Below are 109,655 nucleotides of genomic sequence, written 5' to 3' on the forward strand. Positions count from 1 at the left end.
CCAATCCCCACCACTCCCCGGGGCTCTGTCGTAGGTCCAGCCGCCGGACGGCTCTCAGGATCGATCCGGGTTTTTCGGTTCCAGGATGGAACCACCATTAATGTCGCGAATGGGCGGGACTTGCCCGGATTTCTGCGGGTGGCACGTGCTGCGCAAGATCGCCCGCGCGCTTAGAAGCGCTCGTAGTTGGGAAGGCTGAAGTGTCACTTAGTCGGGTCTACGCCACACTCGGCGGTGCATGTTGTGTGATCTCGGCGTATCTCGTAGCCCTTGCCAAGGAGCCGCTGCCCTGGTCGGCCCTGATCGCCTTGGGCGCGACTTCGTTAGGGGCGATGATTCACGCCATCGGTTCGGCCATTGGTCGACTTTCATACCGCATGGATGACCGAAGGTCGAATCGCTTTCGCGACATATTCGGACATCCGTCCAGAGCGACGATGATCGTCGGCGCTGGCCTAGGTGTAGTCGCTTGGGCGCTGCTGCTGATTGGCGTTGCCGCGCCGAGCCAAGGGGTCCCCTATTCGGACGGTCCGGAGAATTGCCAGTATTATCTTGCTGATGCCGGAAAGCGAAAGTGCGTACCACTTTCCGAATACCAACAGGAGCTCGCTACGCAGACCTCTCTGGGGTTCGCTGCCGCGGGTTTCTTTTTTGCGTTGAGCAGCATCGTGGTGATGAGTCGTGCCCAGCGCCGGGAAAGCGCCATCGCATTGACAGGCGGGTAAAGCGGCCTCATCAAGTCGAAGGCGTAGGTGGCTTCGGTCCCCACCCAACCCCTCGATTTTAGAGCCTACGGGCACATCGACCGGATGGCCGCGACAGTCCATGATGGCGCGATGAGCGACGTCGACCTCACTGATCCTGCCCTCATCGACGACCCCTATCCGACACTGGCGGAGTGGCGGTCCCAGGGCCCCATGCTGCGGGCGCAGGACGGTCGGTGGGTCGCGACGACCCATGCGGCGGTGGGCGCCACCCTCCGCGATCGAGCCCTGGGTCGGATCTGGTCCGACTGGCAGCCGGTCGAGGAGATGGAGCCCTTCAACTTCCTGCACCGCAACCAGCTCATGGAGAACGAGCCACCGGAGCACACGCGGATGCGGCGCCTCCTCGCCGGTGCCTTCGCCAAGGGGCACGTCGAGCGCATGCGACCACGGATCGAGGAGCTGGCCGAAGCGATGCTCGACGACCTCGACCCAGACCCCGCCCGCCCGCTCGACATCCTCGCCACCTACGCCGAGCCGATGCCGGTCTTCGTCATCGCCGACCTACTCGGGGTCCCGCGTGAGGACCACGTCCGGCTGAGGGACTGGTCGCAGGCGATCGTCCACATGTATGAGCAGGGCGTCGACGAGACCACGCGCCAAGCAGCCGTCCGCGCCAGTGTCGACTTCGCGGCCTACGTCCGCGAGGTCATCGAGATGCGCCGCGAACGCCCCGGGGAGGACCTCGTGAGCGACCTCATCGCCGAGCGGGACGATGACGCTGCCGGCTTCACCGATGACGAGCTTGTGGCGACCGTCGTCCTGCTGCTCAACGCGGGTCACGAAGCCTCGGTCAACACCTTCGGCAATGGCCTCGTCTCGCTCCTCCATCACCCCGACCAGCTGCGTCGGATCACGTCCGGTGAGGTCAGCGCGGCAACGGCGCTCGAGGAGCTCATCCGCTTTGACGCGCCGCTGCAGATGTTCGAGCGGACGGCCACCCAGGACGTCGAGATCGCGGGCGCGAACATCCGGGCAGGGGAGACGGTCGCCTGCCTCATGGGGTCGGCCAATCGTGACGCGGACGTCTTCGGCGACGACTCCCTCACCGGCGCCGACGCCTTCGACGTGTCCCGTGACCCCAACCCGCACGTCGGCTTCGGGCTGGGCCGGCACTTCTGCCTCGGCGCGCCCCTGGCCAGGGTCGAGCTCGAGGTCACACTCCGCCGGCTCCTCGCCCGCTTCCCCTCGATCGCCCTCTCCGACACCCCTCCCCGCCGGCCGACGTGGGTGCTGCGCGGCTACGAGTCAGTCCCCGTGAACCTCACCTTCGCCTGAGCGCACCTCTGAAGAGTCTCCGTATGCCGTCCGCTCGCCTTCACGTGAAGGCGGGCGGACGGCATACGAAGGCTTTGAAGCGCCGAGACAACGGGCGTGGTCAGCCCAGCAGGGAGTGCTGGAGCGCAGCGACGAGCCACTCCACGTACTGGTCGTGCGTCCAGTCGTAGGTGTTCACGAGGCTCTCGTATGTGGCAAAGGAACCGAGGGTGACGATGATGTCTGCAGCGCGCTCCGGCGTCAGGCCCACCTTGAGCGCTCGTCGCTCGTCGAGGAGGCGCGCGAAATCTGTGAGGCCCGCATGCCGCACCGCCTCCTGTTCGGCCTGCATTGCCCGCAACTCAGGCTCCGACTCGGCGGCGGTGGCGAGGACCCTGAGCAGTGGGCCGACTCGTGCCCAGATGCCTGGCTGCGTCTTGGCATAGAGCCGCAACTGTTGGGCCGGATCCGGCTCCTCTGTGATGGCGCGAATGGCAGGACGCTCCACGACGGGGACCTCCCCGCGCGCCACGCCGCCGGCCACGGCAGCTGTCACGGACGCGGCGAGCAGCCCCGCCTTGCCGGGGGCAGCCCGGTAGACCGTCTTGAGCGCAACACCGGCTCGTGCGGCGATGTCAGGGACGGTGGCGCCGACGTAGCCCAACTCCAGGAAGGCTTCGGTGGCTGCCAGCACGACACGGGCGCGCGTCGCCTGCGCCTGGCTCCGGCGGGACGTGGCGTCGTAGCGGCGTTTGGGTCTTGCGTTCTCCAACATTGAGGAGAATGATAGTGCCATCAATACGTCGCCACTGAGGACGACGCGCCCGGAAGGAGAGGCGAGATGGGACTCGACAACAAGACGGCGGCCCGGCGGGTTCTGGAAGAGGTCTTCCCCGCCAACGATCAGGAGGCGTTGCGCGACCTCGTGAGCGACCAGTTCGTCAATCACGAGGCGCCAGAAGGGACTCCACCCGGACTGCAGGGCATCACGATGTTCATGGACATCCTCAATCGGGCGTTCAGTGACCAGCATTGGGAGATCCACGACGTCATCGCCGAGGGTGACAAAGTGGTGATCCGTTGCACCCACAGCGGTGTGCACACCGGTGAGTACTTCGGACTGCCCGCCTCTGGGCGGCGGTTCGCCTACAAGCAGATGCACATCCTGCGCATGGCCGACGGCAAAGGCGCCGAGCACTGGGCCGTCCGCGACGACGCCACGCTGATGAGACAACTCACTGCCTAGCGTGCAGAGTCGACGCTGGCTGCGGCTGGGTTACTCGTTGACGAGGGTGGTCTGGTGCCGGACGGCGGCATCGATGAGTTCGCGGAGTTCCGGTCGGTCGAGGTCCTCGTGTCGGGTCACCTTGAGGCTCCGCATCGAGAGCGTCCCGGAGACCTGCGTGCCGCCCGCCTCGGGCAGCAGACCGGCGGGGTCCGGCAGTTCGCCGCCGTTGTAGAAGCCGAGCGTGGCGTGCTTCTTGAACGTCATGAGATAGGCGAACTGCTCGGTGAACTTCTTGGGGCCGACGCCCCAGCCGATGGAACGCTGCTTCGGCCACACGACCTCCACCGTGTCCGGATAGACGTCATAGACCAGCGCGCGGACAGCGATCGCCAGCTCTTGGACTTCAGCCGGCGAGGTTGAGATGGCGTCCCGGAACTCTGAGTCGTGGGTGCGCCCGTCCCGATTGACGACCCCTGCTGCCTCTGCCACGTCGATCTCCCTATCTCGTGTGCCGTGGAACGCCTTCGCTCCCACGTTACGGGCCTGGAGCGACCGGCGATTGGGGCGCCTGCTGCGCGCCGCACCGCGGGCGATTCGCTGCGTTGTGACCGCTCAACAGGCCTCCGGCCTGCCTTCGCGTCCGCGCCTTGCGATTCATCCCGCGGATGCGACGCTCGCGACGGCGTCCCAGTCGCCGGTCGCTCCTACGGCGCCCGGGAGATCGTGACGTCGGCGGCGCCGTCCGACAGATCGAAGGCCGCTGCGTCGTCCACAGTCATCCGGGCCAGCGGGATCAGCCCAGGCTCGGGCACGGGTGTGCCAGCGCGCTTGTGGTACACCGCGATTCCGTTCGTCGGTGGCCAGTAGACGAGCTCACCGATCTCGTATGCCGTCCGGCGCGGTGCGTCGTCCGTCAGGTCCGTCGGTAGTCCGGTTCCGTACGCCTCCCGGCCGAGCATGTCGCCCATCCGCATCGTGAGGGGCAGAAGTGCCGCGAACTCTCGTGAGGTGGCGTTGTCGACCATCGTCGCGTCGATGACCGTGTCGTTCACTGTCAGGCGTAGGGCCTGCCCCTCGACACTTCCGGACTCGTCAGTCGCGGACGAAGTGCCGGTCGAACCAGACGGGCTCGCCGACTCGATCGAACTCGTCGGGGCAGTCGCCCCCGGGACGGGCTCCCCGCCCTGGCTGCATCCAGCCAGGGCGAGGAGAGCCGCGCCCACCACAAGGGCGGGAGTGCGCCAGCGCATCCTCGGCTCGCTCATCGGTCGGCGAAGGTCAGCACGACCTTGCCCACCGCGTCGCCGGGGCGGAGCCGGTCGGCGGCCTTCTGGAAGTCCGCGATGTCGACAGTGGAGTCGATGACTGGCCGGATCTCCCCACGCTCAAGAGCGGGCAGCACGTCCGCCCGCAATCCCTCGAGGATCGGCACCGTCTCCCAGTCGCGCGAGAAGCCGAACGACACACCATGCAGGTGAGGTGCCGATACGACAGGGCGTCCAGGTCGATCGTCGAGGCCGGGCCGGCGAGGCGACCGATGTTCACGACATGGCCGTCCTCAGCGGTGGCGGGCAGGCACTGCGCGAAGGTCTCACCGGCGACGTGGTCCAACACGACATCGACGCCCTTGCCGTCCGTGGCTGCCAGTACGGCCTCGGTGAGGTCCTCCTCGTCCGTCACCATCACGACATCGGCACCGACACCGACCAGCAGTTCCTTCTTGGCCCCACCGCGAGTCGTCGCGATGATGCGCGACGCACCTACCGCCTTCGCGATCTGGACACCGATGAGCCCGATCCCGGTCGTGGCACCGGTGACCAGCACGCTCTGACCGGCCTCGAAGCCTGCGACCCGCAGCGCGCCGAACTCGGTGAGCAGAGCCGTTGGCAACGCACAGGCCACCTCCGGAGCCAAGCGCGCCGGCCGCGGCAGCACGAACCGATGGTCAGCCACGACGTACTCGGCGAACGCCGACGGGAAGGTGCCCATCACGAGGTCGCCAACCTGCCACGCACCCGCGTCCGCTCCGAGCGCATCGACCTCGCCGGCATACTCAAATCCGGCGATGAACTGCTCACCGGACCCACCGCTGGAGGGGTCCGCCTCGGCGAGCATCGGCAGGTCGGCGTTGTTGGTTGCGCTGGCCCGGTTGCGGATCAGCACCTGCCCGGGGGCCGGCTGCGGGACTGGCACGTCGGCCAGCACCCACTCGGGGCCGCGACCGGACACGAGCGCGCGCATCGTCTCAGTCATCTGCGATCCCGCCGCTCACTTGCCGCTGTAGACGGGGAAGGCGCTGTGCTCGCCGTAGTCGGCCGCGCGCATCCAGCGCAGCGTCTCCATGTCCTCGTCGGAGATGACGAAGTCGACCTGGGCGTTGGAGCGCATGTGCTCCGGGTTCGAGGTCTTGGGCAGCGACACAGTGCCGAGCTGCAGCGTGTAGCGGATGCCGAGCTGCGGCACCGTCACGCCATAGCGCTCAGCCATCGCCTGCACCTCGGCGTTCTTGAGCATCTCGCCGTGCGCGATCGGCGAATACGCCTGCACGAGAATGCCGTTCGCCTGGCAGTAGTCGATGAGCTCACTGGGCGTGTTGCCCACGTGGACGAGGACCTGGTTCACGTGCGGTGCGACCGTCGCCGACGACATCACGTTCTCCAGGTCGGACTGCTGGAAGTTCGAGACGCCGATCGACCGCAGCTTGCCGGCCTTGTGCGCATCCTCCAGGGCGCGCCACGCCTCCCGGTTCCCCTCCGCGTAGTCGCCACCGCGGAAGTCGTCCCACGGCTGAGGGCTGTGGATGAGCATCAGATCGATGTGGTCCAGGCCCATCGTCGCGAGCGACTCGTCGATCGCCAGAGCCGCGGAGTCGTAGTCCTTGATCTCGGCCGCGAGTTTGGTCGACACGAAGAGCTCGTCACGAGCGACGCCGCTCGTGCGCACCCCCTCGCCGACGCCGCGCTCGTTGCCGTAGGCCTGCGCCGTGTCGATGTTGCGATAGCCGGCTGCGACCGCGTCGCGCACAACCTGCGCGGCCACGTCGTCGTCGATGAACCACGTGCCGAGTCCCAGCTTCGGGATCGTCACTCCGTTGGACAGGCCATAGGTCTCGTTGAGAATTGCCATGCCTCCATGCTCGAACCCAGAGCCGAATCTGTGCAGAGGAAGGATTCATCCGGGGAGGGATTCCTCCCCCTCAGGGATCGGCGATCGGCTGCGACACTCGAACGATGAGCCGCGACCCGAAGCAGAACGAGCTCGGCACCTTCCTCAAGGCCCGCCGTGCCGAACTGTCACCTCGCGATGCGCTGTTGCCGGAGGGTGTCGGCGCGCGTCGCGTCGCCGGACTCCGCCGCGAGGAGGTCGCCCAACTCGCCTCGATCAGCACCGACTACTACACCCGCATCGAGCAGGGCCGCATCCAGGCGTCGGCACCCGTCCTTGGGCAACTCGCGGACGCGCTGCAACTCGATGAGGACCAGCGCCGCTATCTCTTCAGCCTGGCCGGCAAGACCTCGACGAGGACACCTCGGCAGTCCATCCAGAAGGTCAAGCCGCAACTCCGCCGCCTCATGGACGACCTGTCTGCCACCCCCGCGATCGTCATGGGACGACGGATGGACGTCCTCGCGTGGAACCGGCTGGCCGCAGCGATGATCACCGACTTCGGACAGGTGCCAGCGAAGCACCGCAACTACGTCCGCATCCTCTTCACCGACCCCGCGATGCGCACGCTCTATCAGGACTGGGAGTCGGTCGCCAAGACCGCCGTCGCCCAACTGCGCATGCAGGCCGCCAAGAACCCCGCCGATCCACGCCTGACCGCGCTGGTCGGCGAGTTGTCGGTGCACGATCCCCAGTTCGCCCAGTGGTGGGCCGCCCGCAACGTCGCCAGCCTGAGCACCGGCACCAAGACCCTCGTCCACCCGATGGTGGGCGAGTTGGTCCTCGACTGGGACACCCTTGCCGACGTCGCCGATGCGGACCAGCAACTGGTCGTGTGGACGGCGGCACCCGACAGCGCCACGCACGAGGCCCTGCGCATCCTCGCCTCGTGGACCGCAGCTGACTCCGCAAACGCCCCGAGCGAGCGAACGCAGTCTTGACCGTCGCTCGCCTCCGGCGAGACATGCACGTGGGTATGCCGTCCGCTCGCCTCCGCGCGTGCGCCTCGGGCCCGTTCAGGCGGTGTAGCGGGGGCGGGTGACGATCAGTGCAGCGGCGCTGACGGCCGCGAAGATGCCGTCCGGGACCCAGGTGCCGAGGAGCGCTGCATGGGCGAGGAAGAACGCCGGCAGCACCCACAGCGCCAACCAAGCCCATCGTTCGCCCGAGTTGATGCCAGCGGTGGCCAGGGCGATGACCAGCACGCCCAGAGCCGCGCCCCCGGTGGCAATGAGGGCATTGGCATCGCTGGGGAAGGCGTCCGCGCCTGCGGCCGCATAGACAGAGGCGTAGAAGACGATGGTCAGCAGGCCGAAGATCACCATGAGGCCTTGGGCCGAGCGCTGAATGGCGGTCATGAGAGTCCCTTTCGATTCGTGGAGTGGGCGTCTCGGACGCTAGGGAGATGGCCGCACCTGGTACCACGTGGTTGACCGCAGTTGTGGCGCTTTTACGGTCGACCGCAGGGTGGGCAGCGCCCGTCGGGGCCACACTTGAGGCGTGCTCCAGATCCTCATCGCGCCCGCCTGCTTCCTCGTGGCGGGACTGATCGGCCACCTGCTGGGTACGCCCGCGCGAGTGGCAGGCGGGCTGGCGGCCCTGGGATCTGCCCACCTCCTCGCCTTCCTCGGTGCCGGGCAGGCCCTCGCCTCGGACGGAGCCATGGCCGGATGGGTCCATGTCGCGTCGCAACTGCTGTTCGTCGGCGGCTTCGTGGCGCTGGTGTGGCTTGCTGCGGCGTACCCAGACGAGAAGCCGTCGCCAAAGGTGGTGACCGCGGCTGCCCTGCTGGCAGTCACCGGGCCAGTTCTGGCTGCGATGTCAGGCCCGACGCCGAGCATCATCGACGCCGACCGTGAGTTGGGGCCTGTCGTGCAACTCCTTCCGGAGGGAGTCGCCAATCTCGGGGGGCTGGCGCTCGTGCTCCTGCCGGTGCTCGCGCTCGTCCTCTTCGTCGTGCGCTACCGCAGGGCGGGGGCCGACGATCGCGCCGCCATGCGTTGGCCCATTGCGGGCCTGGGCGTCGTCGCCGGACTTGTCCTTCTCGGGGTGGTGGCTGGCTCGCGATACGACAACGCCGTCACGTGGATGTGGCTGCTCGCTGCGCCGGTCCTTCCGCTGACCCTCGCGCTCGGACCCGTCCTGCGCCGTCTCGACTCCATGACCGGAGAGCTCGCGCACCTGCGGGACGCGGCACGTCGCCCACCCAGACCCGAGGCCACGCCAGAGGCTCTCGCTCGGTTGACCCCCCGGGAGCTGACCGTGCTCAGGGCCATGGCCGAAGGCCTGTCCAATCCGGAGATCGCCAAGAGCATGCACCTGTCCCTCTCCTCGGTCGAGAAGCACGCCACCTCGATCTTCCGGAAGTTCGGTCTGACCGACGCGACTCAAGGACACCGTCGCGTGTCCGCCGTGGTCACGTACCGAGACGCCGTGGAGTCAGCGCGCGACGAGCGTCAGGACGAGGTGCGGCCGTAGAACAGCTCGGACGTCAGGTCGCTGAGTTTCATGTCGGGGCGCTCGCCGTAGGTCAGCACTGAGTTGATCCGTGGGGTGTCGCCCTGGATCGGCGTGACCTGGTGCAGTGCGTGCTCGCCGCGGAAGAAGGCCATGGTGCCCGGCGCGCTCGGCAGCACCTTGAGAGGGCTGCGGTCACCCTGAAGGACCGCCTGGACGCCCTCATAGTTCTCATCGCTGTCGGACCGGAGCCCGGGGGCGTACTCGAAGTTGCCGCCCTCCTGCGCCTGCTGATACATCACCGTCACCGAGAACTCGCTGTTGTCGAAATGCCATCCGAGCTCCTCGCCCGGGTGGAACGCGGTGACCTGCAGCGCATCCAGTGGGTCAGCGCTGCGATAGAGGACCGGCCGCCCAAGGGCTGCGGCGATGAAGGCGGTGAGGTCGTCGCTCTCGTAGAGCCGCCGCATCGGCGCGTCACTCGGGATGTAGTCGTAGGCGATTCCATGCTTTGCCGAACGCACCTGGTGGGCGCGGGGATGCTCAGCCGGCACGCTCTCGTCCACTGGCTCGAAATAGATGGTGTGGGTCTGGTCCGAGGCCCACGCCTTGGGCCCGAGTCGTCCGGCGAGTTCGACCATCGCCTGCACGGCCTCGGGGCGGATGAATCCCTCCAGGGTGCACACACCGTCCTTCGCCAGTGCGGCTCGGCAGTCGTCCACGAGCCGCTGGCCGGCGTCACTGTCGAGCCGATGGATCGGGTACCGCTCCAGATCCACGACGTCTGCGTACGTGGGGCTGCTGGCGGTCTGCGTCATGGCCGTCTCCTCAGGTCGGAAGGGTTCGATTCCAGCCTGCACCCACCCCCTCGCCGGGACAACAGCATCGGGACCGGTGTCGGATCCTCGCGGCACCGGATCAGTCCGCTGCCTCACGAAATCTCCGGATTAGTCTGGCCACTGTGAGCGATCTCGACCATCTTGTCGTCGCGGCAGCGGACCTCACCGAGGGCGCCCGGTGGGTCGAGCAGCGCCTCGGCGTGACCATGGACCCAGGGGGGCAGCACGAGGTCTTCGGCACGCACAACCGCCTCCTCTCCCTCGGCCCCGACTGCTACCTGGAGGTCGTCGCCGTCGACCCGCAGGCGCCCTCCCCGGGGCGGGCGCGATGGTTCGAGCTCGACACCGAGGTGATGCGTGCCCGGCTCGCAGGTGGTCCCGCGCTCGTGCACTGGGTGGTCCGCGTCCCAGCGCTCGCAGGTGAGCACGTCATGGAGTTGGCTCGGGGGAGCAACCGGTGGGCGCTCACAGTTGAGCCAGACGGTCGTATGCCGTGGGGCGGGCTCGCGCCGTCACGCATCCTTTGGCGCACCCCACCACCGTCGTCGCTCCTGCCCGACAAGGGGATTCGTCTGGAGATGCTGAGGATCTCCACTCCCGAAGACGCCGCGATCCGTCCCCTCATCGGCGACGTGGTCGGTCCCGTCACCGTTGGACCGGGCGAACCGGGGTTGCTCGCCACGTTCTCAACCCCATCGGGTCCCGCGGCGATCGGCGGCCTCACGGCCGGTGGTGCGTGACCCGAGCGCCCAATCCACGCGCTCACGCCGGGTGAATCTGGTGGGATGGAGGCATGGTGGCCGTGGGGGAGACAGCGAACCTCGACACGATCCAGCTCCGCGGGTTGCGTCAGAACAACCTCACCGGCTTCGACCTCGATCTGCCCAAGCGCTCGCTGATCGTGGTCGTCGGCGTCTCAGGATCGGGCAAGTCGTCGCTGGTGTTCGACACCATCGCGGCTGAGGCTCAACGGCAGGTCAACTCGCAGTTCAGCGCCTTCGCCCAGAACTACCTCCCGTCCTACGGCCGCCCCGAGGCAGACCGGATCGAGAACCTCTCGGCCTGCATCGTCATCGACCAGAGCCGACTCCATGGCGGGCCGCGATCGACTCTTGCGACCATCACCGGCATCGGCGACTGGATGCGGATGCTCTGGTCCCGCGGCGCCGAGCCCTTCGTCGGCTACTCCAACGCGTTCTCCTTCAACGACCCCGCCGGCATGTGTCCCACCTGTCACGGCCTGGGCGTCCAGAAGATCCTCGACGTCGACGCGTTCCTCGACGAGTCGCGTTCCCTGCGCGAGGGCCCGTTCAACCACCCCGACTATCAGCCGGGCAAGCTCACCTGGCGTCGCTTCGCCGACAGCGGTCTCTTCGACGTCGACGTCCCCATCGAGCACTACACGGCCAAGGAGCGCCACCGCCTCCTCGAGGCCCAGCCCGGTGAGGTCGAGACCACCGGCGCCCACGCACTGCCCGGCCCCTATGAGGGTGTCCTCGTCAGGTTCCGACGAATCGAGCTCACCAAGGACCCCGCGTCCCTCAAGGGCGAGGCCAAGAAGGCCTACGAGCGGCTCGTCACCCAAGGACCCTGCACGGAGTGCGAGGGCACGAGACTCAACGCGGCTGCACGGAAGGCGACGGTGGGCGGACTCACTCTGCCGACGGCATACGGAATGCAGGTCAACGATCTCGCGACTCTCATGGCGACCTGGGATCTCGGATCACTGGCTCCTCTCGCAACCGACGTGGTCACGCAGCTCACGAGGCTCGGGGACCTCGGCCTCGGCTACCTCCACCTCGCCCGCGAGACCGGGACGCTCTCCGGTGGGGAGGCGCAGCGCGTCAAGATGGTGCGGCACCTCGGCAGCACCCTCAACGACATGCTCTATGTCTTCGACGAGCCGACGACAGGACTTCACGCTCGTGACGTCGACCGGCTCGGGCAGATGCTGATCACGTTGCGGGACAAGGGAAACACCGTCCTCGTCGTCGAACACGACCCGGCCGTGATGGCGCTCGCCGACCAGATCATCGAGATCGGCCCCGGCGCTGGACACGACGGTGGCAATCTCATTCACCAAGGGTCCTTCGACGACCTCCGTGGCGCGGACACACCGACGGGCAAGGCCCTCACCGAGGGCGTGCAAGCCGCACGCGAGCCGCGCAAACCCGATGGAGCCATCCGAATCGAGGGGGCCAACAGCAACAACCTCAAGGACGTCTCGGTCGAGATCCCCACTGGCGTCCTCACCGTCGTGTCGGGTGTCGCGGGATCGGGGAAGTCCAGCCTCATTCACGGACACCTGCCTGATGCCGCGCCTGATGCGGTCATCATCGACCAGGCCCCGATCCGCGGCTCGCGTCGCTCCACCCCGGCGTCGTGGACCGGGATGCTCGACGAGATCCGCCGCATCTTCGCGCGCAGGACCGGGCAGCCCGCCGCCAGCTTCTCGCCGAACTCCGACGGCGGGTGTCGCGACTGCGAGGGGACGGGGATCAAGTTCGTCGACCTCGGCTTCACCGACGCTGTCACGACGCGGTGCGAGACGTGCCAGGGCCGGCGCTTCCGACAGGGCGTCCTCAAGTACACCGTCGACGGCCGGTCCATCGCCGACGTCTTCGAGTTGACGATGGAGGACGCCCGACAGGCCTTCACCGACAAGAAGCTCGTCGCGCTCCTCGACCGCACCATCCAGGTTGGCCTGGGCTACCTCACGCTGGGGCAGAACCTCACGACGCTGAGCGGTGGCGAGCGTCAGCGGCTCAAGCTCGCCCGCGAGCTCACCGACGACGCGCCGATCATCGTCCTCGATGAACCGACCACGGGCCTCCACATCAAGGACACCCAGCGCCTCGTCGGCCTCCTCCAGGACATGGTCGACGCAGGCCGCACCGTCATCGTCATCGAGCACGACCTCGGCGTCATCCGCGCCGCCGACCACGTCATCGACCTTGGCCCCGAAGGCGGCCACGACGGTGGGACGATCCAGTTCAGCGGGACGGTCGACGAACTTCTCGAGACCGACACCCACACCGCCCGAGCTCTGCGAGCCGTCGCAGCAGAGTGATACCCCGAGGGGGTATCATGGTGAACCTGACGCCGGACTGACCGCCGCCACGGTTTGCGACACTGGACATCCAGACCTTCGTTCAAGGAGGACCCGGACAATGCAGCACGACCACCACGAGACCGTGGCCACGGGGCAACTCGTCACCGACCCGGTGTGCGGGATGCAGGTTGACCCGGAGACGGCACTGTCGTTGGAGCACGACGGCACGACGTACTACTTCTGCTCCGAGCGGTGCCGCGATCGGTTCCGGGAGGAGGGCCCCGACAGCTTCCTCGCTCCCGCAACCCACGACGCAGGCTCAGACGCGGGCGACACGGAGCCGGACGACGACGTCGCCGAGTGGACGTGCCCGATGCACCCGGAGATCCGTCAGCCCGGTCCGGGGTCGTGCCCGATCTGCGGGATGGCGCTCGAGCCGGTGACGATCACCGCGGACTCCGGCCCGAGCCCGGAGCTGGCCGACATGACCCGTCGCTTCTGGATCGCGACCGCCCTGACGATCCCCATCGTCATCCTCGAGATGGGCCGCCACTTCATCCCGTGGCTGCACGATCTCATCCCGACCCGCGTCTCGGTCTGGACCCAGCTGATCCTTGCCACACCCGTGGTTCTGTGGGCAGGCTGGCCCTTCTTCGTGCGTGGCTGGGCCTCGGTCCGCACGCGCAACCTCAACATGTTCACCCTCATCGCGATGGGCACGGGCATCGCCTGGCTGTTCAGCGTCGTGGCCACCCTCGCGCCGGGGATCTTCCCCGACTCCTTCCGCGACGAGGACGGCACAGTCGCCGTCTACTTCGAGGCCGCCGCGGTCATCACCACGCTGGTCCTGCTCGGCCAGGTCCTCGAACTCCGAGCTCGCGAGCAGACCTCCGGCGCCATCAAGGCACTGCTCGACCTCAGCCCCAAGACCGCCCGACGCATCACAGCCACCGGCGACGACGAGGAGATCCCGCTGGAGCACGTCCAGTTGGGTGACCGCCTCCGCGTCCGTCCCGGAGAGGCCGTGCCCGTCGATGGGAAGGTCGAGGAGGGCCGTTCCGCAGTCGACGAGTCCTTGGTGACGGGTGAGTCCATGCCCGTGACGAAGAGCAGCGGCGACCCGGTCATCGGCGGCACCATCAACGGCAGCGGGGCCTTGGTCATGCTCGCCGAGAAGGTCGGCCGCGACACGATGTTGGCCCGCATCGTCGCGATGGTCGCCGACGCGCAGCGCTCCCGTGCACCGATCCAGCGCATGGCCGACAAGGTCGCCGGCATCTTCGTGCCGATCGTCATCGTCATCGCCGTCGTGGCGTTCGCCGTCTGGGCGATCGTCGGGCCCGACCCGAAGTTCGCGCATGCGCTCGTCGTGGCAGTGGCCGTCCTGATCATTGCCTGCCCCTGTGCACTGGGCCTGGCCACCCCGATGTCGATCATGGTCGGCGTGGGTCGAGGCGCCCGCCTCGGTGTGCTGATCAAGAACGCCGAAGCCCTCGAACGCATGGAGAAGGTCGACACCATCGTCGTCGACAAGACGGGAACGCTCACCGAGGGTCGGCCCAGCGTCACGGGCATCGTCGCCACTGGCGACCGCTCGGAGGACGACCTGCTCCGCATCGCCGCCGGGGTCGAGCGAGCCTCCGAGCACCCGCTCGCGCTGGCCATCGTCGAAGCCGCGAATGAGCGTGGGCTGAAGATCCCCGACGTGACCGACTTCGACTCGCCCGTCGGTCGCGGTGCCCTCGGTACCATCGAGGGCGATCACGTCGTGATCGGCAGCGCGAAGTTCCTCGCCTCCCACGACATCGACACCAGCGAGTTGTCGGATCGCGCCGCCGAGCTGGGCGACACCGGAGCAACCGTCATCTACACCGGCATTGGTGGCCGGCTCGCCGGGTTGTTCGCGATCGCCGACCCGATCAAGGAGACCACCCCCGCTGCGCTGAAGGCGCTGCGAGAGGACGGCATCGAGGTCGTCATGCTCACTGGCGACAACCGGGTCACCGCACAGGCCGTCGCCAAGACCCTCGGCATCGACCAGGTGGAAGCAGAGGTCCTGCCCGACCACAAGAGCGACATCGTCAACAAGCTCCGAAGCGAGGGCCACGTGGTCGCCATGGCAGGGGACGGTGTCAACGACGCCCCCGCGCTCGCCGCCGCAGATGTCGGCATCGCCATGGGTTCGGGCACCGACGTCGCCATGGAGAGCGCGGGCGTCACCCTCCTCAAGGGCGACCTCACCGGCATCGTCCGGGCCCGGGAGCTGTCGCAGAAGACGATGAGCAACATCCGGCAGAACCTGTTCTTCGCCTTCATCTACAACGCCCTCGGCATCCCCATCGCCGCAGGCGTGCTCTACCCGGTCTTCGGGATCCTGCTCTCCCCGATCATCGCCGCCGCTGCCATGGCCCTCTCCAGTGTGAGCGTCATCGCCAACGCCTTGCGCCTTCGCACCCAGGCCCTTCGCTGATCGTCTCGTGGACGGCGCTCGCGCCACGCCGGCCACGTCCTCTGATTCGCGAGATCGAAACCCTTGCCCCCAGTTCGACGTCAGGTGGCCGACTTCCAGAAGTCCAGGAGGAGGTTGATGACACGGCGTGGTTGTTCGAGCGGAAGCAGGTACGCGGCGTTTTCCACGACCTCGAGTTGGCCACCCTCCACGAGGCCGATGGCCATGGCCGCCTCGTCGGGTGTGAAGCCGGAGTGATCGCGCCCGGTGGCGAACATGACCGGGAGCGCGAGTCGGGGCAGCCGAGCTGCGAGGTCCTCACGATGCAGTGAAATCGACTGGATCGCGTTGTAGAGGCCGTGTCGATCCGCAGTGCGCAGGCATCGATTCGACAGCGCCACGGCCTCCGGGTCTTCGGCCCGGGTGGAGGGTGAGAGTTGTACCTCGGTCACACCGTCGGTGAGATAGCGGATCGGACCGAGCAAGCGATACGCATGAGCGAGGAGCGCGACACGGAGCCGCTCCGCTGGGCGATAGGAGTGCACGGGGGTGCCCAGCGCAGTCAGGGACCGGAGGCGGGGCCTGGACTCGTCCGCAGCGATGATCCCGACGTGCCCACCCCAGGCGTTGCCCACCCAGTCAACGGGCTCAGTGACTCCAAGGGTGTCGAGAACCTCGAGGGCCGCGACGGCACAGTCGGACTGGGTGTAGCGGTGGCCCGGGTCACCGCTCTTGCCATGGCCCGGTCCGTCGACCAGGACGAGTCGGCGGTGATCGGCCAGCTCGCGTTCGACTCGGTTCCAGCTCGAACTGTCCACGAAGAGCGAGTGCCAGAGGAAGGCCGGCGGCCCGTCGCCCAGCTCGCGCACGTGAAGTGGGCCGACCCGGGTCAGCACCCGTCGTGTCGTCGCCTGCGATGCCATCTCGACCTCCCGACGCGGTCGTCCTTGACACTGTCAAGTGCTACGGTAGGACCGCCGCCATGACAGTGTCAAGTGCCTCCCCCTCGCTGCCCGCGGGCGCCGACTGGGCGCCCGCGGGCCTTGAGGCGCGACTCGTCGAAGCCGCCCTGACCGCGCTCGAGACGACATCGGTCGACCGCCTCAGCATGCGCAGCGTCGCCAGTTCCGTGGGGGTCAGTCACCAGGCGCCCTACACGCACTTCCGCAGCCGCACTCGTTTCCTTGCCGCGGTGGCCGGGTCGGGTCTCGCGGGCGTGGTCACGGAGGCCGAAGTCGCGGTGGAGCGAGCCGGCGATGATCCGATCGCCCGGTTGCTCGCGCTCGGCGACCACTACGCGTCATTCATCGAGCGCCGCCCGCACCTTTTTGATCTGGCCTTCGGCCCAGTGGTGGCGATGCGCGACCACCGGGTGCTGCAGGAGGCAGCCATCGCCTATTGGTCGCTTCTGCGGGGGGTCGTCCTTGCCTGTCAGCCGCCCGGCACTCCGGACGGTGAGGTGCAGAATCGCTGCGAGATCGCGGCGAGCACCGTCTATGGGATCGCCCGCATGGGTGCCCACCACAAGATCCCGCGCGTCGTGCCAGCCACTCCGCGTGAGCTCGTGAATTCTGCCCTCCGCACCCTCCATGACGGCTGGCATGTGATTCCGGGCCAGGCGCCGAGAACGCCAACTCCCGGACCAGACCACCAAGCCGACGAATCCCGAGGACTCCCATGACCCCGTCTCTGCCTCCTGCCCCCGCCCAGGTGCCGGTGGCCCACGAACTCAGCGGCACGGCATACGCCGGGGTTGCCGTCGAAGCGATCCGCAGCGTCAGTGAGTCGCAAGCGGAAGCAATCGCAGCCGCAGCCGACGTCATCGCCCGCTGCGTCGCGAACGGCGGTGTGCTGCAGGCGTTCGGGACCGGCCACTCCGAGGCGTTCGCCATGGAGATTGCCGGGCGCGCGGGTGGCTATATCCCCACGAACCGGCTGGCCCTGCGTGACGCGGTCGCGGCAGCGACGGCGGCCGCGAGCAGCGCCGGGACAGGTGCAGGGGAACTCGAGCGAGACCCGGACTTCGCGCAGTTCATCTACGGCCTCGTCCCGGACGTGCAACCGCAGGACGTCTTCCTCATCGCCTCGAACTCCGGAGGCAACGGCAGCATCGTCGAGTTCGCGCGCCTCGTGAAGGCCAAGGGGCACCCGCTCATCGCGGTCACGTCGCTCGCGCACACGACGCGGATCGAGTCGCGGCACCCGAGCGGTCAGCGCCTTTTCGAGGTGGCCGACATCGTGCTTGACAACGGTGCGCCCTACGGCGATGCGGTGCTGCCGCTGCCCGGGGGTGGCGCCGCCTGTGGTCTGTCCTCGATCACGGCTGCGCTCTTGGCGCAGATGATGGTTGCCGAGTCGCTCGCCCGGCTCATCGCCGACGGCCACGAGCCGCCCGTGTACCTGTCGGCCAACATCCCCGAGGGCGACGCTCACAACAACGAACTCGAAGCCCGGTATGCCGGCCGGCTCCGTCGCGGACTGTGACTGCGCCTTCCGTGGGTGGCCGCCTTCTGTGGATGGATGGCTGACGTGACTGACCTCGTCCTGGGAATGGACATTGGCGGGACCAACAGCCGCGCAATCGTCGCCGACCTGACCGGACGAATCCTGGGGCGGGGGATCGGGGGCGGGGGCAACCCCGTCTCGCGCGGGATCGGCCCGGCGATGGCTGAGATCCGTACGGCCCTCGAGGGTGCGCTGGCCGGACTGGACGGGCAGCCCGTCGATCGAACCCAACTGCGCGGCAACGTCATTGGCGCGGCTGGGTTCGGCGCGATGCCGGCGCACGAGGCTCTGACCGGGGTCTGGGCCGAGCTCGGTCTGCCGGGCACACCAGTCGTCGCGGGCGATGTCGAGGTGGCGTTCGCGTCAGGGACGGATGCCCTCAACGGATCGGTCCTCATCGCCGGCACCGGGTCGGTCGCGGCAGCCATCGTCGACGGCAAGCAGGACCTGGTGGCCGACGGGTTCGGGTGGTTGCTCGGCGACCACGGGTCAGGGTTCTGGGTGGGTCGCGAAGCGATCCGGCGCGCCCTCGCGCAGAGGCGGGACGAGGGCGACCCACTCGGAGCAGAGGTCGCGGTGTTCCTGACCGGCCAGCGACACGTGGACCGCAACGCCCTCATCGCGGCAGCCCATGCGCTGGAACCGGTGCGGCTCTCCGAGCTCGCCGGGGTCGTCGTCGCTGCCGCCGACGCGGGGTCGGCAGAGGCGCTGGCGATCCTGGAGACTGCGGCTGAGGAGCTCAGCCAGACCCTGGCGGCGGTGCGCGATGCGGGTGACCAGTCAGTTGTTGGGCTGGGCGGCGGGCTCCTGGGGACACCGCGACTCCACCAGCTCGTGGTCGAGCGCATCGCGGATCGCTGGCCTGGAAGTGCGGTGCGGCACACCGGTTCTGGTGTCGGGGGAGCGGCCTGGCTCGCCGCCCGCGCGCTGGGGGTCGAGCTCCCGGACGGGCTGCATGCCGCCCTGACTAGACCTTGATGACCGTGAGGGCGCCGAGTTCGTCGAGCGGATCGAAGTCGTCGTCCTGCGTGACGACCGGCAGGTTGTTGCTGATCGCGATCGCGGCAATCCACAAGTCATTGACGTTGATCCGACGGCCAGCCTCCCGCAGGAGCACGCGGAGTTCTGCCCAGACCTGAGCTGCGCGAACATCGACCTGCAGGACCTCGGCGTCCAAGGCGACGTGCAACGTATCGAGGCGGCGCGACCGGGAAGTGCTGTCCTGTGCCGCGATCACACCGGCCTGGAGCTCGGCGATGGTGATGACGCAGACCAGTGCCTCGTCCGGGAGGCGGCCGCGGTCGACCGTGCGACCGAGTTCACCCGAGATCCAGACACTGGTGTCGACGAGGGCCCGGCTCGGGCTCCGTTCAGCCAAGATCGTCGAGCTCGTCCGTCGTGCCCTCGGTGATCCACGCCATGTCCGCCGCCAACGTCGCATCGATGCGCTGTCGGTCCAGAAGTGCGACAAGGTCTGCCTTCGGCACTGCTGGCCTGCGCTGGCTCGAAACGCGTCGCAACTCAGCGACTGGGCGGCCATGGACGGTGACGGTGTAGGTCTCGCCCCTGCTCACGCCGTCGAGCACCGTCGCGGTGTGGTTCCGCAGGTCCCTCGAGGCAATGTTCGGCATGTGCGCAAGTGTAGCATTTCACGCACATCCGTTCGATGGTGCTCCTGGCGACGGCAGCGGACCGTGAGCCGGTCGGGGTGTCGGCACCACGGCATACGGTCTCGTTCGTGCTCACGACCGTCGCGATCTCGGGATACCGATCCTTGCGCGACGTCGTCGTGCCGCTGCGCGGCCTCGACGTGGTCACGGGCGCCAACGGGTCCGGCAAGTCGAGCCTCTATCGCAGCCTGCGACTCCTCGCCGGCTGTGGCCGCGGCGACGTCATCGGGACCCTGGCTCGCGAAGGTGGCCTCCAGTCCGCGCTGTGGGCCGGCCCGGTCTCGCTTTCCGGTGCCCGGACACATGGGTATGCCGTTCAGGGGACTGTCCGGAAGTCTCCCGTCAGTCTTCGGCTGGGGTTCGCGACCGAGGAACTCGGCTATCTCGTCGATCTGGGGCTGCCCGTGCAGGGCCCGGCGTCGGACAACAGTGGCTCGGCGTTCCTGCGCGACCCGGAGATCAAGCGTGAGATCGTCTGGGCCGGACCGGTGATGCGTCCGAATGCGGTTCTCGTGCGTCGCCGTTGGGGCACTGTCGAGGTGCGCGGGGGCGCCCGTGGCCGGCCCGGAACCGAGGACGACTGGTATTCGGGTCGTGACGCCGGCTGGGAATCCGATCCCGAACCGGTCGAGCCGACGCCCGGTCGGACTCGGGGCTGGACGCCGTTGACGACGTCGTTGCGACCGTGGGAGTCGATGCTCACCGAGCTGGCCGACCCCGATCGTGCTCCCGAGCTGTTGCAGGTGCGCAGGCTCATTCAGGGGTGGCGGTTCTACGACGGGTTCCGCGCGGACGCTGCGGCCCCTGCCCGTCAGGCTCACGTCGGCACTCGCACTCCCGTCCTCGCCGATGACGGCGCCGATCTGGCGGCCGCGCTGCAGACGATCCGGGAGAACGGGAGGTCCGGGCTCGACGCCGCGATCGCCGACGCGTTCCAGGGTGCGACCCTCGACATCCCGGTCAGCGACGGCCGGTTCGACGTGCACCTCCACCAGCCGGGGATGCTCCGCCCACTCGCCGCTGCCGAACTCTCCGACGGCACGCTTCGCTATCTCTGCCTCGTGGCTGCCCTGCTCACCGTCGACCCGCCGCCCCTCATGGTCCTCAACGAGCCGGAGACGTCGCTTCACCCCGACCTCCTCCCGCCTCTGGCGCGACTCATCCGCACGGCGGCGGAGCGGAGCCAGGTGATGGTCGTGTCCCACTCCGAGGCCCTGGCCCGTGAGCTCGGCCTCGGCGAAGGCGATGACGACGCCGACGAGGACGATCCTCAGGTGGGGCTGGGCTCGTCCGCGCGGCGAATCACGCTGGTCAAGGATCTCGGCGAGACGTTCGTCGAAGGGCAGGGCCTGCTCACCACCCCTGCCTGGAACTGGGGGTCCCGCCGATGAGCGACCGCAGGAGGTGCGACGACAATGCGTGGCATGGACATGGGTGACCCGATCGAGTTCACCGGCCCAATGGTGGAGTGGCGTGGCCCGGCGCCCTACTACTTCGTCGCGATCCCGGCCCCCGAGAGCGACGACATCAAGGACGCCGCCAAGGGCTTGGAGTACTGGGGGCAGGTGCCCGTGCGTGTCCGCATCGGGGAGACCGACTTCAGCACCGCGCTCTTCCCCAAGGACGGCGCCTACCTTCTGCCGGTCAAGGACGCCGTGCGGCGCGCCACCGGCGTCGAGGTGGACGATGTGATCGGTGTCACGCTCTGGGTGGGGCGTCAGGGCTGAAACGGCAGGTTCTTCAACGCGCGGATTCAACGATGTTCGCCTACGGTGTCCGGATGGATTCGCTGCTCTCGACTGACGCCTGCACGCTCCCGAGCCCGGAGCGACCCCTGCGCGTGGCGGAATTCGACGAGCTTTTCGCCAGCCACGTGCACCAGGTCGAGTTCAGTGGCGAGGACGTGCGACTGCAACTCTCCGGCACCGAGGGCCTGGTGGACCGAGTGCGCGATCTCGCCGAGCGTGAGTCCTACTGCTGCTCGTTCTTCACCTTCACCGTGACGGGAACCGACGAGAAGTTGACGCTCGACATCTCGGTCCCGCCGGAGCACCACGCGATCCTCGACGATCTCGCCGCCCGGGCCCACATGCTGTCCGCCTGAGCCCAAGCCTGAACCGACACGGACGCAGCCTCAGGGGCCGCACCCTGACACGATGACCGGGTGGATGCCCTCAAGTCGATGGTTCTGTTCGTGGCAGCAGCCCTGGCCGAGATCGGGGGCGCGTGGCTCGTCTGGCAGGGCGTGCGCGAACATCGCGGCTGGCTCTGGATCGGAGCGGGAGTCATCGCGCTCGGTCTCTACGGCTTCGTGGCCACCCTGCAACCGGAAGCGCACTTCGGAAGGATCCTCGCGGCATACGGAGGGGTCTTCGTCGCAGGATCGCTCGCCTGGGGGATGGCGATGGACGGATTCCGCCCCGACCGCTACGACGTCGCGGGCGCTTTGCTGTGTCTCGCGGGGGTCGCCGTGATCATGTATTCGCCGCGCGCCAGCTGACGCCTCGAGGGGCGCCCGGGAGCGCCAGCGATCCGCGAACTCACCGGCGGACTCGGTCCCACCTCTCGTGGATCGCGGCGAATCCTGCGGCCCCATAGGTCGCGACGGCTCCGACGTTGCTGGTCGGCGTCGCGACCAATGCACTCGACGACCCCAACTCGCGCAGCGCGGCCGCGGCCGCGACACAGATCGCCGCTCCATGACCGCGGCCTCGATGGTCGGCGTGGACGCCCATGGGTTCGATGATCCCGGGTCGACCCTCACCGGCCGACCACACCGTCACCGCAGCGACGGTGCGGTCCTCCTCGTCGTGGGCCACGAGCGAGCGAGCGTCGGCATGCGCAATTCCGGCCGCCATCGCGAACCACCGCTCGTCGACGGCGGCAGGGTTGTCGAAGGCCGAACGCTGAACGGCGGCCCACACGTCCGCACGCTCCGGTCCGACGACTTCGATTCGCAGGTCGGGCGCCTCGACCGGCTCGGCCAGGTCACGACGAAGGACAGTCCACGGCTCATCCTCGGCCCAGCCGCGCTCACCGAGGAGGTCGTGCACGGCTGCTCCCACCGGCGTCTCGACGCACACCTCGCCGTCGGGCAGCACGCCTGCGGACGGATCGGCGATGTCAGCCACCACCTGCGCAGCGAGACGCATGTCGGCCTCTGCCTGCGGATGGAACGCCAACCGCAACAGGTCGTCACCGTCGAGCAGCCCGATCGCGACAAGGTCGCCGTCCCGGCTCCACGTACGAACGGCAGCCGCAGTGGCCTCCGCTCCGAACCGCCAGAACCAGCCGATGTCGCCCGGGTGCAGTTGCATCGGCGCAGTGTTGTCCTGCCACTCCCGGAGGGTCATCACGACGTCGTCAAGCTCGTCCACCGTCGGAGTTCCGCGAGTCGTCGTCATGGCTGCAATCCCACAACAGGGCGAGCAGCGCTGTCGAACGAATACTTGACCGACACGAGAACGTGGGCGGACGGCATACCGGCTAAGACGTCGGCAAAAGGGGGAAGATCGGCAGGTGACCACCCTAGAAGTGAGCGTCTTCGTCGCCGTGATCGCCGCGCGCTTCTTGGTGCCGCTGTTCATCTTCCGCTTCCCGCTCCCGGCGATCATCGCGGCCCTCATCCTCGACGGCGTCGACCAGACGATCTTCCAGACGATGGGCTACGACCCGCCCGGCTATCAGGGCTACGACAAGGCGATGGACGTCTTCTATCTCGCGATCGCCTATCTCGCGATGTTGCGCAACTGGACGTCGATGGCGGCGTTCGCGATCGGGCGCGCGCTCTACTTCTATCGCCTCGTGGGGGTGGTCGCGTTCGAGTTCAGCCAGGAGCGTGCGCTGCTCCTGATCTTCCCCAACACGTTCGAGTACTTCTTCATCGCCTACGAGCTCATCCGCCTCCGCTGGGACCCGACGCGCTTGTCGAGGAGTGCCTGGCTCGCGATCGCCGCCGGGATCTGGATCTTGGTGAAACTCCCTCAGGAGTATTGGATTCACATCGCGCAGCGAGACATGACTGACGAACTGGCCGCGCACGCCTGGCTCGGTCCCCTTTTGCTCGTGGTCGTCTCGGTGATCCTGTATGCCGTGTGGCGGCTTCTCGTCCCGCGTCTCGGTCCGGTGGCGTGGCCGTGGCGAGTGGTCGCGGACCCGCTGCCCGAGTCCGTGGACGAGGCGAGCGAGCGAGCCTTGTGGACGGCCAAGTACGCCCGGGTGTGGTCGATCCCGACGCTGGAGAAGGTGCTGCTCGTCGGCCTGATCAGCGTGATCTTCGGCCAGGTGCTTCCGGGGCTGCGGACGACCGGTACGCAACTCTTCATCGGCATCGCGGCGGTCGTTCTGGCGAACGCGGCCATGACCCTGGCGTTCGCACGGGCAGGGCGTTCGGTGGAGGGAGCCTTCGCGGCGTTCGGGACGAGGGTGCTCATCAACGTCAGCCTCGTCATCGTCGGAGGGTGGCTCCTCGGCCGGGGTGGTGGCGACTCCAACCAGCCCGCCACCCTGTTCTTCATCCTGCTGCTCAGCCTCATCACGACGCTCCACGACCGCTACTGGCCCGTCCACGCCGTGCGCGACCACGAAGACCCCCCGGACACTGCTGTCAGGCGAGCTGGATCATGACCTTCGACGAGCCCACCGAGCGATCGGCGGCGAGCTCGAAGCCACGCACCGCCTCGTCGATCGAGACCTCGTGCGTCATGAGCGGGCTGACGTCGACGCGACCGGCCATGAGGTCGAGAGCGGTCGAGATCTCGTCGACGAAGCGATAGGCGCCCCGGTAGTCGATCTCGCGGGTGACGACGTTGCCGAGTGCCGCGGAGACCTCACCGGCCGGCAGGTTTCCCACCTGGACCACGACCCCGCCACGGCGAACCGCGGCGAACACGCCACCGAGGGCGCGTGGGGCCCCGGAGGCCTCGATGGCGACGTCGATGTCCTGCGGAAGCAGCTCTCCCGAGCCCGGGTTCACCGTCTCGTGCGCCCCCATCCGTCGGGCGATGTCGAGCGCGGCGTCCGAGAGGTCGGCGGCCACGACGCGGGAGGCGCCGGCCTCCCTCGCAGCGGCCACGGCGAGCGCGCCGATGGGTCCGGAACCGTTGACGAGAACGCTGCGGCCGGAGATGTCGCCAGCCCGTGCGACGGCATGCAGCGCGACACCGAATGGCTCGGCGACCGCGGCCTCCTTCGTCGAGACACCCCCGGGAAGGACGCGGAGCTGGTCCGGGCGGACCGCGCGGAACTGGCTGAAACCACCCTGCTCATGCGGCTGGAACGCGGCCGAACCGAAGTAGCGGACCTCGGGCCACAGGTTGGTGCGGGCGGCCAGCTCCGGCGCGACGCTGTGATCGCCGACCAGCGTCGCCGGGTGGACCGTCACCGGTGTGCCGACCTCGATCCCGAGCCGAGCCATCTCGGCGGCAGCCCCAGACCCGATTGTCTCGACCACCCCTGACACCTCGTGCCCGAGCACCAGAGGCTCCTTGAGGACTGCGGTGCCGGACACTCCGCTCTTCCAGTAGGCGACGTCCGAGCCGCAGATCCCTCCCCACTGCATCGCGACGATGACGGTGTCCTGCGCGTCGGCGGGGTCCGGGACCTCGTCGACCCGCAGGTCGTTGGCGCCGTGGACGACCACTGCCTTCATGTCTGTGCCCCAGCCCTTAGAAGAGGTTGTACAGACCGACGAGGCCGACGGCGACGATGGACGCTGCCGAAACCCAGAGCATGACCTCGAACGCCCTGCCGTCCCGGACCGCAGGATCAGTCTGGTTGCGCGACAGGTAGACGGTCGAGATCGCCACCCCCATGAGGAAGACCGCGTTGAGGATGCCGGCGAGGATGACCAGGGCCAACGGTGAGGAGATCACCGTCCCGAACACGCCCCAGACGATGGGCAGGACGATCATGATGATCCGCATCCAGCGGTCGCGCTGGGCGCGATCACTCCAGTCGAAGGCCCCGAACACTGCGAGCGTGTTGGCCACCTGCCGACCCAGGCTCGGAACGTTGGCGATGATCGTCTTGAAGAGGCCGATGCCGGCGCCGATGAGGAAGATGATCCCGCCCCATCTGCCGACCGCGGAGTCGAAGATGCTCGAGATCGTCCTCATGACCTCGTCACCCTCGGGGACGAGTCCCTGCGGGTGCAGGACCGCGGCGCCGAGGATGTAGAACGCCATGGTCGAGATCGTGTAGATGACCCACGCGACCCAGGCATCGAGCTTCATGACCGAGACCCAGCCTCGCGCTCGCTCGGCCCACGCCTCGGTTCCGTCGTTCTCACCGGCCCACGCGGCATACCCCTTCTCCACGCACCAGTAGGTGTAGGCCGTGACCTCACCGGCACCGACACCCGTCAGGCCGAACATGGACAGGGCCACTCCCATGGAGCCTGCTGCGATCTGGAACCGCATCCCGTCGCTCACGTCAGCGAGGTTCCAGCTGAACTCCGTGCCCTGGATGAGGAACACGACGGTCACCGCGAATGCCGTGACGAGCACGACCAGGATCGTCGACACTCCCTCGACGATCGTGTAGCGGTTGGCGAGGTGGATGGCGATGGCGATCGCGACGAGGATCGCGACCCAGATGCCGATCGACTGCACGGAGTAGGGATCGTCGCCGAAGGGCATCAGCGACGAGAAGGCGAAGGCCGACGCGCTGATGACTCCCGCCTGGCTGGTGAGGAACTGGACGAACATGAGCAAGACGAGCCAGGCCATCCAGCCACGGCCGGCGATCTTGGGTGGGACCTCGTTGTAGCCCGTCACCGCGACCTTGCCGGTCGAGATCGCCCAGCGGCCGAGCTCGATCTGCACCCACACCTTGAGGAACGTGGAGACGAGGACCAGCCAGAGAAGGATGAACCCGACCCGGGCGCCCAACGTCGTCGCAGTCAGCAACTCGCCGGACCCGACGACGGCCGCGGAGGTGATCATCCCGGGGCCGAGGAACTTCAGGCGGCCCCGCATTGTCGTGGGTGGATCCTGGACGTCCCGCGGATCCAGTGCATAGGGATCGACGATGTCTGCGGTGTCCAGCGTGGGTTCGGATCCGGTTGCGGCGATGGCGGTCCTTGTCGGTGGTGACGAACGACGAACTGACCCTGCATCCCTCGCGACGTTGCGGGACCCCTCTGACGCTAGCGGCGTGGCATCCCTCCGACAACCCGTGCCGAGCCGCGTGGTTCAGCCGGGTCGATGCGGCGGATGTCGGTCCAACCAGTCCAGCCGCGCTCCTCGAGCAGGCGGAGCAGGCGGGGCGCGCTGGGGACCGCCTCGATGAACACCGTGTCGAGCAGCTCGATGAGGTCGGAACTCACGGGTGGGAAGTCGGCATCGAGCTCCTCGGCGCCGGCGACCTCGGCCGCGCCCTCGATGAACGCTGCGACCCGGTCGGCCATCGCAGGCAGGCGCGGGTCGTCCGGCTCGATGTCGACCATCTCGCCGACATCGAGGTAGAGGGTTCGTAGCCCTTCGTTCTCGAGTTGCGCATGCTTGAGGGCCATGAGGGTCGGCACCTCCTCAGGCATCCGGGCCGCGAGGAGGATCCAGCTGTCCCGCTCGATCTCGATGAGGCGCTCGTTGAAGCCGAACTCTCGCATCCGTTCGAGATAGGACACGGCTTCGGGCGGGAGCGCGAGGCTGTCGCCGGCAGCCAGCAGCGCGATCCGGCTGCGGTGCTGCTGGCGTTCACGGATCTCGGCCCGGAGGCGGCGGTCGATCTCCTCGACCGCCGCCGTGAACTCCTCGTCATCCGCCTCGAGGAGCTCTGCGACCCGGGACAGCGGGACGCCCGCATCGGCCAGGGTGCGGATCCTCACCAGGTCCACGACGGCTGAGGCGTCGTAGCGCCGGTAGCCGGAGTGGTCCCGATCGGGCTCCGGGAGAAGCCCTTTGGCGTGGTAGTGGCGGACCGCTCGGACCGTCACCCCCGCGTAGGCCGCGAGCTGGCTGATGGTGAGCATGGCCCTATTCTGCGAGTTTCGCGGCGACCGCGCGATTGAGGGTGTCGCGCCATGTGCCCGGCAGGTCGTCCAGCCACGACGCCGTGCCGGCGAGTCGCTCGTCGCAGAACGCTGCCACGTCGGGCCCGGTGACGTCGAGGGCCGATTTGCCTTGTGCTGCACCTGTTTCGAAGAGTGACAGGATCTCGTCGAGGGCGGCAACGGTCTGCATGCCGTCGCCCGCACTGAGTCGGAACGAGTAGGACGTCACCTCGTCCCACACGACGCGGTAGTCGCGGGGGAGCGCAGCTGCCCTCTCCTGCATGGCCTTCCAGGCCTTCTTGTCGCCGATGACCTTCGTGAGGATGTTGCGCATCGTTCTCTCCTTCTCTTTCGCTTCAGTTCCGATGGATTCGTATGCCGTGACGCGAGTCAGGCGATCTTGCTGCGGTAGGTGCGCATCGCCAGGGCGTAGGCCACGACGAGCAGGCCGACGCTCCAGGCCACGGCGATCCATCCGTCGTTGCCCACCGGCTGCTCGGCCAGGAGGTTGCGCAGGGTGTTGACGATCGGCGTGACCGGCTGGTGCTCCGCGAACCAACGGACCGGACCCGGCATACCGGCCGTGGGCACGAAGGCCGAGCTGATGAACGGCAGGAAGATCAGTGGATAGGAGAACCCGCTCACGCCGTCGACCGACTTGGCAGTCAGACCAGGGATCACGGCAAGCCAGGTCAGGGCCAGCGTGAAGAGGACGAGCAGCCCGAGGACTGCCAACCACGCGAGAACGCCTGCGCCGGAACGGAATCCCATGATCAATGCCACCCCGATGACCAGGGCCAGCGAGACGAGATTGGCCACGACCGAGGTGAGCACGTGACCCCACAGCAGTGACGACCGGGCGATGGGCATCGACTGGAACCGCTCGAACAGTCCGGTCGAGACGTCCGTGAAGAGGCGGAACGCCGTGTAGGCGATGCCCGACGCGATGGTGATGAGGAGGATCCCCGGGAGCAGGTAGTTCACGTAGGACCCGCCGCCGACGTCGATCGCGCCGCCGAGGACGTAGGTGAAGAGGAGGAGCATCGCGATCGGCGTGACTGCCGTCGTGATGATCGTGTCGGGGCTGCGCAGGATGTGTCGCAGCGAGCGGGAGAACAGGACGGTGGAGTTGCTGATGACGTGGGTGGTCATGGTGAGTCCTCAGGCCTTCTGGGCAGTCGTGGTCGTGGTGGTCGTGGCGGTGGGCCGGATGGTGCTGGGGCTGGTGTGGCCGATGATCGCCAGGAAGATGTCCTCGAGGCTGGGCTGCTTCTCGACATAGGTGACCTCGGCCGGCGGGAAGAGCGCCTTGAGTTCGGCGAGCGTGCCGTCGGCGATGATCGAGCCCTCGTGGAGGATCGAGATGCGGTCGGCAAGTTGCTCGGCCTCGTCGAGGTACTGCGTCGTGAGCAGGATCGTCATGCCGCGCCCGGCGAGCTCCTTGATCGTCTTCCACACCTCGATGCGCGACTGCGGGTCGAGGCCGGTGGTCGGCTCGTCGAGGAAGAGGACGGGCGGCTCCCCGATGAGGCTCATGGCGATATCGAGCCGGCGGCGCATGCCACCGGAGTAGGCGGCGACACGCTTGCCGGCGGCGTCGGTGAGGTCGAAGCGGGCGAGCAGGTCATCGGCGATCTGACCTGGGTCGGCCAGGCGCCTCAGCTGCGCGACGAGGATGAGGTTCTCGCGTCCGGTGAGGATCTCGTCGACGGCCGCGAACTGACCCGTGAGGCTGATCGCTCCCCGCACCTCTGCCGGCGAGGTCGCGACGTCGTGCCCGTCGATCTGGGCGGTCCCCCCGTCTGCCGTCAGCAGGGTGGAGAGGATGCGGATCGTCGTCGTCTTGCCGGCGCCGTTGGAGCCGAGCAGGGCGTGGATGCTGCCCCGGGCGACCGTGAGGTCGACGCCTCGGAGGACCGACTGCTCGCCGTAGGACTTCGTGAGCCCGGCGATCTGGATGGCTGGTTTCGTGTGCATGCGGCCAGCGTCCAACGTTGACCCTGCGTCAGGGTCAAGCCCGAAATTTCCCAAGGGGCTCAAGGGGCTGACGTCGCTCGCGGACCTCAGCCGTAGCCGTTGGATATCGGCTGAGGCTAGTCATGGCCGAGGCCGCGCTCGGTTCGTCGCCACGGATTCCGTACCATCATTGAGTGGTGTGGCGTCCGGGACCTATCGCCAGTTGCCGGCCGCCCGAGCCAATCCGGCCTTGAACTCAGCCCAGCCAACCGACGGGTCCGGCTCGAAGAAGTCGAGCGGCTCGCGACGGACTCCGACCGCCCACGTGAGGTCATAGAGGCCTGTTTCACGGACGCGGTGACACATGATCGCCATCCGATCCATGTAGGTCAGGCCCGAGAACACGGGATCAATATGGCCGGCGGCGCGCTCGAGACGCACGGGCCGTGTGGTCGCCGACGTCTCCTCCATAAGAAAGATGTAAGCCGTCCTCAGATCAGGATTGACGAGCCCGCGGCTCCGAGCCTGAGAGAGATCCTCGGCGATACCGAAGGCCTCGTCAGCCCGGTTGTTCATGTTGCGGCCTTCGCTGCCTGTCATGGACTTGTATTCCACGGCCAAGACCGGTTCTCCTCGCCAGATCGCGAGGAGATCCCAAGCTTTCGTCGACCGGTAGAAGCCGGGAAGGACCGCCCCGCGGTCGAACTTAAGGTCGAGGTCATGGAGCCCAAGGCGATCCAACTCATCAACGATAAGTTGGTTCACGCCGGCGAGGTGCCTTCCGCCGGTCACCGCCCCGCGGTTGCCGCCTTGCGCTCGTCCGCTCGCTTGGGTGGCGTCAAGTTGATCGCCCTTGGATCTAATCCAGAAGTCGATTGCGTCCAAGATGCGTACCTGGTCTTCGTCCGAGATCAGGTACGCGTCCATGATGAGGGACCCTAGCGGCTCAGCCCGGTGGGAGCGCGTCCATTCCGAAAGCCTGAAGCGCCCAAGCCGTCGCGGCGGCCCGGTCGCGAGTCCTAAATGCCTCCGCCAAGCCATCGAGGATCTGTTGGTCCAGGTCATGGGGTCGGGGGGCACGAACCTGACGCAGGACTGTGGCTTGGAAGCGCAGAGTGCCCCCTCGCATCTTGACGCAGTATGCGGCGACCTGACGCTCCACGACCTCCGAGAGCAAGAGGCCTCCGAGTGCGTCAAGGTCCCACGCGTCCGAAACAATCCAATACAGATTGTGGTGCGGGTAGTAACCCGCCGGGACGCGGACCGGATGCGCCGTTGCCTTCATGTCTTCCATGACAAGTAGGTCCCGGTCGAGCAGACCGTCGTTGACTCGGTCGATCGTGCGGTACCAGCGCGGGCCCGACCGCTTGGCGACGCTGCGACTCTTCAGGGCCTCCATCGAGTCCTCGTAGTACCCCGCGAGTTTCGGGAAATCGCCGAGCTCGACTGGTCCGGTCGGGGTCCATGGATTGACCAAGTGGTGACCTGTCCACTGGAAGGTGCCGGACTTGATGTCGGCCGAAGTGACCATTGGTAGGAGCCGGTCTGGTTCAACATCCGGTGGGGGGGCCTTTCGGACATAGACCTTGTCGTTTCCGGTTGCGATCCCGATGCCAAGTTTCGTCCCGTCCTCGGCACACTCCAGCGGCGGGAGCGTCTCCTGAATGCGCTCCAGCCAGGCCAGGGTCTCTGGTGAGCCGTCGGGCCACACCCCCTCGGTCTCGTACCACGAGGGCATCCGGGCGGCCCGAACAGCAGGCGTTGTGAGTCGCACGTCCTTGCCTCTGCGCCAAGAGGCGAGTTCTCCTGCCGCCGCACCATCGAACGATGCAGTTGCGACCGCCGAAATGACCTCACCCTGCCCGCGGTTCGACAGAACTGTGATCGCGGGATACGCCGATACGTCCGCTTCGAAGGCGTCTGCGTCATGCATCACAATCACGTCGTCAACCGAGAAGCGATCGACAACCTTGCGGCGCAATGCTTTTCCATATGAGTTACGCATCCAGCGGTCGGCGCAGATGAAGGCGAGACGGCCACCCGGCTTGAGCATGTCTAGACCGTGTTCGTAGAAGCCGACAAAGATGTCTGCTCGGCCGCCCATGGTCGGGGCCGCTGATCTGTAGGCCGCGAGCAACCGGGGGTCAAGGTTCTCGATGCGGATATAGGGGGGATTCCCTATCACGAGATCAGCCTTGAGATCGCCGTGGTCGGTTAGGAGGAAGTCGCCGTGCCTGACCCACATCTCGGCGAGCCGCCGAGCGATTTCGTTCGGACATCCGGCCGCGGTCAACTCTGTCAGGACGACCTGGCGTGACGTCTCGACATGTTGTTCCTGCAGCTCGAACCCTCGAACTGCGGTCGATAGTGATGACCAGTTCGGCTCTGGCCGCTGACCAAATTGGCCCGCAAGCCTCTCAACGAGCGGACCGAGAAAGGCACCTGATCCGACAGAGGGCTCGACGACGACGAGCTGCGAGAGATCGACTTTGTCCGTGTAACCGGCCAGATCGAGCATCAGATCCACAACCCAGCGCCGCGTGAAGACCTCGCCATGAATTTGGGAAGGGTCGGTCGCAGATCGAGTAGCCATCAGCCAAAACTACCGGCCACCACCGACACGGGCACCACATCGACTTCGGGGCTGGGCCTCGACGAGGATCCGGTGCAGAAGCTCGCCCACGTGCCGCGGGACGAGTCCGCCACGAAGGACACCGTATCGAGCCGAGTCGCCACAGACATCCGACATGGCTGGGGCGGCCCGGAGAATACGCTCGGCGTCCGCCTCGCCTTTGATGGTCGCCATCAACGCGGACGAGTCGACGATCAGCGGGGCAGCCCGGTCGCGTCGTCGCAGAGGTCCTCGACGGCCAGGATCGTGCGCGTCCGGTCGCCTGCGTCGGCCCGGTATTCGCTGGCGAGCTCCGCGACGAGGGCGATCTTGCTGCGGGCGCGTGCCCCACCGGTGTCGTGACCACGCTCGCGCAGCAGCAGCTCCAGTGCATCCCCGATGGCTTTGGTCTGGCTCTGGCCGGTGAGCCGCGCTGCCTCACGGGCGAGAGCCTGGACCCGTTCGTTGCTGATGTGCAGACCCATGGAACCCATCTTGCGTCTCAACGGACAGCCGATCCACCCTCGCGGTCCACGGGAAGGCGAGCGGACGGCATACGGAAAAATGCTTGTCGGTATGCCGTCCGCCCACCTCACGCGGATCGCTCCCGTCAGGGGCCGGGAGCCATGAGACCCATCTGCGTCGGCAGCCACGTCGACAGGGCGGGCAGGAAGGTCACGATGAGCAGCCCGATGCAGAGCGCCCAGAAGAACGGCATGACCTTGCGCATCAACGGTTCGATCCGGACACCGGCCACCCTCGCCGCCACGAACAGGTTGTTGCCGATCGGTGGCGAGATGTTGCCGAGGCACATGTTGAACACCATCATCGCGCCGAAGTGGATCGGGTTGACCCCCATGGCCGTCACCGCCGGCAGGAAGATCGGCGTGAAGATCAGGATGGCTGGCGTCGGGTCCATGACCGTGCCCGCGAGGAGCAGCACGATCATGATGATGATCAGGACGATGACGACGTTGTCGGTGAGCCCGAGGAGCGACTCGGCCACGGCCTCGGGGATGCGAGCGAACGAAAGCACCCAGGCGAGGATCCCGGAGACACCGACGAGCAGCATGACGATGGACGTCGTCTTCGTCGCCTCGAGCAGGATCTTCGGCAGGTCCTTCACGCTCAACGTGCGCTGGAGGAGCCCGAGGATGAGCGCATAGAACACCGCGATCACGGCCGACTCCGTCGCGGTGAAGAAGCCGGCGAGGATGCCGCCGATCACGACGACGATCATGAACAGCGCCGGGATCGCCTTGAGGAGAACGGTGAGTGCCTGCCGGGCCGTCGGGCGCCCGGTCGAGCGCAGCTCCGGGTGCTTCCGGGCATAGAGCGCGACGACCACGACACAGATGAGCGCCCAGAGCAGTCCCGGCCCGACACCGGCCATGAACAGGGCGGCGATCGAGGTGCCGGAGACGAGCGAGTAGACGATGAACGTGTTGCTCGGCGGGATGAGCATGCCAGCAGGGGAGGCGACGGCGTTGACCGCAGCGGCCCACGAGGGGTCGTAGCCCTCCTTCTTCATCCGCGGTGACAGCACCGTGCCCACGGCCGCGGCCGAGGCGACTGAGGCGCCAGACACAGCGCCGAACATGGCGTTGGCGACGACCGTGGTCTGCGCGAGCGAGGCGGGCAGCCGGCCCGAGATGACGAGAGCTAGGTCGATGAGTCTCGTCGCTATCCCTCCGGTGTTCATCAGCCCTCCGGCGAGGATGAAGGACGGGATCGCCAGCAGGGCGAACGAGTTGTTGGCAGCGAAGAGGCGCTGGGCCGAGGTGAGCGCTGCACCCTGCGTGCCGAGGAGGATCGCGATGGCGATCGCGGACGGCACCGCCATCGAGACGGCGACCGGGACGCCGAGCATGAGGAGCAGCGCGATGCCGACGAGCAGGACCGTGGTGGCGAGTGCGACGTTGTCCATGGTGGCCTCAGATCCCCTGTGCGGATTCGTCGAGCTCGGGCACAGCCGCCTCAGTGCCGGCGAGGACGCTGACGAGATGGCAGATCGCGAAGTACGCGATGAGGACCCCGGCGACCGGCAGCACGGCGTAGATCTGGCCAACGCTCACCGGCATGGTGGGGATGTTCTGGCCCCAGGCGTTGCTCGCAGCACGCATCCCGCCATAGATGAGGACGAATGCGGCGAAGAAGACCACCGTGAGCTCGACGACCACCGCGAGGACCTTCTGTGCGACGCCGGGAAGGCGTTCCGCCAGCAGTTCCACGGCGATATGGCCGCGCTCCGAGAAGACCAGTGCACTGCCGAGCATCGCGAGCACGACGAAGACGTAGCGCGCCGACTCCTCGGTCCAGGTCGCCGGGGTCGGGAGCACCTGGCGGGAGAACACCTGCCAGCCGACGATGAGGACGAGCGCCGTGAAGATCACGACGCACAGGACGGCAAGGATCTTGTCGATGACCCGCCTCGGGGCGTTGAGGATCGCGGCCAGGGTCGTGAGCGCCCCGCCCCGCGCTGTGTCGGGTGGGCTTGCGTCGTTGCTGTCCACGGGTTCGTCCTTCGTTGGAGAGGTGTGGGGTGTCGCTGTGAGGGCCGTCAGGGCCGTCGGCGGAGGCCGGTGGAGGCTCGTTGCACGAGTCGAGTGGGCAGCACGGTCGGCTGACCAGCGGGCGACCAGTCCTCGCGGGGAGTCAGCAGGGTCTGCACCGCAGCGCTGCCCATGAGCCGCAGGGGTGCGGAGACCGTGGTGAGGGACGGCCAGGAGAGGTCGGCGATGAGGGTGTTGTCGAAGCCGATGACGCTCACGTCCTCGGGCACGGAACGTCCGAGGCGCTGGAGGCCGCGGATCACGCCCACGGCGACGAGGTCGTTGTAGCAGAGAGCGGCAGTGTCACCGTCGGCGGCGAGCTCCTGTGCGGCATACGCTCCGCCCTCGAGTGTGGGTGCGAAAGGCCCGACGCGTCGTGCGCGCAGGCCCAGTTCGGCGGCCGCCGCGACCAGCTCGGACCACCGTATGCCGTCCGCCCAGGACTCGCTCGGACCCGCCACGTAGGTGACCGATTCGTGGCCCAGCTCCCTGAGGTGCTCGGCCGCCCGGCGCACCCCTCGGGAGGTGTCGGTGACGATGCAGTGCACGTCGGGGACGGCGCGGTTGAGAACGACGATCGGGCGCTGCTTCGACAGCACACGGATCGCGGCTTCGGGCATCCGCGTGCTGGTGAGGATGAGGCCCTGCACGGCGGGCATGGCTCGTTCGATCGCCTCGCGCTCGAGGCGTTGGGACTCCTCGGCATCGGAGAGCAGGAGGGTGAATCCCGCCTCCGCTGCGGCCGACTCGGCGCCGCGGATGATCTCGGCATAGAAGGGGTTCGTGATGTCCTGGACGACGAGGCCGAGGATGCGTGTTCCGGTGGGGGGGAGTCCGGTGGTGCGAGTCCTGGACCGGTAGCCGAGTTCGGTGGCGACCTCGCGGATGCGTTGTGCCGTCTCGGCGTTGACCCGGCCCGGCCGGGAGAAGGCTCGCGAGACCGTCGACGGTGCCACGCCTGCAGCGCGGGCAACGTCATAGATCGTCGGGGGCGTACTCATGGCCGGGCCGGTGTCTGTTGTTGTCGGTGGGGTGGTGGGTGACCTGGCGGCGTCAGCTGCCGGCGGACTGGGCGGCGTCGTAGATCTTGCGCTGCGCGTCCGAGGTGAGGAACTTGTCGGTGAGCGGCTTGAGCACGGCCTCGAAGGCTGCCGCGTCGACCTCGTTGAACTTCGCGCCAGCGGCCTCGGCCGTGGCGATCGACTTCTCCGTGTCCTTGGCCCAGAGGTCGGTGTGCTCGGCGTAGGCAGCTGCCCACTCCTTGTCGAAGGCGGCCTTGTCCTCGGCCGAGAAGCCCTTGAGGAGGTCGCTGTTGACGATGAGGAAGTCGAGTCCGACGAGGTGGTTGGTGCGCGAGTAGAACTTCGCGACCTCGTAGTGCTTCTGGGTCACGTAGGAGACCTCGTTGTTCTCCGCGCCGTCGAGGACGCCGGACTGGAGGGCGGTGTAGACCTCACCGAACTCCATCGGCGTTGCGGAGGCTCCCATCGCCGAGATCATCGAGGTGTGGAGCTCGCTCTCCTGGACCCGGATCTTCTGGCCAGAGAGGTCGGCCGGGGTGTTGACCGGACCCTTCTTGGAGTAGACGTTGCGCGTGCCCTGGGTGAACCCGCCCACAACCGTGACCTTGTTGTTGGCCTCGAGGGAGGAGTAGAGGTCGCCGACCACGGCGGGGTCGTGGATGGTCTTCATCTGGCTCTCGATGGAGTCGAAGACCAGGGGGAGGTTGAAGACGGAGAAGTCCTTGTTGAGGTTCTCCAACTGGGTGCCGGAGACGATCGCGAGGTCGACGGTGCCGTCGCTCACGAGCTGCAGGGCTTCCTGCTGCGCGCCGAGGGTGGCGTTCGGGTAGACCTGAATGCCGAGGCGTCCGTCCGTGGCCTCCTCGAGTCGCTTGCCGAAGTTGTCCAGCGCGACGAAGGAGGGGTGCTGTTCGGTCTGGTTGAGGGCAAGGCGCAGGGTCTTGGTCTCGCCGCCGCCGGCAGCGTCGCCGTCGTCGCCGCTGCCGCAGGCAACAAGTGTCAACGAAGCGGCAAGGGCAACAGCTCCGAGCCGCACAGGGGTGGTGATTCGCATGGTGTTCCTCTCGTGCCCACGACCTTTGTGGACTTATCCGGCCCGGCCGATCCCGGTGCCAGAGCTGCTCGGACCCGGTTGTTCGGGCCGCCTCGCTCATTACCGCAACCGCTGCGAAAGGACTGCAATCTGTTGCCATTTGTTGTCGCGGACCGCGCCAGGTGACGTCACTCGCATCGGTGAGCGGACGGCATACGAAGGATCCCTCCGTATGCGCGTCCGCTCACCCTGCGTACCGAGCTCACCCAATTGGACGGTTGGGCACGCGGACCAATCGATCCGGTATGCCGTCGGCTCGCCGGGCGTGTGCCGAACTCACCCAATTGGACGGTTGGGCACGCGAAAGGTGCCCCAGCCGTCCATGTCAGGTCAGCGAGAGGCGCATGACCCAGCGCCATTTCGCGATCTTGCGGTCGCGCTCGAACCCGAACTCCTCGAAGAGGTTCTCGGGGCCGGTGTGGAGGTAGGCCCCTCGTTGCGGCGGTCGGTCCTCCACCTGCTCCGGATAGGCCTCGACGACGCCGCCGCCAGCGGTGCGAATCTCCTCCAACACGCCTGCGACGGCGGCACGCGCCACTCCGTGACGGCGGTGCTTGCTCCCGGTGAAAATGCACCCGATCCGCCAGTCGGGCGGTGTCGTCAGTTCGCGTTCGTAGGCCTTCTGGTTCTTGTGGTTCGGCAACTCAGCAGGGCTGCCGAACTGGCCCCAGCCCACGCACTGGTCACCGTCGTAGACGAGCACCTGGTGCACGGTCCCCGCTCGCGCGTGGGCCTCCTTGTTGGCCCGGTTGGTCTCGGCGCTCGGCGGTGACTGGAAGCCTTCGGGGTGGAAGCCGATGCACCAGCAGCCGCCCCACACACCGTTGTTCGCCTCGACGAGAGTGGCAAAGTCGGGCCACGTCTCCGCCGTCAGCAACCGCGTCGTGAAGTCGCGCTCCATGGGATCCACGGTCCCATGGTTCGGGCCACTCGTGTAGGTCACTTGACCTGTTCGCTCCGTGAAGGAATCCTTGCCGCCATGACGACGGTGGCAACGAGGCCAGGCGAGGCACGCGACGGCTGGCGCAACTGGGCAGGCACCGAACGGGTCACGCCCCGTCGGGTGGTGACACCCCACTCGCCCGAGGAACTCTCCGACGCGATCCGCGCCGCCGTTCGGGACGGACTGCCCGTCAAGGCAGTCGGCTCGGGCCACTCGTTCACCGGGGCAGCAGTCGCACCCGGCGTGCAGGTCCGCCCGGAGGGGATGGCGGGGATCGTCGACGCCGACGTGGAGGCCGGGCTGGTCACCGTCGAGGCGGGCATGCCACTGCATCAACTCAACCCACGCCTGGCCCAACTCGGCCTCGCGATGGAGATCCTCGGCGACATCGATCGGCAGACGATCGCCGGCGCGATCTCCACGGGCACGCACGGGAGCAGCCGACTCTTCGGCAGCATCTCCACCCAGGTGCGGGCGCTGGAGATGGTGTTGGCCGACGGGTCGATCGTCACCTGCTCCGAGTCGGAGAACCCGGACCTCTTCGCCGCCGCCCGGATCTCCCTCGGCGCGCTCGGGGTCGTCACCAAGGTGACGCTCCAGTGCGTGCCGCTCTATGCGCTCGAAGCTGTCGACGCGAAGCTCCCACTCGACGAGACGTTGGACTGGGTCGATGAACTCGTGGAGGCCAACGACCACTTCGAGTTCTTCTGGTTCCCGCACACGACGACGGCACTGACCCGCCGCTTCAAGCGGGTCCCCGGGGACACGCCACTGCGACCGAGATCGAGCGTGAGCCGTTGGCTGGACGACCGCGTCGTCACCAACATCGGCTACGACGCCCTGTTGCGGGTCGGCGCGCTTCTGCCTCGCACCGTCCCGGCCATCACCTGCCTGGTCACCGCTGCGGTGAGTGCGCGCGAGTTCACGGAGTTGGCGCCGAGCGTCTTTGCGTCGGATCGCGACGTCCGCTTCGTGGAGGGGGAGTATGCCGTCCCGCGGGCTGCGCTCCCCGACGTCCTTCGCGAATTGCGGAGTTGGGTCGACACCCACGACGAGCCGATCGCCTTCCCGTTCGAGGTCCGGTTCGTCAAGGCGGACGACATCTGGCTGTCGCCGGCGTATGAACGCGACGTCGCCTATGTCGCCTTCCACCAGTACCACCGGATGTCGCACGAGCGGTGGTTCCGGGTCTGTGAGGACGTGCTGGGCGCCGCAGGGGGGCGTCCGCACTGGGGCAAGATGCACCGGCTGACCCACGTGGATTTCGCCGAGCGAGTGCCACGCTTTGGCGACTTCCTCGCCGTGCGCGAGGACGTGGATCCCCTCGGCGTCTTTGCGAATCCGTACCTCGATCGTGTCCTCGGGGAGGTCGGCCAGTGACCGTCATGGAAGCACGGGCGTTGCCGCTCGAGAGGGGTCGCTTCGAGGAGTTGGCCGCCGCGACGGCTCACCTCGATGCCCCGTATGCCGTGGTCGACCTAGACGCGTTCGAGGCCAACGCCGCGGATCTGGAGCGACGTGCTGGTGGCAAGCGGATCCGCCTCGCGAGCAAGTCCGTGCGCTGCCGGTCGTTGATGCGCGACGTCCTGGGGCGCCCGGGCTGGCATGGGGTCCTGGCCTTCACGCTGCCCGAGGCGCTCTGGCTCGCCCGTGAGGTCGACGACGTGGTCGTCGGCTATCCGAGCGTGAACCGAGAAGCGCTGCGGGCGCTGGCTTCTGACGAGGATCTGGCAGCCCGGATCACGCTCATGGTCGACGGCGTGGAGCAGCTCGACTTCATCGAGTCGGTCGTCGGCGGGGTCGGGCGAGGTCCGAAGGTGCGCGTGTGTCTCGACCTCGACGCCTCGCTCCGCCTCGCCTCCGGGCGAGTCCACCTCGGCCCGCGCCGGTCCCCGCTCCACACTGCCGACGACGCCCGCCGGATGGCCTTGGCCGTGCGTGGCCGCCCCCGGTTCCGACTGGTTGGCCTGATGTCCTACGAGGGTCAGATCGCCGGGCTGGGGGACGACGCTCCCGGGCTGCGACGGTTCGCGGTGCGAGCGGTGCAGGCCCTCTCCGAGCGCTCACTGCGGGAGCAACGAGGTGCCATGGTGCTGGCCGTGCGGGGGGTGGCAGACCTCGAGTTCGTCAACGGCGGTGGCACCGGGAGTCTCGAGTTCACCTCTTCCGACGCGTCGGTCACGGAACTCGCGGCCGGTTCGGGCCTGCTCGCGCCCGCGCTCTTCGACACCTACCGGCACTTCCAGCCCAGTCCAGCGTCATTCTTCGCGCTGCCCGTGGTTCGCCGTCCTTCGCCGGATCACGCCACGCTCCTGGGTGGCGGCTGGATCGCATCCGGGCCGAGCGGTGCCGACCGGCTGCCCACCCCCGTGTGGCCCGAGGGTCTGTCCCTGCTCGGAGCCGAAGGTGCTGGTGAGGTCCAGACACCCGTCACGGGGCCCGGCGTACGCGACCTCCGGGTCGGCGACCTCGTGTGGTTGCGGCATGCCAAGGCCGGCGAACTCTCCGAGCACGTCGACGCCCTCCATCTCGTGCGGGGCGACCTAGTCGTCGACACCGTCCCCACCTACCGCGGCGAGGCCCAAACCTTCCTCTGAGCGCCGCGTACCGAACTCACCCAATTGGACGGTTGCGTACCGAACTCACCCAATTGGGTGAGTTCGGGACGGGACGTGAGCGGACGGCATACGTCCGGCTTGTTCAGGGTTTGTCCCCAACCGTCCAATTGGGTGAGTTCGGGACAGTGCGCGGCGCGGGTAAAGTCGCGGCCATGCCACGGATGCCGATCGCCGAGCGTCGGCAGCAACTCGTTGAGGCGGCCATCGCCGTCATGACCCGCGACGGCGTCCGCAAAGCCACGACCCGCGCCATCGCCAGCGAGGCCGGGACGTCCCTGAGCGTCTTCCACTACTGCTTCGACTCCAAGCAGGAGTTGCTCGAGTCCGTCGTCACGACGATCGTCGGCAAGACCGTGACGCTCGCCGAGGAATCTCTGGCTCAGGCCATGCCCTCCAACGGCGCCACCATGGACAAGAAGGAGCGGCTCGACGTCGTCCGCTTGGCCATGCACGCCTACTGGGACCACGTCACGGCCAACCCCGAAGAGCACCTGCTGACCTACGAAGTGACCCAGTTCTGCCTGCGTGACCCAGAGTTCGCGCACGTGGCGCAACGTCAGTACGAGCTCTACGCGCAGGCCTACGTCATGGTGTTCGAGAACGTGGGGCTCACGTCGACCTGGCCGGTGGCGACGGTCGCAAGACTGCTCGCCGTGACGTTCGACGGGCTCACCCTCGACTGGCTGGTGCGTCGCGACAGCGAGTCGTCCGTGGCCGTGCTCGACGCCGTCGCGCAGCAGCTCAACGCCGTGCTCGTGCCGGTCGCGTCCAGCTGACGGAACGTCGCAACCCGTCCCCGAGAACTCCTCGCCATGGCAGGGTCGCGAGTGTTAGCGTCACCCGCGACTAGGTCACTTGACCTGAACGAGCAGCACAAGCAAAGGAGCTCACCGGTGAGCACCTCCGTGGCCCCCACGACCGAGCGCGCCCCCGTCACCACGGGCTGGATCGCGCGCTTCGGCCTGATGTATTTCGGCCAGCACATCTCGTGGGCCACCCCCGCCCAGATCCTCCTCGCCGTCCAGGTGCTCGCGATGTACCCCGACGACAAGGAGCGGATGCTCGCTTGGCTCATGGGCGTCGGTGGCCTCGCGGCGGTCATCGCCGGTCCGCTCGCCGGTCGCTTCTCCGATCGGACCCGCAGCTCCTTCGGACGTCGGCGTCCTTGGATCGTCGGCGGCACCGTGGTCGCTTCGGCCATGCTCGTGGTCGCCGGAATCACGGGCTCGTATGCCGTCCTCTTCGGTGCGTGGGTCGTCTTCCAGATCGCGCTCGCGACCTCTCAGACCAGCGTCCAGACGATCCCGCCGGACCGCGTGCCGCACCAGCAGTACGGTCTCATCTCCGGGGTCATGGGCCTCACCTACACCGCGGCAGTCGTCGTCGGCGCGGCCCTCGGCGCGCTGCTGCCGGTCCGCGGGGCCTACCTCGCCACGGCCCTGTTCATGCTCCTCTTCCTCGTCCCCTTCGTGGCGACCTACCGCGAACCCGAAGGCGAGGCGGTCCCGAAGGTCGAGTCACGGCATACGGAATCGGGGGTGAAGCCGACCGGGCTGGGACGGGTCGGGTTCAACCTCCCGTCGTTCCGCGAAGCGCCCGACTTCTGGTGGGTCTTCATCGCCCGCCTGCTCGTGACGATGACCCAGGCGATCGCGCTGTTCTACCTGCTCTATTTCCTCCGCGACCGGGTCCAGCACCCCGACCCGGAGACCGGCGTCCTCATCCTGTCTGCGGTCTATGCGGTGTTCGTCATCCTCACCGCCGTGTGGTCGGGTCGGGCGAGTGACCGCAGCGGCAAGCGTCGGGTCTTCGTATCGCTGAGTTCCTTCGGGGTGGCCGTCGCCTGCCTCGTCATGGCATTCGCGACGTCGTTCACCGTCGTCATCGGCGCGGCCGCGCTGCTCGGCCTGAGCTGGGGCGTCTTCCAGGCGATCGACCAGGCCCTCATCAACCACGTCCTGCCGTCCGCCGAGGACCGAGCCGCCCACATCGGCATCGTCAACCTCGCCGTGCACATCCCCAACACCGCCGCCCCCGCCATCGCCGCCGTGCTCGTCACCCAGGCCGGTGGCTATCCCGGCCTGTATGCCGTCGCCGCGGCTCTCACGACCATCGGCGGCATCGTGGTCTGGAAGGTCCGCAACGTTCCCTGACCGCCGTCCTCACTCGAGACGTCCGCACCACACGCAAGGAGAGACGATGCGCGCCATCGTCGTCATGTACGACACGCTCAACCGCCGCTACCTGCCGCCCTACGGCGCGACCGACGTCCACGCCCCGAACTTCACCGAGTTGGCGCAGCGCGCGGTCACCTTCGACAACGCCTACGGCGGGTCGATGCCCTGTATGCCGGCCCGTCGCGAGATGCACACCGGTCGCCACAACTTCCTCCACCGGGCGTGGGGTCCGCTCGAGCCGTTCGACGACTCGGCGCCGGAGATGCTCAAGCAGGCCGGTGTCCACACGCACCTCGTCACGGATCACCAGCACTACTGGGGTGACGGTGGCGCGACCTATCACATGCGCTTCAACACCTTCGAGTTCGTGCGCGGGCAGGAGGGTGACGAGTGGAAGGGCGTGGTCGACGACCCCAAGGAGTGGGCCGACGAGCCGTGGCAGGAGGCCACGACCAACCACGCGCTGCGCCGCCAGGACCGCATCAACCGCGAGTGGACCAACACGGAGGCGACCCACCCGCAGACGCAGGTCTTCGACCTCGGCCTCGAGTTCATCGAGCGCAACGCCGACGCCGACAACTGGCTCGTGCAGATCGAGACCTTCGACCCGCATGAGCCGTTCTTCGCGCCCGAGGACTTCCGGCGCCTCTACGGCGACCGGGGTGCGCAGCGCGACGGACCGGACCTCGACTGGCCCGACTACCGACCGGTGACGGAGTCGGAGGACGACGTCGAGCACGTCCGCACGCTCTATTCAGCGCTGCTGTCCATGTGCGACAAGAGCCTCGGCCGAGTCATCGAGGCGATGGACCGCCACGACATGTGGGACGACACGATGCTCATCGTCTGCACAGACCACGGCTTCCTCCTCGGCGAGCATGACTGGTGGGGCAAGAACACCCCGCCGTACTACAACGAGACGATCCACCTGCAGATGTTCGCGTGGGATCCGCGCGATCGCGTTGCGGGCGAGCGGCGTTCGTCCCTGGTCCAGACCATCGACCTCGCCCCCACGTTGCTCGACTTCTTCGGCCTCGCCCCGACGCCCGATATGGAGGGGCGGCCGCTACGCGAGGTCATCACGCGCGACGAGCCGCTGCGCACGGCTGGGCTGTTCGGGATCTTCGGTGGGCACGTCAACGTCACGGACGGGCGCTGGGTCTACATGAGGGCGCCGGTCGACCCGGGCAACGACGGCCTTCAGGAGTTCACGCTCATGCCGACCCTCATGCGGGGTCGGATGCCGGTCTCGATGCTGCGTGAGGCCGAGTTGGTCGAGCCCTTCCGCTTCACCAAGGGCGTGCCGGTGCTGTCGCTTCCCGGTGTCACGTACTCGGATCCGCACGCCTTCGGCACCATGCTCTTCGACCTCCACGCCGACCCGTTGCAGGCGAACCCCGTCATCGACGACGAGACTGAACTCCGCCTCGCCACCCTCATGCGTGACCTCATGGTCGCCAACGACGCTCCGACGTCGCAGTTCGTGCGGCTCGGCCTGCCCGAGAAGGATGCCCTCGACGAGAGCCACCTCCTGTGCCGGGCGCACGAGGGCCAGGTGCAGGGCGCGCGCATGGCGTTCCTCAAGCCGGAGGACTTCCCGACCGGCGGCGTCCCCGTCACGACGAGCATCGGTGCGCTGCGGTCGAACCCGGCCACGCTCGACGTCCTGCGAAGGCACCTCGGACCGCTCGCCGACATGGACGTGCCCGAGGAAGCGCTCGCGATGAACCTGCTCGATCTCGCCGTGGTCGCTGTCGGCGTCATCAGCCCGGCCCAGCTGCGCGCCATCGCCGCCGACCTCGCCACGCTTCCGGAGCCGGTGACCGCCGATGGCTGACGTCGAGACGAAGGCCTGCTGCACGCCAGCGCGCAACTCCGGACTTCAGCTCAAGGCGCCACAACGACTGCGGCACAGTGCTGTTCACGATCTGGCCGACACCATGCGTACGCGCGCCTTGAGTATCGAGGCACAGACGTTCCTCATGGGCACCGATGACGGGATCGGCCTGCCTGAGGACGCCGAGGGACCCCAGCGCCCAGTCGCCGTGAGTGCCTTCGGCATTGACCCGTATGCCGTCCGCACCAGTGAGTTCGCCGCCTTCGTCTCCGCGACCGGTCACGTGACGGACGCCGAACGGTTCGGATGGAGCCACGTCTTCGCCGGGCTGGTGCCCGAATCGATCGCGGCCGCGAGTCCACGTCCGGCGAGTGCGCCGTGGTGGTGCGCCGTCGATGGGGCCTCGTGGCGTCAGCCCGAGGGGCCGGGCAGCGACCTCGATGGACGAGCCGACCACCCGGTCACACACGTCTCCCACCGCGACGCGACAGAGTTCGCGCAGTGGGTTGGGGCACGGCTGCCCACCGAGGCGGAGTGGGAGTGCGCGGCTCGAGGGGGACTCGTGGGTGCCCGCTACCCGTGGGGCGACGACTTCGAGGATGGGGGCGCCGAACGCCTCAACATCTTCCGCGGCGACTTCCCCGAGAGCCCGGCAGTGAGCCGGACCGAGGGCTGGGTCGGCACGATGCCCGTCGACGGCTTCGCGCCCAACGGTTTCGGGCTCCACCACGTCAGCGGCAACGTCTGGGAGTGGACCGCGGACAACTGGCGAGGCGGCAAGTCCCTGCGCGGTGGCTCGTACCTCTGCCACGACTCCTACTGCAACCGCTACCGGGTGGCCGCCCACACCGCCAACGAACCCGACGCGAGCAGCGGCCACTGCGGCTTCCGCCTCGCCTGGACCGTGTGACGAACGTGAAAACCGGAGAAAGTGACTGACCTTGCCTGACGACCTGCTCTTCAGCACCCGCGAACTGCTCATCGGGACGGCCACCGCCTCCCTCCAGATCGAGGGCGGCGACCGCAACAACAACTGGTACGACTGGGCCTCGGTCCCCGGCAACATCAAGGACGGCTCGACGCCGTTGCGCGCCACCGACCACTGGAATCGCTGGCGCGAGGACACCGCCCTCATGGCCGACCTCGGCCTGCAGGTCTATCGCATGTCGCTCGAGTGGTCGCGCATCGAACCGCGCCCGGGGGAGTTCGATCGGGAGGCGATCGACCGCTATCGGGAGGAGATCTCCGCGATCCGGGCGGCCGGCATACAACCGCTGGTGTCTCTCCACCACTTCTCGCACCCGTCCTGGTTCCAGGGGCTGGGCGGCTGGACGAGCTCCGCCGCTCCGGACATCTTCCTGAGGTTCGTCGACGTCGTCCCCGCCTTGTCGGACCTCGTCACCGAGTGGGCGACGATCAACGAACCCAACGTGTATGCCGTCCAGGCCCACCTTTTCGGTGAGACGCCGCCGGGGAACCGCTCGTGGTCCGCTGTCCGCAGCACGTTGCGGCACATGGCGATCGCGCACTGCCGCGCCTACCGCCGCATCCACGAGTTGCAGTCCGACGCGAAGGTCGGATTCGCCCACCACGCACGGGTTTTCGCGCCCCTCAACCCGCGCAACCCGTTGCACCGAGCCCTGTCTCTGTTCAACAGCGCGATGTTCCAGGACCAGCTTGCTGACGCCATGCTCGGTGGACGCTTCCCGAAGGTGCTCGGCGCGAAGCCCGACGACATCACGCCGGGGAAGTACTACGACTACCTCGGCATCAACTACTACTCGCGCACCGCGGTCAAGGGCATCGAGGACGGCACCTTCCCCGAGTCGCCGATCAACAACCTCGGGTGGGAGATCTATCCCGAGGGGCTCGTCCAGGTCGCGCGCGAGCTGCACTCGCGCTATCCGGCGCCGATCTGGGTCACCGAGAACGGCACCGCCGACGCTGCCGACGCCTTCCGGTCCCGCTACATCCACGACCACCTCAAGGCCATCGTCGAGAGCGGGCTGCCGTTCGAGCGCTACTACCACTGGTGCTTCGTCGACAACTGGGAGTGGGCCGAGGGTGAGGTGCCGCGCTTCGGCATCGTCGAGAACAACTACGAGACCCAGCAGCGCACCGTCCGCGACAGTGGCTGGTTCCTGTCGCAGGTCATCGCCGACGGTGGCGTGAGCCAGTCGACCTTCGACAAGTACGTCGCAGACCAGTCGTACCCACTCAACTCCTGAACCCGGGACTGGTGACCGTGCCGACGGACATGCAGTAGTCGTCGCGCCGTGCGCCAGCCGTGCTCAGGGGGACGCATGGCCAGCGAGGTGGGTTGACCACTGCATGTCCGCCGACCCGCCTGGCTCACAGCGTCACGACGACCTTGCCGAGGGCGTTGCCGGCGCCGACGTGGTCGATGGCGCGCGGCACGTCCTCGAAGGGCACGGTCAGGTCGATGACGGGTCGCACCTTCGACTCCTCGACGATGGCGTCGAGTTCGGCAAGGTCACTCCCCAACTCCTTGGACATGTGCATGACGAGCCGCTGCTTCACGAAAGGGCTCAGCAGCGCCGCAGCGATCGAGCGGTGCAGCCCGCCCGTCAGCCCACCGGTCTCCGTGCCGACGCAGACCAGCGTGCCGCGTTCGGTCAGAACGCTGCGGAGTTCGCGCCGTGGTCGGTTGCTCGCGATGTCGATGACGTCGTCGTATTGGACGCCCTCTGAGTCCAGGGCGTCACTCGTCCGGTCGATGACGTGCTTGGCACCCAACTGGTGCATGAGCGCGATGCCGGCCGGACGGCATACGGCAGTGACAACGGCACCCGCCGCGATGGCCAGCTGAACGGCCAGGTGGCCCACGCCCCCGGAAGCTCCCACGACGAGAACTCGCTGTCCCGCAACGACTTTCGCGCCTCGAACCGCCTGGTATGCCGTGAGTCCCGAGATCGGGAGCGCCGCCGCTTCCGCGGTCGTCAGGTTCGCAGGCGGACGGGCGATCCGCTTCACCGAAGCGGTGACGAGCTCGGCGAGCGAGCCGTTCGTCGTGCCATGCACCGCGTCGCCGACCGCCCACCCGACGGCATCGGAACCGACGGCTTCGACGACGCCAGCGAAGTCGCGCCCCGGCGTGCTGAAGCCGGCGCGGGGCCCGCGGAAGCCGAGTGCTGGTCGGGCGATGAGCGGCGTTCCCGTCATGACGTGCCAGGTGCCCCGGTCGACTGCGGCGGCCTTGACGCGCACGACGACCTCGCCGGCGCCGGGGGTGGGCTCGGTCGCCTCGGTGAGGCGGAGTTGCTCGGTGCCGCCGTAGTGCTTCTGCGTCCAGGTGCGCATCGCACCCTCCTTACGCCGTAAGGCTATTGTCTCGTGTCAGAGTAGGCTTACGGCGTAAGGTTTGGCAAGAGTGTTCGTGGCACATCGGCAGGAGAAGGGCAGATGACGGCACAACCCAAGGTGACCTTGACCCGCGAACGCGTGGTGGCGGAGGCGGTGGCGCTGGCGGACGAGTCCGGCCTGGGGTCGCTGTCGATGCGCGCCCTGGCGACCAGGCTCGGGGTCGAGGCGATGTCGCTCTATCACCACGTCCGCAACAAGGACGAGCTGCTCGACGCCATGATCGACGTGGTCTTCGGCGAGATGCACCCGCCCAGGCCGCGCGCTCGGTGGCGGCCGGAGCTGCGGCGTCGCTCGGTCTCCGGGCGGGAGGCCCTGCGCCGGCACCGGTGGGCGGTCGGACTCATGGACGCGCGGCGCACCCCCGGCCCCGCATCCATCGCCCACCACGATGCCGTTCTTGGGTGCCTCTTCGCGGGCGGCTTCTCGCTCGTGGCGGCAGGGACGGCCTTCGCGTTGCTCGACGCCCACCTCTACGGATTCCTCGTCCAGGAGAACGCCCTGCCCTTCGAGACCGAGGCCGAACTGGCGGACATCGGCGCTGCGATCATCGGGCCGGAGGTGCGCGCGGCGTTCCCGCACTTCACGCGCTACGCCGAGGAGCGGGCCATGCAACCGGGCTACCGGTTTGCCGACGAATTCGAGCGCACCCTCGACCTCACGCTCGATGCGGTTGCCAGCCTGCGCTGATGTTGTTGGATGGGGGCATGACGGCAGCGCAGCCTCGCACGGACCTTCGCGTCGCGCTCTTCGCGACGTGCTTCAACGACACGATGTGGCCGGAGACGCCCAAGGCCGTGGTGCGGCTCCTCGAGCGGCTCGGCGTCCGGGTCGAGTTCCCCATGGACCAGACCTGTTGCGGTCAGATGATGACGAACACCGGGTATGCCGGTGACGCCGTTCCGCTCGTCCGTCACTTCGTCGACGTGTTCGAGAAGTACGACGCCGTCGTGGCGCCCTCGGGTTCGTGCGTGGGCTCGGTCCGTGACCAGCACCCGATGATTGCCCACCTGGCGGGCGACCCCGGGCTGGCCTCCGAGGTCGAGGAGGTGCGACCCAAGGTCTACGAACTGTCGGAGTTCCTCGTCGACGTGTTGGGTGTGACGGACGTGGGGGCCTGGTTCCCCCACCGGGTGACCTATCACCCGACGTGCCACTCGTTGCGGATGCTGCGGGTCGGTGACCGACCGTTGCAGCTGCTCCGGGCCGTCGAGGGCATCGACCTCGTCGAACTCCCCGGCGCAGAGGAGTGTTGTGGCTTCGGAGGCACGTTCGCCGTGAAGAACGCCGACGTCTCCGTGGCCATGGGTACCGACAAGGCTGAGCACGTCGCCGAGACCGGGGCCGAGGTCCTCGTCGCCGGCGACAACTCCTGCCTGGCGCACATCGGCGGGATCCTCGGAAGGCAACGCTCCGGCATACGGACGATGCATTTGGCCGAGATCCTTGCCTCGACGAAGGAGAACCCGGCATGAGCATCGGACCGGTGCAGGAGACGTCACCGACCTTCGTCGGAATGCCGGCCTTCCCGGAGGCCGCGCGGGAGGCGCTCGCGAACACGCAGCAGCGCCAGAACCTCCACAACGCGACCCACACGATCCGCGCCAAGCGCGCCGCGGTGGTCGCCGAGGTGGACGACTGGGAGGCGCTGCGCGTCGCCGGCGCGGACGCCAAGGACGAGGCGCTGCACCACCTCGGTGACTACCTCGAGCAGGTCGAGGAGTCACTGACGGCGAACGGGGCGATCGTGCACTGGGCGCGCGATGCGGCCGAGGCCAACCGGATCGTCATCGACATCGCTCGCGCCAAGGAGGTCGACGAGGTCGTCAAGGTCAAGTCCATGGCGACGCAGGAGATCGAGCTCAACGAGGCCCTCGAGGAGGCGGGGATCAGCGCGTGGGAGACCGACCTCGCCGAACTCATCGTCCAGCTCTTCGGCGACCGGCCGAGCCACATCCTCGTCCCCGCGATCCACCGCAACCGCACCGAGATTCGTGACGTGTTCCTGCGCGAGATGGCGAGGTTCGGACGCCCGGCGCCGGACGACCTCACCGACGATCCTGCTCGGTTGGCCGAGGCCGCTCGGCTCCACCTGCGCGAGAAGTTCCTGCGCGCCAAGGTCGCCGTGTCCGGCGCGAACTTCGCCATCGCTGACACGGGGACGCTCGTCGTCGTCGAGTCCGAGGGCAACGGCCGCATGTGTCTGACGCTCCCCGAGACACTCATCTCCGTCGTCGGCATCGAGAAGGTCCTGCCGACGTGGGACGACCTCGGCCCGATGCTCCAGCTGCTGCCGCGGTCGAGCACGGGGGAGCGGATGAACCCCTACACGACCATGTGGTCCGGGGTACACGACGGCGACGGGCCGCAGGAGGTCCACGTGATCCTCCTCGACAACGGTCGCAGCCACGTGCTGGCGGATTCGGTTGGGAGACAGGCGCTTCGGTGCATCCGGTGCTCGGCTTGCCTCAACGTGTGCCCGGTCTATGAGCGCACGGGTGGGCATGCCTACGGGTCGGTCTATCCCGGGCCGATCGGCGCCGTGCTCAACCCGCAGCTGCGCGGCACCTCGAGCGAGGTCGATGCGTCGTTGCCCTATGCCTCGAGTCTGTGTGGTGCCTGCTTCGACGCGTGCCCGGTGCGGATCAACATCCCCGAACTGCTCGTCGAGCTGCGCGGCACGGTGGCCGAGCAGGGCGGTCACCGGGCCGAGTCGGCCGCGATGAAGGCCGCGGCGTGGGTGCTGTCGGATCCTCGACGGCTCGCCGTGGCCCAGAAGGGCGCAACCACGGCAGGCAAACTCATCGGCAAGCGCACCATCACGAAGGTGCCGGGCCTCGGCGCCTGGACCGACGCCCGCAACCTCCCCACGCCACCGAAGGAGACCTTCCGCCAGTGGTGGGCTCGCGAGCACGAGGAGGGTGGTCAGCGATGAGTCCCTCGACCAGTGCCCGCGAGGAGATCCTGGCCCGGGTCCGCTCAGCCACAGCCGACATCACCTCCGAACCTCGACTTATTGCCCGTTCGGCCAGTGGCTCGCTGCCCTCGCAACTGGCCGAACGGGCAATAAGTCGGGCGGTGGGTGCGGAGGAGGGGACGCTGGAGCTGTTTGCGGAGAACGTCGCGGACTATCGCGCGGCCGTCGTGCGGGTCCCGGCCGCCGAGGTCGGTGGTGCCGTCGTCGACGCCCTGCGATCGGCCGGCGTGCAATCCGTCGTCACACCGACCGGACTCGACCAGAGCTGGGCCGAGGCGGTGGGTGCGGCGTTCGACGTCGTCACCGAAGCTGCGGCCACGTCGGCACAGCAGCTCGACCAGGTCGACGCCGTCGTCACCGGATCCGCCATCGGCATCGCCACGACCGGCACGATCGTCCTCGACCACCAGCCCGACCAGGGGCGGCGGGAGCTCACGCTCGTCCCCGACACCCACGTGTGCGTCATCCGCGACGATCAGGTGGTGCACGACGTTCCCGAGGCAGTGACGCGACTGCGGACCGCCGCCGGGCAGCAGCGTCCCCTCACGTGGGTCAGCGGACCGAGTGCCACGAGCGACATCGAGCTGCAGCGGGTCGAGGGCGTCCACGGCCCCCGCACCCTCGTCGTCATCATCGCGGGGACGCCCTGATGAGGCCGCTCAGTGGTGTCGCGACCAACGGCACAGGGGCCCCGGCCAGGACGCCCGTGTTCTTCGTCGCAGGGGGCACCGGCATCTCGGCCGAGACGCTCGGCAACCTCCTGCTCGCGCAGTTCCCGGGGCTGAGCTTCGTCCGGCGCAAGATCCCGTTCATCACGACGGTCGAGCACGCGCGCACCGTCCTGGCGCAGATCGACAAGGCGATGACCGACACGGTGACGCCCATCGTCTTCTCCACGGTCTCCGACGAGCCGATCCGCCAGGAGTTGCAGGCGACCAAGGCCGCGTTCATCGACCTCTTCGGGTCCCACCTCGACACCGTCGAGCGGGTGCTCCACGTCAACGCGACCCACAGCGCCATGGCCCTCCACGGAGTCGGCGACACCGTCCGCTACGAGCAGCGGATGAAGGCCATCGAGTTCGCGATGGAGCACGACGACGGGGCGAGTCTGCGCAACCTCGAGCAGTCCGACCTCATCCTTGTCGCCCCCTCGCGGTGCGGCAAGACGCCGACGTCGATGTACCTCGCGCTCCAGCACGGTCTCAAGGTCGCGAACTACCCACTGGTGCCCGAGGACTTCGAGACCGAAGCCCTTCCAAGACCCCTCGCAGGCCTCGCTGACAAGTGCTTCGGACTGCTCTCGACCCCCGCCAGACTCAGTCAGGTGAGAGGGGAGCGCAGACCCGGATCCACGTATGCCACGCTCGCCCAGTGCAGTTTCGAACTGCGCCGCGCGGAGGCGATGTACAGGGCGCATCGCATCCCCTCAATCAACTCCGCCAAGATGTCCGTCGAGGAGATGGCTGCAGTGATCATGCAGAGCAGTCGCCTCCCCGACCTCGGCTGACCAGAGACGCTGACGCCGAACCGACGAAAGGGACGATCATGACCGCCACCCAGCAGGGATCCACGGGCACCAACATCGCGTGGTTCGCCGAGCTCGGTCTCGACGACGTCGAGCACGTCGGCGGCAAGAACGCCTCCCTCGGCGAGATGGTCCAGCACCTCTCCAAGGCCGGGGTGCGCGTGCCGGACGGCTTCGCGACCACGGCCGACGCCTACCGCCGGTTCCTCGCGCACGAGGGTTTGGCAGACCGCATCAACGGCATCCTCTCCGAGCTCGACGTCGAGGACACCCGGGCGTTGGCGGCCGCCGGCGCCGAGATCCGCGACGCTGTCGAGCAGCAGCCGTTCCCGGCCGACCTCGAGAGCGAGATCCGCACGGCCTACGAGCGGCTTGTCGGTGACGCTGGAGCGGCAGCTGACGAGGTGAGCTGGGCGGTCCGCTCCAGCGCAACGGCCGAGGACCTGCCCGATGCGAGCTTCGCCGGCCAGCAGGAGACCTTCCTCAACGTCCGCGGCATCGACAACATCCTGCTCGCCATCAAGCGGGTCTTCGCCTCGCTCTACAACGACCGCGCGATCTCCTACCGGGTGCACAGCAACTTCGACCACGAGGCCGTGGCGCTCTCGGCCGGCATCCAGCGCATGGTCCGGTCCGACATCGGCTCGTCGGGCGTCATGTTCACGATCGACACCGAGTCCGGCTTCTCCGACGCCGTGTTCATCACGAGCAGCTACGGCCTCGGTGAGGCGGTCGTCCAGGGCGCCGTGAACCCCGACGAGTTCTATGTCCACAAGCCGGCACTGAGGGCAGGGCGCCCCGCGATCCTCAAGCGCGGGGTGGGCAGCAAGGCCACCAAGATGGTCTACACCCAGGACTCCGCCGTGGGCCGCTCCATCGACTTCGTCGACGTCGACGAGGCCGAGCGCGCACGGCTCAGCCTCACCGACGCCGAGGTCACCGAACTCGCCGAGCACGCCCTCAAGATCGAGGAGCACTACGGCCGCCCCATGGACATCGAGTGGGGCAAGGACGGGGTCGACGGCGGGATCTACATCCTCCAGGCCCGCCCCGAGACGGTGAAGTCGCGCCAGTCCGGGTCGACGCTCCAGCGCTTCCGCATGGACGAGGGTGGCGGTGACGTCGTCGTCGAGGGCCGCGCCATCGGCCAGAAGATCGGCGCGGGCGCCGTCCGCGTCCTCGACAACGCCGAGGCGATGCACGACTTCAAGGCGGGTGAGGTGCTCGTCGCCGACATGACCGACCCCGACTGGGAGCCCGTCATGAAGCGCGCCAGCGCCATCGTCACCAACCGTGGTGGTCGCACCTGCCACGCGGCGATCATCGCCCGCGAGCTCGGCATCCCGGCCGTTGTCGGCACCGGCTCCGCGACCCGCGACCTCACCGACGGCCGCGAGGTCACGGTGTCGTGCGCCGAGGGCGACACCGGCTTTGTCTACGACGGAATGCGCGAGTTCTCCGTCTCGGAGACCGAGCTCGACTCCATGCCCGAGATCCCCGTCAAGATCATGATGAACGTCGGCACCCCCGAGCAGGCCTTCGAGTTCTCTCGCCTGCCGCACAAGGGAATTGGCCTCGCCCGCCTCGAGTTCATCATCAACCGCCAGATCGGCATCCACCCGCGCGCCCTGCTCGAGCTCGACGACCAGGAGCCGGAGCTCAAGGCCGAGATCGAGAGCCTCATCGCGGCCTACGACTCGCCCCGCGACTACTTCGTCAAGCGCGTCGCCGAGGGCATCTCGATGCTGGCTGCGGCGTTCGCTCCCGAGCCGGTCATCGTCCGCATGAGCGACTTCAAATCGAACGAGTATGCCGGCCTGCTCGGTGGCGCTCGCTACGAACCGCACGAGGAGAACCCGATGATCGGGTACCGCGGCGCGGCGCGCTACCTGTCGGCGGACTTCGCCGAGTGCTTCGCCATGGAGTGCGAGGCGCTCAAGCTCGTGCGTGACGACATGGGTCTCACCAACGTCAAGGTGATGATCCCGTTCGTGCGCACCGTCGCCGAGGCCGAGGGCGTCATCGACCTGCTGGCGTCCCACGGCCTCAAGCGCGGTGAGAACGACCTGCAGGTCGTCATGATGTGCGAGGTCCCGTCCAACGCGGTGCTGGCCGATGCCTTCCTCGACCACTTCGACGGTTTCTCCATCGGCTCCAACGACCTCACGCAGCTCACGCTCGGCCTCGACCGCGACTCGGCTCTCGTGGCGGATGGCTTCGACGAGCGCAACCCTGCGGTCAAGAAGATGTTGTCGATGGCGATCGAGGCGTGCAAGGCCCGCGGCAAGTACGTCGGGATCTGTGGGCAGGGACCGTCGGACCACCCGGACCTCGCGGACTGGCTTCTCGACCAGGGCATCGAGTCGATGTCACTGAACCCCGACACGGTCGTCGACACCTGGCTGCGCCTGGCCAAGCGCGCCGGCTGACCTCCCCGCCCGGGACCCGGGAAGCGGGACGTGACGAAACGGCATACAACCGAGGTTGTATGCCGTTTCGCTGCGGTTCACGCGTAGAAGGCGCGGATCGCTTCGGCCAGTTCTGCCGGAACCTCCATCGAGGCGAAGTGGCCGCCCTTGGGGTGCTCGGTCCACGACACGATGTTGGTGTTGTCGCGCTCGGCGAAGGGCCGCATCGAGCGGAAGTCGTCGGCGAAGACCGCGACACCGATCGCGCCCTCGTTGACGCGCGCCTCAACCGACTTCTCGGTGAAGTAGTAGCGACTCGCAGCCGCGCTGCTGTTGGTGAACCAGTAGAGGCTCACCTGGGTGAGGACCTGGTCGCGCGTCAGGGTCGCCGTGCCGTTGCCGAAGTTCTCGAAGAGCTCGTTGTAGGCGAGCTGCCCGACCGGTGAGTCGCTGAGGGCTGCCGAAATCGTCTGCGGCCGTGAGGCATTCATCTGCGCAAAGCCGTTGACCGTCTGGAACCAGCCGGCGAACTCGAGAGCCGCGTAGTCGGCCGGCGTCATGGTCTCGAACTCGGTCGGGTCGCCCGATGGGAACGCGAAGAGCTGCAGCACGTGCGCCCCGAGGAAGCCCTCCGGTGCCTGCATCGCGAGCTCACGCGACACCATCGCGCCGTTGTCGGATCCGTGGGCGCCGTAGGACTCATAGCCGAGGCCACGCATCAGGGCGTCCCACGTGCGCGCGACCCTTGCGGTGTCCCACTCGCCGTCCGAGAGCGGCTGGCTGAAGCCGATGCCGGGGAGGGTCGGGATGACGAGGTGAAACGTGTCGGTGAGGTGAGGGATGAGATCGAGGAAGTCGACGAAGGAGCCGGGGTAGGTGTGGCAGAGCAGCAGCGGCGTGGCGTCCTCGTTGGCCGAGCGGACGTGGAGGACGTGGATCGTCTGACCGTCGATCTCGGTGAGGAACTGAGGATGGGCATTCATCGCCTTCTCCTGGGCTCGCCAGTCGAAGCCGTCCTGCCAGTGGTCGACCATCGTGCGCAGGTAGGAGACCGGGGCGCCGTGGGTCCAGTCCTCGGTGCCGGTCTCGGTGGTCGGCTCGGCTGCGAAGCGGGTCCGGGCGAGGCGGCTCTGGAGGTCGTCGAGCTCGGACTGCGGGAGCGCGACGGTGAACGGGCGGAGGGACAGGGCCTGGGTCTTCTGGTTGGTGTCCATGGAAGGACCGTATGAGGGGTTCCGGAACGATGCATTCCTATTTATTCTGAGCTGCGAAAGAACTTCTGGAAGGAGAAGTGCTTGTGCTCCAGACATCGGCGCGACTGCTCGCCATGCTCGGCCAGCTGCAGGCGCGTGACATCGTCTCGGGCACCGAACTCGCGGCGCGCCTCGACGTGGGCGAGCGCACGATCCGCAAGGACATCGAGCGACTGCGCGAACTCGGCTACCCGATCGACTCGGTGCGTGGGCCGGCCGGTGGCTATCGGTTCGGCGAACACGGCCGGATGCCGCCTCTGCTCCTTGAACCGGACGAGGCCGTCGCCGTCGCCGTGGGGCTCGGATCCGTCGCCACGGTGCGGGGTATCGAGGAGTCGAGCGCTCTTGCCCTGGCCAAGTTGGAACATGTCTTGCCCGACCGGCTGCGTCGGCGGGTGCGAGCCCTCCACGAGAGCACCGAGGTCGGGCCGGTCAACACCGGCACCAACGTCGAGGCGCCTCCGGTTGACGTCGCCCTCCTCGCTGAGCTGGCGGCCGCCGTTCGTGACCGAGAGGGCCTGCGGTTCGACTACCAGCCCGGCGGGCGCGAGGACGCGGAGGAGCGGGTCGAGGCCGACCCCTATCGGCTCGTGAGCTGGCAGGAACGGTGGTACGTCGTGGCGCGGCGACGACCCACGGGCCAGTGGCAGGCGTTCCGGGCTGATTGGCTGGCGCTCCGGACGCCCAGCGCTGGACGATTCGTCGCGAATCCCCTTGAGGGAGGCGACTACTCGGCCTTCGTCCTGCGCGATGTCGCGTTCTCGGGGTGGAGTGTCCACTGTCGGATCGCCGTCGACGCGCCCGCCGCCGAGGTGCTCTCGCGCATCAACCCGACCGTGGGAGTCGTCGAGACCATCGACGACACGCACTCCGTCCTCGTCACGGGCGGTGACAGTGTCGAGGTCGTGGCGGTGTGGATCGGGATGCTCGGGCTCGACTTCCACATCAGCGAGCCGCCCGAACTCGTCGAGCACCTGCGTGTGTTGAGCCATCGCTATGCAAGGGCGACCCCGGCACAGGCAGACTGAGGCGAGCACACGGCATACGAAATCTGCCCCTGCCGGAACCGTTCAGAGCGGCAGCGGCCGGTCCGCCACGACGCTCTTCATCACGAGCGTCGAACTGAGCCGCTGGACGCCGGGCAGCGCCGTGATCTGCTCGTCATACAGGGTCTGGAACGCCGGCAGATCACGTGCGACCACCTGCAACAGGTAGTCGGGGTCCCCGAAAAGTCGCTGGGCCCGGATGACCTGCGGGATCTCTCCGACGGCTGACTCGAAGCCCACCACGGTGTCCCGGTCTGCCGCCGCCATGGTGACGAAGACCAGTGCTTCGAACGTGAGGCCCAACGCGTGGGCATCGAGGTGGGCGCGGTAGCCGCCGATCACGCCAGAACCCTCGAGAGCCTTGAGTCGACGGTGGGTGGGGGACACGCTGAGCCGGATCCGATCAGCGATCTCGGTGATGCTCAGCCGCCCGTCAACTTGCAGCTCGGCAAGGATCTTCTTGTCCACGGCGTCCATGAGGTCGATTCTCCCTCAAGAGCGCCTGTGTGTGGCAGAACTTGGAATCGCTTTTGGGGTGGTCGTCAATAACCTTCCATCAGGTGTCGGATCACCCGGATCCGGACCAGCGAAGGCAGGAGCGACCGTGGCACTGAGCAGCATCACGGCTTTCTGGGCGGTGTCGATCCTCCTCGTCCTCACGCCAGGGGCCGAGTGGGCGTACGCGATCAGCGCGGGGCTGCGGCACCGCAGTGTCCTACCGGCAGTGGGGGGAATGCTGTCCGGTCACCTCCTCGCGACTGCCCTGGTGGCCGCGGGCCTCGCGGCGGCGATCTCGCGCTCGCCCCTCGTCCTGGCGGCCCTCACCGCGACCGGTGCTGCCTATCTCGTCTGGCTGGGCGTCTCGACCCTGACTCAGGAGGCGCCCCACCCTGCCGACCTTGCGAGCGGCCCCGTGACGGAGGAGTCCACCTGGTCTCGGCAGCTCGTGAAGGGCCTGGGCGTGAGCGGGCTCAACCCCAAGGTGTTCCTGCTCTTCCTCGCGCTGCTTCCCCAGTTCGTCCAGCCGCAGCAGCCAGCGTCCGTGCCGGTCCAGATCGCGGCGCTCGGAATCCTCCACGTCGCTACCTGTGCGGTGGTCTACATCGCGGTCGCCGTCGGTGCGAAGCGGGTCCTGCGCGCGAGGCCGCGGGCCGCGATGGTCGTGACCCGGATCTCCGGTGTGGTCATGGTGGCAATGGGGGTGTTCCTGCTCGTCGAGCAGGTCCTGCACGCGTGAGGGGAAGGCGTTCGAGAGTCAACAGACGAGAACGCGCGTATGCCGTGGGGCTGGGGCCCCACGGCATACGCGCTTCTTGGTTGGGTCGGCTCCTACAAGGTGCCGACCAGGTCACGGATGGACTGCTGCAGCGCCGGGTGGCTCGAACCGAGCTTCCGGAGTGCGTTGTTCAACTCGGCCACCGACGACTTGCCGTTGCCGACGAGCTTCTCGGCCTGGTCGATGTGCTTCCCGACCTGCTTGGCTGTGTTGCCCGACAGGGTGCCGGCCCGCACGGCCTGGTCGTAGTGCGAGCCGACGACTGCGAAGCTCGGCTCCCACGTCAGCTCGGACTGGAGCTGGGCGTTGAACTCGTCCTGCTTCACCTGCGCCGCCGCCTCGAGCTCGTTGTCCGACATCTGCGCGCTGCGTGTCAGGGCGAAGGCGTCGAAGCCACGGGCGATCTCGGTGCCGTAGAAGTGGCCGTTGTACCAGTACGTCGACCAGAATCCGCCGAGGTTGAGACCGGTCGGGTTCGGGCTGTTGATCGCGCCACGGTCGTAGTAGCCGATCTCCTTCGGATTGGCCGCGTCGGTGAAGTCGACGACGGACATTCCGCCCTGGTACCACGCCTGGACGAGGATGTCGCGACCCGGGACGGGGACGATGGAGGCGTTGTGCGCGACGCAGTTCTGGGTGGAGTCCTGCGGCACCGGCAGCTTGTAGTAGCTCTTGAACTGCATCTTGCCGTTCACGATCTCGAAGATCGCGTCCGCGCCCCACTCCTTCCTGTCGGTCGGCCGGCAGCGGGGGGAGGTGCCGCCGCCCCACTCGTCCGTGAAGATGACCTTCGACCCGTCGTTGCTGAACGTCGCCGAGTGCCAGTAGGAGAAGTTCGGGTCGGCGACCGCGTCGAGCCGCTTCGGGTTCACCGGATCCGAGATGTCGAGCAGCACGCCGTTGCCCTGGCACGCGCCGGCGGCCACACCGAGTTCGGGGAAGGCCGTGATGTCGTGGCACGTGTTCGTGTTGGGCAACGGGCCGTAGGGAACGCCCGATGGGTGCAGTGCGCCCGGGAGGGTGTTCTGGAGTCCGTTGAAGGCGCCGGTGGCGGCATCGGTGAAGATCCGCGGCTGGCTGACAATGCTGGCGGTCTGGGGTGCCGCGAGCGGGACCTTGATGACGTCGATCCGCCACTGCGTCGGATTGCCGGTCGTGACCGGGGCGGCCGTCAGGGCGGCGTTTTGGCAGCCGGCCAGCTCGGTCGCGGAGCGCACGCCGGCGGTGCCGGAGTTGTAGACGTAGATGTTGTTCGGGTCATCGGGATCGGTGACGAGGGTGTGGGTGTGCGACCCACGGCAGGTCTGCACGCCGGGAAGCTGCTTCGGGCTGCTCATGTTCGAAATGTCGAAGATGCGCACCCCCCGGAAGCGTTGTGCTTCGGAGCCCGCGGGTACGCCCTGCGTGCCGCAGTCGATCCGGCCGCGACCCTCCTCGACCGACATGAAGAGCAGGTCGCCGAAGACCGAGACGTCACCCTGACCGCCCGGGCAGACGAACGAACTCGCCAGCACCGGTGCCTTCGGGTCCTTGAGGTCGTAGACCTGGAAGCCGTTGAACGAGCCGACGACCGCCTTGTCGCCGGTGAAGGCCAGGTCGGAGTTGACGAAGCCGAAGTTGCCGGGAGCCGCGTCGAACGGTGCCACCCGGGGCGTGTTCTTGAGCAGTTGGACATTGCTGCTCGCATCGGAATAGGGGAAGTAGCCGGGGGCAAGACCGGGCCTCGGGTCGACCGCGGCGGTGGCCACGGCCGGGACGAGGGCCACGGCGGCCGCGATGGCGGCCGTCATGGCGATCTTGCGCGTGCGGCTTCGAGCAGAGAGGACAGCCACAGCAATTCACCAATCACTCAGGTGGCCTGGTGCCCGATGAGGCCGAACACGCCGTCGTGGGCCCTAGGATCATGACGAACCTAGTGGTGGATCAACCCCTTTGACCAGAGCTGGATTGACCAGCTTTGCGCGGGTCGCGGGTCGCCGCCACTGCCGGATGCGAGGAGTCCATGGACGTCACCAAGGCGACGTATGCCGGTGCCGCGGCACTGCTGGTGGTCACGACGGGTGCGCTCGCGGTCGCCCTCACCCGCGACGACGACCCTCGGCCTGCACAGGCCGCGCGGCCCACGTCGACCGCTCCCGTCGTCCAGTTGGGTGCTCCCGGTCAGCCGAACCGGACCCTGTCACCGAACGAGGCGGCCCCGTCGGCCATCGCCCACACCGCTGCGGACGTGGCGTTCATGGAGGGGATGGTGGCGCACCACGAGCAGGCACTCGTCATGACGGCCCTCACGCGGACGAACACGAGCAACTCCGATCTGGCCCTCATGGCCGAGCGGATGGATGTCTCCCAGCGCGATGAGATCGTGCTCCTGCAGAACTGGCTGAAGCAGCACGCCTCGGGATCGGCGGACGCCTCGGGAACAGTGGGGGGCCATGCCGGACACGGTTCGACGGGCGTCGGCACGCGCAGTGCGACCCCGACGGGCTCCGGGGGAGCCGCCACCCACACGATGCCCGGCATGCTCAGCGATACCGAACTCGCCCAGCTCCGGTCAGCGAGGGGCGCCGAGTTCGACCGACTCTTCCTTCAATACATGATTCGCCACCACGAGGGCGCGATCGTGATGGTCGAGGAGCTGCTGACGGGGGGCGAGGGCGGGCAGGCCAGCGATGTCTTCCTCGTGGCTCAGGACATGTCCTCGGACCAGGGGATCGAGATCGCCAAGATGAAGGCGATGCTCGCCGCCAGGTGAGGTGTCGGAGTCACCCGGATCGCGGCCCCTCCACCGCGATCGGGCGAACATTCGTGCGCTCCGTCGCGACGCCTCGCGTCGTCAGGGTGTGGCCCGCCCCGGTAGCCGGTCCGAGGCGGGCCAGTCGTGCGACCGACGTGGGTCGGTCAGTCCCCTGAGCGTCAGACCGCCTCGCAGTCGACGGAGTTCGCGCCCTCGACCCAGGTGTCGATCATCTGGAACGGGAGCTCGGAGCCGGCTTCGAAGTACTCGAGGCCCTTGCCGTTGGCCCCGTTCGGGTTCATGCGGCCGGTGTGCTTCGGGTCGCCGATGACCATGTCGTCCCGGATCTTGATGCCGACCGGGAGCTTCTCGGCCCGCAGTGCCGCATAGCCTGCGTCCACGGCTTCTGGACAGGCGGCGACGTAGCCGTGCTCGAACTGGGCGCCGAGCTCGGCGCTGACCACGAACCAATTCGCACTCACGGGGCCCTTGAGGCTGTACATCGGGATGAAGCAGTGGTGGGCCATCGCCGGGGCGGCGGCAAGGACGGTCGCGGTCGCCGCGCCGGCGACGGCGAGGCCGGCGCGACGAAGGCTGAGTCGATGGGTCATGCGTTCCTCCTGCTGAGTGGTTGATGCGGTGCCTGTGCAAGCAAGCACACCGCGTTGAGCCGGGCAGGCGCATCGCTCTCAAGGCTGATCGTGGTCATCCTCAAGGCCAGTGCGCCTCGTCCTCAGAGTGGTTGGACCGGTGTCCCGGACGACAGGGGCGCCTGTCCCGACGTTCCGGGAATCCAGCCCGTTCGAAGTGGACCTGTCCACGTCGGAGACCTGATCGCCGGCGGCGAACCGTCGCTACGATCGGGTGATGACCACGACACTCGTTCTGTCCGTTATCGGTGACGACCGTGCCGGACTCGTCAAGGCCCTCGCCGACGTCATCGAGGAGGGCGGTGGCAACTGGGAGCGCAGCCACCTGAGCGAGCTCGCCAGCAAATTCGCGGGCATCGTCGTGGTCACCGTGCCCGAGGGGCGTGCCGACGCCCTGCGCGATGCTCTCGCCCCACTCGAGGGTCTCCTCGACGTCACGGTCCATGACGGTGGATCTCCCATTGACGAGGGCGACCGTCAGGAGGTGCGGGTCGAACTCCTCGGCAACGACCAGCCGGGCATCGTCGGTGCCGTGTCCGGTGTCCTGGCCCAGCACGGCCTGAGCGTGGCCGAGCTCGTCAGCACCACGCGGGATGCGCCGATGGCAGGCGGTCGGCTGTTCGAGGCGATCGCCGTTGCGACCGTGCCGGAAGGCGGCGACCTCGAGGCGCTGCAGGCCGACCTCGAGCAGCTGGCCACCGAGATCGTTGTTGACCTGACCCTCAGCCCCCACGACGACGAGAGCGACTGAGTCAGCTCCGGGGGACTCGCGCAACGTCAGCGTGAGCGGCTGCTCTTGCGACCGTTGGCGCTGACGTTGCTGGTATGCCGTGTGCTTGCGTCAGCGTGAGGGGCTGCTCTAGCGACCATTGGCACTGACGTTGCGGCTGTGGCCGTCAGAGCATGCGGCGCAGGTGTCCGTGCCGGGCGTGCACGAGGTGGAGCCCGACGTGGACGGCGACGGCCGCGAAGAACACGTAGTGCGTGGCGATGTGCAGCGAGAGCCAGTCGTATCCGCCGAACAGGAGCAGGAGTCCGCTGGCCGGGATCACGAAACACAGGCCCAGGAGGACCTTCTCGGTGATGCCTGCGATGGTCCGCGCCGTTCCGCCGAGGTAGGGCGCCCAGGGTGGCAGGCCTGTGCGACGCCACAGCACGCGTGCGAGACCGAGCCCCATGATGAGGACCCCGAGGGCGACGTGCAACAACGGTAGGGATGGGTCGGTCGGACGGTTGAGGCTGTCGCGCACGAACGAGTCCTCGGCGTCGTCCTCACGCGCGTCGAGTTCGTCCTCGAGCCGGTCGGCCTCGGCCCTTGCCGCGTCGCGTGCGGCACCGTCGAGATTCTCGGCCTGCGCGTCGAGTTGCTCGATGCGCGCCTGCTCCGCGGGGAAGGCGACGTCGGCGGGCTCCATGTTCTTGCCCACCCAGAACTGAGCAACGATCGCCAGCACCGTCGTCCAGTGCAGGATCTTGGACACGAGTCCGTAGCCGTGCTCTCCGTTGCGCCAGTGCACCCCTCGACGATAGCGAGGTCGGGGACCTCACGGCGATGCTCCAGAGAACGCCGTGGGTCGGGGGCTGTGTGATGGGTCGGGGCTACCGGGCGCCCCGACCCATCACACAACCCCCGACCCGTGGCCACGTCCGCCGCCGAGTCGGGAGAGTCAGAGGCCCATGCCTGCGCGGTACTGCCAGACCGACAGCACCGCGCTCGCCCCCTCGCCGACGGCTGTCGCGACCCGCTTCGCCGACCCGAGGCGGACGTCTCCCGCGGCGAACACCCCGGGGATGCTCGTCTCGAGGAGGTAGGGGTCCCGCTCCTCGGACCATGCCTTGGCGCTGTCCCCCGCGAGGATGGCCGTGCCCGTGGTGATGAACCCGTGCTCGTCGCGTACCACCGCCCCGTCCAGCCAGCTCGTGCGCGGTGCCGCCCCGATGAAGACGAAGACGTGGTTCGCGGACTCCGTCGTGCTCTCACCGCTGGCACCGTCGAGGATGACCACCTCCTCGAGGTGGTCGGTGCCACGCACCTCGGCGATGGTCGCCCGGCAACGGACCTCGATGTTGTCGGTGGAGAGGATCCGGTCGGCGAGGTACTGCGACATCTTCGCCTCGAGTGCGGCGCCCCGGACGAGAATCGTCACGCGCCGGGCCAGGGTCGCGAGATGGATCGCGGCCTGACCGGCCGAGTTCGCCGAGCCGACGATGTAGACGTCCTCGTCCTTGACCGTTGCCGCCTCGGACAACGCGGCGCCGTAGTAGACGCCGCGCCCGGTGAACTCGTCCACGCCCGGCGCCGCCAGGCGGTTGTAGGCGACACCGGTCGCGATCACGACCGAGTGGCCCCGGATCGTCGAGCCGTCGCTCAGCGTCACGGCGAGGGCTCCGGGGTCGGAGCTGATCGCCGTGACCTCGCGGGCGAGCAGCAGCTCCGCGCCGAACCGTCGCGCCTGCGTGAGCGCACGTCGCGACAGGTCCGACCCGGACAGGCCCTTGGGGAAGCCGAGGTAGTTCTCGATCCGACTGCTCTGCCCGGCCTGACCGCCCGCGGCCTCACCTTCGATGACGAGCGTGCTGAGACCCTCGGACGCGCCGTAGACCGCGGCAGCCAACCCGGCCGGGCCGGCGCCGATGATGATGAGGTCATAGAGGGGGACTTCCGCGTGCCCCCCGATCCCGGCCTTCTCGGCGATCTGTGCGGTGGTCGGCGCGACGAGGACGTCGCCATCCGGGAAGACGAGGATGGGACACCTGTCGGCTGTCTGGCCCGTGAGGTCGAGGAGTTCCAGCGCCTCCGGGTCGGAGGTCAGGTCCAGCCACCGGTAAGGCACTTGGTTGCGGGCGAGGAAATCGCGGGCGGTGTGTGACTCGACGGACCAGCGATGCCCGATGACCCGGATCCCACCGAACGTCGGTCGGTGGGTGGCCGTCCAGTCCTCGAGGAGGTCGTCCAGCACGGGGAAGAGCCGCTCCTCGGGGGGATCCCACGGCTTGACCAGGTAGTGGTCCAGGCGCACCTCGTTGATGGCCGTGATGGCGACGTCGGTGTCGGCGTAGGCCGTGAGCAGAGCCGTCTTCGCATCCGGGTAGAGCCCCACCGATGCCGAGAGCAGCTCGATGCCCGTCAGGCCGGGCATCCGTTGGTCGACGAGGAGGAGCGCCACCGGCTCGTCGGCGAGACGAAGCCGCCGGAGCACCTCGAGCGCGCGATCGCCCGACTCCGCCCGCATCACCCGGAAGTGCTCGCCGAAGCCGTGGCGGACGTCGTGCGCGATGGCCTGCAGAACGTCGGGATCATCGTCGACGGCGAGGATGATCGGCTTGCCGGCCATGACGCCCCTCTCGGCAGGTGGGCAAATGGGCACGGCGTCGAGTGGCCACAGCGACGCGCGAGCCCTCCTCAGTATTGCGCGAGTTTGCTTGTCCGGTACCGGGTTCGAGCCATACGCTCGAAGGGCAACGAGCCGGGCGAGGGTGGCACACCGCGTGCTGCAGAGGGATGACGTCCACGGCTCGCAGGAGGCCCACATGACCGATGAGGCCACTCCGTTCCATGACCGAGACCTGCATGACCGAGAGTTCCATGAGCGCGAGCTCCACGACCGGGTGACCCGCCTCGGCGAGATCGCCCCGATCGTGGACTTCTTGGTCGAGAGCGAGCAGCGCTACGCGGCCGTCATCGAGAACGCATCGGACATGATCCAGAGCGTGCGCCCCGACGGGACGTTCGAGTTCGTCAACGGCGCCTGGCGGCGTGCGCTCGGCTGGTCGGACGCGGAGCTCGACGAGATGATCATCTGGGATCTCATCCCGCCGGCCGAGACCCCGCACTGCCAACGGGAGTTCGGCCGCGCCATGGAGGGCCATCCCATCCCCTTCATCGAGACGAAGTTCATCGCCAAGGACGGTCGCGAGGTCCCCGTCGAAGGCAGCGTCACGCTGCGGATGGTGGGCGACGAGGTGGTCGCCACCCACGGGTTCTTCCGGGACGTCACGGAACGGCTCCGTGCCGAAGAGCTCGAAGAGCGAGCCGCCCGTCTCGAGCGCGAGGAGCGTGCCCGCTACTTGGAAAAGATGGCTGCCCTCGGCAAGCTCGCCGCCGGTCTGGCCCACGAGCTCAACAACCCTGCCGCCGCGATCCAACGGGCTGCGGGCCGACTTGAGGAGACGACGGCCCGACGCGACGCAGCGCAGCGGGCCCTCGTCGCCGAGGGCGTCAGCGCGGAGGGTTTCCTCGCCATCGACGCACTGCTCCAGCGCAGCGCCTCGTTCGGGGAGGAGGCCGGCACTGACCCGGTGGCGCGTCAGGAGCTCGAGACCCGGATCGAGTCGTGGTTGGAGGGCGCAGGTGTGACGGAGGCCTGGCGTCTCGCACCCGTCCTCGCGGACGGGGGCGTCACGGACCGTGACCTCACCGCTCTCGCTGAGGCCGTGCCGTCGTCGTCGATGTCGTCCGCCATGGGATGGATCACCGAGTCCCTCAGTGGTCACGAGGCGACCCGCATCGTCAGCCACGGAACGCACCGCATCTCCGACCTCGTCGCCGCGATCAAGAGCTACTCCCACATGGACCGGGCCACGGAGCACATCAGCGACGTCCACGACGGGATCGAGGACACCCTCGTGATTCTCGGACACCGGTTGCGCGACGTCCGGATCGAGCGCGACTTCGATCGGGAGCTGCCACCGATCCCGATGTTCGGCAACAGCCTCAACCAGGTCTGGACCAACCTGCTCGACAACGCCCTCGATGCCATCGACGACCACGGTCACATCGCCATCCGCACGGCGCGCGACGGAGACCGGCTCGTGGTCGAGATCGAGGATGACGGCCCCGGGATCCCCCCGGACGTCCTCCCACGGATCTTCGAGCCGTTCTACACGTCCAAGCCGCAGGGCGTCGGGACGGGTCTGGGCCTCGACACCGTCTGGCGCATCGTCACCGAGGAGCACGGCGGCAGTGTGGAGGCGACGTCGGCTCCGGGCCGCACGCTCTTCCACGTCTCATTGCCCCTCCCAGCCGCCCCCGCGGGCCATGAGCCGGTCAGGCGGTGACGATCTCCAGGAGAGCGGCCTCGGCGGCCACGAGGTAGTCGTCCAACTCGCCCGAGGCAGCCTCCACGTCGCCGGCCGCGAGCAGGTCGATCAGGCTTCGGTTGCGGCGCAGGAACGGCTCGTGCAGGGCCTCACGGTCGGGCAGTCGCAGGAACGCGAGCCGCAGCTCGGCGAGGAGCCCCTCGAACATCGAGGACAGGTGCACGCTGTTCGCGGCGGTGACGAGGCGTCGATGGAAGTCGATGTCGGCCGTCCCGACCGCCTCCCAGTCGCCCGCGTCGGCGGCCTTCTCGGCCGTGGTGACGAGGTCGTCCAGTGCGGTGAGAGTGGCCTTCGTGTCGGCGACGTCCCGCAGTGCAAGCGGCTCGATGAGCCGTCGCGTCCGATACATCTCCCGTATGCCGTCCGGTCCGACCGTGCGGACGAACACACCTTTGTGGAGGGCGTGCTCGACAAGCCGCTCATGAGCCAGCAGGCGGAACGACTCCCGCACTGTGTTGCGGGAGACCTCGAGGGTTGCCGCGATCTTCTCCTCGCGCAGTTGGGCGCCCGGAAGAAGCCGTCCGTGGGCGATCTGCGACCTGAGGACACCGGCGACGGCCTCCGCGGTGCTGGCCCGGCGGGGGAGGGCTGGAAGGGCACCCAGGTCGGCGTCGACGGAAGCGGGGGCGGACGGCATACCGGGAGCATAGTCACGACACGACAAAAAATGTTCTCGAAACCTCTTGTCGGATTGTTCAACAATCCGCTACCTCCGTCCGAACAGCCGACACCGCCGTCGGCCCGGACCGCAAGGAGCAGACCCGTGAGCCACACGCTCGAGAGCTTTGACTCACCGAAGGCCCCCAAGGTGTCGTCGGTCCGCCGCGTCATCATCGCGAGCCTCGTCGGTACCTCGCTGGAGTGGTACGACTTCTTCATCTACGGGACCGCCGCAGCGCTGGTCTTCAACAAGCTGTTCTTCCCCGAGTTCGACCCGCTCGTCGGCACGCTCCTCGCCTTCGCCACCTTCGCGGTCGGCTTCATTTCGCGCCCGCTCGGTGGCATGGTCTTCGGCCACTACGGCGACAAGCTCGGCCGCAAGAACGTCCTCGTCGTGACCCTCCTCCTCATGGGCATCGCGACCTTCGCCATCGGCCTGCTGCCGACCTACGCGACGATCGGCTTCTGGGCTCCTGCCCTGTTGGTCATCCTCCGCTTCCTCCAGGGGCTCGGCCTCGGCGGCGAGTGGGGTGGCGCCGTCCTCATGACCCTCGAGAGCGGTGACCCGAAGCGGCGCGGCCTCAACGCGAGCTGGCCGCAGGTCGGTGTCCCGCTCGGTCTGCTGCTCGCCAACGGCGTCCTCTCCTTCATGGGTGGCGTCACCTCCGACTCGGCCTTCCTCTCGTGGGGCTGGCGCATCCCGTTCCTCCTCAGCGGCCTGCTCGTCATCGTCGGCCTCGTCATCCGTCTGACCGTCGCCGAGAGCCCCCTCTTCACGGAGTCCGAGGACACCGGCCACGAGGCCAAGACGCCGATCGTCGAGGTCTTCCGCAACTACCCCAAGCAGGTGCTGCTCGCCATCGGTGCCCGCGTCGGCGTCGACGTCGCCTTCTACACGTTCGTCCTGTTCATCACGACCTATGTCACGACCTATCTCGACCTGCCCAACAGCTACGCCCTCAACGCGGTGCTCATCGCGGCCGCGTTCCAGGTCATCTTCATCCCGATCTTCGGCCACCTCTCGGACGTTCACGGCCGGCGACCCGTCTATCTCTTCGGCGCCGTGGCAGCGGCCGTCTGGGTGTTCGTCTTCTTCCGGCTGCTCGACACCGGAAACCTCGCGCTGATCATCCTCGCGGCGATCATCGCTCTGATCCTCCACGCGGCGATGTACGGCCCGCAGGCCGCCTTCATCAGCGAGATGTTCCCGACCCGGGTGCGCTACACCGGTGCCTCGATGGGCTACCAGCTCGCCGGAATCGTGGGTGGCGCCGTCGCGCCGATCATCTCGACGGCCCTGCTCAACCGCTACGACAGCAACCTGGCCGTGTCGGCCTATGTCGTCGGGATGCTCGCCATCACCGTGGTCTGCGTGCTGCTCGCCCCCGAGACCTCGAAGATCGACCTGCACGACGACCCGGCCGACCCGGCGCACGAGCCGGTGGGTGCACGGGGTGGGGCGTGAGCTCCGCACCGGGCGGAGTCGGCGAGCTCGTGGTCGACCTCAACAGCGACCTCGGTGAGGGCTTCGGGCGCTGGACCCTCGGCGACGACGACGCCATGCTCGAACTCGTCACGAGCGCCAACGTCGCCTGCGGCTTCCACGCCGGGGACCCGAGCATCCTGCGGCGGGTCTGTGCCCAGGCCGCGGAGCGCGGGGTCGCGATCGGCGCCCAGGTGGGCTACCGCGACCTCGCCGGCTTCGGCCGACGCCACATCGACGTCGACCCCGCCGAGCTCGTCGACGAGGTGATCTATCAGATCGGCGCCCTCGACGGCATCGCCCGCGTCGAGGGAAGCCGGGTCACCTACGTCAAGCCGCACGGCGCCCTCTACAACGACGCCGCGAGCAATCCAGCCACGGCCGACGCCGTCGCCGAGGCGATCGCCCTCTATGACCGCACGCTGCCGCTCGTCGGGCTCGCCGGCTCCGAGCTCGTTGCGGCAGCGACGAGGTCCGGCCTCACGCCGGTGGCCGAAGCCTTCGCGGACCGGGCCTACACGCCCGAGGGGCTGCTCGTGTCGCGACGCCTCGAGGGGGCGGTCCTCCACGACCCCGAGACCATCGCTGCGCGGTGCGTCCGGCTGGCGACGTCCGGCACGGTCGAGGCGATCACCGGGTCGACGATTTCCGTTGCGGCACAGTCGATCTGCGTCCACGGAGACACTCCCGGAGCCGTGGCCATCGCTGAGGCCGTGCGCGTCGCGCTCGTCGGTGCCGGCGTCACGATTGCGCCCTTCGCCACCCCGACGGCGGCGTGAGCGAGGCGCCATGAGAACCCTGCTTCCCACCGGACACAACGCACTCCTGGTCGAGTGTTTCGACCTCGAGGACGTCATGGCTCTCCACTGCGCCCTCACGTCGTCGCGACCGCACGGTGTCGTCGACCTCGTGCCCGCGGCGCGAACGCTGCTCGTCACCTTCGACGACACGACGACCCGGGCGGAAGTCGCACGCGCCGTGACGGGGGTCGAGTTCGGCGCGCCCGTCGTCGCGGCAGCCCCCGCCGAGGTGACCATCGAGGTGACCTACGACGGACAGGACCTCGACGACATCGCGGAGCTGACCGGCATACCGAAGGATGACGTGGTGCGTCGGCACCTCGGTGGGGACTACGTGGTCGCGTTCACCGGCTTCGCCCCCGGCTTCGCCTACATCGCCGGCGGCGACCCGGCCCTGGTCGTTCCGCGCAGGGCGACTCCGCGCACCCGCGTCCCTGCCGGATCTGTCGCTCTCGCAGGCGAATTCACCGGGATCTATCCCCACGAAGGCCCCGGTGGATGGCAGGTGATCGGCCGAACCGAGGCTCCCCTGTGGGACCTGCGTCGCGAGTCGCCGGCCTTGCTCACGCCCGGCACGCGGGTCCGCTTCACCGAGGGGCGGGCGTCATGATCGAGGTTCTCCGCTCCGGCCCGTTGACGACGATCCAGGACCTCGGGCGCCCCGGCTTCGCCCACCTGGGCGTCGGACGCTCCGGAGCTGCTGATCGGCCCAGTCTGCGGTTGGCCAACCGACTCGTCGGCAATCCAGAAGGCTCGTCGGCACTCGAACTCACCTTCGGTGGCCTCGCCCTGCGCGCCACCGAGCCGATGACGATCGCCGCGACGGGTGCGCGGTGCACGGTGCGCGTCGACGGGCGCGAGCAGGACATGTTCGCCGCCCTTTCCGTCCCGGCCGGGTCCACGATCGAATTCGGTATGCCGTCACGCGGCGTCCGCACCTATGTCGCCTTCCGCGGTGGTCTCGAGTGCGAGCTGGTGCTCGGATCCGCGGCAACGGACGTCCTGTCGCACCTGGGTCCCGAGCCGGTGCGGGAGGGTGACGTGCTCAAGGTCGGTGCCCCCGAAGGTTCGGTGCCTGCCGTCGACGTCGTGCCGGTGCGTCAACTACCGGACGAGGTCGTGTTGCGAGTCGTGACCGGGCCGCGTGCCGACTGGTTCACGCCTGACGCCCTCGACCTGCTCGGACGGAGCCGGTTCGAGGCCACGCCAGCCTCGGACCGCATCGGCGTGCGACTCGACGGGGCTGAGTTGCAGCGGACCTGCCTGGACGAACTGCCTTCCGAGGGCATGGTCGAGGGTGCGGTGCAGGTGACGCCGGACGGACACCCCGTCATCTTCCTCGCCGACCACCCGGTCACGGGTGGCTACCCGGTCATCGCGGTCGTCCATCCCGATGACATCGCCCTGGCTGCGCAGCTGCGGCCCGGCCAGTCGGTGCGCTTCGACGTCCGGGCGCCGATCCCGGTGACCCACGCCGTGAGCGCCGAACCGGCGTCGACGGGGGTGCCGCGCATCCCGTTCCCGGCGACCCTGTCACCTACCGGGCAGGAAGTGGGGTGATCACCCCACTTCCCGCCCGGTAGGTGGGTTGTTGGCGCGGTGGGTAGACGGGCGCCCGGTGGAGGGGTCGCTGGGAGGTGGGCGGACGGCATACCGGCCCTTGGGGCGACGCGAAACGGGTCCGTCGGCAACGGTGGTCGGCAGGCTCCAGACGCGGTCGGCATCGGCGGCGACGTGCATGCCGAGGTGAGGGAGCCGGGGATCTTCACGCGCAGCGCCCCCTCGCACGGCGCCGGGAAAGTACGACTCGCAAGAGTGCATCCCTCCGGGGGGTCAGGACGGAAGTAAGGGGTGGGACGCACCCCGGCGCCCCGCGACGAAGGGATCCTGACCCATGACACCCCGCACTCTCGTCTCAGCCCTCAGTGCGGTCGGCCTCGCCGGCCTGCTGTTCGCTCCGCCAGCCACGGCGGGCCCGCCCGGCACCTCGACCAGCGAACCAACGGGCACCCGCAGCCTCGCCGCCGTCCTCACGGCCGACGGCAACCAGTTCGACCGGAACTGGCGCGACTACGACATCGTCACCGAGGCCGTTCTCGCGGTGCTCGCGACCAAGCCGGCGAGCCCGGTGGGCCTTCTCGCCGACGGCACCGTGCCCCTGACGGCCTTCATCCCGAACGATCGCGCCTTCCAGCGGCTCGTCGGCGACCTCACCGGCTCGCGGCTGCGTTCCGAGCAGGCAGTGTTCGACGCGGTTGCCGGGCTGGGTATCGACACGGTCGAGACCGTGCTGCTCTACCACGTCATCCCGGGCGCAACCCTGACCTCGAAGCAGGCGGCGGCCGCGAACGGCGCAATCCTCACGACCGCACAGGGCGGCACGATCGGCGTCCGCGTCCTCAGCAAGCGCCTGCCGCTGATCCAGCTGCGCGACAGGGACCCCGACGACCGCAACCCGTTCGTCAACCCGCGGGCGCTCGACATCAACAAGGGCAACAAGCAGATCGCCCACGGCATCACCCTCGTCCTCCGTCCCGTCGACCTCTGACCACACCTACAAGGAACTGGAGAACTGACATGCGACCAGTACGACACCTCGCCATCGTTGCGATCTCGGCCGGCCTGGCCACCGGATTCGCGGCACCCGCCATGGCTGCGGACGCCACGGTGACCATCTTCCACGGCGTGCCCGGAGCCACGGTCGACGTCTATGCCAACGGCAACGCGATCCTCGAGGACTTCGAGCCCGGGACCATCACCGACCCGCTCACGCTGCCCGAGGGGTCCTACGACCTCAAGGTCACGGCGGCCGGCGCGGGTCCCGACGGTGCAGCCGTCATCGAGGCCAACGACGTCGCCGTTCCCGGCGGCGCCAACGTCACGGTGGCTGCGCACCTCAACGCGTCCGGCACACCGGTGCTCACGCCGTTCGTCAACGACACTGCTCCGACGAAGGCCGGTCAGGCGCGCATCACGGCTCGGCACACCGCTGCCGCTCCGGCAGTGGACATCCGCGCCAACGGTGAGGTGGCCTTTGCCGGCGTGACCAACCCCATGGAGGGCAAGGCCGACCTGCCCGCGGGAACCGTATCCGCGGACGTCGTTCTCGCCGGGACGGACACAGTGGCCCTCGGCCCGGCCGACGTCAACCTCAAGGAAGGGACGAACACCATCGTCTACGCCTGGGGCTCGGCTACGGACAACAACCTCAAGCTCGCCGTGCAGACGATCTCTGGCCTGCACAGCGCACCCGGTGGCGTCCCCAGCGGCACCGGCGGGCAGTCCGGCAGTTCCGGCTGGTCCGCCCTCGGCCTCGCCGGCGCGGCAGCCCTGCTCTGTGGCGGTGCCGCCTTCGTGGTGACGCGCCGGCGCGAGGTGCACGCCTGAGGTGAGGCTGCCAATCAGGTCCGGTCGGGAGAGGGCGGTGTTCGTCGCGGTGGTCGCCCTGTTCGCAGGCATCCTCGCGTTAGCCGGGTATGCCGCCCTCTCCCCTCCGCGGATCACCGAACCTGCCGATGCGTCGGCGGCTCTCGAGCCGTCGGCGACGTCGGTGGGCACCTCGACCCCGTCGCCGGCGGCAACCCCTTCGCCGTCGGCGACGGCCAGTCGTCCAGCGCGGACTCCGCGACCCTCCCCGACACCGAGTGGTTCGGCCACGTCAACGCCCCCTTCGCAGGTCAACAGCCCGGCGTTCCGCGTCGAGATCCCGGCTCTCGACGCGATGCTTCCCGTCCTTCCGGTCGGAGTGGCCAAGGACGGCCAGATGGAGATTCCCAAGGACCCGAGCATCGCCGGCTGGTACCGGTTCGGACCGGGACCGACGTCGGACCAGGGCGCCAGTGTGATCTCGGCGCACGTGGATTCGCGCGACGAGGTGGGCCCGCTCGCGCGCCTCGACCGGCTCGACCGGGGAGACCGCATCATCGTGACCGTCGACGGAGAGCGGGCGACCTACGTTGTCGACCGGGTTGACCGCTATGCCAAGACCGCGCTCGATCTCGACGCCCTGTTCTCGCGCACCGGCCTGCCGCGGCTCCACCTCGTGAGCTGCGGCGGGGAGTGGGACCCCCGGACGCGTCACTACGAAGACAACGTCGTTGCCGTGGCCCGACGCGTCACCGTCACCTAGAACGTCACCTATCGTGGGAAGGGTGGTCAACGATGCGCGCACCGAGGTCGGTGACGCCGAGCTCATGCGGCGGGTCGCTGCCGAGGATCGTGACGCGCTGGCCGAGGTCTACAACCGATTCGGAGCTCTGGTGCACACCATTGCCCTGCGCTCCCTGGGTGACCACCACGACGCCGAGGACGTCACCCAGCAGGTCTTCGTCGCACTCTGGAAGGGCAGACGGTCACTCAACCCTGATGCGGGATCGCTGCCCGGCTGGCTCGCCACCGTCACGCGACGTCGATGTGCCGACCACCACTCGACCCGTGCTCGACAAAAGCGTGACGAGCACGTGTTCGCGGCCGCCGAGTCACACTCGTCCCCCGGGACGAAACCCGAGGACGCGACCGAGCGCGTGCTGCTCGCTCGCGAGCTCGAGGCACTCGGTGACCCGCGGGCAACGATCATCCGGATGGCGATCATCGAGGATCGTCGTCAGCAGGACATCGCCGACGCCCTCGACCTGCCCCTGGGGACTGTGAAGAGCCACATCCGCCGCGGACTTCTGGACCTGCGATCCCGCCTCGAGGAGGTGACGCCATGACCCGCACAGCGAACGCGTGGGAGAACCACATCGACGACGAGCGACTCGTCGATCTGACCGTGGGCGAGTCGCCCTCCGAGGTCGAGCGCGTCCACCTCGATGACTGCGCCCGATGCAGCGAATCGCTCGCCTCGCTCGTCCACACAGTCTCCGTCACCCGTGACACTGCCGACGTCGAGCTCGTCGCCCCCAGGGAGGACCTGTGGGCGCGGATCGAGGCCACCCTGGACGGCGAGGTGCGCCAGTCGTCGCCGGGTGGCGCGCCGATCGCCATGTCGTCGAAGTCGGAGTCGTCGGAGTCGTCCGGGTCGTCGGAGTCGTCGGTGGAATCGTCGCTCGCCCCTGCGGCCCGCCCCGGGCCCGCAACCGGCAGACGGCCCGCACTGACCTGGCTCGCCGCCGCCTGCGCAGCCGGCGCTCTCCTCGGCGCGGGTGGGATCGTCGTCGCCGACCGGCTCACGTCGGACGAACCGGCACCCGCGCGCACCGTCGCCACGGCAGAGCTCGACACTCTCGACACGAGACAGGCTCTCGGCGCGGCAACGGTCAGCGAGCGGGGCGATGACGTCACCCTGGAGGTCAGCGTCCGCGAGCTTGTCCCTGCGGAGGGCTATGTCGAGGTGTGGCTCCTCAACCGCGACGGCAAGAGGCTGGTGTCGGTCGGCGTCCTGCGAGACGGTGCCGAACGCGGCTCGTTCCCCATCTCGCAGCGAATCCTTGACGAGGGCTACGACATCGTTGACCTCTCGCGCGAGCAGTTCGACGACAAGCCCGACCACTCCGGCGACAGCCTCGCTCGAGGGTCGTTGACCCGACCCGCCTGACCTGTCTGACCCGCCTGACCCGCCTGACCTGCTGTCACGGCCGCGAGGCCCGATCGAACCAGGCGGCCGCACGACCCAACCGGAGGTGCCAGCCGATGTCCCAGAGGGCCGACTCCGCTCGGAGCGCGCGCCGTGACGAGAGTGTGCGCAGCCGTTCGCCCACACGCTTGGGCGCGCTCCGCAACCGCGTGGGGGCGGCGATCTTCCTGCGCGTGGCCGGCCCCGACGGACCACGGCACCGCGAGCGAATCCATGGCACGACAGGTCCACGCTGGTTCCCGGCAGGCAGCCCCATCACGATCGTCCACGGTGACGCGTCGATGTTCGTCGGCGGTATCCGTGCCCTCCTGCTGCAGACCCTGCATCCGGCCGCCATGCGCGCGGTGTCGGAACACTCCGGCTTCCGCGGTGACATGTGGGGGCGACTCGCTCGCACCAGCCGCTTCCTCGCCGTCACCACGTTCGGCACGGCCGCCGACGCTGCGCAGGCGGTCGACGCGGTCCGGTCCATCCACGAGCGAGTCACCGGAACGATGCCGGACGGAACCCCCTATGCCGCGTCCGACCCTCACCTGCTGATGTGGGTGCACGTCGCCGAGATCGACAGCTTCCTCCTCGCCCATTCCGTCTACGGCGCGGAGCCGCTCGATCAGGCGGGCCGGGACGAGTACGTCGCCCAGACCGCCGAGATCGCCCGCCGGCTGGGGGTGCTGGATCCACCGACCACAGAGGAGGAGCTGAAGGCCCAGCTGTCGGCCTTCCGCCCGGAACTGCGCGGCTCAAGCGAAGCCAGCGAAGCCAGCCGATTCCTGCTCTTCCGCCCTCCACTGCCGGTCGCCGCCCGCGTGCCGTACGCGGGGCTGATGTGGGCTGCCGTGGGACTCATGCCCGCGTGGTCCCGACGCCCTCTGCGGCTCCCGCTCCTCCCGGTCTCCGAACGCACCGTCGGACGAGCGCTGGGCGCGGCAACGGTGAAGACCATCCGGTGGGCCATGACACCGCCGGTCACCCCCGGCCGCGGGCCAAACTGAGTCCCTGCATTCCGCTGATCCTCCGTCACACGGAAGGTGAGGCTTCGTGGGAGGTGGGCGGACGGCATACGGGCTCGTGGGGCGACGTGGAACGCTAGCCTCGGAACGTTCGAGAGCACCCTGCGTCGAAGGAGCCCACACCGTGTCCGAGAACGCCCCCGGTGTCCTCGGTCCCAAGGTGGCGGCGGCACTCGTCTTCGGCGCCAGTGCCGCGGTGCTCGTCGTCGAACTGGTGTCACTGCGGCTGCTCGCGCCCTATCTCGGACTGACGCTCGAGACCAACACGATGGTCATCGGGATCGCGCTCGCGGCGATCGCGACGGGCGCCTGGCTGGGTGGGAAGGCTGCCGACGGTGCCAACCCTCGACGCCTGCTCGGCCCCTTGCTCGCCGTGTCGGGCGTTGCCGTGTCGTTGATGCCCTTTGTGGTGCGCGGCGCCGGCGAGGTGGCCGGAGCGAGCGTGATCCTCGTGGCCGCCTTCGCGATCCTCGTACCCGGTGCGCTGCTCTCCGCCGTGTCGCCCATCGTCGCCAAACTGCGGCTCACAGACCTCGCCGAGACCGGCACCGTCGTGGGGAGCCTCTCCGGCATCGGGACGGTCGGCGCCATCGCCGGAACAGTCCTCACGGGGTTCGTCTTCGTCACGGCGTTCCCGGTGAGTCTCGTGCTCGTCGGCCTTGGCGTCCTGTTGGTTGTGGCGGCTGTGGCGGTCGAGGTGCACGCGCGGCGGCTGCACGATCGCGATGCGGTGGTCTCCCGCGCCGTACTGCCGATCGCGCTCCTCCTGCCCGGAGCGCTCGGCGCCGCGTGGGGGCCGGGCAGTTGCGATGCGGAGACGGTGTATCACTGCGCCCAGGTCGTGCCGGACCCGAATCGGGCTGAGGGGAGGACGCTCGTTCTCGACGGTGTGCGGCACTCCTATGTGGACCTGGCCGACCCGACGCACCTCGAGTTCGAGTACGTCCAGGCGTTGGCCTCCGTCGCCGACACGGCCTTCCCTGCTGGAGAGGCACGCGCGGCCTATCACCTCGGCGGTGGTGGACTGACCTTGCCGCGCTACCTCGCCGAGATGCGTCCCGGGACCACCAGCGTCGTCTCCGAGATCGACCGCGGAGTGCTTGACGTCGACGTGGAGCGGCTGGGGCTGGAGACGGGCCCCGACCTCGACGTCCGCATCGAGGACGGACGTCTCGGGATTCGCCGGATCGGCGCCGCGAGCCAGGATCTCGTCATCGGGGATGCGTTCGGTGGCGTGACGATCCCGTGGCACCTCACGACGCGGGAGGCCATGGTGGAAGTGGATCGGGTGCTGAAGCCCGGTGGGGTCTATGCCGCGAACCTCATCGACTTCGGGCCGATGTCGTTCGTCGGGGCCGAGGTGACCACGCTGCAGACGGTGTTCGACCACGTCGTCCTCGCGGCGGAGAGCGAGACGATCGCCAAGGAGCGCGGTTCGGGTGGCAACGTCGTCGTCGTGGCGTCCGATGCGCCGGTGGACGTTGCTGCACTGGGGGCGCGCCTGGCGGAGCGTGACCTTGGTTGGGAGGTCATCGAGGGCGCGGCGCTCGACGCGTGGGTGGGGGACGCGATGGTCCTGACCGACGATCACGCTCCGGTCGACCAGCTCGTCACGCTCTTCTCCTCACCCCGCTGACCCAGCGCCGAGCGCCCAGCGCCCAGCGCCCAGCGCCCAGCGCGCAGCGCCCGGCGCCCGGCGCCCGGCGCCCAGCGCCCAGCGCGCAGCGCCCAGCGCTGGTCCTGTCACAAAGTGCTGCCCAGAAGCGTCGTCCTTGTAGCGGGTGTCCTTGTCCGCGATGAGCAAGGAGGGTGGGTGCGATGGCTCTGGAGGCTGCAGCGTCAGATCGGCGGGTGGTTCACGACCGCTGGTCCCTGTTGACCCGGCAGGTGGCGATGGTCGCCTTCGTCGTGTGTGTGCTCACGGGTGCGATCCTGATGTTCTGGTACGACCCGACGAGCAGCACCGTGCGCTATCAGGGGTCGCACGCCCCCTTGCAGGGAGTGGAGATGTCCGGGGCGCTCGCGTCGACGCTCGACATCTCGTTCGACGTGCGAGGGGGCCTGCTCGTGCGTCAGCTGCACCACTGGACTGCCTCGGTGATGATCGCCGCCCTCATGCTGCACATCCTCAGGATCTTCTTCACCGGAGGGTTCCGCAGGCCACGCCGCCTCGGCTGGGTCCTCCTCTTCGGCATCCTCTTCGCGAGCATGGGCGCGGGCCTCAGCGGGATGGTCCTCCCCGATGACCTGCTCTCCGGCAGCAGCCTGGCCGTCCTCGACGGTGTGCTGAAGTCCGTCCCGATCGTGGGGACCTGGCTGTCGGGGCTGCTGTTCCAAGGACGGTTCCCGAGCGGGGCTCTCGCCACGTTCTATCCCGCCCATGTCCTCGTCCTCCCCTTGGCGATGATCGGGCTGGGTGTCGTGCTGCTTCGCCGTGAGGCACGCCAGAACCCGCCCATCGCGGGCCGCAATCGCACGGCGACGGTCGCTCGATGGGTCGGCCTCTTCGGCCTGGTCTCGGGTGCGCTGACCTTGGTTGCAGGGTTCGTGACCGTGAATCCGGTGTGGGCGTTCGGGCCGGCCGACCCCGCCAACGCCACGGCCGGGGCTGCGGCCCCCTGGTACATGGCGTTCCTCGACGGCGCCCAGCGCCTCGTGCCGCCCGGACTCGAGGTCGTGTGGGCGGGACGCACCTGGACCCTCGCGCTCCTCCTGCCCCTCGGGGTGGTCGGGCTCTTCCTGACGGCTGCTGTGGCCTACCCGTTCGTCGAGGAGTGGGCCTCCGGAGATCGAGGTGGCCACCGTGGGCCCACGCAGCCCCGCTCGACGCCGACCCGGACTGCGCTTGGCGCGGCCGGGGTCACGTTCTATGGGGTCCTGTGGGCGGCGGCGGGCTCCGACTTCTTCGCCCTGATCTTCGCGTTGAGCCTCGAGGACGTGGTCCTCGCATTCCAGATCGCCCTCGTGCTTGGCCCGGTCAGCGCCTTCGTCCTGACGCGTCGGGTGTGCCTCGAGTTGCAGCTCAGGGACCGGGATGCCGTGCTGCGGGGGTCACCGACAGGCCGAATGGTCCGACTGCCCAGTGGCGGGTTCATCGATGTGCACGAAATGCCGGATGGAAGCGAACGCCGAGGCGAGGAGCGGCAGGTGGGCGGACGGCATACCCGGGTCTCCTGAGTGGTGCGAAGCGCTCCGGGAGACGATGGCGGTATGCCGTCCGCCCCCGTGCCGCTGCCCGCAACTGTTCCGCTACCTGCCGATGAGGCGCGCCTCGTCCGATCCCGCCTCGACGACCTCGGCCTGCCGGGTCTGATCGACGTCCACACGCACTTCATGCCCAAGCGGGTGCTCGACAAGGTGTGGGCCTACTTCGACGTGGCCGGGCCGAAGCTCGGGCGCCCGTGGCCGATCGCCTATCGCGGGAGTGATGAGGAGCGGGTGGCGCGGTTGCGGGCGCTCGGTGTGGAGAGGTTCACGTCGCTGAGCTATCCGCACCGGCCGGGGATGGCGCCGTTCCTCAACGAGTGGTCGGCGGGGTTTGCCGACGCCCACCCGGACTGCCTGCGATCGGCGACGTTCTTCCCCGAGGAGGGTGCGGGCGACTATGTGCGCGACGTGATCGCGGCGGGGACCCAGGTCTTCAAGGTGCATGTCCAGGTAGGCGAGTTCGACCCCAACGATCCCTTGCTCGACGACGTGTGGGGCGTGTTGCAGGAGAGCGGCACGCCCGTGGTCATCCACTCCGGTGACGGGCCGGTGCCGGGGCAGCACACGGGGGTCGTGGGGATGGTGGAGTTGCTGCGCCGCTTCCCTGAACTCACGCTCGTGGTCGCGCACCTGGGGATGCCGGAGTATGCCGAGTTCCTCGACCTGTGTGCGGTGCACCCGCGGGTCCACCTCGACACGACCATGGCGTTCACGGCCTTCACCGAGGCAATTCACCCGTTCCCGCCCGAGCTTCGGGGCAGGTTGGGCGAGGTGGGGGATCGCGTCCTGTTCGGCAGCGACTTCCCCAACATCCCCTACTCCTACCTGGAGGCGGTGGATGCGGTGATCGGTCTGGACCTCGGTCGGGAGTGGACGCGGAACGTGTTGCGCGAGAACGCTGCTCGCCTGTTCGGGATCGTTCCTTCGTGACGCGATGGCTCCACCCGCCTCTGGTGTTCGACCGTGACTGATCTCGCGGCGCGACCCGTGTTGTTCCTGGATGTCGACGGAACCGTGCTCCCGACGGGTGGGGTGACGTTGCCGGCGACGGACGAGGCCTGGGAAGCGGAGTGGCAGAACGCGTCGAATCCCCATCTGTCGGCGATCGCCCCGGAGCACGGACCGCGACTGCTGGGCATGCCGTGCGACCTGGTGTGGGCCACAGCCTGGATGGAGGACGCAAACGCCGTCATCGCCCCCATCCTCGGCCTGCCGGAACTTCCCGTCGCCCAACTGGGCGACCTTCCCGGAGTCGACGATCCCCTCCACGGTGAGCACGACGAGGCGGCTGAACTCAACTGGAAGACGCGCGGCCTCGTCGATCTGGCGGCTGGTCGTCCCTTCGTGTGGCTGGACGACGAGCTCACCGACGTTGACCGCGAATGGGTCTCGACCCACCACACGGGCCGAGCGCTCCTCCATCGCGTCGATTCGCGCTGTGGCCTCACCGCGGACGACCTCTCCGTCGCCGAAGAGTGGCTCGAGGACTCTCAGGTGAGCTCGCGGCGGTAGTGCTCGGCGAACACCGGGTAGTAGTCGTTGAAGTCGATCGCGGCCAGATCGGCACCGGCCTCGGCCGCGACCATGCGGTCGAGGTAGTAGTCCCAGCCCGGGCCGACGCTCTCGGCCAGGACGACGTCGCTGACCTCTTGGGCGAAGACCAGGGTCGTCACGCCGTCGGACTCCGCAAGGTCGATCTGCCAGCGCCACTCCTCGGAGTGGTCATCGGGGCGGGCAGAGCGCATGACGAGCCGCCTGGGCGCATCGCACTCGTCAATGTGAACGGTCTCCGCGGGAGCGTCTTCGGCCTCGGCAGTCATGAAGAACGACACGGCCCCGGTGCTCGGGTCGCCGGCCCAGTGACCGATCCAGCGGACGAGCCGATCCGACTCGGTCACCGCTGCCCAGACGTCACCGATGGGTGCACGGAAAGTGCGTTCGAAGACCAGGTATGCCGTCCCGTCCCGTTCCTCTCGACGTCCCGTCGCGCGCGGGGTGGGCTGCGTGGTGGTCATGCTGTCTCCTCGGTCGAGTTCTGCTGAGTGTCTGTGGATTGCGGGGTGGGTGTGGTTCTGCGCTCGCGGACTGTGCGGCGCACCTCGAGGTCGAGGCCGTCGAGCACCGACTCGTCGAAGCGTGGTGCCGGGGCCGCTGCGGGCGTTCGCGCCGGTGTCGCCAGCGCAGGCTCCATCAGGGCCGCCACGTAGTCCGAGGCAGGCGCGAGTCCGGCTCGCTCAAGTCGGTAGTGCCGCTCGCGTCCGATGTCCTCGGCGAAGACGAGGCCGGCCTCGGTGAGGACCCGCAGATGCCGGCTGATCGCCGGACGACTGATCGTGTGGTCGGCGGCGAGGTCGACGACTCGCGCCGGCCCGGCCACCAGGCGGCGCAGCAGATCCCGGCGCACCGGGTCGGCCAGGGCCTCAAACACATCCACGACTTATTGGTAACGCAACAGTTACCAATAAGTCAAGGGGGCGGCTCGTATTCATCACCGTGAGGCCTCTGTCGGTGGTCGCGGGTAGCGTTGCCGGCATCGGCTCTCGACCGATGCGTCAGTGCTGCGGTTCGGGCGAATTGCGCTGTGGCAGTTGAGGATTCACTCGAAATTGGTGTTCGCTCAAGGTGCAATGTCGAACGTGAGTTCGATAGGATGTGGGGTATGGGCATGGAGCAGTCGAGGGGGCCGGTGGCGCAGTTGCGCACGGCCCTGACGGCTGCCCGGGACGGTTTGGCGGGGGTGGGTGCGTCGTTGGCGTCGTTGTCGGCGGCGGAGTTGGCTGAGCTGATGACGTTGAGTGACGAGGTGAAGGCGCAGGTCGGGGCGGCGCAGGTGCGGGTGGTGGGGGAGGCGGCCTCGCGCGGTGAGTTCACGGCGGCGCGTCGCGGTGTCGGGTCGGGTCAGGCGTGGGTGCGTGAGCATGCGGTCTCGTTGCGTCAGGGCGGGTCGGGGCAGCTGGCGCAGTTCGCGCAGGAGGAGGCGGCGGCGACCCCGTCCGGGTCGTGGGTGGATGGGGGTCCGGTGGCGGGGGTGTACGCGGACCCCGAGCGTGCCGAGGGCGTGGTGTGGGGTCGGGTGGTGACCGGTGAGGTCGGGCCGGAGTTGGCGTTGGCGGCGTTGCGGGAGATGGGCAAGCTCAAGGACCGTGTGGTCAAGGAGGCGACCCCGACGGTGACGGGGGCGATCCTGGATCACGGGTCGCAGTGGGGTGCCGGGGATGCCCGGAAGGTGCGGGCGGCGGTGCTCGCGAAGTTCGGGGTGGAGGGCGAGTTCGACGACGAGCAGAAGAAGTTGCGGGCGGGGGCCTACCTGTCCTCGCCGCAGGTCGCGGACGGGGATGTGTCGGAGTATCGGATGGGGTTGACCCCGGAGCAGGCGTCCCGGCTCGAGGCCGCGATCGGGCCGTTGTCGAAGCCGGTGCCGAACCCGGTGACGGGGGAGGCGGACCTGCGGCCGGCGGGGCAGCGGCGGGTCGAGGCGTTGCATGCGGTGTTGGGCAGGGCCGTCGGTGCCGACGCGGTCGACAAGGACGCGCCCGGGGGTGCGGCCACGGTGGTGCATGTGAGCATCACGTTGGCGCAGTTGCTGGCCGGACTGGCCGGGTTCACCCGCGACGACACTGGTGCGGGCTGTGGCGGCGCGGGCCGTGGCGGCGCTGGTTCGGTGTTCGGGGCCGGCGTCGACGAGCAGGCCGGCACGGCGGACGGGTCCACCGTGGGCGCGGGCTCCTCGGCTGGGGCGGGTGTGCTGGGCGGTGCGGAGGTGCTGGGCGGTGCGGGGGTGCTGGGCGGTGCGGGGGTGCTGGGCGGTGCGGGGGTGCTGGCTGGGGCGGGGTTCGTGATGGGGTCGCGGGTGCAGGGCACGATGCTCTCACCGTCGGTGGTGCGTCAGATGGCGTGTGACGCCGACGTGATCCCGGTCGTGCTCGGTGCCGAGGGTGAAGTGCTGGATCTGGGGCGGGCGACGCGGTTGTTCACGCGAGGCCAGCGGCGAATGTTGTGGCATCGGGATCGGGGGTGCACGTTCCCGGGCTGTGACATGCCCTCGAGTTGGGCGCAGGCGCATCACCTGGTGCATTGGGCCGATGGTGGGCCCTCGGATCAGACCAATGCGGCGTTGTTGTGTCAACGCCACCACACGCAGGTCCATGAGCAGCGGTTGATCGCGTCCGTGGGTGCCCCCGATGAGTGGGGGCGGTGTGTGACCTGGGACCTGTCTCCGGGCAGTTATGACCGTGACCTGGCCGCCCGACTCGCCCAGTTCCGGCGAGCCCGCGACACCTCGGACGGTGCACACGGCGACGGTGCACGCAAGCGACGGCGGCGTCTGGATACCGGGCCCTCCGAAGGGTGGGGGTCCGTCATCCCCGACGACGTCATCGACGACATCGCCAGCGACTTCGAAGCCGAGCACCTCGCAGCCGATCAGGTGGTGTGGCTGAGTGATGTCCTGGGCGACGACGACCTGCCCTGGAACATCCCCGCCTGAGGGAGACATGCCCTGGAACGTCCCCGCCTGACGTCGGAAGCCCGACCAGTCGCTGCAATCAGTCGAAATAATCTTGGGTGAGGTGTCGAATCGGGACTGGGCCGCACGGCATACAGGTCAGAAGGCACCAACGGGGCGCCTCACCACGAAGGAGAAGCAGTCATGGGTTCCATCACGAGCAGCCTGTTCATCTCACTCGACGGCGTCATCGAGTCGCCCGAGAAGTGGCACTTCCCGTACTTCAACGACGAGATGGGCGCGGTCGTCGGCGAGCAGATGGGCAAGGCTGACGCCACGCTCATCGGTCGCCAGACCTACGACGAGTTCGCCAGCTACTGGCCGACCGCCGACCCGGAGGACCCGTTCACGCAGGCCATGAACGGTGGCAAGAAGTACGTCGTCTCCTCCACCCTCGAGGAAGCCACGTGGGAGAACACCACCATCGTGCGCGGTGGGAGCAACGGCGAGGCCAAGGCCGAGCTCGAGTCGCTCAAGGCTGAGCAGAACCTCGGCACGACCGGCAGCGCGACCCTCGTCCGCTGGATGCTCGAGCAGGGGCTCGTCGACGAGCTCCACCTGCTCGTCCACCCGATCGTCGTGGGCGAGGGCAAGAAGCTCTTCGCGGACGGTGAGACGGTGCCACTGACCCTCGTGTCGTCCTCCACGTTCAGCACCGGAGTGGTCCACTTGGTGTACGCGCCCGCCAGACACCCCTGACGATCACCCGACCCGCGAATTCACCGCGAATCCCACTGGAGGAGAACGCACATGCGCTACATGGTCATGCACTACCAGACCCAGGAGAACGAGGACGGTGTGGTGCCGTCGGCCGAGGAGCAGAAGGCCATCGGCGAATACATCCGTGACATGTCGCTCTCCGGCGTCTTCCTCACCGGTGAGGGAGTCCACAGCAGCCGGAAGGGCGCTCGGCTCGACGTCGCCGACGGGGCAGTGCGCGTCATCGACGGACCGTTCGCCGAGGCCAAGGAGCTCATCGCGGGCTTCGCCATTCTCGACGTGTCGAGTCTCGAGGAGGCCGTCGAGCACGCACGGAAGTACGCGCTCCTCGTCGGCACGCATCGGGTCGACGTGCGCCAGGTCGTCGAGTTCGCCGACCTCGCGTTGCCCGACCAGGCCTGACCGGCCGCCGTCGGGTCCCGAACTGGCCTGATCCGGCCTGATCCGGCCTGATCTCACCGCCTTGTGAAGGAGAACCGCGATGACCACCAGCGTCGACACGACCATCGCCACCCTGTGGCGCGTCGAGTCGCCGCGGCTCATCGCCCGCCTGGGCCGGCTCGTCGGCGACCTCGACACCGCCGAGGAGCTGGCCCAGGACACGTTCGCCGCAGCCATAGAGAAGTGGCGGGCGGACGGCATACCCGACAATCCCGCTGCGTGGCTGACGACAACGTCTCGCTACCTCGCGATCGACCGCATTCGCCGGCGGGACACCGGACGAGACAAGCTGCGGACCGTCGCGGCATCGACGGCCGAGACCACCGAGATCGACGTCGAACGAGTCGTCGACGGGGACCTCGCCGATGATCTGCTCGGCCTCGTCTTCATGTCCTGTCACCCACTCCTCGCGCCGGACGCCCGCTCGGCCCTCGTCCTCAAGCTCGTCTGTGGCCTCACGACAGGAGAAGTCGCCAAGGCGTTCCTCACGCCGGAAGCCACTGTGGCGCAACGGATCGTGCGCGCCAAGCGCACGCTGGCCGCAGCCAACGTTCGGTTCGAACTACCGGGCGAGAACGAACGCGGCGCCCGTCTCGACGCCGTTCGCGAGGTCATCTACCTCCTGTTCAACGAGGGGTATGCCGCGTCGTCCGGTGACGCCTGGATCCGCACCGATCTCTGTGACGAGGCCTTGCGACTTGGTCGCATGCTCGCGACGCTGACCCCGCGCGACCCGGAGTCGTTGGGCCTTCTCGCCCTCATGGAGATCCAGGTGTCACGGCTCGCGGCCCGGGTTGGTCCGGACGGCGAGCAGGTGCTCCTCATGGACCAGGACCGGTCACGCTGGGACCGCCTCCTCATCCGACGCGGTCTCGACCTCATCGACCGGATCGACGCCTTGCGCGGAACTGCCGGCCCCTACGCGTTGCAGGCGGCGATCGCGGCCTGCCACGCCCGTGCCGCCACACCCGAGGACACGGATTGGGAGCGGATCGCGGCGCTCTACGACGGCTTGGTGCAGGTCGTCCCGTCACCGGTCGTCGAACTCAACCGCGCCGTCGCGGTGGGTCGGGCGTTCGGGCCCGAGGCTGGCCTCGAGATCGTGGGGCCGCTGCGAGCGGTGCCGTCGCTCAGGGGCTACCACCTGCTGCCCGCCGTCGCCGGTGACCTCGAATGCAGTGCCGGGCTGCATGCGGAAGCCCGCGACGACTTCCTCCGCGCGGCCGCACTGGCCGGCAACGAGCGCGACCGAACCACGATGCAACAGCGCGCCACTGCGTGCGTCACCCATGCCGAATCGGCCACACTGGATCGATGAGCGACCAGGAGATGCACGATCACCGTGATGGCCACACGCCCGCCGACTGGAACGCGCACTACAACCAGAGCGAGCAGATCTGGAGCGGTCACGCCAACGCGCAGCTCATCGCCGAGGCCGCCGACCTCTCGCCCGGGAGGGCTCTCGATGTCGGATGCGGCGAGGGTGCTGACGCCATCTGGCTGGCCCACCAAGGCTGGGACGTGACCGGCGTCGAGGTGTCGGACGTCGCGCTCGAGCGAGCACGTCAGCAGGCCGCCCTGGCGGAGGTCTCCGTGGACTGGCAGTTGGGGGCCTTCCCTCGTATGCCGTCCTCGGACAATGCTTTTGACCTCACCATTGCCTTCTATCCGGCTCTGATGAAGAACGACGGGCAGGTGATCGCGGCCCTGTTCCGCAGTGTCGCGCCGGGAGGGACCTTGCTGTTCGTCCATCACGCCGACGTCGACCACGGCCGCGCGAAGGCCCACGGCTTCAACCCCGATGACTTCGTCGGCGTCGACGACGTGGCGGCCGCAGCGCCGGAGGGCTGGACCATCGAGGCGCACGAGGAGCGTGACCGAGAGATCCTCGGCGGCGCAGGCGCCCACCACGCGCGCGATCTTGTGCTGCGCATCCGTCGTGGTTCCTGAGGAAGACATGGCATCCTCCTCCCCGTGACCAGTGCAGGGGGAGGAGAGATGAGCCACGTCCAGCGTCCGGGACGAGTGTTGCCGGGGTGGGCCGTCTTCGTGCTGTCTGCCTCGGCCTTCTGGGTCGTCGGATTCCTGCCGTGGATCGTCGGGGGGATGCGGCTGCCGAGCTCGCCGGCGTGGCCGACCTTCCCCCCGAACAGCACCCCCCTCGTGGTTCTCCCGTTCGGTGAGTACCAGGTGCTCCAACTCTTCGTGAGCAGCGTCATCGGCGGGACGGCTGCGCTAGTCGTCGCCCGACTCTCACACCCTCACGTGCGCCACCCCCGTCTCATCGCCGCCTTCGGCGCTGTCGTCGCGTTGGTCGTTTCCGTGACGCAGACCCTCCTCCCGATCCGGCCCGCCCTGGCGCCAGGCATCGAGGCCAAACTCCTCCTGACCGCCCTCATCGTCACGGTCCTGGTGTCGGCGCTGGTGGGGCTCGTCGTCGGTTCCGGGGTGGCGAAGGGGAGCGGCTGGCCGTGGCTCCTGGGTGGGGCCGTCGCTGCCTCCCTGGCCGGGTCATGGTTCGCCGACGTCGTCATGCGTGGCCCGGAGGCGGCGCCTCAGTGGGTGGTGCAGGTCGCGCAGTGGTCGCCGTGGATCAGCGGGGTTCTGCTCGGGCTCGTCCTCGCCGTGTTCGGGTTCCGGCCCATGGCGCGCCTTCTCGGCTGGGCCGTCGCGCTCGGGGTCGCGTGGGTGATGCCATCCCTGCTGACGGCGGCGCACCATGCCATGGACATTGCTCGCCGTAGTCCCCTGCGCCGCAGCGACATCCGCGAGGTGCTCGACGCCGGGCGCGACGTGTTCGTGCAATCGCTCCTGCCGGGCAACCACCTCATCGGGCCCCTGGTGCTGGCCGTCGTCATCGGCGTCGTCGGGTCAGTGGGCCGTGACAGGTTGTCCTCATGACCTCCGCGGACCCCAGGCCGGCCGAATCCATCCTGCGTCGACTCATCGAACTCATCGATGCCCAGGACTGGGACGGCCTCCGGACCGTCCTCGCACCGGACGTGACGGTGACCTTCGCCCACACCGGTGAGCAGTTCGACCGCGACGGCTATATCGCGCTCAACCGGGACTACCCGGGGCGCTGGTTCCTCGAGGCGCAGCGGGTCGTTGCGGACGATCGGTCCGGGGCCGCGCACGCCCTGGTGTTCAACGCTGACCGCTCGGAGGTCCACCACGTTGGCAGCTTCGCGTCCGTGGCGGACGGACTCATCACCGAGCTGACGGAACTGTGGGTCGAACTGACCGAACCCGATCCCGAGCGTCGACCCGCGTCAGGGCTCAGCTGAGCCAGCGACCGTCCTTCATGAGGGTGCGGTCGGCGATCTCGGGGTGCTCGCGCCACGCCTGGATCGTGCGAGGCGTCACGACGTAGGCCACGTAGTCCGGACCGGACGTGCGCGGATCCCAACCGGTGCGGACGGCATACCCGTCCCAGCGATCGGCGGGCACGTCCGAGAGGGGCACCTCGACGACAGACCCGTCGATCATCACGACGTCCCGTAGACCCCCGAGCGCGAGTCGCACGAGGCCGCTGTCCCGCATGTTTCGGCCTGCAGGGGTGCCGCGGTCCGTGGCGAGAAGGAGGTCGGCGCCGTCCCAGTCGAACGACAGCGGCACGAGCCCGGGTGCGCCACCCTCCGGCGAAGCCGTCGCCACCCAGAGGTCCACTGCGGTCTCGAGGCGCGCGCGGGTGTCGGCGAGCCGCACGGCGCGAGGGCGGGGAGCGTCCATGCGCACATCCTGCCCGTGACGGGAGTCCTGCTGGCGCCCACCTGCCATGCTTGGGTGATGAGCACATCTGGAGAACCCGCAGCCGGGGACCCCGTCGTGGTCGATGTGGAGTACTCCCCCTTTCCGGTGGTCGTCTCGCCTCCGGAACATGTGGTGACGATCGACAGCGTGAACGCTCACCGTGACGATTCAGGCCCCACGACCGACGACTGACGCCTGGGCATCGGACGGGACGCGTGATGTCGGTGGCGGTCCATCGCGTGGGCACCATGCCCGCCTAGTCCGAGATCCTCACCGCTGTCACGTCCGTTCGCCCCGACGACCGGGAGGGCAGTCGCGCCCGACTCCTGGCCGTCTGGGACCAACTGGACGACGCCGACCACGCCCAACGCTGCGTCGTCGCGCACTACGTTGCCGATCTCGAGCCCGCCCTCGATGACGAAGTGCGGTGGGACGAGGCGGCGCTGGCCGCTTATCCACATGTCTCCGACGAGGACCTGGCACCCGTGGGGATCCCGTCCGCCCGGGGTCTCGCGCCGAGCCTGCACCTCAACCTGGCCGACGGCTACCTCCGGCAGGGGCGCCACCAGGAGTCGCGACAGCATCTCGAGGCAGCGACCGGAGCGCTCCCGGCGCTGGGCGATGACGCCTACGGAGAGCTCGTCCGTGACGGCCTCGCCGGGGTGGCCGAGAGATTGCATGCTGCCAAGGACGCGCCCGGACCTCCCGCCGCGGTCTAGGGTCACGACCATGCTGATCGTCGCCTACGTGTTCGCCGGGATCGCCGCCCTCATCCACGTCTACATCTTCCGGCTCGAGTCCCTGGCGTGGACCGAGCCGGCGACCCGCAAGGTCTTCGGCACCACACCCGAGACCGCACTCGTGACGAAGCCGCTGGCCTACAACCAGGGCTTCTACAACCTCTTCCTCGCGATCATCGCGGTGGTCGGGATCGCGGTGTCCGCCTACGGTTCCGACGACGTCGGCAGGGCGCTCCTGTATGCCGCGTGCGGATCGATGCTCGCCGCTTCCCTCGTGCTCGTGACGAGCAACGCCAAAGCCCTGCGTGCTGCCTTGGTCCAGGGCGTGGCGCCTGCCCTGGCCGTCGTCGCCCTGCTCCTCGCCTGACTGGGGGTAGCGTCTTCGACATGGCTGAGCCTGTGCAGTTCCAAGAGTCCGCCGACCTCGACCCGAGCGTGCCGCCGTCAGGACCCGGCTGCGCCGAGTGCACCACCGCGCAAGGGTGGTGGGTTCACCTGAGGCGGTGCACGGCCTGCGGCCACATCGGCTGCTGTGACACCTCGCCGAGCCAGCACGCCACCGCCCACTTCCATCAAACCGGGCACCCGATCATGGCGAGCTACGAACCGGGTGATGTGTGGTTCTGGAACTACACCACCGAGCAGATGGGGAGTGGCCCCACCCTGGCCGAACCCGCGTCGCATCCGGCCGACCAGACCACGCCCGGGCCGCAGGAGCGCGTGCCCGACAACTGGCGGGATCTCATCCACTGATGACCGGACGGCATACACGAATGAATGATGCGACCAGACTGCTGGCCGAACAGCAGTACGTCGAGCTGACGACGTTCCGCCGCAACGGAATCGGTGTCGCGACGCCAGTGTGGATCGCCCCGGACGGCGAGGACCTGCTCATCGTCAGCGTCGACAACACCGGCAAGACCAAGCGCCTCGGTCACACCGCGCGCGTCGAACTGCGACCGTGTGACCTCCGCGGGAACGTCGTGCCCCATGCGCCCCGGTATGCCGCCCGCGCGACGGTGCATCGTGACCGTGCGGCGATCGCTCGGGTCAAGAAGGCGATCGGAGCGAAGTACGGCTGGTGGTATCGCGCCCTCACCACGGTCGAGCCCGTCCTCAACAGGATGCCCGGGCGCAAGCCGCGCGCAGCGATCGTCGTCACCGACGTCGAGCTTCTCGAGCCCTGAGTTCCTTCTCGATCGCGCGCTCGAACCCGGCACCCATGGCGGTGAGAACGCCCTGCATCGACGCCTGGACTGCGGGCTTCGCCAGCCGTGGGAAGGGCAGGTCGACGGTGACGGTCAGCTCGATGCGCAGGTCGGTCGCATCCTTGCCCGCATCGTTGAGGTCGTAGCGCCCGTCGGTCCCGGCGAGCTCCTCACGGTCCGGGGCGTGCCGGAAGGTGATCCGGGTCTGCGGGTCGTAGGTCATCTCCTCGGTGAACCCCAGCTCGAATGACTTCCCGAGCACCGGGATCTTCGCCAGTTCCCAGTGCCACAGCTCGCGGTTGCCGGTGGTCGTGGCCTTGATGGAGCGGACCATGGGGGTGAGGCGAGCGACGGCCGCCGGATCGGTGAGGACCTCCCAGACGAGGTCGCGAGGGTGGTCCACCATCGCTTCGGACGTCTTGGTCGCGGAGAAGGTCGCCATGGTCCACCCTCCCACCGAAGGGACCCCGTCTGGGGCTCAACCGCGCCTCGTGTGCCTGAGCGGAACCCCTGCCTTCGCGCCCTCGCCTTGCGATCCATCCCGTGGATGCGACGCTCGCGACGGCGATCCCTCTCCGCGGACGCTCCCCGGCACACGAGGCGGCGTTCTAGGGGACGAGGCCGCGTTCGCGCGCGATCGCGGCTGCCTCGGTCCGAGATGATGCCCCGAGCTTGGCGAGGATCCGCGACACGTGGACACTCGCGGTCTTGGTGGAGATGAACAGCTGCTGCCCGACCTGCCCGTTGCTCAGGCCGCGCGCCACGAGCTCGAGGACTTCCTGCTCGCGGGGGGTGAGCGTCTCGGCACCTGCTCCGTCGCCCGCCCCGGACCCGCCAAGGGTGAGGGCATCGAGCTCGCGCAGCAGCGGTGCCGCGCCGAGTCGGACCGCGACCTCACGGGCCAGGTCGGCCTCGCGGCGGGCGCCGGCCGCGTCTCCGGTGGCCGCGAGTACCGCTGCCAGCCGGGTCCGCGACCGCGCGATCTCGTAGGTGTGGCCATAGCGCTCGAACGCCGAGACCGATGCTTCCCAGGCGACGACCATGTCGGTGGGCGCCGGCGACGCCTCGTCCGCGAGCCGCCACTGGAGGCGGAGGAGTTCGGCGCGCAGTCGCAGGTTCCAGGCCCACGTCTCGGTGTTGGTCTGGTCGAGCTGCTCGCTCGTCGGCTCGAGGACGCCACGCTGCGGCTCGGCGAGGATCTCGTCAACCTTCGCAGTCATCGACTCCAGCAAGTCCCCGGCACGTCGTCGCACCGCGCGGTCGAGGGTCGGGGCGGCGGTGGCGACCTGACCGGCGACGAGCGCCCCGAGACGGACGACGGCATGGAACCGCCCCCAGGTCCGTTCGAGGGTCGTGACCGCGTCCTGGGCGATGTCGAGGGCCCGCCTGATGTCACCGTGCTCCCCGTAGTGCTCGACGGCCGGCATGACGAGTTGCACGACGCCGAACCCGTCGACGTGCCACCAGTCGCGCACGGCGGCGATCTCGTGGTCGCCGATCCCCTCACCGCGACCAGCCCGCACGAGCATGAGGGCCGCCTCGAAGAACGAGCCCCCCGGCTGGGGGATGAACGCGTCGCCGACATGCAGACGCGATCGGGCTCCGTCCCAGTCGCCCAGCTCGTATGCCGTGAGCCCACCGATGAGTCGTGACTCCAGTGCCCAGGGGGCCCAGTCGAGGTGCAGCTGTCGCGCGATCGCCGCACCCCGGTCGTAGTGCTCCAGCGCCTTGGCAAGGTCACCGCGCCGGTGGTGCATCGTCGCGGCCTGGTGGTGGATGCGGATCCGAAGGGGGTCCGGCCGGTCCCCGAGGTCGGCGAGGAGCAGGTCGATGTGGTGCTCGAGGGTGTCGAGGTCGTCGTGGATCTCGATGACGCGCGACATCACGGTGCGGACCTCGGTGAGAGCACCCGGCAGGTCGAGGCGCTGGGCCAGAGCGGTCGCCTCCTCGCCGATCGCCGCCGCCTCCGCGTAGCGGCGCGAATCGACGAGTTGTTGCATGTGGGCCGTGAGCACGAACAGCCGCTCAGCAGAGCCACCCTCGTCGACGAGGGTCATGGCCTCGGCGGTCATGGCGGGTCCGCGCTCGCCGACAGCGAGGTCGTTGAGCCTGGCCCGATTGGCGCAGGTCGCCAGCAGGCGCGCGCGCATCGCTGGCCCCTGGTCGGGCTCGGGGTGCTCGATGCGGTCCAGGAGCAGTTGCACGGACCGCACGGTGTCGCCGGCGGCCAGGGCAGCGTCGGAGGCTTCGAGGCTCACCTCGTCACGCTCCGGTGCCCCCTCGGTGAGCCAACACAGCGCCTGCTCGAGGTGATCCAGGGCGTCTGAAGGGCCGCCGACGGCGAGGTCGGCCCGGGCAGCCTCTCGGGCTGCGGCGACCGCCGTCACCAGGTCCCCGGACGCGGCGGCGTGGCGAGCCAGCTCCGACGCTGGGCCGAGCGTGGCGTCGGAAGCCAGCGCAGCGGCATACGAGCGATGGAGCCGCAGGCGCTGTCCGGGGAGGAGGTCGGTCACGGTTGTCTCGGCGAGCAGTGCGTGTCGGAATGCATAGGCGGGCGGCCAGCGAGTCTCGATGACGAAGCGTTCGACGCCTTCGGCGACCGCCATCTCGAGCTGGTCCTCGGTGAGGTCCACGAGGCGGAGCAGGAGGTCGTGGCTGATCATGCGGCCACCGACGGCCATGGTGCGCACCACGTGCTGGGCCGGCTCGGACAACTGGTCGACACGCGCCCACAGCACCCGTCCGAGGCCGCCCGAAATCGCCTGTCCGGCAACGGTGCTCGCCGCCAGCTCCTCCGCGAAGAAGGGGTTGCCCTCGGCCCGTCGGGTGATCTCCTGCGTGGTCCGTTCGTCGAGCTCGGGCGCGTCCGTGGTGTTCGCTGACTTTGCCGAGTTCACGGACGCCACGATTTCGCGAATCGCACTGTCCCCCAACGGTTTCAGATCAAGATGCTCGACTCCGGCGATGCGGGCCCAGACGGCGAGGGTCTCGTGCAGCGGGTGGCGGCGGTGGAGGTCGTCGGAGCGATAGGTCACGACCAGTGCGACCGGCGAGGAGAACCCTCGGGTCAGCAGAAGGGTCAGGAGGTCGCGCGACGAGTGGTCGGCCCAGTGGGCATCCTCGACCACGACGAGGAGGGGCCGGATCTCGCCGACCGCGGTGAGGAGGGCGTGCACGGCTTCGGCGACCTGGCCGGGAGTGAACGTGGCGTCGGTGGGCTCGCGGTGGCCGGAGAGGAGGACGCCGAGGGCGGGGCGCGTCGCGACCACCTGCTCGACGACGTCGGGGGAGAGCAGTTCGAGCCGGGCGAGGAGCTCGGTGAAGGGAAGGTGGGCGACGCTGCTCCCGGACTGCCCCACACAGTGGCCCCAGGCGACGTCCCAGCCGGCCTCCTCGGCGTCCGCGGACACGCGGGCGAGCAGACTCGACTTGCCGATTCCGGCGTCCCCCGACACGACAACACCGACCCCGCGCGGGTCGTCGAGTCCGAGGATCTCGGCGAGTCGGGCAAGGTCGGTGTCGCGTCCGACGAGTTCGCGGACGGGAGGAGTCATAAGTCGAAGTATTGACGACTCCACTGACACATGCGTCCACAACCCGTGCGGCGTCGCGGTCTCCGTGTTCTTGGTGGTCTCCGTGCTCTTGGTGGTTGCTGTGGTCTTCCTTGACGCAAGCACCACTTCGGTGGCCACGGGCTCAGCGAGCCTTGCGCGCGGCCTCGACCCGGGCGCGAACCCGGCGGATGACGTGGAGCGACGATCCGGGACGCTCCTGCGTCTCGGGATAGAGGCCGTAGCGCGCGTGCATCTCCGCGCGGACCATTTCGGGGGTGAGGAACGAGGTGTTCATGACGGGTCCTTCCTGACCTGTGCTGTTCGTGCCAGCTCGTGCTGACACCGTCAACAGTCGTCTGGTGAGGTAGGCGCCCACATCGGTCAGGTGCCGTATTTCGTGCGTGGCACCTACCTCAGACGCGTCCGGTCCACTACCTCAGGAGCGGCGTATGCCGTCCGTCCCGCCCTCGTGGTCCGCTCTCCGATGCGTCCGCGCCAGATCGGGAACAAAATACCCCTAGGGGGTATTGTCATGGGCGTCCGCCGAAACGGTCCGCCGAAACGGTTTGCTGAAACGGTCCGCCGGAACCGCCACCACGAAGGAGATGCCATGAACACACGCAATGCCATGGCCGCCAATGCCACCCTGCACTGCCTCACGGGCTGTGCCATTGGCGAGATCATGGGCCTGATGATCGGAACCGCGATGGGCCTCTCGACCGGGGTCACGATCGCCCTCGCCGTCGGCCTCGCCTTCCTCTTCGGCTACGCCCTGTCCACCTTGCCACTCATGAAGGCGGGCCTCGGATTCTTCGCGGCCCTCAGCGTGGTGTTCGCCGCTGACACCCTCTCCATTGCGGTCATGGAAATCGTCGACAACGCCGTCATGGCAGCCATTCCCGGCGCCATGGACGCCGGAATCGTCAACCCGGTCTTCTGGCTCGGCATGATCATCGCTCTGTCAGTGGCGTTCGTCGCCGCCTTCCCGGTGAACCGCTACCTCATCGACAAGGGCAAGGGGCACGCCCTGACTCACGCCTTCCATGAGGGCCACGAGGCGCCTGGCGACCACGCTGCCCACGAGGCGCCTGGCGACCACGCTGCCCACGGCGACCACGCTGCCCACGACCACCACAAGGAGCACTGACCATGAACACCAACACCCTCGCCGCCGGCGTCATCGGCTTCCTCCTGGGTGGCCTGCTCGTCTCCACGGCCGCCGAGCTCCAGAAGGACGACCCCGCGCCCAGCCACGGCATCAGCCAGCAGGTCACCGAGGAGCCCGGGCACGCTGCCGGCTGACGCCCGTGCAGGATGACCGGCATGGCACGCATCCTCCTGCTCCACTCGGCGCTCGGACTGCGCCCCGCCGTCCTCGACTTCGCCACACGGCTCGTCGACCTCGGGCATGAGGTCGACGCCCCGGACTACTACGAGGGCCACGTCTTCGATGACGAGGCGTTGGGGATCGCGCACCGCGATGCACACCCCGAATACTTCGAGCACGTCCGGGGCCTCGCCGACGACCTCCCGCCGGACACGGTCCTCGCTGGCTTCTCGCTCGGTGCCTGGTTCGCTCAACGCCTCGCGGCGAAGCGGCCACGGGCCCGCGCGGTGATCCTGCTGCACTCCGCTGCCCCAGCACGCGGGGCGTGGCCCGGCGTCCCGGTCCAGGTGCACCGCCATGCCGTCGACCCGTGGATCGCCCCATCCGACGTCATCGCCCTGGGCAGCGCCGTGACCGCCAGTGGCGCGCCCTTCGAGGACCACGTGACACCCGGGTCTGGCCACCTCTTCACCGACCTCGACGGACCCGATGCCGACCAGGCAGCCACGAGCGCAGCGCTGGATCGGATCGACGATTTCCTCACAGCCGCAACGGGTTTGCGAGCGCTCGCGGTGCGCCCCGGTCACTGACACCAATCCGTCGCCCCTGTCGCGTCGAACTCTCCACGCATGGTGATGGACCGAGTCCTCGGTCCCACCCGACAAAGGAGCTCCACGATGCGACTGACCACGAAGACCGCCCTGGCCCTACCAGGCACCGCCCTTCTGCTGCTGGCCGGAGCCACCGGTGCGAGTGCGGATGAGTTTGACATGAAGCTCACGGACACGATGGGCAACAAGAGCGGGTCGAGCTCGACGGCCCAACTCACCGTGGAGGGCGACAGCCTGTCCATCAAGATCACCGGGCAAGGCTTCACCCCCAACTCGCCCCACGCTCAGCACTTCCACGGGTCGTTCAGCGACGCGAAGAAGTTCACCTGTCCCGACTCGTCCGCCGACGCGGATGGGGACGGCCAGGTCAACACCGAAGAGGGCCTGCCGGCATACGGCGACATCGTCCTCTCGTTGACCACGTCCGGCGACACGAGCCCCGAGAGCGGCTTGGCCATCGACCGGATGCCCACGGCGGACGCCGCAGGCAACCTGTCCTACGAGCGCACCATCGAACTTCCTGCCGGGGCGGGTGCCAAGCTCAAGAACCTGCACGTCGTCCAGCACGGACTCGATGCCAACGGCAACGACAAGTACGACCTCGAGGCTCTCGGCGAGTCGAGCTTCGCGAAGTCGCTCGGTGTCGACGGCATCCCCGAAGAGGCCACGAACCCGGCGACGTGCGGCACCGTGACGGGTGCCTCGACGGGCGAGATGCCCCAGGGTGGCGTCGACACTGGTGACGGTACGACGGGCGGGACCGAAGCAGTCGGCGCCTTCGGGCTTGCTGGTGCGGCCTTTGCTGCCGCCGGAGGAGCCCTGCTCTACCGTCGCCGGTTCGCCACGGACCGCGCCTGATCGGTTGAGCTGAATGTCTGCTGTTGAATCGACACCCCGCAGTCGGCGCCTGACGGCGTCGGCTGCGGCGGTCGTCGTCTTCGGGCTCATCGGGATCGGCGCCACGGGCTACGCCCTGTCGCAACAGGTCGGCACACCGCCGAACGCCATGGCGCCGTCGGGTGGGGCGGGGCATTCCGGACACGGAGGCGCGCCCTCTCCGACGGGATCGACCACCGGCCCCTCGTCGAGTGGGTCCCCCGGCGCCCACGCCGGCCATGGCGGCCCCGCCCTGGCCGACACGGAGTATCACACCCCCAAGGGACCGCTCCTGGAGCGCTCCCGTCCGACCAAGGTCATCCTCCCGACTCTCGGTGTCAATGCGCCGATCATCGATCTCTCGCTCAAGCCCGACAGGCGGATGGAAGTGCCGGACAACGGGACCGAAGCCGGCTGGTTCACGAGCAGCCCCACTCCGGGTGAGCTCGGGCCGTCGATCATCGCGGCCCACGTCACGCACGAGAGCAAGCCCGCCGTCTTCTTCGAGCTGGGTGGGATGCGCCAGGGCGACAGGATCGAGGTCGAGCGCGAGGACGGCACGACTGCGACGTTCGGCGTCACCGAGGTCGGCCAGTATCCGAAGGCACACTTCCCCAGCGACAAGGTCTACGGGTCCGTTGACCGTGCGGCCCTTCGTCTCATCACCTGCGGCGGCGTCCTCGACGGCGAGACCGGGAGCCACGTCGACAACATCGTCGTCTACGCGCACCTGCTCAGCTGATCGTGACCGTCAGGGCTGAGTGGTCGGTGAGGCCTTTGGTCCGCGGCTCAGGCAGCAGGTCGCATGCCTCGACGACGAGATCGGTTGTCACGAAGGCGTGGTCGTAGCGGCAGCCCACCCCCGAATGGTCCATCCACGAGATCGCTGCCTCGTCGGGATGGTGGACCCGGAACGCGTCGACGAGCCCGTGTGCCTCGCTCAGGGCGTGATAGGTGGCCGTCTCCTCGGGAAGGACGTACTTCAGTGGTGCCTCGTGCACAGGATCGACGAGGTTGAGGTCGCCCAGGACGATGCCCCGCTCGCCCTGCGCGGTCCACTCGCCGACCACCCTGTCGTATGCCGTGAGCCACTGCCGCTTCCGCTCCCGTTGCGTCTTGCTCGAGTAGCGCACCGGATCGCTCGCCGCGCCGTAGGTCGCGAGGAGCCGCAGCGCTGCTTCGCCCGAGCCCGCCGAATTCGGCTGCCACACCAGTGAATCCACCCGCCCGGGGAGGAGGGGTGGGGGTGCGAGCTCCGCTCGCTCCCACGATCCGACCCGGGCCACGGTCATGACACCCAGCTCCGAGCGGTCGGTGACGTGCACGTCGAAGCCGGCGGCACGGCATACCGAAAGAAGGAGTCCGGAGCCCGCGCCGCGACCGACCTCGGTGAGCACCCACACCTCCTCGTCCCGGGGCCACAGCCAGTGCAGCAGCGCCTCGGCACGCTCACGCGGCGGGTTCGAGACGTTGAGGGTGAGCAGGGAGGGCACCACCGCATCTTTGCGTGTCCGGGTGTCAGTGCGGGCTGCAAGACTGGGTGGCATGCCCGACTACGGACATGAGATCGAGTTCGGGATCTTCCCGACGCCCGATGCTGCGCGCCACCGCGAGGTGGTCGAGCTGGCGCAGTTGGCCGACTCGCTCGGCCTCGATCACGTGAGCATCCAGGACCATCCGTACCAGCGGAGGTTCCTCGACACGTGGACCCTGCTCTCGGTGATCGGCGCCCGAACCACGCGGATTCGGCTGTCGACCAACGTCGCGAACCTGCCGCTGCGTCCACCGGTCGTCCTCGCCAAGGCGGCTGCCTCGCTCGACGTCCTGACGGGCGGCCGGGTCGAGCTCGGTCTCGGGGCCGGGGGCTTCTGGGACGCGATCGTGGCTGCTGGCGGTGTGCGCAAGACGCCCAAGGAGTCGGTCGACGCGCTCGTCGAGGCCATCGGCATCGTGCGCGCGTTCTGGGCCGGCGAGCCCGGGAGGTTCGAGGGTGAGCACTACTCGAACCGCGGCCTCAAGCCCGGGCCTGTTCCCGCCCACGACATCCCTCTCTGGATCGGTGCCTACGGGCCGCGGATGCTCCGGCTCACCGGTGAGCTGGCGGACGGGTGGGTGCCGAGTCTGGGCCACACGAATCCGCCCGACCTCCCCGGGATGAACGCGCGGATCGACGACGCTGCGGTGGCGGCCGAGCGGGCGCCTCGGGACATCCGCCGGATCTACAACATCCACGGCTCCTTCGGCACCGGCGACGGGCTGCTGCAGGGCACGCCGCAGGACTGGGCCGAGCAGCTCACGGACCTCGCCGTCGGACTGGGGATGAGCACCTTCATCGTCGCCAGTGACGACGCGGACTTCGTGCGCCGGTTCGCCGAGGAGGTCGTGCCCCTGACCCGTGAACTCGTGGCAGCCGAGCGACGAGGAGGCGTGGCATGACGCCCGCTTCATCCACCGGTCCAACCACCGAGTCGGCTGACGTTCCGGGCATCCCGCTCGACGCGGTCGCCTTCTATCGCGAACTCGAGGCGGACAACTCACGTGAGTGGTGGGCCGCCAACAAACTCCGGTATGCCGTGAGCGTCCAGGAGCCCATGGCTCACCTCGGGGACGTGCTCACCGAGGAGTTCGGGGAGCCCAAGCTCTTCCGGCCCAACCGGGACGTGCGGTTCAGCAAGGACAAGTCGCCCTACAAGAACCATCAGGGCCTCTTCGTGGCGACCGGGTCTCGGATGGGCTGGTACGTCCAGATCGGCGCCGACGGCCTGCGCACGGCCGGGGGCTTCTATGCGTCGGAGTCCGACCAGGTGGCTCGCTACCGGGCCAGCGCGGCCGACGACGTGGCGGGCGGTCGGCTCGTGGCCGTCGTGGATGCCCTGTTGGACAAAGGTTTCGACATCGGTGGCGACATCCTCGCGACGCGACCACGCGGCATACCGGAAGATCATCCGCGACTGGAGTTGCTGCGGCACCGGACCTTGACCGCTTCACGCGACCACGGCACTCCGGACTGGTTGGAGTCGGACGCGGTCGCGGACCGGGTGCATGCGGACTGGGTCGCGATGCGGCCGCTCATCGAGTGGTGTGAGCAGTACGTCGGGGCGAGTGAGAAGCCCGGGCGGCGCTGACGAGAAGCGAGGAGATGAGTCAGGCGATGAGGTCATCATGACCAAGAGGAAGCGCAAGGCCAGAGCCAGCGACGTCGACGAGATTGCCGGCGCCCTGCCCGAGACCGAACTGGGGCATTCGTGGGGTGACCGGCCGACATGGAAGGTGCGTGGCAAGGGCTTCCTGCTCTACCGGATGCCGCACAAGACCGCGATCGACCCCGAGACCGGTGAGATGTGGGACGACCTGCTGGTCGTCATCACGCCCGACATGGGCGTGAAGCAGTCCCTCGTCGAGGCGGACAACCCGTTCTTCACCATCGACCACTTCCGCAACCACCCCGGCGTCCTCGTCCGGCTGTCCCGGCTCGGCGAGATCGATCGCGACGAGCTCGAGGAGATCATCACCGAGGCGTGGGCGGCGAAGGCCCCCAAGAAACTCGCCCGCGAGTTCTTTGGTGAGTGACTCAGGGGTGAGTGACACCGGGTGAGTGACACGGGGCGGCGACGGCGGCTTCGACTCGCTGCGCGACGTCACCTCGGCACAGCGGCAAGCTGGGTCGTGACGGCCGCGTGCTGGACCTGCCGGTGACCGAGGTAGCCCCAGACCGCGAGGCCGAGCAGGATCCCCCAGGGCGCGAACGGGAAGACGAGCAGTGCCACCAGCCAGCCCTGCAACGTTCCGTCGATGTTGATCGCCATCATTGACGGGGCCCCGGCCAGGAGAGCCGTCGCCACCGTGAACCCGGGCACGGCCGCGAGGGCGACCGGCACCGGCCGGCCGGCGTAGCCGGGGATCCATCGCGGGAACACCTCGCCCCACCGGCTGATGAGGCCGGAGGTGAGGATCGCACCGAGGAGGCAGGCGGAGCCGAGCATCAGTCCCCAGAGGCGGGTGCTGTCGTCGAGCTCGAGCCGCGTACTGGTGTCGAGGAGGTTCTCCAGCGGCCACGGCGTGAGCCACATCAGGCGAGCCAGGCCATAGGGGGCGGCGCAGAGGATGGCCCCCACCGTGAAGCCGCGGCGGTGCCGGGTCACCCAACCGGTGGCGCGCCGCACCGCGCCCGGAAACGTCGTGACGAGGAGCGCCACCCAGGCGAGCCCGACGGCGACCGTCGCCAGGTTGGCGAAGAAGAACGGGCTGTCGGCGAGCTTGCCCACGATGGCGCCGAGGGTCGAGCGGACGTTGGACCAGGTCAAGACACCGGACCACGCGCCGGCGGCGACCACTCCGGCAGTGAGGCCGAGCAGCGGGACGCGCCAGCGCGGCATACGCACGATCGCCAGTGCCCCGACGACGACGAGGAGGACGGGGATGCACATCGCCAGGGCGTAGCCGAAGGTGGGCATGGTGGCGGAGCCCTGGTAGCCGACGAGGAGCGTCGCGGCCTCGGCGGTGGCGACGCCGCCGAACGCAGCGCGGGGCAGTCGGCTGCCGGCCGTCAGGGCGGCAGTACCGAGGAGGGACGCCACGAGCAGGGGCAGGCCGAGCCGGTCCTGCGGCAGCCAGGTGCCGAGCAGCACCTCGGAGGTCCCGGCGTACGGCACGGTCTCGGGACGGAGCGTCCAGAGTGCGCCGGCAGCGAGGGCGAGCAGGGTGCCGGCGAGCGCCAGGTTCTTCAGCCGCGGGGGTGTTGTGGTTTCCATGACTTCAGACTGGCTTCGACCGCAGGGCCGGCGCGTCACCCGTCACGACGAACAGGGTCCCCCGCGCGGGCGAGTCAACGTGGCTCCGTCGGCTCCAACGGCACGAGGCCGGTCTGGTAGGCGATGACCACGGCCTGGGTGCGGTCACGCGCGCCGAGCTTGCCGAGCAGGCGCGACATGTGGGTTCGCACCGTCTCGACGCCGAGGAACAGCTCTGCCGCGATCTCGGCGTTGGTCATGCCGGCGGCGACGAGGGAGAGCACCTCGGCCTCGCGGTCGGTCAGCGCCGGCCCGTCGTAGCGCGGAGCCTTCGGCACGCTGCGCATGGCCAGCGCCCGCACCGCCTCGGGAAAGACGATGCTCTCCCCGGTCGCGGCCGTGCGCACCGCGGTGATGATGGCCTCGGCGCTGGACCGCTTGAGGAGGAAGCCAGAGGCGCCCGCCCGCAACGCCCCGAGCACATGGTCGTCGGAGCCAAACGTGGTCACCACAAGGACGCGGGGCGGGTCGTCGAGGGCGAGGACACGCTCCGTGGCCTGGATGCCGTCGATCCCTGGCATCCGCACGTCCATGCACACCAGGTCGGGCCGGTGTCGCCGCACCACGGTCAGAGCCTCCGCTCCGTCGGCGGCCTCCCCGACGACCCGGATGTCCGGTTCGGACTCGAGGATCGTGCGCACTCCCTGGCGCACCAGCGGCTCGTCGTCGACGAGAACCACTCTGATCTGTTCAGTGCTGATCGGCTCAGTCACGTCGCCCTCCCATCGGCAGTCTTGCCGTCAGCACCCACTGCCCGGCATCCTCGGCGGTCTCGAGGCGACCGCCCAGGACGGCGACCCTCTCACGCAGCCCTTCCAGACCGCGACCGGCTCGGCGCTGGCGCATGACGGACCCGCCCAGCGGGTTGGTGACCCGGACGACGAGGTCGGCGGCGTCACGGCGCACCTCGAGGGCGGCGCGCCGCCCGCTGCCGTGCTTGGCAGCGTTGCTGAGTGCTTCTGCACAGACCCGGTATGCCGTCGCGTCCAGGAGCGCGGGCACGTCGCCTGCCGCGGTGAGTCGGGGGTCGATCCGGGCGTCGACCTCCAGGCCGAGGTCGCGGTGGGACTGAAGCAGTGCGTCGAGTTGGGCGGCCCCCGGCTCGGGATGACGGGGTGCGGAGCCATCGCGCAGCACCCCGAGTGCGTGGTCGAGTTCGCCGGCGGCGGTCGCGGCGAGCTGCTCGATTGCAGCCAGCGCGGCCTCGGTCCGCGCCGGGTCGCGCCCGATCACTCGACGGGCGGCGGCGGCCTGAAGGGAGATGCCGCTCAGGGCGTGGCCCACGCCGTCGTGCAGGTCTCGGGAGAGTCGGAGGTATTCCTGCTCGCGGCGCAGGCGGCGCTCGGCAAGGAGCAGCCGATCCTCACCCAATGGCCCCAGCAGCAGCGGCGCGGACCAGCTGGCAGCCAGCCCGGCTCCGACGACGAAGGCGACTCCGGCCACGACGATGGCCACCACCACTCCGGCTACCGCAAGCCATCCCAGCCCGGTGGTCGGCGGGTCCAGTGGCGTCCCGGTGAAGTTCACAACGGTCCGGCCGGACAGGAGCACCCACGGCACGGCCACGGCCAGCCCGACGGCGGCGATGGCGAGGCCCGTGAGGAACCCGATGATCTGGTGGACACACGTCCAGAGCGCCGTGCGCCAGCGGTGCTTGGGCCGCATCGGCTCGGGGACGACGACCTCGGTCGCGCCGAGGAGGGTCTCGGCGGCGGCAGTCTGCACCTCACGAATTCCGGGCAGGAAGCCCACCAGGGCGATCGAGGCGAGGGCGAGGACGAGGAGCGCCCAGAGGTTGATCGAGGTCCCCGTGGCAAAGGCGCCCACCACGCTTGCGGCGAGGAGCAGGAAGGTCACCGCCACGGCGCCACCGATGAGCAGGAACACCGTCCTGCGGACCACTGCTCTCACCGGCACCCCACCTATCGTGCCAAGGTCTGGGTCAAGTACTCGCCGGCGGGCACGCAGAACAGCCCACAGACCAGTGCCAGCCGGGCGATCGAGGGTCGGCGAGTCAGCACGGCATGGGTGAGAAGCGGCAAGGGGGCCGTCAGCCACTGGACCGGGCTGAGGACAGCCACCCCGAACGATCCGGCCGCCAGTCCGATCATCCACGCGCCCGTGGCCACCGCGAAGAGCCCGACTCCCAACCAGTGCACGACGCCCGGACCCCAGCGCACCGCGAGGGTGAGGTCCCCGGCGGCCGCGTCGGAGGTGTGATCGACCGCCGTGGTGGGTGCATAGAGGGCCGCAGCGAGGGTCACGCCGAGGACGGCCAACAGGGGCGGGTACTCGACGAGCGGTCGGGACAGCGACCAGCCGGCGAGTGGTGCGAGCAGTCCCAGCGCGAGGGCGTTGGCCGCGACGTCCAGCCCGGGCCGGCCCTTGAGCCGGAGGGGAGGAGCGCTGTACGCCCAGCCAAGAGCGAGAACGAGGGCGGTGCCGAGAGCGAACACCGGCCCCACGAGGGCGGCGACACCCAGCGCGGCGCCGCTGGAGATCAGGTGCGTCCGCGCCAGCCCAGCGGCCGTCGCAGCGCCCGAGACCAGGGGGGAGGACACCTTGCGTGGATTGGTGCGGTCGGAGGCCACATCGTGCAGGTCATTGACCGTGCACAGCGACACCCATACCAGCGGCCCCATGACGAGGGCGGCGGCGGCCAGGCGCCACAAGCCGACCCCGGGCGGCAACCACGAGCCAGTCGCCACGACCGACCCGAACCACGCGGGCGCGATGCCGATCGGCCAGAACCATGGGCGGGCCACCTGCACCGCCACGACCGCTGCAGAGGGTCGGCACGAGGGGGCAAGGGTCGTCGCTGGGGCAAGCGTCGTCATGGCAACCATGCTGTGCAGGGGATCGCGCACGCACCTCCCCCGGAAGGGTCGACCCTGCCCCCGCTGGGGTGAGAGGCGAACGCCGCCCAGCCGTCCCGAACTCACCCAATTGGACGGTTCGGCACAGACCAGCAGGTATGCCGGCCGCGCACCTCCCGTCCCGAACTCACCCAATTGGACGGTTCGGCACGAGCGGGTCGTCAGGCGGGGCCGCCCGGCCGTCCCGAACTCACCCAATTGGACGGTTCGGCACAGACCAGCAGGTATGCCGGCCGCGCACCTCCCGTCCCGAACTCACCCAATTGGACGGTTCGGCACGAGCGGGTCGTCAGGCGGGGCCGCCCGGCCGTCCCGAACTCACCCAATTGGACGGTTCGGCACAGACCAGCAGGTATGCCGGCCGCGCACCTCCCGTCCCGAACTCACCCAATTGGACGGTTCGGCACGAGCGGGTCGTCAGGCGGGGCCGCCCGGCCGTCCCGAACTCACCCAATTGGACGGTTCGGCACAGACCAGCAGGTATGCCGGCCGCGCACCTCCCGTACCGAACTCACCCAATTGGACGGTTCGGCACAGACCAGCAGGTATGCCGGCCGCGTACGTCCCGTCCCGAGGTCACCGAATTCCTCGGTTAGGGACGGGCCAGCAGGTATTGCCGGCTGCGCACGTCCCGTCCCGAGGTCACCGAATTCCTCGGTTGGGGACGGGCCAGCAGGATGCCGGCCGCGCACCTCCCGTCCCGAACTCACCCAATTGGACGGTTCGGCACGAGCGGTTCGTCAGGCGAGGTCGACTCACCGAATTCCTCGGTTGGGCACGAGCGGTTCGTCAGACGAGGCCGCCCGGCCGTACCGAACTCACCGAATTCCTCGGTTAGGGACAGACCAGCAGGTATGCCGGCTGCGCACGTCCCGTCCCGAGGTCACCGAATTCCTCGGTTCGGGACAGCGCGGCGGTCAGGGGGCGGGCGCCCCGATCTCGGTGCGGACCGAGAACAACTCCGGGAAGAACGTGAGCTCGAGCGCGCGCTGGAGGAAGCCCACCCCGCTCGACCCGCCCGTGCCGGTCTTCATGCCGATGGTGCGCTGCACCGTCTTGAGGTGGCGGAAGCGCCAGAGCTGGAAGTTGTCCTCGAGGTCCACGAGCTCCTCGCACGCCTCATAGACGTCCCAGTGGTTCTCGGCGTCGGCATAGATGCCGGTGAGCACCTGGACGAGGCCGTCGTTCGGAACGTGAGCGATGCTCACGTCGCGGTCGAGGATCTCCTGCGGCACGGCATACCCGCGTCGTGCGAGGTAGCGCAGGAACTCGTCATAGATGCTCGGCGCCTCGAGGAGTTCGGTGAGGAGTGCGTGGGCCTCGGGGTCGGCCTCGTGGACCTTGAGCATGCCGCGGTGCTTGTTGCCGAGCATGAATTCGACGGCGCGGTACTGCCAGGACTGGAACCCGGACGCGTGGCCGAGGAAGCCGCGGAACTGGGAGTACTCGGTCGGGGTGAGCGTCGCGAGGACGGACCACTGGTCGGTGAGGGTGCGCTGGATGTGCTTGACCCGGGCGATGCGCTTGAGCGCGATGCGCATCTCGTCCTGTGCGAGCAGGTCTGCAGCAGAACGCAGTTCGTGCAGCACGAGCTTGAGCCAGAGCTCGGAGGTCTGGTGCTGGATGATGAAGAGGAGCTCGTCGTGGTGCTCGGGGTCGCTCACGGGATGCTGGGCGCTGAGGAGCTCGTCGAGGGCGAGATAGGAGCCGTAGCTCATCTCCCGCGCGAAGTCGGTGTGGATGCCCTCTTCGATGGCCCGCGTATTGCGCGCTGATGTTTCACTCACACCAGCAGCGTACGCACCCGCTCAACCGCCGACTCATTGCCCGAATGGGACACGCGCGGCAGCCGGAGGCCACCACAGGGCGTCCCATTCGGGCAATGGGTCGAGCCTCAGATGCGGCGGAAGAGGGCGGCGAGGGCCTGGCCACCGCCGATGCACATCGTCACGACGCCGGTCTCGAGGTCACGACGGTGCAGGTCCTTGGCCACGCGCAGCGACAGGATCGCGCCCGTCGCACCGACCGGGTGCCCCAGGGCGATCGCCCCGCCGTAGGGGTTGACCTTCTCCGGGTCGAGCTTGGCGTCCCGCACCACGGCGACGGCCTGGGCGGCGAACGCCTCGTTGACCTCGAAGGTGTCGATGTCGTTCGGCCCGAGACCCGTCTGCTCGAAGAGCTTCTCGAGCGCGATGACCGGGGCGTAGCCCATGAGCTCGGGCTCCATCGCGCCCGTCGTGACAGCCTCGAGCGTGACGAGCCCCTTGAGGCCACGCTCCGCGGCGACGGACTCGCGTGCCAGCACGACCGCTGCGGCGCCATCGTTGATGCCGGAGGCGTTGCCGGCCGTGACCGTGCCCTCCTTGGCGAACGCCGGACGCAGGCCAGCGAGGATCTCGAGGGTCGTGTCCGGCTTCGGGTGCTCGTCCTCGGTCGCCGTGAACGGCTTGCGGCCGCCGACCTCGACGGGGGTGATCTCCTCGGAGAACGCAGCACGTCCCTTCTCGCTCGTCGCGAGCTGCTGGCTGCGCAGGGCGAACTCGTCCTGCTCCTCGCGGCTCACGCCGTAGCGCTCGGCGACGTTCTCCGCGGTGACGCCCATGTGGATGCCGTGGAAGGGGTCGGTGAGCATCATGACGGTGCCGTCGACGAGCTCACGGTTCCCCAAGCGGTAGCCGTTGCGGGCGCCGAAGTCGTAGAACGGCATACGGGTCATCGATTCGTCACCACCGGCAAGGGCGAGGTCGACGCCGCCCCAGCGCATCTGCATCGCGGCCGACCAGATCGCCTGCAGACCGGAACCGCACAGACGATTGACCGTGTATGCCGGTGCCGACTTCGGGAGTCCGGCTGCCAGTGCCACTCGGCGCGCGTTGTAGGCATCGGGGCCCACCTGGCCGATGCAGCCCATGACGACCTCGTCGATGTCCTCAGGCGCCACGCCGGAGCGGGTGAGGGCCTCGCGGACGGCCGTCGCGCCGAGCTCGTGCGCGGGGACGTCCTTGAACATCCCGCCGAAGCTGCCGATGGGGGTGCGGGCGCCGTCGATCAGGACGATCTTCTCTGCGTTGGCTGAGGTCATGCCTTCATCGTAGGAAGCGGCTCGTGGCGGCGACAGGCCTGCGGGGTGTGACATGTGCGGCGCTTAGGGTTCACCGAGTGACTCGCACCGCCGACCCTGACCGCCCACTCAGCGCGCTCTGGCGCCGCCACCGCCGCTACCGGGGCCGGCTCGTCGCAGCAGTGACGATGTCGACGGTCAACAAGGTGGCCGACGTCGTCCCCGAGCTGCTCATCGGTGCCGCCGTCGACGTCGTCGTCCGAGGTGACGACTCGTTCGTCGGGTCGCTGCTCGACATCGAGTCGCGCTACGCCCAGCTGGCATGGCTGGCCGCCTTCAACGTGGTCGTGTGGGTCATCGAGTCGGTGTCGCAGTACGTCGCTGACGTGCTCTGGCGCGGGCTGGCGCAGGGGGTCGAGCACGACCTGCGCGTCGAGGCCTACGACCACGCGCAGCACCTCGACATGTCGTGGCACGAGGGCCGGGCGAGCGGCACGACGCTCGCGACGCTCAACGACGACGTGAACCAGCTCGAGCGATTCCTCGACGTCGGGGCGGCCGCGATCCTCCAGACCGCCCTCAACGTCGTGCTCGTCGGGGCCGTCTTCGCGGCATCGAGCGTGCAGCTCTTCGTGTTGGCGTTCCTGCCCATCCCGGTGGTCATCGCCGGATCCCTGATCTTCCAGCGTCGCCTCGAACCCCTCTATGCGCGGGTGCGCGAGACGGTGGCGGATCTCTCCGGTGCGCTGAGCGCCAACCTCGCCGGCATCTCGACGATCAAGGCGTTCACGGCCGAGTCACGTGAGCGAGACCGGATCGCCACGTTGTCCACGGCCTATCGCCAGGCCAACGTCGACGCCATCCGGTCGAGCGCCGCCTTCGTCCCGCTCGTCCGGATGGCCATCCTCGCGGGCTTCACCTGCACGCTCCTCTTCGGCGGCTGGGCGACGCTCCGCGGTGACCTCGAGATCGGCCTCTACTCAGTGCTCGTCTTCATGACCCAGAGGCTGCTCTGGCCGTTGACCGAAGTGGCCACCGTGCTCGACCTCTATCAGCGGGGGCGAGCCTCGGCTGGGCGGATCCTGCGCCTGCTCGACGAGCCGGTCACCGTCCCCGCGGGAAGCGAGGCGCTCGCCCGGCCGGTGCGTGGGGCCGTGGAACTCAAGGGCGTGCAGGCCGGCTACGGAGAAGGGCCGGCCGTCCTGCAGGGCATCGACATGGTCATCCCGGCCGGCGAGACGCACGCGATCGTCGGATCGACAGGGTCAGGCAAGTCCACGCTCCTGCGGCTGATCCTCCGCTTCGACGATCCGCGCGACGGGGCGGTCCTGCTCGACGGACGCGATGTCCGCGAACTCGACTGGGACTCGCTGCGCGGGTCGATGGGCTACGTCGCCCAGGACGTCTACATCTTCTCGGGGTCGATTGCCGACAACATCGCCTACGGGCGTCCGGGCGCCAGCCGGGAGGAAATCCGCGAGGCGGCCGTCGCTGCAGCTGCGGTGGACTTCATCGAGGCACTCCCCGAGGGGTTCGACTCGCAACTGGGGGAGCGCGGAGTCAACCTCTCCGGCGGACAGCGGCAGCGGATCGCCCTCGCCCGCGCCCTCCTGCGTGACCCGGCGGTGCTCGTCCTCGACGAGGCCACCAGTGCCGTCGACAACGAGACCGAGGCCGCCATCCAGGCGTCACTGCGGCGAGCCACCCTCGATCGCACCGCCATCGTCGTGGCCCACCGGCTGTCGACCGTGCGGCACGCGCACCGGATCTGGGTGCTCGACGCCGGACGCGTGGTCGAGTCCGGCACGCATGACGAACTGTTGGTGACCGGCGGCGCCTACGCCGGACTGTGGAAGGTGCAGACCGGAGAGCTCTGACCGCGAGCCTCACTGTCCCGAACTCACCGAATTCCGGCTCTCCT

At 68.5% G+C, this 109,655-nt stretch carries 116 protein-coding genes and 1 pseudogene; 69 read left to right on the forward strand and 48 right to left on the reverse strand.

The features are described 5' to 3' along the window. Positions 1-245 precede the first annotated feature (245 nt). Both N802_RS13550 and N802_RS13555 read left to right on the forward strand, forming a co-directional pair. Positions 246-725, forward strand: a complete 480-nt coding sequence (locus N802_RS13550; protein WP_035917267.1) for a hypothetical protein — start codon at positions 246-248, stop codon at positions 723-725. 111 nt (positions 726-836) lie between these two features. Next, positions 837-2,042: a cytochrome P450 gene (locus N802_RS13555; RefSeq protein ID WP_035917269.1), complete on the forward strand. Its 1,206-nt coding sequence runs from the start codon at positions 837-839 to the stop codon at positions 2,040-2,042. A gap of 100 nt (positions 2,043-2,142) precedes the next feature. On the opposite strand, the gene N802_RS13560 is transcribed toward N802_RS13555, so the two are convergent. Beyond that, positions 2,143-2,796, reverse strand: coding sequence for a TetR/AcrR family transcriptional regulator (locus N802_RS13560; protein ID WP_035917272.1), 654 nt, complete (start codon positions 2,794-2,796; stop codon positions 2,143-2,145). 66 nt (positions 2,797-2,862) lie between these two features. Between N802_RS13560 and N802_RS13565 the strand changes: the two genes are divergently transcribed. Then, positions 2,863-3,267: an ester cyclase gene (locus N802_RS13565; protein ID WP_035917274.1), complete on the forward strand. Its 405-nt coding sequence runs from the start codon at positions 2,863-2,865 to the stop codon at positions 3,265-3,267. 30 nt (positions 3,268-3,297) lie between these two features. Here the strand turns inward: N802_RS13565 and N802_RS13570 are convergent, their stop codons facing one another. From N802_RS13570 to N802_RS13585, 5 genes and pseudogenes are all read right to left on the reverse strand, one after another. Further along, a complete protein-coding gene (locus tag N802_RS13570; RefSeq protein ID WP_035917277.1) occupies positions 3,298-3,738 on the reverse strand; it encodes a DUF1801 domain-containing protein in 441 nt (146 codons plus the stop codon). Positions 3,739-3,953: 215 nt separating this feature from the next. Beyond that, the gene (locus N802_RS13575) at positions 3,954-4,499 is read right to left on the reverse strand and encodes a cyclophilin-like fold protein (protein WP_052109947.1); all 546 of its coding nucleotides are present in this window, start codon (positions 4,497-4,499) and stop codon (positions 3,954-3,956) included. 11 nt (positions 4,500-4,510) lie between these two features. Then, positions 4,511-4,714 carry a zinc-binding dehydrogenase gene (locus N802_RS21115; RefSeq protein WP_425402486.1) on the reverse strand — a complete coding sequence of 68 codons (204 nt, stop codon included), beginning with the start codon at positions 4,712-4,714 and terminating at the stop codon, positions 4,511-4,513. A 2-nt stretch (positions 4,715-4,716) separates the two neighbouring features. Beyond that, positions 4,717-5,502 (reverse strand): annotated as a pseudogene (locus N802_RS13580) (quinone oxidoreductase family protein); the annotation flags it as partial. 15 nt (positions 5,503-5,517) lie between these two features. Then, the gene (locus N802_RS13585) at positions 5,518-6,375 is read right to left on the reverse strand and encodes an aldo/keto reductase (protein WP_035917281.1); all 858 of its coding nucleotides are present in this window, start codon (positions 6,373-6,375) and stop codon (positions 5,518-5,520) included. Between the two features lie 104 nt (positions 6,376-6,479). Here N802_RS13585 and N802_RS13590 point away from each other — a divergent pair, with 104 nt between their 5' ends. Beyond that, the gene (locus N802_RS13590) at positions 6,480-7,355 is read left to right on the forward strand and encodes a helix-turn-helix domain-containing protein (protein WP_035917284.1); all 876 of its coding nucleotides are present in this window, start codon (positions 6,480-6,482) and stop codon (positions 7,353-7,355) included. Positions 7,356-7,430: 75 nt separating this feature from the next. On the opposite strand, the gene N802_RS13595 is transcribed toward N802_RS13590, so the two are convergent. Continuing rightward, positions 7,431-7,772, reverse strand: a complete 342-nt coding sequence (locus N802_RS13595; protein ID WP_035917287.1) for a hypothetical protein — start codon at positions 7,770-7,772, stop codon at positions 7,431-7,433. Between the two features lie 142 nt (positions 7,773-7,914). Between N802_RS13595 and N802_RS19555 the strand changes: the two genes are divergently transcribed. After that, complete coding sequence (locus tag N802_RS19555) at positions 7,915-8,892, forward strand: helix-turn-helix transcriptional regulator (RefSeq protein WP_052109948.1); 978 nt, start codon at positions 7,915-7,917, stop codon at positions 8,890-8,892. On the opposite strand, the gene N802_RS13605 is transcribed toward N802_RS19555, so the two are convergent. After that, positions 8,871-9,689, reverse strand: a complete 819-nt coding sequence (locus N802_RS13605; protein WP_035917292.1) for a HalD/BesD family halogenase — start codon at positions 9,687-9,689, stop codon at positions 8,871-8,873. The two genes, N802_RS19555 and N802_RS13605, sit on opposite strands and share 22 nt — an antisense overlap. 143 nt (positions 9,690-9,832) lie before the next feature. Here N802_RS13605 and N802_RS13610 point away from each other — a divergent pair, with 143 nt between their 5' ends. The 3 genes from N802_RS13610 to N802_RS13620 all read left to right on the forward strand — a co-directional run bounded on the left by N802_RS13610 (position 9,833) and on the right by N802_RS13620 (position 15,232). Then, complete coding sequence (locus N802_RS13610; protein WP_156971408.1) at positions 9,833-10,450, forward strand: VOC family protein; 618 nt, start codon at positions 9,833-9,835, stop codon at positions 10,448-10,450. Between the two features lie 53 nt (positions 10,451-10,503). Further along, on the forward strand, positions 10,504-12,780 hold the full coding sequence (locus N802_RS13615) for an ATP-binding cassette domain-containing protein (protein ID WP_035917295.1): 2,277 nt from the start codon (positions 10,504-10,506) through the stop codon (positions 12,778-12,780). 100 nt (positions 12,781-12,880) lie between these two features. After that, a complete protein-coding gene (locus tag N802_RS13620) occupies positions 12,881-15,232 on the forward strand; it encodes a heavy metal translocating P-type ATPase (RefSeq protein WP_035917296.1) in 2,352 nt (783 codons plus the stop codon). A gap of 80 nt (positions 15,233-15,312) precedes the next feature. Here N802_RS13620 and N802_RS13625 read toward each other — a convergent pair whose 3' ends face one another. After that, positions 15,313-16,134: an alpha/beta fold hydrolase gene (locus tag N802_RS13625; protein WP_035917299.1), complete on the reverse strand. Its 822-nt coding sequence runs from the start codon at positions 16,132-16,134 to the stop codon at positions 15,313-15,315. 59 nt (positions 16,135-16,193) lie between these two features. Here N802_RS13625 and N802_RS13630 point away from each other — a divergent pair, with 59 nt between their 5' ends. The 3 genes from N802_RS13630 to N802_RS13640 are packed head-to-tail and all read left to right on the forward strand — an operon-like array spanning position 16,194 to position 18,694. Next, positions 16,194-16,892: a TetR/AcrR family transcriptional regulator gene (locus N802_RS13630; protein WP_052109949.1), complete on the forward strand. Its 699-nt coding sequence runs from the start codon at positions 16,194-16,196 to the stop codon at positions 16,890-16,892. Next, positions 16,889-17,695 carry a sugar isomerase domain-containing protein gene (locus tag N802_RS13635; RefSeq protein ID WP_084072218.1) on the forward strand — a complete coding sequence of 269 codons (807 nt, stop codon included), beginning with the start codon at positions 16,889-16,891 and terminating at the stop codon, positions 17,693-17,695. Before N802_RS13630 ends, N802_RS13635 begins: the two co-directional genes overlap by 4 nt. Before the next feature lie 36 nt (positions 17,696-17,731). Beyond that, positions 17,732-18,694 carry an N-acetylglucosamine kinase gene (locus N802_RS13640; RefSeq protein ID WP_035917305.1) on the forward strand — a complete coding sequence of 321 codons (963 nt, stop codon included), beginning with the start codon at positions 17,732-17,734 and terminating at the stop codon, positions 18,692-18,694. On the opposite strand, the gene N802_RS13645 is transcribed toward N802_RS13640, so the two are convergent. Together N802_RS13645 and N802_RS13650 are read right to left on the reverse strand one after the other, a co-directional pair. Further along, a complete protein-coding gene (locus N802_RS13645; protein ID WP_035917308.1) occupies positions 18,684-19,094 on the reverse strand; it encodes a PIN domain-containing protein in 411 nt (136 codons plus the stop codon). The genes N802_RS13640 and N802_RS13645 overlap by 11 nt on opposite strands. Beyond that, complete coding sequence (locus N802_RS13650) at positions 19,087-19,347, reverse strand: type II toxin-antitoxin system Phd/YefM family antitoxin (protein ID WP_035917309.1); 261 nt, start codon at positions 19,345-19,347, stop codon at positions 19,087-19,089. Before N802_RS13650 ends, N802_RS13645 begins: the two co-directional genes overlap by 8 nt. Before the next feature lie 107 nt (positions 19,348-19,454). Between N802_RS13650 and N802_RS13655 the strand changes: the two genes are divergently transcribed. From N802_RS13655 to N802_RS13670, 4 genes are all read left to right on the forward strand, one after another. Next, entirely contained in the window at positions 19,455-20,777 is a 1,323-nt protein-coding gene (locus N802_RS13655) for an AAA family ATPase (RefSeq protein ID WP_035917471.1), read from the forward strand. A 33-nt stretch (positions 20,778-20,810) separates the two neighbouring features. Then, positions 20,811-21,113 carry a DUF1905 domain-containing protein gene (locus N802_RS13660; protein WP_245613944.1) on the forward strand — a complete coding sequence of 101 codons (303 nt, stop codon included), beginning with the start codon at positions 20,811-20,813 and terminating at the stop codon, positions 21,111-21,113. Positions 21,114-21,166: 53 nt separating this feature from the next. Further along, a complete protein-coding gene (locus N802_RS13665; RefSeq protein WP_035917475.1) occupies positions 21,167-21,490 on the forward strand; it encodes a hypothetical protein in 324 nt (107 codons plus the stop codon). Positions 21,491-21,568: 78 nt separating this feature from the next. Continuing rightward, on the forward strand, positions 21,569-21,886 hold the full coding sequence (locus N802_RS13670) for a YnfA family protein (RefSeq protein WP_035917477.1): 318 nt from the start codon (positions 21,569-21,571) through the stop codon (positions 21,884-21,886). A 40-nt stretch (positions 21,887-21,926) separates the two neighbouring features. Here N802_RS13670 and N802_RS13675 read toward each other — a convergent pair whose 3' ends face one another. Continuing rightward, entirely contained in the window at positions 21,927-22,790 is an 864-nt protein-coding gene (locus tag N802_RS13675; RefSeq protein WP_035917312.1) for a GNAT family N-acetyltransferase, read from the reverse strand. Between the two features lie 115 nt (positions 22,791-22,905). On the opposite strand from N802_RS13675, the gene N802_RS13680 reads away from it, so the two are divergent. Further along, positions 22,906-24,012, forward strand: coding sequence for a hypothetical protein (locus tag N802_RS13680; protein WP_035917315.1), 1,107 nt, complete (start codon positions 22,906-22,908; stop codon positions 24,010-24,012). On the opposite strand, the gene N802_RS13685 is transcribed toward N802_RS13680, so the two are convergent. The 14 genes from N802_RS13685 to N802_RS13755 all read right to left on the reverse strand — a co-directional run bounded on the left by N802_RS13685 (position 23,993) and on the right by N802_RS13755 (position 37,514). Further along, a complete protein-coding gene (locus N802_RS13685) occupies positions 23,993-25,036 on the reverse strand; it encodes a zinc-binding dehydrogenase (protein ID WP_035917318.1) in 1,044 nt (347 codons plus the stop codon). The genes N802_RS13680 and N802_RS13685 overlap by 20 nt on opposite strands. A gap of 16 nt (positions 25,037-25,052) precedes the next feature. Next, a complete protein-coding gene (locus N802_RS13690; protein WP_245613945.1) occupies positions 25,053-26,363 on the reverse strand; it encodes an Nramp family divalent metal transporter in 1,311 nt (436 codons plus the stop codon). Positions 26,364-26,533: 170 nt separating this feature from the next. Then, a complete protein-coding gene (locus tag N802_RS13695) occupies positions 26,534-27,358 on the reverse strand; it encodes a MerR family transcriptional regulator (protein ID WP_035917325.1) in 825 nt (274 codons plus the stop codon). Positions 27,359-27,362: 4 nt separating this feature from the next. Continuing rightward, on the reverse strand, positions 27,363-27,713 hold the full coding sequence (locus N802_RS13700; protein WP_035917327.1) for a DUF1048 domain-containing protein: 351 nt from the start codon (positions 27,711-27,713) through the stop codon (positions 27,363-27,365). Positions 27,714-27,769: 56 nt separating this feature from the next. Next, on the reverse strand, positions 27,770-28,531 hold the full coding sequence (locus tag N802_RS13705; RefSeq protein ID WP_035917330.1) for an ABC transporter permease: 762 nt from the start codon (positions 28,529-28,531) through the stop codon (positions 27,770-27,772). Between the two features lie 9 nt (positions 28,532-28,540). Beyond that, positions 28,541-29,356, reverse strand: coding sequence for an ABC transporter ATP-binding protein (locus N802_RS13710; protein ID WP_035917334.1), 816 nt, complete (start codon positions 29,354-29,356; stop codon positions 28,541-28,543). Positions 29,357-29,548: 192 nt separating this feature from the next. After that, positions 29,549-30,262: a PaeR7I family type II restriction endonuclease gene (locus tag N802_RS13715; RefSeq protein WP_211254419.1), complete on the reverse strand. Its 714-nt coding sequence runs from the start codon at positions 30,260-30,262 to the stop codon at positions 29,549-29,551. Between the two features lie 19 nt (positions 30,263-30,281). Beyond that, positions 30,282-31,928: an Eco57I restriction-modification methylase domain-containing protein gene (locus N802_RS13720; protein ID WP_052109950.1), complete on the reverse strand. Its 1,647-nt coding sequence runs from the start codon at positions 31,926-31,928 to the stop codon at positions 30,282-30,284. Between the two features lie 233 nt (positions 31,929-32,161). After that, positions 32,162-32,431: a type II toxin-antitoxin system VapB family antitoxin gene (locus N802_RS13730; RefSeq protein WP_169743437.1), complete on the reverse strand. Its 270-nt coding sequence runs from the start codon at positions 32,429-32,431 to the stop codon at positions 32,162-32,164. 125 nt (positions 32,432-32,556) lie between these two features. Next, positions 32,557-33,873, reverse strand: a complete 1,317-nt coding sequence (locus tag N802_RS13735; protein WP_035917343.1) for a TRAP transporter large permease — start codon at positions 33,871-33,873, stop codon at positions 32,557-32,559. 7 nt (positions 33,874-33,880) lie between these two features. Then, positions 33,881-34,459, reverse strand: coding sequence for a TRAP transporter small permease (locus N802_RS13740; protein ID WP_052109951.1), 579 nt, complete (start codon positions 34,457-34,459; stop codon positions 33,881-33,883). Between the two features lie 47 nt (positions 34,460-34,506). Then, on the reverse strand, positions 34,507-35,499 hold the full coding sequence (locus N802_RS13745) for a LacI family DNA-binding transcriptional regulator (protein ID WP_035917346.1): 993 nt from the start codon (positions 35,497-35,499) through the stop codon (positions 34,507-34,509). Between the two features lie 52 nt (positions 35,500-35,551). Further along, positions 35,552-36,574, reverse strand: coding sequence for a TRAP transporter substrate-binding protein (locus N802_RS13750; RefSeq protein WP_035917349.1), 1,023 nt, complete (start codon positions 36,572-36,574; stop codon positions 35,552-35,554). Positions 36,575-36,938: 364 nt separating this feature from the next. Beyond that, positions 36,939-37,514, reverse strand: coding sequence for a GNAT family N-acetyltransferase (locus N802_RS13755; RefSeq protein WP_035917483.1), 576 nt, complete (start codon positions 37,512-37,514; stop codon positions 36,939-36,941). Positions 37,515-37,592: 78 nt separating this feature from the next. Between N802_RS13755 and N802_RS13760 the strand changes: the two genes are divergently transcribed. The 7 genes from N802_RS13760 to N802_RS13790 all read left to right on the forward strand — a co-directional run bounded on the left by N802_RS13760 (position 37,593) and on the right by N802_RS13790 (position 46,416). Beyond that, positions 37,593-38,936, forward strand: coding sequence for a D-arabinono-1,4-lactone oxidase (locus N802_RS13760; protein ID WP_035917351.1), 1,344 nt, complete (start codon positions 37,593-37,595; stop codon positions 38,934-38,936). Between the two features lie 5 nt (positions 38,937-38,941). Beyond that, on the forward strand, positions 38,942-40,153 hold the full coding sequence (locus N802_RS13765; RefSeq protein ID WP_211254425.1) for an amino acid deaminase/aldolase: 1,212 nt from the start codon (positions 38,942-38,944) through the stop codon (positions 40,151-40,153). A gap of 173 nt (positions 40,154-40,326) precedes the next feature. Further along, entirely contained in the window at positions 40,327-40,950 is a 624-nt protein-coding gene (locus N802_RS13770; RefSeq protein ID WP_035917354.1) for a TetR/AcrR family transcriptional regulator, read from the forward strand. Between the two features lie 117 nt (positions 40,951-41,067). Beyond that, entirely contained in the window at positions 41,068-42,327 is a 1,260-nt protein-coding gene (locus N802_RS13775) for an MFS transporter (RefSeq protein WP_035917356.1), read from the forward strand. Between the two features lie 46 nt (positions 42,328-42,373). After that, the gene (locus N802_RS13780) at positions 42,374-44,188 is read left to right on the forward strand and encodes a sulfatase (RefSeq protein ID WP_035917359.1); all 1,815 of its coding nucleotides are present in this window, start codon (positions 42,374-42,376) and stop codon (positions 44,186-44,188) included. Beyond that, entirely contained in the window at positions 44,181-45,098 is a 918-nt protein-coding gene (locus N802_RS13785; protein WP_035917361.1) for a formylglycine-generating enzyme family protein, read from the forward strand. Before N802_RS13780 ends, N802_RS13785 begins: the two co-directional genes overlap by 8 nt. A 31-nt stretch (positions 45,099-45,129) precedes the next feature. Continuing rightward, a complete protein-coding gene (locus N802_RS13790; protein ID WP_084072222.1) occupies positions 45,130-46,416 on the forward strand; it encodes a glycoside hydrolase family 1 protein in 1,287 nt (428 codons plus the stop codon). A 124-nt stretch (positions 46,417-46,540) separates the two neighbouring features. Here the strand turns inward: N802_RS13790 and N802_RS13795 are convergent, their stop codons facing one another. Beyond that, entirely contained in the window at positions 46,541-47,509 is a 969-nt protein-coding gene (locus tag N802_RS13795) for an NAD(P)-dependent alcohol dehydrogenase (protein WP_035917364.1), read from the reverse strand. 102 nt (positions 47,510-47,611) lie between these two features. On the opposite strand from N802_RS13795, the gene N802_RS13800 reads away from it, so the two are divergent. Genes N802_RS13800 through ppsA form a run of 6 tightly spaced genes read left to right on the forward strand, consistent with a single transcriptional unit; the run spans position 47,612 to position 54,500 of the window. Continuing rightward, positions 47,612-48,259, forward strand: coding sequence for a TetR/AcrR family transcriptional regulator C-terminal domain-containing protein (locus N802_RS13800; protein WP_035917367.1), 648 nt, complete (start codon positions 47,612-47,614; stop codon positions 48,257-48,259). Between the two features lie 17 nt (positions 48,260-48,276). After that, positions 48,277-49,044 carry a (Fe-S)-binding protein gene (locus N802_RS13805; RefSeq protein WP_035917371.1) on the forward strand — a complete coding sequence of 256 codons (768 nt, stop codon included), beginning with the start codon at positions 48,277-48,279 and terminating at the stop codon, positions 49,042-49,044. Next, positions 49,041-50,504, forward strand: coding sequence for a LutB/LldF family L-lactate oxidation iron-sulfur protein (locus tag N802_RS13810; protein ID WP_035917373.1), 1,464 nt, complete (start codon positions 49,041-49,043; stop codon positions 50,502-50,504). The genes N802_RS13805 and N802_RS13810 overlap by 4 nt, the downstream gene beginning before the upstream one ends. After that, on the forward strand, positions 50,501-51,196 hold the full coding sequence (locus tag N802_RS13815; RefSeq protein WP_035917376.1) for a LutC/YkgG family protein: 696 nt from the start codon (positions 50,501-50,503) through the stop codon (positions 51,194-51,196). Before N802_RS13810 ends, N802_RS13815 begins: the two co-directional genes overlap by 4 nt. Further along, entirely contained in the window at positions 51,196-52,053 is an 858-nt protein-coding gene (locus N802_RS13820; protein WP_052109952.1) for a pyruvate, water dikinase regulatory protein, read from the forward strand. Before N802_RS13815 ends, N802_RS13820 begins: the two co-directional genes overlap by 1 nt. Positions 52,054-52,091: 38 nt before the next feature. Then, positions 52,092-54,500, forward strand: coding sequence for a phosphoenolpyruvate synthase (gene ppsA / locus N802_RS13825; protein WP_035917381.1), 2,409 nt, complete (start codon positions 52,092-52,094; stop codon positions 54,498-54,500). 77 nt (positions 54,501-54,577) lie between these two features. On the opposite strand, the gene N802_RS13830 is transcribed toward ppsA, so the two are convergent. Further along, positions 54,578-55,693, reverse strand: coding sequence for an epoxide hydrolase family protein (locus tag N802_RS13830; RefSeq protein ID WP_035917384.1), 1,116 nt, complete (start codon positions 55,691-55,693; stop codon positions 54,578-54,580). Between the two features lie 83 nt (positions 55,694-55,776). On the opposite strand from N802_RS13830, the gene N802_RS13835 reads away from it, so the two are divergent. After that, entirely contained in the window at positions 55,777-56,760 is a 984-nt protein-coding gene (locus N802_RS13835) for a helix-turn-helix transcriptional regulator (RefSeq protein ID WP_035917386.1), read from the forward strand. Between the two features lie 42 nt (positions 56,761-56,802). Here the strand turns inward: N802_RS13835 and N802_RS13840 are convergent, their stop codons facing one another. Next, positions 56,803-57,255, reverse strand: a complete 453-nt coding sequence (locus N802_RS13840) for an Lrp/AsnC family transcriptional regulator (RefSeq protein WP_035917388.1) — start codon at positions 57,253-57,255, stop codon at positions 56,803-56,805. Positions 57,256-57,382: 127 nt separating this feature from the next. Between N802_RS13840 and N802_RS13845 the strand changes: the two genes are divergently transcribed. After that, a complete protein-coding gene (locus N802_RS13845; RefSeq protein WP_035917390.1) occupies positions 57,383-58,015 on the forward strand; it encodes a LysE family translocator in 633 nt (210 codons plus the stop codon). Between the two features lie 92 nt (positions 58,016-58,107). Here the strand turns inward: N802_RS13845 and N802_RS13850 are convergent, their stop codons facing one another. Continuing rightward, on the reverse strand, positions 58,108-59,886 hold the full coding sequence (locus tag N802_RS13850; protein ID WP_211254421.1) for an LVIVD repeat-containing protein: 1,779 nt from the start codon (positions 59,884-59,886) through the stop codon (positions 58,108-58,110). 170 nt (positions 59,887-60,056) lie between these two features. On the opposite strand from N802_RS13850, the gene N802_RS13855 reads away from it, so the two are divergent. Beyond that, positions 60,057-60,806, forward strand: a complete 750-nt coding sequence (locus tag N802_RS13855; RefSeq protein WP_052109953.1) for a DUF305 domain-containing protein — start codon at positions 60,057-60,059, stop codon at positions 60,804-60,806. A 161-nt stretch (positions 60,807-60,967) separates the two neighbouring features. Here N802_RS13855 and N802_RS13860 read toward each other — a convergent pair whose 3' ends face one another. After that, positions 60,968-61,399 carry a hypothetical protein gene (locus N802_RS13860; RefSeq protein ID WP_035917393.1) on the reverse strand — a complete coding sequence of 144 codons (432 nt, stop codon included), beginning with the start codon at positions 61,397-61,399 and terminating at the stop codon, positions 60,968-60,970. A 256-nt stretch (positions 61,400-61,655) separates the two neighbouring features. On the opposite strand from N802_RS13860, the gene N802_RS13865 reads away from it, so the two are divergent. After that, positions 61,656-62,189 carry a glycine cleavage system transcriptional repressor gene (locus N802_RS13865; protein ID WP_035917396.1) on the forward strand — a complete coding sequence of 178 codons (534 nt, stop codon included), beginning with the start codon at positions 61,656-61,658 and terminating at the stop codon, positions 62,187-62,189. Positions 62,190-62,334: 145 nt separating this feature from the next. Here N802_RS13865 and N802_RS13870 read toward each other — a convergent pair whose 3' ends face one another. Both N802_RS13870 and N802_RS13875 read right to left on the reverse strand, forming a co-directional pair. Beyond that, the gene (locus N802_RS13870; RefSeq protein WP_035917398.1) at positions 62,335-62,955 is read right to left on the reverse strand and encodes a cytochrome b/b6 domain-containing protein; all 621 of its coding nucleotides are present in this window, start codon (positions 62,953-62,955) and stop codon (positions 62,335-62,337) included. Positions 62,956-63,105: 150 nt separating this feature from the next. Further along, entirely contained in the window at positions 63,106-64,773 is a 1,668-nt protein-coding gene (locus tag N802_RS13875) for an FAD-dependent oxidoreductase (protein WP_035917400.1), read from the reverse strand. A gap of 196 nt (positions 64,774-64,969) precedes the next feature. Between N802_RS13875 and N802_RS20255 the strand changes: the two genes are divergently transcribed. Further along, a complete protein-coding gene (locus N802_RS20255; RefSeq protein ID WP_169743438.1) occupies positions 64,970-66,496 on the forward strand; it encodes a two-component system sensor histidine kinase NtrB in 1,527 nt (508 codons plus the stop codon). On the opposite strand, the gene N802_RS13885 is transcribed toward N802_RS20255, so the two are convergent. After that, positions 66,486-67,175, reverse strand: coding sequence for a GntR family transcriptional regulator (locus N802_RS13885; protein ID WP_035917402.1), 690 nt, complete (start codon positions 67,173-67,175; stop codon positions 66,486-66,488). The two genes, N802_RS20255 and N802_RS13885, sit on opposite strands and share 11 nt — an antisense overlap. Before the next feature lie 126 nt (positions 67,176-67,301). Between N802_RS13885 and N802_RS13890 the strand changes: the two genes are divergently transcribed. The 11 genes from N802_RS13890 to N802_RS13940 all read left to right on the forward strand — a co-directional run bounded on the left by N802_RS13890 (position 67,302) and on the right by N802_RS13940 (position 77,702). Then, a complete protein-coding gene (locus tag N802_RS13890; RefSeq protein ID WP_211254422.1) occupies positions 67,302-68,663 on the forward strand; it encodes an MFS transporter in 1,362 nt (453 codons plus the stop codon). Next, positions 68,660-69,460, forward strand: coding sequence for a LamB/YcsF family protein (locus N802_RS13895; protein WP_052109955.1), 801 nt, complete (start codon positions 68,660-68,662; stop codon positions 69,458-69,460). Before N802_RS13890 ends, N802_RS13895 begins: the two co-directional genes overlap by 4 nt. A 10-nt stretch (positions 69,461-69,470) precedes the next feature. Then, positions 69,471-70,091 carry a 5-oxoprolinase subunit B family protein gene (locus N802_RS13900; protein ID WP_035917404.1) on the forward strand — a complete coding sequence of 207 codons (621 nt, stop codon included), beginning with the start codon at positions 69,471-69,473 and terminating at the stop codon, positions 70,089-70,091. Beyond that, positions 70,088-71,041 (forward strand): 5-oxoprolinase subunit C family protein, encoded by a 954-nt coding sequence (locus N802_RS13905; protein ID WP_084072224.1) that lies wholly within the window; start codon positions 70,088-70,090, stop codon positions 71,039-71,041. Before N802_RS13900 ends, N802_RS13905 begins: the two co-directional genes overlap by 4 nt. A 334-nt stretch (positions 71,042-71,375) precedes the next feature. Further along, a complete protein-coding gene (locus N802_RS13910) occupies positions 71,376-72,029 on the forward strand; it encodes a fasciclin domain-containing protein (RefSeq protein ID WP_035917406.1) in 654 nt (217 codons plus the stop codon). Positions 72,030-72,058: 29 nt separating this feature from the next. Next, positions 72,059-72,868 carry a DUF4397 domain-containing protein gene (locus N802_RS13915; protein ID WP_035917410.1) on the forward strand — a complete coding sequence of 270 codons (810 nt, stop codon included), beginning with the start codon at positions 72,059-72,061 and terminating at the stop codon, positions 72,866-72,868. A 37-nt stretch (positions 72,869-72,905) separates the two neighbouring features. Next, positions 72,906-73,610, forward strand: coding sequence for a sortase domain-containing protein (locus N802_RS20885; RefSeq protein ID WP_245613946.1), 705 nt, complete (start codon positions 72,906-72,908; stop codon positions 73,608-73,610). 22 nt (positions 73,611-73,632) lie between these two features. Beyond that, the gene (locus N802_RS13925) at positions 73,633-74,193 is read left to right on the forward strand and encodes an RNA polymerase sigma factor (protein ID WP_035917412.1); all 561 of its coding nucleotides are present in this window, start codon (positions 73,633-73,635) and stop codon (positions 74,191-74,193) included. Next, positions 74,190-75,017, forward strand: coding sequence for an anti-sigma factor (locus N802_RS19570; RefSeq protein WP_052109956.1), 828 nt, complete (start codon positions 74,190-74,192; stop codon positions 75,015-75,017). Before N802_RS13925 ends, N802_RS19570 begins: the two co-directional genes overlap by 4 nt. 95 nt (positions 75,018-75,112) lie before the next feature. Continuing rightward, positions 75,113-76,048, forward strand: coding sequence for an oxygenase MpaB family protein (locus N802_RS13935; RefSeq protein ID WP_084072225.1), 936 nt, complete (start codon positions 75,113-75,115; stop codon positions 76,046-76,048). A 142-nt stretch (positions 76,049-76,190) separates the two neighbouring features. Then, a complete protein-coding gene (locus N802_RS13940; protein WP_035917415.1) occupies positions 76,191-77,702 on the forward strand; it encodes a fused MFS/spermidine synthase in 1,512 nt (503 codons plus the stop codon). Here the strand turns inward: N802_RS13940 and N802_RS20260 are convergent. Then, positions 77,691-77,870 (reverse strand): hypothetical protein, encoded by a 180-nt coding sequence (locus tag N802_RS20260; protein WP_156971411.1) that lies wholly within the window; start codon positions 77,868-77,870, stop codon positions 77,691-77,693. The two genes, N802_RS13940 and N802_RS20260, sit on opposite strands and share 12 nt — an antisense overlap. 14 nt (positions 77,871-77,884) lie before the next feature. On the opposite strand from N802_RS20260, the gene N802_RS13945 reads away from it, so the two are divergent. The 3 genes from N802_RS13945 to N802_RS13955 are packed head-to-tail and all read left to right on the forward strand — an operon-like array spanning position 77,885 to position 80,785. Next, positions 77,885-79,243: a cytochrome b gene (locus N802_RS13945; protein WP_052109957.1), complete on the forward strand. Its 1,359-nt coding sequence runs from the start codon at positions 77,885-77,887 to the stop codon at positions 79,241-79,243. A 33-nt stretch (positions 79,244-79,276) separates the two neighbouring features. After that, positions 79,277-80,203, forward strand: coding sequence for an amidohydrolase family protein (locus tag N802_RS13950; protein WP_084072226.1), 927 nt, complete (start codon positions 79,277-79,279; stop codon positions 80,201-80,203). Between the two features lie 33 nt (positions 80,204-80,236). Next, positions 80,237-80,785: an HAD domain-containing protein gene (locus N802_RS13955; RefSeq protein ID WP_035917417.1), complete on the forward strand. Its 549-nt coding sequence runs from the start codon at positions 80,237-80,239 to the stop codon at positions 80,783-80,785. On the opposite strand, the gene N802_RS13960 is transcribed toward N802_RS13955, so the two are convergent. Both N802_RS13960 and N802_RS13965 read right to left on the reverse strand, forming a co-directional pair. Then, positions 80,764-81,288 carry an SRPBCC domain-containing protein gene (locus N802_RS13960; RefSeq protein WP_035917420.1) on the reverse strand — a complete coding sequence of 175 codons (525 nt, stop codon included), beginning with the start codon at positions 81,286-81,288 and terminating at the stop codon, positions 80,764-80,766. The genes N802_RS13955 and N802_RS13960 overlap by 22 nt on opposite strands. Continuing rightward, positions 81,285-81,707, reverse strand: coding sequence for an ArsR/SmtB family transcription factor (locus N802_RS13965; RefSeq protein ID WP_035917423.1), 423 nt, complete (start codon positions 81,705-81,707; stop codon positions 81,285-81,287). The genes N802_RS13960 and N802_RS13965 overlap by 4 nt, the downstream gene beginning before the upstream one ends. Positions 81,708-81,938: 231 nt before the next feature. Between N802_RS13965 and N802_RS20890 the strand changes: the two genes are divergently transcribed. From N802_RS20890 to N802_RS14000, 7 genes are all read left to right on the forward strand, one after another. Continuing rightward, positions 81,939-83,759 carry an HNH endonuclease signature motif containing protein gene (locus N802_RS20890; RefSeq protein WP_245613947.1) on the forward strand — a complete coding sequence of 607 codons (1,821 nt, stop codon included), beginning with the start codon at positions 81,939-81,941 and terminating at the stop codon, positions 83,757-83,759. Positions 83,760-83,921: 162 nt separating this feature from the next. Then, a complete protein-coding gene (locus tag N802_RS13975; protein WP_035917431.1) occupies positions 83,922-84,476 on the forward strand; it encodes a dihydrofolate reductase family protein in 555 nt (184 codons plus the stop codon). Between the two features lie 51 nt (positions 84,477-84,527). Further along, positions 84,528-84,899: a YciI family protein gene (locus N802_RS13980; RefSeq protein ID WP_035917434.1), complete on the forward strand. Its 372-nt coding sequence runs from the start codon at positions 84,528-84,530 to the stop codon at positions 84,897-84,899. 79 nt (positions 84,900-84,978) lie between these two features. Beyond that, the gene (locus N802_RS13985) at positions 84,979-86,256 is read left to right on the forward strand and encodes an RNA polymerase sigma factor (protein ID WP_035917436.1); all 1,278 of its coding nucleotides are present in this window, start codon (positions 84,979-84,981) and stop codon (positions 86,254-86,256) included. After that, entirely contained in the window at positions 86,253-86,888 is a 636-nt protein-coding gene (locus N802_RS13990; protein WP_052109958.1) for a class I SAM-dependent methyltransferase, read from the forward strand. The genes N802_RS13985 and N802_RS13990 overlap by 4 nt, the downstream gene beginning before the upstream one ends. A 48-nt stretch (positions 86,889-86,936) precedes the next feature. Then, the gene (locus N802_RS13995; protein WP_035917438.1) at positions 86,937-87,839 is read left to right on the forward strand and encodes a hypothetical protein; all 903 of its coding nucleotides are present in this window, start codon (positions 86,937-86,939) and stop codon (positions 87,837-87,839) included. Continuing rightward, positions 87,836-88,225 (forward strand): nuclear transport factor 2 family protein, encoded by a 390-nt coding sequence (locus N802_RS14000; protein WP_035917440.1) that lies wholly within the window; start codon positions 87,836-87,838, stop codon positions 88,223-88,225. Before N802_RS13995 ends, N802_RS14000 begins: the two co-directional genes overlap by 4 nt. On the opposite strand, the gene N802_RS14005 is transcribed toward N802_RS14000, so the two are convergent. After that, the gene (locus N802_RS14005; RefSeq protein ID WP_035917442.1) at positions 88,218-88,670 is read right to left on the reverse strand and encodes a pyridoxamine 5'-phosphate oxidase family protein; all 453 of its coding nucleotides are present in this window, start codon (positions 88,668-88,670) and stop codon (positions 88,218-88,220) included. The genes N802_RS14000 and N802_RS14005 overlap by 8 nt on opposite strands. A 57-nt stretch (positions 88,671-88,727) precedes the next feature. Here N802_RS14005 and N802_RS20265 point away from each other — a divergent pair, with 57 nt between their 5' ends. The 5 genes from N802_RS20265 (at position 88,728) to N802_RS14025 (ending at position 90,618) form a co-directional block, all read left to right on the forward strand. Beyond that, a complete protein-coding gene (locus tag N802_RS20265) occupies positions 88,728-88,883 on the forward strand; it encodes a hypothetical protein (protein ID WP_156971413.1) in 156 nt (51 codons plus the stop codon). A 230-nt stretch (positions 88,884-89,113) separates the two neighbouring features. After that, complete coding sequence (locus N802_RS20635; RefSeq protein ID WP_211254423.1) at positions 89,114-89,410, forward strand: hypothetical protein; 297 nt, start codon at positions 89,114-89,116, stop codon at positions 89,408-89,410. Positions 89,411-89,420: 10 nt separating this feature from the next. Continuing rightward, complete coding sequence (locus N802_RS14015; protein WP_035917447.1) at positions 89,421-89,798, forward strand: DUF1304 domain-containing protein; 378 nt, start codon at positions 89,421-89,423, stop codon at positions 89,796-89,798. 20 nt (positions 89,799-89,818) lie between these two features. Continuing rightward, positions 89,819-90,184, forward strand: a complete 366-nt coding sequence (locus tag N802_RS14020) for a UBP-type zinc finger domain-containing protein (protein WP_035917449.1) — start codon at positions 89,819-89,821, stop codon at positions 90,182-90,184. Positions 90,185-90,204: 20 nt separating this feature from the next. Then, positions 90,205-90,618 (forward strand): PPOX class F420-dependent oxidoreductase, encoded by a 414-nt coding sequence (locus N802_RS14025; protein WP_035917450.1) that lies wholly within the window; start codon positions 90,205-90,207, stop codon positions 90,616-90,618. On the opposite strand, the gene N802_RS14030 is transcribed toward N802_RS14025, so the two are convergent. The 3 genes from N802_RS14030 to N802_RS20275 form a co-directional block, all read right to left on the reverse strand. Continuing rightward, a complete protein-coding gene (locus N802_RS14030; RefSeq protein ID WP_035917451.1) occupies positions 90,590-91,081 on the reverse strand; it encodes an SRPBCC family protein in 492 nt (163 codons plus the stop codon). The two genes, N802_RS14025 and N802_RS14030, sit on opposite strands and share 29 nt — an antisense overlap. A 166-nt stretch (positions 91,082-91,247) precedes the next feature. Then, complete coding sequence (locus tag N802_RS14035; protein WP_035917454.1) at positions 91,248-94,193, reverse strand: helix-turn-helix transcriptional regulator; 2,946 nt, start codon at positions 94,191-94,193, stop codon at positions 91,248-91,250. 142 nt (positions 94,194-94,335) lie between these two features. Continuing rightward, on the reverse strand, positions 94,336-94,488 hold the full coding sequence (locus tag N802_RS20275; RefSeq protein ID WP_156971414.1) for a hypothetical protein: 153 nt from the start codon (positions 94,486-94,488) through the stop codon (positions 94,336-94,338). Positions 94,489-94,803: 315 nt separating this feature from the next. On the opposite strand from N802_RS20275, the gene N802_RS14040 reads away from it, so the two are divergent. The 5 genes from N802_RS14040 to N802_RS19575 all read left to right on the forward strand — a co-directional run bounded on the left by N802_RS14040 (position 94,804) and on the right by N802_RS19575 (position 97,749). Then, entirely contained in the window at positions 94,804-95,340 is a 537-nt protein-coding gene (locus N802_RS14040; RefSeq protein WP_211254424.1) for a DUF4396 domain-containing protein, read from the forward strand. A gap of 2 nt (positions 95,341-95,342) precedes the next feature. Next, on the forward strand, positions 95,343-95,495 hold the full coding sequence (locus N802_RS20280; protein ID WP_156971415.1) for a hypothetical protein: 153 nt from the start codon (positions 95,343-95,345) through the stop codon (positions 95,493-95,495). A gap of 21 nt (positions 95,496-95,516) precedes the next feature. Then, positions 95,517-96,110: a dienelactone hydrolase family protein gene (locus tag N802_RS14045; protein WP_052109967.1), complete on the forward strand. Its 594-nt coding sequence runs from the start codon at positions 95,517-95,519 to the stop codon at positions 96,108-96,110. 87 nt (positions 96,111-96,197) lie between these two features. Next, the gene (locus N802_RS14050; RefSeq protein WP_052109959.1) at positions 96,198-96,989 is read left to right on the forward strand and encodes a hypothetical protein; all 792 of its coding nucleotides are present in this window, start codon (positions 96,198-96,200) and stop codon (positions 96,987-96,989) included. Between the two features lie 13 nt (positions 96,990-97,002). After that, on the forward strand, positions 97,003-97,749 hold the full coding sequence (locus N802_RS19575; RefSeq protein WP_052109960.1) for a class F sortase: 747 nt from the start codon (positions 97,003-97,005) through the stop codon (positions 97,747-97,749). Here N802_RS19575 and N802_RS14060 read toward each other — a convergent pair. Then, the gene (locus N802_RS14060) at positions 97,742-98,500 is read right to left on the reverse strand and encodes an exonuclease/endonuclease/phosphatase family protein (protein WP_156971416.1); all 759 of its coding nucleotides are present in this window, start codon (positions 98,498-98,500) and stop codon (positions 97,742-97,744) included. The two genes, N802_RS19575 and N802_RS14060, sit on opposite strands and share 8 nt — an antisense overlap. 52 nt (positions 98,501-98,552) lie before the next feature. Between N802_RS14060 and N802_RS14065 the strand changes: the two genes are divergently transcribed. Genes N802_RS14065 through N802_RS14075 form a run of 3 tightly spaced genes read left to right on the forward strand, consistent with a single transcriptional unit; the run spans position 98,553 to position 100,577 of the window. Further along, on the forward strand, positions 98,553-99,443 hold the full coding sequence (locus tag N802_RS14065; RefSeq protein WP_035917459.1) for an LLM class flavin-dependent oxidoreductase: 891 nt from the start codon (positions 98,553-98,555) through the stop codon (positions 99,441-99,443). Next, positions 99,440-100,132, forward strand: a complete 693-nt coding sequence (locus N802_RS14070; protein WP_052109961.1) for a DUF2461 domain-containing protein — start codon at positions 99,440-99,442, stop codon at positions 100,130-100,132. Before N802_RS14065 ends, N802_RS14070 begins: the two co-directional genes overlap by 4 nt. Positions 100,133-100,169: 37 nt before the next feature. Next, the gene (locus N802_RS14075; RefSeq protein ID WP_035917517.1) at positions 100,170-100,577 is read left to right on the forward strand and encodes an MmcQ/YjbR family DNA-binding protein; all 408 of its coding nucleotides are present in this window, start codon (positions 100,170-100,172) and stop codon (positions 100,575-100,577) included. Positions 100,578-100,645: 68 nt separating this feature from the next. Here the strand turns inward: N802_RS14075 and N802_RS19580 are convergent, their stop codons facing one another. From N802_RS19580 to N802_RS14105, 6 genes are all read right to left on the reverse strand, one after another. Further along, positions 100,646-101,758: a hypothetical protein gene (locus N802_RS19580; RefSeq protein WP_052109962.1), complete on the reverse strand. Its 1,113-nt coding sequence runs from the start codon at positions 101,756-101,758 to the stop codon at positions 100,646-100,648. Positions 101,759-101,832: 74 nt separating this feature from the next. After that, a complete protein-coding gene (locus N802_RS14085) occupies positions 101,833-102,510 on the reverse strand; it encodes a response regulator (protein ID WP_245613948.1) in 678 nt (225 codons plus the stop codon). Beyond that, positions 102,503-103,708, reverse strand: coding sequence for a sensor histidine kinase (locus N802_RS14090; protein ID WP_156971417.1), 1,206 nt, complete (start codon positions 103,706-103,708; stop codon positions 102,503-102,505). Before N802_RS14090 ends, N802_RS14085 begins: the two co-directional genes overlap by 8 nt. 11 nt (positions 103,709-103,719) lie before the next feature. Continuing rightward, positions 103,720-104,634 (reverse strand): UbiA prenyltransferase family protein, encoded by a 915-nt coding sequence (locus tag N802_RS14095; RefSeq protein ID WP_169743439.1) that lies wholly within the window; start codon positions 104,632-104,634, stop codon positions 103,720-103,722. A gap of 956 nt (positions 104,635-105,590) precedes the next feature. After that, positions 105,591-106,391 (reverse strand): tryptophan 2,3-dioxygenase, encoded by an 801-nt coding sequence (gene kynA / locus N802_RS14100; protein WP_245613949.1) that lies wholly within the window; start codon positions 106,389-106,391, stop codon positions 105,591-105,593. Between the two features lie 176 nt (positions 106,392-106,567). Then, positions 106,568-107,755, reverse strand: coding sequence for a thiolase family protein (locus N802_RS14105; protein WP_035917462.1), 1,188 nt, complete (start codon positions 107,753-107,755; stop codon positions 106,568-106,570). Between the two features lie 77 nt (positions 107,756-107,832). Here N802_RS14105 and N802_RS14110 point away from each other — a divergent pair, with 77 nt between their 5' ends. Further along, positions 107,833-109,611 carry an ABC transporter ATP-binding protein gene (locus tag N802_RS14110; protein ID WP_035917463.1) on the forward strand — a complete coding sequence of 593 codons (1,779 nt, stop codon included), beginning with the start codon at positions 107,833-107,835 and terminating at the stop codon, positions 109,609-109,611. Positions 109,612-109,655: the final 44 nt, after the last annotated feature.

Source organism: Knoellia sinensis KCTC 19936 (assembly GCF_000768705.1).
GTDB classification, from domain to species: domain Bacteria; phylum Actinomycetota; class Actinomycetes; order Actinomycetales; family Dermatophilaceae; genus Knoellia; species Knoellia sinensis.

Excerpts from the sequence above, each read along its gene's own strand:
- N802_RS13555 (WP_035917269.1), top strand. The coding sequence starts at position 837 with ATGAGCGACGTCGACCTCACTGATCCTGCCCTCATCGACGACCCCTAT.
- N802_RS13560 (WP_035917272.1), bottom strand. The coding sequence starts at position 2,796 with ATGTTGGAGAACGCAAGACCCAAACGCCGCTACGACGCCACGTCCCGC.
- N802_RS13565 (WP_035917274.1), top strand. The coding sequence starts at position 2,863 with ATGGGACTCGACAACAAGACGGCGGCCCGGCGGGTTCTGGAAGAGGTC.
- N802_RS13575 (WP_052109947.1), bottom strand. The coding sequence starts at position 4,499 with ATGCGCTGGCGCACTCCCGCCCTTGTGGTGGGCGCGGCTCTCCTCGCC.
- N802_RS13585 (WP_035917281.1), bottom strand. The coding sequence starts at position 6,375 with ATGGCAATTCTCAACGAGACCTATGGCCTGTCCAACGGAGTGACGATC.
- N802_RS13590 (WP_035917284.1), top strand. The coding sequence starts at position 6,480 with ATGAGCCGCGACCCGAAGCAGAACGAGCTCGGCACCTTCCTCAAGGCC.
- N802_RS13595 (WP_035917287.1), bottom strand. The coding sequence starts at position 7,772 with ATGACCGCCATTCAGCGCTCGGCCCAAGGCCTCATGGTGATCTTCGGC.
- N802_RS13605 (WP_035917292.1), bottom strand. The coding sequence starts at position 9,689 with ATGACGCAGACCGCCAGCAGCCCCACGTACGCAGACGTCGTGGATCTG.
- N802_RS13615 (WP_035917295.1), top strand. The coding sequence starts at position 10,504 with ATGGTGGCCGTGGGGGAGACAGCGAACCTCGACACGATCCAGCTCCGC.
- N802_RS13620 (WP_035917296.1), top strand. The coding sequence starts at position 12,881 with ATGCAGCACGACCACCACGAGACCGTGGCCACGGGGCAACTCGTCACC.
- N802_RS13625 (WP_035917299.1), bottom strand. The coding sequence starts at position 16,134 with ATGGCATCGCAGGCGACGACACGACGGGTGCTGACCCGGGTCGGCCCA.
- N802_RS13630 (WP_052109949.1), top strand. The coding sequence starts at position 16,194 with ATGACAGTGTCAAGTGCCTCCCCCTCGCTGCCCGCGGGCGCCGACTGG.
- N802_RS13635 (WP_084072218.1), top strand. The coding sequence starts at position 16,889 with ATGACCCCGTCTCTGCCTCCTGCCCCCGCCCAGGTGCCGGTGGCCCAC.
- N802_RS13640 (WP_035917305.1), top strand. The coding sequence starts at position 17,732 with ATGGCTGACGTGACTGACCTCGTCCTGGGAATGGACATTGGCGGGACC.
- N802_RS13650 (WP_035917309.1), bottom strand. The coding sequence starts at position 19,347 with ATGCCGAACATTGCCTCGAGGGACCTGCGGAACCACACCGCGACGGTG.
- N802_RS13660 (WP_245613944.1), top strand. The coding sequence starts at position 20,811 with ATGGACATGGGTGACCCGATCGAGTTCACCGGCCCAATGGTGGAGTGG.
- N802_RS13665 (WP_035917475.1), top strand. The coding sequence starts at position 21,167 with ATGGATTCGCTGCTCTCGACTGACGCCTGCACGCTCCCGAGCCCGGAG.
- N802_RS13670 (WP_035917477.1), top strand. The coding sequence starts at position 21,569 with ATGGTTCTGTTCGTGGCAGCAGCCCTGGCCGAGATCGGGGGCGCGTGG.
- N802_RS13675 (WP_035917312.1), bottom strand. The coding sequence starts at position 22,790 with ATGACGACGACTCGCGGAACTCCGACGGTGGACGAGCTTGACGACGTC.
- N802_RS13685 (WP_035917318.1), bottom strand. The coding sequence starts at position 25,036 with ATGAAGGCAGTGGTCGTCCACGGCGCCAACGACCTGCGGGTCGACGAG.
- N802_RS13690 (WP_245613945.1), bottom strand. The coding sequence starts at position 26,363 with ATGCGGGGCCGCCTGAAGTTCCTCGGCCCCGGGATGATCACCTCCGCG.
- N802_RS13695 (WP_035917325.1), bottom strand. The coding sequence starts at position 27,358 with ATGCTCACCATCAGCCAGCTCGCGGCCTACGCGGGGGTGACGGTCCGA.
- N802_RS13700 (WP_035917327.1), bottom strand. The coding sequence starts at position 27,713 with ATGCGCAACATCCTCACGAAGGTCATCGGCGACAAGAAGGCCTGGAAG.
- N802_RS13705 (WP_035917330.1), bottom strand. The coding sequence starts at position 28,531 with ATGACCACCCACGTCATCAGCAACTCCACCGTCCTGTTCTCCCGCTCG.
- N802_RS13710 (WP_035917334.1), bottom strand. The coding sequence starts at position 29,356 with ATGCACACGAAACCAGCCATCCAGATCGCCGGGCTCACGAAGTCCTAC.
- N802_RS13715 (WP_211254419.1), bottom strand. The coding sequence starts at position 30,262 with ATGGACGCGTACCTGATCTCGGACGAAGACCAGGTACGCATCTTGGAC.
- N802_RS13720 (WP_052109950.1), bottom strand. The coding sequence starts at position 31,928 with ATGGCTACTCGATCTGCGACCGACCCTTCCCAAATTCATGGCGAGGTC.
- N802_RS13730 (WP_169743437.1), bottom strand. The coding sequence starts at position 32,431 with ATGGGTCTGCACATCAGCAACGAACGGGTCCAGGCTCTCGCCCGTGAG.
- N802_RS13735 (WP_035917343.1), bottom strand. The coding sequence starts at position 33,873 with ATGGACAACGTCGCACTCGCCACCACGGTCCTGCTCGTCGGCATCGCG.
- N802_RS13745 (WP_035917346.1), bottom strand. The coding sequence starts at position 35,499 with ATGAGTACGCCCCCGACGATCTATGACGTTGCCCGCGCTGCAGGCGTG.
- N802_RS13750 (WP_035917349.1), bottom strand. The coding sequence starts at position 36,574 with ATGCGAATCACCACCCCTGTGCGGCTCGGAGCTGTTGCCCTTGCCGCT.
- N802_RS13755 (WP_035917483.1), bottom strand. The coding sequence starts at position 37,514 with ATGGAGCGCGACTTCACGACGCGGTTGCTGACGGCGGAGACGTGGCCC.
- N802_RS13760 (WP_035917351.1), top strand. The coding sequence starts at position 37,593 with ATGACGACGGTGGCAACGAGGCCAGGCGAGGCACGCGACGGCTGGCGC.
- N802_RS13765 (WP_211254425.1), top strand. The coding sequence starts at position 38,942 with ATGGAAGCACGGGCGTTGCCGCTCGAGAGGGGTCGCTTCGAGGAGTTG.
- N802_RS13770 (WP_035917354.1), top strand. The coding sequence starts at position 40,327 with ATGCCACGGATGCCGATCGCCGAGCGTCGGCAGCAACTCGTTGAGGCG.
- N802_RS13780 (WP_035917359.1), top strand. The coding sequence starts at position 42,374 with ATGCGCGCCATCGTCGTCATGTACGACACGCTCAACCGCCGCTACCTG.
- N802_RS13785 (WP_035917361.1), top strand. The coding sequence starts at position 44,181 with ATGGCTGACGTCGAGACGAAGGCCTGCTGCACGCCAGCGCGCAACTCC.
- N802_RS13795 (WP_035917364.1), bottom strand. The coding sequence starts at position 47,509 with ATGCGCACCTGGACGCAGAAGCACTACGGCGGCACCGAGCAACTCCGC.
- N802_RS13800 (WP_035917367.1), top strand. The coding sequence starts at position 47,612 with ATGACGGCACAACCCAAGGTGACCTTGACCCGCGAACGCGTGGTGGCG.
- N802_RS13805 (WP_035917371.1), top strand. The coding sequence starts at position 48,277 with ATGACGGCAGCGCAGCCTCGCACGGACCTTCGCGTCGCGCTCTTCGCG.
- N802_RS13810 (WP_035917373.1), top strand. The coding sequence starts at position 49,041 with ATGAGCATCGGACCGGTGCAGGAGACGTCACCGACCTTCGTCGGAATG.
- N802_RS13815 (WP_035917376.1), top strand. The coding sequence starts at position 50,501 with ATGAGTCCCTCGACCAGTGCCCGCGAGGAGATCCTGGCCCGGGTCCGC.
- N802_RS13820 (WP_052109952.1), top strand. The coding sequence starts at position 51,196 with ATGAGGCCGCTCAGTGGTGTCGCGACCAACGGCACAGGGGCCCCGGCC.
- ppsA (WP_035917381.1), top strand. The coding sequence starts at position 52,092 with ATGACCGCCACCCAGCAGGGATCCACGGGCACCAACATCGCGTGGTTC.
- N802_RS13830 (WP_035917384.1), bottom strand. The coding sequence starts at position 55,693 with ATGGACACCAACCAGAAGACCCAGGCCCTGTCCCTCCGCCCGTTCACC.
- N802_RS13840 (WP_035917388.1), bottom strand. The coding sequence starts at position 57,255 with ATGGACGCCGTGGACAAGAAGATCCTTGCCGAGCTGCAAGTTGACGGG.
- N802_RS13855 (WP_052109953.1), top strand. The coding sequence starts at position 60,057 with ATGGACGTCACCAAGGCGACGTATGCCGGTGCCGCGGCACTGCTGGTG.
- N802_RS13860 (WP_035917393.1), bottom strand. The coding sequence starts at position 61,399 with ATGACCCATCGACTCAGCCTTCGTCGCGCCGGCCTCGCCGTCGCCGGC.
- N802_RS13865 (WP_035917396.1), top strand. The coding sequence starts at position 61,656 with ATGACCACGACACTCGTTCTGTCCGTTATCGGTGACGACCGTGCCGGA.
- N802_RS13875 (WP_035917400.1), bottom strand. The coding sequence starts at position 64,773 with ATGGCCGGCAAGCCGATCATCCTCGCCGTCGACGATGATCCCGACGTT.
- N802_RS20255 (WP_169743438.1), top strand. The coding sequence starts at position 64,970 with ATGACCGATGAGGCCACTCCGTTCCATGACCGAGACCTGCATGACCGA.
- N802_RS13885 (WP_035917402.1), bottom strand. The coding sequence starts at position 67,175 with ATGCCGTCCGCCCCCGCTTCCGTCGACGCCGACCTGGGTGCCCTTCCA.
- N802_RS13900 (WP_035917404.1), top strand. The coding sequence starts at position 69,471 with ATGAGAACCCTGCTTCCCACCGGACACAACGCACTCCTGGTCGAGTGT.
- N802_RS13905 (WP_084072224.1), top strand. The coding sequence starts at position 70,088 with ATGATCGAGGTTCTCCGCTCCGGCCCGTTGACGACGATCCAGGACCTC.
- N802_RS13910 (WP_035917406.1), top strand. The coding sequence starts at position 71,376 with ATGACACCCCGCACTCTCGTCTCAGCCCTCAGTGCGGTCGGCCTCGCC.
- N802_RS13915 (WP_035917410.1), top strand. The coding sequence starts at position 72,059 with ATGCGACCAGTACGACACCTCGCCATCGTTGCGATCTCGGCCGGCCTG.
- N802_RS19570 (WP_052109956.1), top strand. The coding sequence starts at position 74,190 with ATGACCCGCACAGCGAACGCGTGGGAGAACCACATCGACGACGAGCGA.
- N802_RS13935 (WP_084072225.1), top strand. The coding sequence starts at position 75,113 with ATGTCCCAGAGGGCCGACTCCGCTCGGAGCGCGCGCCGTGACGAGAGT.
- N802_RS13945 (WP_052109957.1), top strand. The coding sequence starts at position 77,885 with ATGGCTCTGGAGGCTGCAGCGTCAGATCGGCGGGTGGTTCACGACCGC.
- N802_RS13950 (WP_084072226.1), top strand. The coding sequence starts at position 79,277 with ATGCCGTCCGCCCCCGTGCCGCTGCCCGCAACTGTTCCGCTACCTGCC.
- N802_RS13960 (WP_035917420.1), bottom strand. The coding sequence starts at position 81,288 with ATGACCACCACGCAGCCCACCCCGCGCGCGACGGGACGTCGAGAGGAA.
- N802_RS20890 (WP_245613947.1), top strand. The coding sequence starts at position 81,939 with ATGGAGCAGTCGAGGGGGCCGGTGGCGCAGTTGCGCACGGCCCTGACG.
- N802_RS13975 (WP_035917431.1), top strand. The coding sequence starts at position 83,922 with ATGGGTTCCATCACGAGCAGCCTGTTCATCTCACTCGACGGCGTCATC.
- N802_RS13980 (WP_035917434.1), top strand. The coding sequence starts at position 84,528 with ATGCGCTACATGGTCATGCACTACCAGACCCAGGAGAACGAGGACGGT.
- N802_RS13985 (WP_035917436.1), top strand. The coding sequence starts at position 84,979 with ATGACCACCAGCGTCGACACGACCATCGCCACCCTGTGGCGCGTCGAG.
- N802_RS13990 (WP_052109958.1), top strand. The coding sequence starts at position 86,253 with ATGAGCGACCAGGAGATGCACGATCACCGTGATGGCCACACGCCCGCC.
- N802_RS13995 (WP_035917438.1), top strand. The coding sequence starts at position 86,937 with ATGAGCCACGTCCAGCGTCCGGGACGAGTGTTGCCGGGGTGGGCCGTC.
- N802_RS14000 (WP_035917440.1), top strand. The coding sequence starts at position 87,836 with ATGACCTCCGCGGACCCCAGGCCGGCCGAATCCATCCTGCGTCGACTC.
- N802_RS14005 (WP_035917442.1), bottom strand. The coding sequence starts at position 88,670 with ATGGACGCTCCCCGCCCTCGCGCCGTGCGGCTCGCCGACACCCGCGCG.
- N802_RS20265 (WP_156971413.1), top strand. The coding sequence starts at position 88,728 with ATGAGCACATCTGGAGAACCCGCAGCCGGGGACCCCGTCGTGGTCGAT.
- N802_RS14015 (WP_035917447.1), top strand. The coding sequence starts at position 89,421 with ATGCTGATCGTCGCCTACGTGTTCGCCGGGATCGCCGCCCTCATCCAC.
- N802_RS14020 (WP_035917449.1), top strand. The coding sequence starts at position 89,819 with ATGGCTGAGCCTGTGCAGTTCCAAGAGTCCGCCGACCTCGACCCGAGC.
- N802_RS14025 (WP_035917450.1), top strand. The coding sequence starts at position 90,205 with ATGAATGATGCGACCAGACTGCTGGCCGAACAGCAGTACGTCGAGCTG.
- N802_RS14030 (WP_035917451.1), bottom strand. The coding sequence starts at position 91,081 with ATGGCGACCTTCTCCGCGACCAAGACGTCCGAAGCGATGGTGGACCAC.
- N802_RS14035 (WP_035917454.1), bottom strand. The coding sequence starts at position 94,193 with ATGACTCCTCCCGTCCGCGAACTCGTCGGACGCGACACCGACCTTGCC.
- N802_RS20275 (WP_156971414.1), bottom strand. The coding sequence starts at position 94,488 with ATGAACACCTCGTTCCTCACCCCCGAAATGGTCCGCGCGGAGATGCAC.
- N802_RS14040 (WP_211254424.1), top strand. The coding sequence starts at position 94,804 with ATGAACACACGCAATGCCATGGCCGCCAATGCCACCCTGCACTGCCTC.
- N802_RS20280 (WP_156971415.1), top strand. The coding sequence starts at position 95,343 with ATGAACACCAACACCCTCGCCGCCGGCGTCATCGGCTTCCTCCTGGGT.
- N802_RS14045 (WP_052109967.1), top strand. The coding sequence starts at position 95,517 with ATGGCACGCATCCTCCTGCTCCACTCGGCGCTCGGACTGCGCCCCGCC.
- N802_RS14050 (WP_052109959.1), top strand. The coding sequence starts at position 96,198 with ATGCGACTGACCACGAAGACCGCCCTGGCCCTACCAGGCACCGCCCTT.
- N802_RS19575 (WP_052109960.1), top strand. The coding sequence starts at position 97,003 with ATGTCTGCTGTTGAATCGACACCCCGCAGTCGGCGCCTGACGGCGTCG.
- N802_RS14065 (WP_035917459.1), top strand. The coding sequence starts at position 98,553 with ATGCCCGACTACGGACATGAGATCGAGTTCGGGATCTTCCCGACGCCC.
- N802_RS14070 (WP_052109961.1), top strand. The coding sequence starts at position 99,440 with ATGACGCCCGCTTCATCCACCGGTCCAACCACCGAGTCGGCTGACGTT.
- N802_RS14075 (WP_035917517.1), top strand. The coding sequence starts at position 100,170 with ATGACCAAGAGGAAGCGCAAGGCCAGAGCCAGCGACGTCGACGAGATT.
- N802_RS19580 (WP_052109962.1), bottom strand. The coding sequence starts at position 101,758 with ATGGAAACCACAACACCCCCGCGGCTGAAGAACCTGGCGCTCGCCGGC.
- N802_RS14095 (WP_169743439.1), bottom strand. The coding sequence starts at position 104,634 with ATGACGACGCTTGCCCCAGCGACGACCCTTGCCCCCTCGTGCCGACCC.
- kynA (WP_245613949.1), bottom strand. The coding sequence starts at position 106,391 with ATGAGCTACGGCTCCTATCTCGCCCTCGACGAGCTCCTCAGCGCCCAG.
- N802_RS14105 (WP_035917462.1), bottom strand. The coding sequence starts at position 107,755 with ATGACCTCAGCCAACGCAGAGAAGATCGTCCTGATCGACGGCGCCCGC.